Source organism: Serratia sp. YC16 (assembly GCF_009707615.1).
Lineage (GTDB): Bacteria > Pseudomonadota > Gammaproteobacteria > Enterobacterales > Enterobacteriaceae > Serratia > Serratia surfactantfaciens.
Map to the genome: position 1 here is coordinate 1 of NZ_WLYN01000006.1, position 113,330 is coordinate 113,330.

The window sequence follows — 113,330 nt, forward strand, 5'->3', positions numbered from 1 at the left end:
TCATCATGACCGGCTTTTTTTATGGACGAAACCTGCGCTTACGACGCGGCGTTGGCGCTTTCGGCGCTGCGCAACCGGTCATAAGCCGCCGCCAGCAACAGCACCAACAGCGTCGGCTGCAGCCAGACCAGGCCCTGTTCGGCCAGCGGCAGCGTGTCGAACCAGGCGGGCAGCAGGCCGCTGAAGCTGGAGGAATTCAGACCGTCGGCCAGGCCGAACGCCAGGCTGGTGGCGATCACCGGCACGAAGACGCGTTTGGCGCTGCGCCAGCGGTTCTGGCTGAAGCTGAGCAACACCAGCGCGATGCAGGGCGGGTAGATCGCCGTCAACACCGGCAGCGAGACGCGGATCAGATTGGTCAGCCCCATGTTGGAAACCAGCATGGCGAAGAGGGCGAGCAGGACCACCAGCGTGCGATAAGAAAGCGGCAGGTAGCGGGAGAAGAAGTCCGCGCAGGCGCAGGTCATGCCGACCGCCGTCACCAGGCAAGCGATGAACATCAGCACCGCCATAAAGACGCTGCCCAGATCGCCGAAGGTGTGCTGCACATAGGCGTGCAGGATCGCTGCGCCATCCTGAGCGCCGCTCCCGACCAGGCTGCCGCTGCCGGCGCCGAGCTTGAACATGCAGATATAGACCAGCGTCAGGCCGACACCGGCGATCAGGCTAGCCCACAGGGTATAACGCAGCAGCAGGCCGCTGTCGCTGACGCCGCGTGAACGGGCGGCGGTGACGATAATGGAGCCGAACATCAACGCCGACAGCGTATCCATGGTTTGATAACCCTGTACGAAGCCGGTGGAAAATGCCGATGCCTGATAGCTGCCGACGGCGGAGAGCGGCGCGCCGGCGGGCCAGATCAGGGCGGCGATGCCGAGCGCAGCCAGCGCCAGAATTTTCAGCGGTGCCAGAATATGACCGACGTTATCGAGCAGGCGACCGGGATACAGCGAGACGATCATCGCCAGGGTAAAGAACAGCAGGCTATAGATGAACTGCGGCAGGGCGCCGTCGCCGGTGAAAGGCGCGATGCCGAGAGCGAAAGAGACATTGGCGGTTCGTGGCGTAGCGAACAGCGGGCCAAGCGCCAGGTAGCAGACGGTCGCCAGCAGCAGGCCGGCGCGGCGGCCGATCGGGCCGGTCAGCAGGCTGATGCTGCCGCCGACGCGCGCCAGCGCGATCACGGCGATCACCGGCAGAGCGACGGCGGTCACCATAAAGCCGAGGGCGGCCGACCACAGATGCTCACCGGACTGCAGTCCCACCAGCGGTGGGAAAATGATGTTGCCGGCGCCGACAAACAGGGCGAAGGTCATAAAGCCCAGGGCGATAATGTCTTTCGAGGATAATTTCTTGGTCATAACGGTATGGCACTGCCTGTATTCATGAAATAAACGGCCTGGCTGCAGAGGACAGGCGCGTAGGGCAGCGAGCGCCCGCAAAAATTTTCGTCCGGCAGGATATAATAATTCGGCGATAAAAACCTGATTAATGCAGCGCCGTTTATCCTGGCGTGAACCGGCCGCCCATGATGAATAACGGCGGCCGGCAAGGCGCTGCGGGCGTTGCGTCAGCTTGCGCGCGCCACCATGTCTATCGACAGCGGGATTTCGATATGCGGTTTGAAAGAGTCGTAGGCGAAAGAAACGTGGCCGTCTTCGACCGGTTTGCGGGTGAAGAAGATCAGCATGTCGCGGGTCGAATCTTTACGCTTGTCCTGCGCTTCCACCGGCGAGAGGCTGTGTTTGCGCTCGTGGTCGACGATCAGCAGGGTGTCGAGGAAATGCCGGTGCTGTATTTCTCCCAGAATCAGCTCTCGCCGGGCCTGATCGAATTTGATGCCGCTGGTTTCGCGCATATCGTGAATAAAAGTCTTGGCGCTGTCGGCGGTCATGTTGTCGCAGCCGAGGAAAGTCGTCATGGTGTGGTCGACGCCGTCGCTGTGCACGCCCTCCAGCGCCGGTTCGCCCAGCATATGCGGCGTGGTGACGGTGCGCAGGTTGAATACGGTGCAGACGAACTTATTGATATCCTGATTAAGCCGGGCGCGAGGCGTCACGCTTACGCCGTCGATCACATAGGCTTTGAATTTCATCAGCGCCTGAAAGACCGTATTCAGCTGCAGATCGTCGTTGATGCCGCGAAAATGGCGAACCTGGCCAGAATCGTAGCGGATGAAGTCTTCCTCGACGGAAAGCACGAACGGCTGGAACTCCAGCCGTTCGATTTGGGCGCGATCGAAGTCGAAACAGAAGCGGCCGTTTCTGGACTTGCGGAAAGGCAATGTAGGATCGTCCGCCAGATTGCCGCTGACCTGCTGCAGCTTGGCGAAATCTTCCGGCCGTGCGCCCAGTTCCAGCAGAATCTCTTGCATGGTGTCGCCGGGGATAAAGGCTGAGCGGTGTTCCTGGTAGGCCTTCTTAACTTCATCAAGCAGGGATAACTGTCGCATTTCTCGGTTGCCTCACGAATGATGTGGCGGTTATGAAATCTTGCTGCCGATTTCGACATCGAAATCGGGTTTCAGCAAGACAGTGCCTTGATCCCTGGTGACCGCGGCAAGTACCAACACTTCGGATTTAAATCCGGCAACCCGTCTGGCGGGGAAATTAACGACGGAGATGACTTTTCTGCCGAGCAGTTCATCTTCCTTATAGTTCTCGCATAATTGCGCCGAGCTGTTTTTAATGCCAATTTCCTCACCGAAATCAATACGCAGTTTATAGGCGGGCTTTAACGCCTTGTCGTTATATTCCACGGAAATAATTTCGCCGATACGCATATCCAGCTTCATAAAATCAGTGATTTCGGCCATGGGACAGTCCGGTTAATTAAGTGGCTTCAGGAAGGCTAGCAAAGGGAAATTATCCCGGCAATGTGGCTAATGGAGAGATATTCCTCGTCGGATGTAGTAATTAATTTACATTTATGTAACCTGACGGGGTTAATTATAAGCTTTGTAAATTATATAAAATTGAAACCTCCTTATTTTCGGATGATTAGGGCGAGTACGTTGGTATGAGCGCTGCGCCAACGCTGTTAAGACAGTGTTAAATTGGTTAGTATGCTTGGCAGTAATTCATCAATCGCATTTGTTCAGGTAGTGACATGGAAATAACCCACAATGCAAAACGCGATCGGCGTCAGGCATTTATCGCGCCGTTTTTCCTGATATTAATTTGGTCGACGGGATTTATCGCCGCGCGGGCGGTGGCGGATCATGCCGATCCCAAACTGTTCCTGACCTTTCGCTTTTTGATCGCCGCGGCGGTATTCGCTCTGCTGGCGCTGCATTGCGCCTGGCCCAAGGGGCGCCAGTTCGTCATGCACTTGCTGACCGGCATGCTGATGAACGGCGTTTACCTCGCCGCAAGCTGGTGGGCGGTGGCGAACGGCCTGGCGGCTGGTGTGATGTCGCTGATCGGCGGCTTGCAGCCGCTGTTCACCGCGCTGATTTTCGCGCTGGTGCTGCGCAAACCGATAGGATTGCGCTCCTGGGCCGGGTTAGCCGTCGGTTTTATCGGCGTTGCGCTGGTGCTTTCCCCCCGGCTGACCGGCATCGACGTCGGCAATATGGCGCTGCTGCCGATCCTGATGGGCTTTGGCAGCATCGTTGCGCTGACGATCGGCATCATGGTGCAGAAGTCTTCGCTGGCGGCGGCCGATCTGCGGGCGGCGGGCGCTATTCAGCATCTCGGCGCGGCGATCGTGACCGGCGTATTGGCGGCCGTGATGGGCTCCGGTGCCTGGGATAATTCGCCAACGCTGTGGTTCTCGCTGCTGTGGTCGGCCGGCGTCTTGTCGCTGGGCGGCACCGCGCTGTTCATCTGGATGGTGCGCCACGGCGATTTGACTCGCATTACCGCGCTGATGCTGCTGGTACCGCCGGCGGCGGCGCTGCAGGCTTACGCGCTGTTTGGCGAGTCGCTGTCGCTGGTGCAGTTGGCGGGTTTCGTCCTGACGCTGCTGGGGGTCGCCATCGTACAGCGAATTCGCCTGCTGCGGCGCTCTCGCCTGGCAGAATAGTCTGCGACAGTCAGTACCGCAAAGCCCGCGCTGTCGGGCTTTTTCATTGTTTGAAAATCGTCCAACCTCACAAAACCGAAAGATAACAAAGCAACGCCGTTGCCTCGTCGTGCTTATTAACTATATGTTAATTTTTGGTTTGTTAAATGTTATCAGGGGATGGATGATGATGAAAAGAATCAGCGCTACCGTGGCTGCAATCACCTTACTGGGTTCCGTTTCCGCCTATGCGGCCTTCCCGGCGGGTTACCCCGCCGACTATCAGAAGCTGGTCGACGGCGCGAAGAAAGAAGGCAAGGTGGTGATTTACTCGACCACCGACACCAAGGCGGCAGCGCCATTGATCCAGGGGTTTGAGGCGTTGTATCCGGGCATCAAGGTCGAATACAACGACATGAACAGCACCGAGCTATATAACCGCTTTATCAGCGAGCAGGCGGCCGGCGGCACCAGCGGCGACGTGGTGTGGAGCTCGTCGATGGACACCATTTTGAAACTGGCGGGCGATTACGCGCAGGAATACGCCTCCCCCGAGCAGGCTCAACTGCCGAAATGGGCGGTATGGCAAGAGAAAGTGTATGGCACGACCTATGAGCCGGTGGTGTTTATCTATAACAAACGCCTGATCCCGCAAGGGGATGTGCCGGATTCGCATGCGGCGCTGGCCAAGCTGATCGCCGGCCAGACGGACAAATTCAAGAAGAAAGTCACCACTTACGACATCGAAAAATCCGGCGTCGGCTTCATGCTGTCGGTGCAGGACTTCAAGGCCGATCCCAACTACTTCAAAACGCTGGCTGACGTGGCCAAGGGCGGGCTGGCGGTGCAATCCTCCACCGGCACCATGATGGAGCGCGTCTCTTCCGGTGAAAACCTGATCGGTTTCAATATCCTTGGCTCGTACGCCGAGGCGCGCGCCAAGAGCGATCCGTCGCTTGGCATCGTCTATCCGAAAGACTACACCCTGGTGCTGTCGCGCGTGAGCTTCATCAGCAAAGAGGCCGGCAACCCTAACGCCGCCAAGCTGTGGTTCGACTACGTGCTGTCGGAAAAAGGGCAAAATATCCTCGCCAACCAGGCTGACATTCCCTCGATCCGCAACGATATCGAAGGCAAGAACGACATCGACGGCATGACCAAGCTACTGGGCAATGCGCTCAAGCCGATTCCGGTCGACGACAGCCTGCTGGAATATCTGCAGCCGGCCAAGCGTCTCGACTACATCAAACAATGGCGCGCCGCGGCGGCGAAATAACAGGGACTGCATTCGGACGCGCGCCTGTCGCACCGGCGCGCGCCCTTTGGTCGTCGTTTACAACCATAGGGAGCATTTATGCAAGCATGGCGCAGAAAGTGGCAGAGCCTGCCGCGCGGCCTGGTGGTGTTGATAACCGCGCTGGTTATCTATGTCCCCCTGTCGTTTATCATCATTCAAAGCTTCCTCTCGGCTCCGTTTTTCTCCCCTTCCAAGGTCTTCAGCCTGGAGGCCTTCGAGTTCATCTTTACCGATCCGGATTTCTACAAGGCGCTGAGAAGCGGCTTTATTCTGGCATTCGGTCTGGTGATCATCGCCATCCCGCTCGGCGGCATTTTGGCCTTCCTGATGGTGCGCACCGATCTGCCGGGGCGGCGGATCATCGAACCGCTGATTCTGGTGCCGATCTTCGTGTCGCCGATGGTGCTGGGCTTCGGCTATGTGGTGGCGGCGGGGCCGGTGGGCTTCTTCTCACTGTGGGCGGAGGCGTTGTTGGGCTTCGTGCCGTGGAACATCTATTCGATGGCCAGCATTGTGGTGATCGCCGGGTTAACGCACGTGCCCCACGCCTACCTGTACATCTCCTCGGCGCTGCGCAGCGTGGGTTCTGACGTTGAAGAAGCGGCGCGCACCGCCGGCGCTACACCGCTGCAGGTGATGACCGCCGTCAGCCTGCCGATGGTGCGGCCGTCTATCCTGTACGCCGGGGTGCTGCTGTTCTTCCTCGGGCTGGAAGTGTTCGGCCTGATGCTGGTGCTGGGCGATCCGGAAGGCAACCTGGTGCTGGCGACCTACCTGTACCAATTGACCAACAAGCTGGGCACGCCGTCTTACCATCTGATGGCGGCGGTAGCGGTGGTGCTGATCTGCATCACCATTCCGCTGGTGATGCTGCAGCGCCGGCTGATGCGCACCGCCAACCGCTTCGTCACCGTCAAGGGCAAAGCCTCGCAGGCTCGCGCATTGCCGCTCGGCAAATGGCGCTGGGTGGCCGGTGCGGTGGTGGTGTTCTGGCTGACCATCACCATCGGCGTGCCGCTGATCGGCGTGGTGCTGCGGGCCTTTATCTCCAACTGGGGCGTGGGCGTGTCTGTCTGGGACGAACTGTCGATCAACACCTTCCGCACCATCTGGGCGCAGCCCAACCTGCTGCGCGCCATCGTCAACTCGATGGCGATCGGGGTGATCGGCGGGGCGCTGGCGGTGGCGTGTTACCTGTTTATCGGCATCGCCATGCACCGCAAGCCGGATGGCGCCACGCGCTTCCTCGACTACAGCGTGCTGGTGCCGCGCGCGGTGCCGGGGCTGTTGGCCGGTCTGGCGTTCCTGTGGGTGTTTCTGTTCCTGCCGATGTGGCTGGACAAATCGCTCAAGGAAGGGTGGCTGTCGGCGCTGCCGATGGCCGAGTGGCTGCGTGAGAACGGGATTGTCTGGCTGCGTTCGCTGCGCAGCACCATCTTCAGCGTCTGGCTGGCGTACACCGTGGTGTGGATGGCCTATGGGTTGAGGCTGATCTCTTCCACGCTGCTGCAGGTGGGGCCGGAGCTGGAGGAGGCGGCGCGCAGCGCCGGCGCCAGCCGCGGCCAGATCACCCGCCACGTGACCATTCCGCTGTCGCGCTACGGCCTGATCGGCTCCTGGCTGCTGATGTTCCTGATCTTTGAACGCGAATATTCCACCGGGGTGTATCTGCTGTCTCCGGGCACGGAAACCATCGGCTCGATGCTGGTTTCCCTGTGGGCCGCGGGCGCTATCGATATCGTCGCCGCGCTGTCGTTCATCAATATTCTGCTGGTGGTGCTGGGGTTAGGGATCGCCTTGCGCTTTGGAGTGAAATTACATGATTGAACTTTCGGTAGAGAATCTGCATTTGACCTATGGCGACAACCCGGTGCTGAAAGGGGTGTCGATGGATCTCAAACGGGGCGAAGTGGTCTCGTTGCTGGGCCCGTCGGGCAGCGGCAAAACCACGCTGCTGCGGGCGGTGGCCGGGCTGGAGAAACCGAGCCAGGGACGGATCGTCATCGGCAACAGCGCGGTGTACAACGGCAGCGCGCGCAGCGAAATTCCCGCCGAAGAGCGCAATCTGGGGCTGGTGTTTCAGTCCTACGCCCTGTGGCCGCATAAAACGGTGTTTGAGAACGTCGCTTACCCGCTGAAGCTGCGTAAGACCGGCTCGGCGGAGATCGCCCAGCGGGTACAGGCGGTGCTGGATCAGCTCGGGCTGGGGCATTTAGCCAAGCGCCACCCGCACCAGCTTTCCGGCGGCCAGCAGCAGCGCGTGGCGATCGGCCGCGCACTGGTCTACAACCCACCGGTGATCCTGCTGGATGAGCCGCTGTCCAACCTCGACGCCAAGCTGCGTGAAGAGGCGCGGGTATTCCTGCGTGAACTGATCATCAAACTGGGTCTGTCGGCCCTGATGGTGACTCACGATCAAAACGAGGCGATGGCCATCTCCGATCGCATCCTGCTGCTCAATAACGGCAAAATCGAGCAGCAGGGCACGCCGCAGGAGATGTACGGCTCGCCCACTACGCTGTTCACCGCCGAGTTCATGGGCAGCAACAACCGCTTGCCGGGCAAGATCGTGGCGCTGGAAGGCGATCGGGCGCGTATCGAAGGCAAGGATTGGGCGCTGTGGGGCAAAGCGGGCGCAGGCGTGCAGGTTGGCCAAGAGGGGACGGCGGTGATCCGCGTGGAGCGCGTGCGGTTGGGCGAAGATCCGCAGGGCAACCAGCTTGAGCTGCCGTTGCTGACCAGCATGTATCTCGGCGATCGCTGGGAATACCTGTTCCGCACCGTGGCCGAAGATTTCGTGGTGCGCGCCTACGGCCACGAGGCGCGCGAGCAGGCGCTGTGCCGGCTCTCCCTGCCGGCCGAGCATCTGTGGATATTCCCGAAAGCCTAATCAGGACGCCCGCTGATGCGGGCGCTTCGTTTACAGATCCAGCACCAGCCGGCTGCCTTTGGCGCGTGAGCAGCAGATCAACAGGGTTTGCTGCGCTGCGCGCTCTTCGTCACTGAGATACTGATCGCGGTGATCGGCTTCCCCTTCGACGATGCGGGTTTCACAGGTGCCGCAAATGCCTTCGCGGCACAGGCACTCAACCTTGGCCGCCTTGCTGTTTTCCAGCGCCTGCAGGATGGTCATGTCTTCCGCCACTTCAAGCTCAACGCCCGAGCGAGCCAGCACCAGCGTAAAGGCGCCGCCCGCCGTGTTTTCGGCGGCAAAGGCCTCGCTGTGTAAACGCGCCGGGTTAATGCCCAGTTCGGCGGCGATCTGGTAAACCGCTTCGTTCAGCGCCGCTGGGCCGCAGACGTAAATATGAGCGCCGGGTTCCACGTCGGCCAGCGTGCGCGCCAGATCCAACCGGCCGTTAAGGCTGGAGACATGGCAACTGACGTGGTCGGCGAATGGCGCTTGCATCAGCTGTTGCTGAAAGGCGTTGTGTTCCTCGCTGTGGAAACAATAGTGCAGATGATAGCGTTGCCCACTGCGCTGCAGCTCGTGCAGATGGGCCATAAACGGCGTGATGCCGATGCCGCCGGCGATCAGCACGTGATGCTGCGCCTCCGGCGCCAGCGCGAACAGGTTATTCGGGGTGCTGATGGTCAGCGCATCGCCGACTGCGAGGCGGTCGTGCATGAAGTCGGAACCGCCTTTGGAAGGGGATTCGCGTCGGACGGCAATCTGATAATGTTCGAGCTCGAACGGCGAGCTGAGCAGCGAATAGGCGTTGCTGTAGCGCCGCTCGCCGTCCTGCATCTGCACGATGATGTGGCTGCCGCCGCTGAAGGCGGGCAACGGCCGGCCTTGGGGATCCGCCAGGGTAAAGCGCTTGACCTGTGCGGTGACGGTTTCGATGTCGACGACGCGAACATCAAGCATCTGATAGCTGGTCATTCATTGGCTCCAAAGCGCGGGCGTCCCCGCGCATGAAAAAGTTATACCGCCTGGCACAGGTATTTGAGCTCCAGATAGTCTTCGATGCCGTATTCGGAGCCTTCGCGCCCCAGGCCCGACTGTTTCACCCCGCCGAAAGGCGCCACTTCGTTGGAGATAAGCCCGGTATTGATGCCGACCATGCCGTACTCCAGCCGTTCCGAAACGCGCCAGATGCGCGCCGCATCGCGGGTGTAGAAGTAGGCGGCCAAGCCGTAGATGGTATCGTTGGCCTGGCGAATCGCCTCGGCCTCGTCATCGAACACCACCAGCGGCGCGACCGGGCCGAAGATCTCTTCTTCCAGCAGCAGTGAGCCGGGCTGCACGTCGCCCAGCACCGTCGGGGTGAAGAAGTTGCCGCCCAGCGCGTGCGGCGTGGCGCCGGTCAGCACCTGGGCGCCTTTGCTCAGCGCATCATCGAGTAGCTCCAGCACCTTGTCGCGCGCCTTGCGGTTGATCAGCGGGCCTATTTGCACGCCCGGTTCGAAGCCGTTGCCGACCTGCAGCGCCGCTACCCGGGCGACAAATTTTTCGGCGAACTGGGTGTAAACGCCGCGTTGTATGTAGAACCGGTTGACGCACACGCAGGTCTGCCCGGCGTTGCGGTATTTGGCGATCAGCGCGCCTTCCACCGCGGCATCGATGTCCGCATCGTCAAACACGATGAACGGCGCGTTGCCGCCCAGTTCCAGCGATACCTTCTTGATGGTGTCCGAGCTCTGGCGCATCAGCAGCCTGCCCACCGGCGTGGAACCGGTAAAGCTGAGTTTGCGCACCTGCGGGTGGCGGGTCAGCTCGGCGCCGATCGCCTGCGAGTTGCCGGTCACCACGTTGAACACCCCGGCGGGAATGCCGGCGCGCTCGGCCAACTCGGCCATCGCCAGCGCCGAGTAAGGGGTCTCGTTGGCGGGTTTGACCACCAGCGTACAACCGGCCGCCAGCGCCGGCGCGGCCTTGCGGGAGATCATCGCCGCCGGGAAGTTCCACGGCGTGATCGCCGCGCACACGCCGATGCCTTGCTTCAGCACCATCAGGCGTTTGTCGCTGCTCGGCGAAGGAATGATGTTGCCGTTGGTGCGCTTGGCCTGTTCGGCGAACCATTCGATAAAGGAAGCGGCGTAGCGGATCTCGCCCAGCGACTCCGCCAGCGGTTTGCCTTGTTCCAGCGTCATCAGGCTGGCCAGATCCTGCTGGTGTTCCAACATCAGTTCGAACCAGCGGCGCAGCAGCTGGGCGCGCTGTTGCGCCGGCAGCGCGCGCCAGCCTTCCAGCGCTTGCTGAGCGGCGTCGATCGCCCGTTGGGTTTCGGCCGTCGCCATATTGGGCACGCTGCCGATGAGTTGGCCGGTGGCAGGATCGCTCACCGGCAGCGTTTCCTGGTTGTCGGCGTCGCGCCACTGGCCGTTGATGTAGGCCTGTTGACGCAGTAGCGCCCGATCGGAAATATTCACAAAGAACCTCACAAGTCAGGGAAAGGGGCCCGTGGGCCCCGTCGCATCAGGGTTGATAAACCTGCGCCAGCAGATTGTGGAAGTGGGCGATGCCGTGTTCGCTGACGCCGCTGCCGGCGCCGTCGGCCATGATGCGCCCCTGCCCGCGATAGCCGCGCGATTTGAGGCCTTTTTGCACGCTCTCCACCAGCCGCAGGTCTTCCGGGCGGAACACGTCGCGGTACCAGTCGATCAGCTTGAGCTGCTCCTCGCTCAACTCGGCGTTGGTAAAGTAGATGTCGTAGTGCTGCAGGGTGGTTTCCGCATCGACCGGGAATTCGTAAATCACCGTCATCATGCCTTCCAGCGGCGGCATGTTGAACATGGTGCACGGCCACAGCCAGATGCCGTGGAAGCTGGCTTCTTTGCCCTCTTCAAACTTGAACGACTGCTCTGAAGGGCGGGCGTAGCCGAACTGCAGCGTCCAGTTGCCGTGCAGGGTGTGCCAGTAGCGATCGACCTGCACCGAGTCGGCGAAGCCGGGGTGTGCCGGGCCACAGTGGTAGCACTCGAGGTAGTTGTCGACGATGTTCTTCCAGTTGGCCGGGGTGCGGGTGACGAAGCGCGCCGCCAGCTTGAGATCGTCGACCTGCGGGCAGGCTTCGCGCACTTTGGCGCCGAGGCCCGGCAGCTGGTCTTCTACCGTGCCGGCCTGCGAGTCCAGATTGACGTAGATAAACCCGGCGTATTCTTCGACCCGCACCGGCATCAGGTGCGAGTTTTCTTTATCGAAGTTCTGCACGTTTTCACAGTTGCGCGCGTGCGCCAGCTCGCCGTCCAGCTTGAACGCCCAGGCGTGGTAAGGGCAGGTGATGACGTTTTTCGCCCGGCCGTCACCCGCCAACAGCTGGTGGCCGCGGTGCGGGCAGACGTTGTAAAAGGCGCGCAGCACTTTGTCGCGGCCGCGCACCACCAGAATGTTTTCGCCGATGATCTCGCGGGTAATGTAGTCGTTCGGTTTGGCGAGCTCGCTGCGGTGCGCCACGCAGATCCAGCTGGTGGTGAACACCTGCTCTTTTTCGTGCTCGAACGCCGCCTGGTGGGTATAGAAACGGGCCGGAATGGTGTAAGCCTCGCGGGCGTCGGCGCAGAAATCTTTCGGTAAGGTAAATTCAGGGATCAGAGTGCTCATAAGTTAACCTTCCTCTTTCTTATTGTCATTTCGCCATAGGGCGCGGTTGATACGACGATGGAGCGGAGAGTTCGGCGGCCGGCGGCGCCTCGGGCAGCGCCGGCGGGCTGCTTTCGATCAGGTGCGCCGGAATGGCCGCGTAGTCCTGCTTCAGCCAGCGGGCGAAGCCGTAGGTTTTCACCAGCAGCACCAGCAGGAACGGCAGTGCGGTCAGGATCACCGTGGTTTTCATGGTGTCCAGCGAAGCGCCGGTGAACAGGATCGACAGCGGGATCAGGGTGATCACCACGCACCAGAACAGGCGCAGCATCGGGCTGGGATCTTGCCCTTCCTGCAGGTTGCGGGTGCTGGTGGCGGCCATGGTGTAGGCCACGGCGTCCATATGGGAGGCCAGGAAAATGATCATGATGAACAGATAGGCGGCCAGGAACAGCTTGCCGAGCGGCAGCGCCGTCAGCAGCATCTGCACGGCGGTTTCGCCGCCCTGGGTGCTGAGGATCTCCGGCACGTTGAGCTGCCCGCTGATGAACTGGTGCATGGCGTAACTTTCCAGCGAGCCGAAGAAGAACCAGCAGCCGAGGGTGCTGCCGAGCAGCAGCGCCCAGATCACCTCTTTAATCTTGCGGCCGCGCGAGACGCGGGTGACGAACATCGCCACGCCCGGGGTATAGGAGATCCACCACAGCCAGTAGAACACCGTCCAGCTGCGGCTGAAGCTGCCGTCGCCCATCGGGTCGGTGAACAGGCTCATCTGCAGGAAGTTTTGCGCCGTCAGGCCGATGGCGTTGATGGTGTTGTTGATGGTGAACTCGGTCGGGCCGACCAGCAGCACCAGCCCGGCGAAGGCGAAGGCGCCCCAGCCGACCATTTTGCTCAGGCGCTGCATACCGCCGTCGATGCCGATGTAGGAGCTGAGACAGAAGATCACCGCCGCCAGCAGGATCACCGTTGCCTGTACCGTGAAGTTATCCGGGATGCCGGTCAACGCCGTCAGCCCGCGGGTAAAGGTGGAGGCGGTCAGCACCAGCGAAATGGTGAGGGCGCCGACGGTGGCGACCAGGAAAATCAGATCCACCATCCGCCCGATCGGGCCGTTGGCGCGCACGCCGGTGATGGCGGAAATGATCCCCGACAGGCTGAGCCCTTTGTTCTTACGCACGTGGAAGTGGTAGGCCATGATCAGCGAAGCGAGGGCATAGGTCGCCCAGGCGCTCAGGCCCCAGTGGAAGAAGGAGTAGCTGATGCTGTATTCCAGCGCCTTTGGGGTGCGCGGCGCGATGTTCAGCCCCGGCGTCTGGTAATAATACGCCCACTCCATCACCCCCCAATACAGGGTGGACGAGCCGAGGCCAGCGCAGATGAACATGAACAGCCAGGCCAGCGTGGAGTATTGCGGTTTGCCTTCGCCGAGGCGGATGTTGCCGTATTTGCTCAACGCCAGATACAGCACCACCAGCAGGGCGATCAGCACCAGGATTTGAATGGTTGAACCGAACAGCCGGGTGACGCCGTTGAAAATGGTGTTGGCGATAAGCGCGGATTGAGCCGGAAAGAGCATCAGGCAAATGGCGATCAGCGCAATACTGCACAGGCTGATGGCGATGAGCGTGACATCCTTTTTAGGGGTGCTCTGCATGGGAGTGAACTCCTGTTATCGGTGGTGGGCCGGTGCGCGAAGCGTAGGGGGGCGCCCGGGCCTTATTGGTTGGAACCCTTTGTTTTGTTACACCGCGAGGAGCAAACGCCCCGGCTGAACGCCGCCGGGAATATTTACTCTTCATTAACATTTTCGAGTGTGCACAAATTACAGGAGGGCCACAATTGGGGCATCTGTAAAAGGATAAAACACAGTATGTAAACAATTTGTTGTGATCTTGACCGGGGTATTGGCGTGCTTTCTGCGGTGGTTTTCAGCGGATTTGCGGCGGCGATCGAAGCGGAAAAACGGACGTGGCGAAGCAGGGCGCGAAAGAGCGCCCTGCGCGGGAAAATCAACGGCGTTTAGCGTTGCAGCAGGGCGGCGATCGCCTGGCCGACTTGCTGGGTGGAGGCGTCGCCGCGCATGTCCGGCGTGCGCGGCCCGTCGGCGATGATGCGTTCGATCGCCTGCAGGATGCCATCGTGCGCCTGGCGGTAGCGGGCATCGCCGTCGCCGAGGAAGTCCAGCATCATCGCACCGCTCCAGATCATGGCGATCGGGTTGGCGATGTTCTTGCCGAAAATGTCCGGCGCCGAACCGTGCACCGGCTCGAACAGCGACGGGAAGTTGCGTTCCGGGTTCAGGTTGGCCGACGGCGCGATGCCGATGGTGCCGGTACAGGCCGGGCCGAGATCCGACAGGATATCGCCGAACAGGTTGGAAGCCACCACCACGTCGAAGCGTTCGGGGTTCAGCACGAAGCGCGCGCACAGAATATCGATGTGCTGTTTATCCCAGGCAATATCAGGGTATTGGCGCGCCATCTCCGCCACGCGCTCATCCCAGTACGGCATGCTGATGGCCATACCGTTGGACTTGGTGGCGGCGGTCAGACGCTTGCGCGGGCGCTGCTGCGCCAACTCAAAGGCGTATTTCAGGATGCGGTCGACGCCCTGACGGGTGAACACCGACTCCTGGATCACCATTTCGCGTTCGGTGCCTTCGAACATCCGCCCGCCGAGCGAGGAGTATTCTCCTTCGGTATTTTCGCGCACCACGTAGAAATCGATGTCGCCCGGCTGCTTGTTCGCCAGCGGGCAGGGCACGCCGGGAAACAGCCGCACCGGGCGCAGGTTGACGTATTGCTCGAAGTCGCGGCGAAATTTCAGCAGTGAACCCCACAGCGAAATGTGGTCGGGCACCGTGTCCGGCCAGCCGACGGCGCCGAAATAGATGGCGTCGAAGCCCTTGAGCTGTTCAAACCAATCGTCCGGCATCATCTGGCCGTGGTGCTGGTAGTAGTCGCAGCTGGCCCACTCGAAGGTGTCGAATTCCAACGACAGATCCCAGCGCGCCGCCGCTGCCTGCAATACCCGTATGCCTTCCGGCAACACTTCCCGTCCGATACCGTCCCCGGGGATAGCGGCAATCTTGTAAGTTTTGCTCATACAGAGGTCTCATTTGTAGGTAGGGGAGATTGACAACACTGTTATCCTATAATTGACTAACTGTTAATCAATCGCGAAAACGGTGAAACATAAAACACGAATCATGAATAATATGCCGATCCTGAGTGACCTGCGGGTGTTCGTGCTGGTGGCGCGCCGCGCCGGGTTCGCCGCCGCCGCCGAAGAGCTGGGCGTTTCGCCGGCCTTTATCAGCAAGCGCATCGCGCTGTTGGAGAAGGCGCTGGACGTCTCGTTGCTGCATCGCACCACGCGGCGGGTGGCGATCACCGAAGATGGCGAACGCATCTACGAATGGGCGCAGCGCATTCTCAACGATGTCGATCAGATGATGGACGAACTGTCCGAAGTGCGCCAGGCGCCGCAGGGCATGCTGCGCGTGGTCAGCAGCTTCGGCTTCGGCCGGCGTTTCGTGGCGCCGGCGCTATCGGCGCTGGCCAGGGAGTATCCGCAGCTGGAACTGCGACTCGACGTGTCCGATCGGCTGGTGGATCTGATCAGCGAAGGATTCGATCTGGATATCCGCATCGGCGACGATATCGCCCCTAATCTTATCGCGCGCAAGCTGGCGGACAATCAGCGCATTCTGTGCGCTTCGCCGGCGTACCTGCAGCGCCACGGCGTGCCGAAAAGCCCGGCGGAGCTGGCGGGCCGCGCCTGCCTGGTGATCAAGGAGCGCGACCACCCGTTCGGGCTGTGGCGGCTGCAGGGGCCGGGCGGCGAAGAGACGGTAAAGGTGACGGGGGCGCTGGCGTCGAACCACGGCGAAATCGTGCACCAGTGGTGCCTGGACGGGCAGGGCGTCGCGCTGCGTTCCGCCTGGGACGTGAAAGAGAACATCGACAGCGGCCGGCTGGTGCATATCCTGCCGGAGTACTATCAGCCGGCCAACATCTGGGCGGTATACGTGTCCCGGCTGGCAACGTCGGCGAAAGTGCGGGTGACGGTCGAATTTTTGCGCGATTATTTCCGCGAGCACTATGGCGAAACGGGGGCGGCAGGTGAAAATTCGTCGCGGCCTTGAGGCCAAAAATGTGCGCCAGATCATCTTATGCTCGTAAAACTCCCCTCCGTTACTTGTGGAACTGTTGCTCCTGTTCCTTTTGCCAAAACTTTGGTTTATGCTCAGCTGAAGCGTTTCAGTTGAGACACTCTTCGACAGAAATGCCGATGTGACGGCGGCGAAAAGCCGCTGAAGCGCGGGAATAATGCAAACGCGGAGATTCACAGCGGGCGGTGCGATCCACTACTCTATGCGGGTTAGTGAGACAACCAGTCAGCGCCGGCCCGGCGCCGGTGAATCAGCCCGGCGGGGAAGGCCCTTTTTCAGGAGCAGCATGACCATCCGCATAGCGATAAACGGCTTTGGCCGCATCGGCCGCAGCGTATTGCGCGCACTGTACGAATCGGGACGACGGGCGGAAATCTCCGTGGTGGCGATCAACGAGCTGGCGAACGCCGAGGGCATGGCCCATCTGCTGAAGTACGACTCCAGCCACGGCCGCTTCGCCTGGGATGTGCGGCAAGAGTGCGACACGCTGAGCGTCGGGGACGACGCGATTCGCCTGTTGCATCAGCCGGCGGTGGAGCAGTTGCCCTGGGGCGAGCTGGGCGTCGATGTGGTGCTGGACTGCAGCGGCGTGTACGGCAGCCGGGCAGATGGCGAGGCCCATCTGGCGGCGGGGGCGAAGAAAGTGCTGTTCGCCCATCCGGGCGGCAACGATCTGGACGCCACCATCGTGTTCGGCGTCAACCATCAGACGCTGCAGGCGGAGCATCGCATCGTGTCCAACGCTTCGTGCACCACCAACTGCATTATTCCGGTGATCAAGCTGCTGGACGACGCTTACAGCATCGAATCCGGCACCGTGACTACCATTCACTCGGCGATGAACGATCAGCCGGTGATCGACGCGTATCACGCGGATTTGCGGCGCACCCGCGCGGCGAGCCAGTCGATCATTCCGGTCGACACCAAGCTGGCCGCGGGCATCACCCGCATCTTCCCGCAGTTTTGCGATCGCTTCGAGGCTATCTCGGTACGCGTGCCGACCATCAACGTGACGGCTATCGATCTGAGCGTCAGCGTGAGCGCCGCGGTAAAGGTGGCGGAGGTCAACCAGCTGTTGCAAAAGGCCGCAAGGGAATCATTTCGTGGTATAGTTGACTACACGGAATTACCATTGGTCTCGATCGATTTTAACCATGACCCGCACAGCGCTATCGTCGACGGTACGCAGACCCGGGTCAGCGGGCAGCACCTGATAAAGACCTTGGTCTGGTGCGACAATGAATGGGGCTTTGCCAATCGGATGTTGGATACAACACGGGCAATGGCCGCCAGCGGTTTCTAGTACGGCGGCGCCGGCGTGATTGGCGCGCTGCTCAGGCAATTTTATAGAGATTCAATAAAGAGGGTTCACCATGTCTGTAATTAAGATGACCGATCTGGATCTGGCGGGTAAACGCGTACTGATCCGCTCCGATCTGAACGTGCCGGTAAAAGACGGTAAAGTGACTTCCGACGCGCGTATCCGCGCTTCCCTGCCGACTATCGAAGCTGCGCTGAAGCAAGGCGCCCGCGTGATGGTAACCTCCCACCTGGGTCGTCCTACCGAAGGCGAGTACAACGAAGAATTCTCCCTGCTGCCTGTGGTCAACTACCTGAAAGATCACCTGAAATCCCCAGTGCGTCTGGCGAAGGATTATCTGGATGGCGTCGACGTCGCCGAAGGCGAACTGGTGGTGCTGGAAAACGTCCGCTTCAACAAGGGCGAAAAGAAAGACGACGAAACCCTGTCCAAGAAATACGCGGCGCTGTGCGACGTGTACGTGATGGACGCGTTCGGTACCGCGCACCGCGCGCAGGCTTCCACCCACGGCGTGGGCAAGTTCGCGCCAGTCGCCTGTGCCGGCCCGCTGCTGTCCGCCGAGCTGGAAGCGCTGGGCAAGGCTCTGGGCAACCCGGCCCGTCCGATGGTCGCCATCGTGGGCGGTTCTAAAGTCTCCACCAAACTGACCGTGCTGGATTCTCTGTCCAAAATCGCCGATCAGCTGATCGTCGGCGGCGGCATCGCCAACACCTTCGTGGCGGCGCAGGGCAACAACGTGGGCCAGTCCCTGTACGAACCTGACCTGATCCCGAACGCGCAGAAACTGCTGGAAACCTGCGACATCCCGGTTCCGACCGACGTGCGCGTCGCGACCGAGTTCTCCGAAACCGCGACCGCGACCGTGAAGCAGGCCAACGAGATCCAGGACAACGAGCAAATTCTGGATATGGGCGACGTCTCTGCCGAGCGTCTGGCCGTTATCCTGAAGAACGCCAAGACCATTCTGTGGAATGGCCCGGTTGGCGTATTCGAGTTCCCTAACTTCCGTAAGGGCACCGAAATTGTCGCCCGCGCGATCGCCGATAGCGACGCTTTCTCCATCGCTGGCGGCGGCGACACTCTGGCAGCCATCGATCTGTTCGGTATCGCTGACAAAATTTCCTACATCTCCACCGGCGGTGGCGCATTCCTGGAATTCGTTGAAGGGAAACCGCTGCCTGCAGTCGTGATGCTGGAAGAGCGCGCTAAGCAGTAATTCAGACAACGGGAGGCGAAAGCCGCCCGTTTGTTTTATACCGCGCGGCACAGGCTGCGCGGCGTGAAAACATCGATTTACATCCATCTACGGCCGACGAAACAGGACAAAGTAACATGTCTAAAATTTTTGATTTCGTAAAACCGGGTGTCATCACGGGTGATGACGTTCAGAAAGTCTTCGCAGTTGCTAAAGAGAACAACTTTGCGCTGCCAGCGGTAAACTGCGTGGGTACCGACTCCATCAACGCCGTGCTGGAAGCCGCAGCTAAAGTGCGTGCACCGGTCATCGTTCAGTTCTCCAACGGCGGCGCCGCGTTTATCGCCGGCAAAGGCGTGAAGACCGATGTGCCTCAGGGCGCAGCGATTCTGGGCGCTATCTCTGGCGCGCACCACGTTCACCAGATGGCTGAACACTACGGCGTGCCGGTGATCCTGCACACCGACCACTGCGCGAAGAAACTGCTGCCATGGCTGGACGGCCTGCTGGACGCCGGCGAGAAGCACTTCGCCGCTACCGGCAAACCGCTGTTCTCTTCCCACATGATCGATCTGTCTGAAGAGTCGCTGGAAGAAAACATCGAGATCTGCAGCGAATACCTGAAGCGCATGGCTAAAATCGGCATGACGCTGGAAATCGAACTGGGCTGCACCGGCGGTGAAGAAGATGGCGTGGACAACAGCCATATGGACGCTTCCGCTCTGTACACCCAGCCGGAAGACGTGGCTTACGCGTACGAAAAACTGAACGCCATCAGCCCGCGCTTCACCATCGCCGCTTCGTTCGGTAACGTGCACGGCGTGTACAAGCCAGGCAACGTCAAGCTGACCCCGACCATCCTGCGTGATTCTCAGGACTACGTGTCCAAGAAATTCAACCTGCCGCACAACAGCCTGAACTTCGTGTTCCACGGCGGTTCCGGTTCTACCGACGCAGAGATCAAAGAGTCCGTGGGCTACGGCGTGATCAAGATGAACATCGACACCGATACCCAATGGGCGACCTGGGACGGCATCCTGCAGTACTACAAAGCGAACGAAGCTTACCTGCAGGGCCAGCTGGGCAACCCGAAAGGCGCCGATCAGCCGAACAAGAAATACTACGATCCACGCGTATGGCTGCGCGCAGCGCAGACCAGCATGGTGACGCGTCTGGAGCAGGCCTTCAAAGATCTGAACGCGGTAGACGTTCTGTAATCTTCGGCACCTGTTGCACGATGTATAAGGCTCCCTGCGGGGAGCCTTTTTCGTTTTCAGCCCAGCAGGCCGGCGCCGACGTTGATAGACAGGCCCAGGATCAGCATGTTGAACGCGAAGGAGATCACCGACTGCAGCAGGGTGACCTTACGTACCTCCGCCGCCCCGACCGCCACGTCGGCGGTTTGCGATGCCACCGCAATGGTGAAGGAGAAGTAGGCGAAGTCCAGGTAGGTCGGCTCGGTGAGGTTGCCGGGGAACAGCAACGGCAAAGGATTCTGCTGCGCGCCCTGACGATAGAACTGGTGGGCATAGTGCATGGTGAAAGCGGTCGGCAGCAACAGCCAGGAGACCACCAGCGTGGCGCCGGTCAGCAGCAAATGCAGCGTTTTCAGCGAGCCGGCCACCTGTTTGGCGCTGCTCAATTCAAACAGGATCGCCAATAAGCTGACCAGACAACCGAGGCTGACCAGCGCCAGCACCATGCTGGCGCTTTCGTCTTGCCGCCGGGCTATCTGGCGAATGTGCTGCGGCGTGCTGATCAGCATCAGCCGCCAGAGAAACAGCAAATAGAGCCAGGCCAGCGTATTCCAGCCGATCATCAAGCGCTGCAGCAGCGAGAGCTGGGCTGGCAGCAGCAGAAAGCACAGCAGCCCGGCGCCGACGGAAAACAGCAGCCTGGGCCGCACTTGCCAATAGTGTTTGAGCGAAGAGCGAATGTGCATGAAAAACGGATCCCTTATCGTGAAATGGCCAACGCGCTGTTCTCAGCATAGAAGAAGCGGCGCGCGGTTTCGGCTATTTTTAACGCTGACGGTTGGCATGAGCCTTTAATGTTGGTTACCCTAAGGCGGTGGTTTCCTACTGGCTATCGAGGCCAGTGTATTTTTGCGAGTTTCTCCCGTTAGGGACTGAGTTAGGACGACACGAATGAAAGATTTGAATGTAGTAGACGGCATCAACGGTGCCGGCGACTGGTTGGTGAAGAACCAGGATCTGTTGATCCAGTATGCGGTGAATATCGTCGCTGCCATCGTTATCCTGATTATCGGTTCGATCGTGGCGCGCGTGGTCGGCAATGCGCTGAACCGCGTAATGAAGCTGCGCGGCATCGACGCCACGGTGGCGGATTTCCTGTCGGCGATCGTGCGCTACGGCGTGCTGGCATTCACCTTCATCGCGGTGCTGGGGCGCGTCGGCGTGCAGACCACCTCGGTGATCGCCGTGCTGGGTGCCGCCGGTTTGGCCGTCGGTCTGGCGCTGCAAGGGTCGCTGTCCAACTTCGCCGCCGGCGTGCTGCTGGTGATCTTCCGTCCACTGCGTGTGGGTGAATATGTCGATTTGGGCGGCGTGGCCGGCACCGTCGATCAGGTGCAGATTTTCTCCACCACCCTGCGGACTTCCGACAACAAAACCATCGTGGTGCCGAACGGTAAAATCATCGCCGGCAACATCATCAACTACTCCCGCGAACCGAACCGCCGCGTGGATATCGTGGTGGGCGTGGCCTACAACGCCGATATCGACGTGGTGAAGAAGGTGCTGGGCGACGTGATCGCCGCCGACAAGCGAATCATGCACGCCAAAGGCGTGACCGTGCGTCTGAACGAGATGGCGCCATCGTCCCTGAACTTCGTGACCCGTTCCTGGACCACTAACGCGGAATACTGGAACGTGTACTTCGATCTGATGGAAAACTTCAAGCGCGCGCTGGATGCCCACAACATCGGCATTCCGTTCCCGCAGATGGACGTGCATCTGTATCGCACCGAAGACGCTTCCGCCAAGGCGGAATAACAGAGAAGGGGGCCTTGGCCCCCTTTTTTATTGCGGGCCGAGACGCTGCCAATGGCATCTCGGCCTTTTCTTTTCCGCGAGTTCAGACGCCGGCCGCCGGTTCGGTGAGCGGCGCGCGGCGACGCAGGCTGAGGCGATAAAGCAGGAAGATGGCGGCGGCGCCCAGCAGCGCCGGCAACGCCAGCCAGAGGAAGAACACTTCCGGCGATCCGGCTGCGGTCATCATCCAGGCGCCGAGCATCGAGCCGACAATTGAGCCGAAGCGGCCATTGGCCATGGCCCAGCTGACGCCGGTCACCCGGGCTGCGGTTGGGTAGAGGGTGGCGGAAACCAGATTCAGGCCGTTCTGTGCACCGGCCACGCCGAAGCCGATCAGGAACACAATGGCGGCCAGCGTGTAGGCGTCGCCCATCAGGTAGCCGGTAGCGCCAATCACCAGCGCGGCGCCCAGGTAGGAGACGGCCAGCACGCGGTAGGGCCCGATCCGGTCCATCAGCAGCGCCATGAGGATGGCGCCCAGGGTACCGCCGAGCGGCACCATGGCTCCGATGCGCGAGGCGTGGACGATGTCGTAACCGGCGTCTTTGAGGAGAGTCGGCAGCCAGCTGGTGAGCAGATAGAACACAAACAGTGAACAGAAGAACGCCGCCCATAGCAGCAGGGTGCGCACGGCGCGGCCTTCGATAAACAGGTGTGATATCGGCGATTTGACCTGCGCCGGGCGCTCGTCATCGACAATCGTCACACCGGCCCAACGCTGGCCGGTGATGCGCTCGACCACCCGGCGCAGCCGATCGGCGTGTTTGGCGCTGGCGGCCATAAAGCGCACCGACTCGGGCATCTGCCAGGCCAGCAGCGGCAGCAGCGCCAACGGCGCGATACCGCCGACCAGCAGCAGGCCGCGCCAGCCGAACGTCGGAATGATCTGCCCGGCCAGCAGGCCGCCCAGGGCCAACCCGGCGGTGAAGCCGCTCCAGCTCAGGGTGACCATCAACATGCGCCGGCGCGCCGGTGAGTATTCCGAGCTGAGAGTGATGCAGGTCGGTATCGCGCCCCCGAGGCCAATGCCGGTGATGAAGCGCAGCAGGGTCAGGGATTCGATCGAATGCGTATAGGCCGAAGCCAGGGTGCAGCCGCCAAACACCAGCACCGCGACGAGCAGCACGCGCTTGCGGCCGATGGCGTCGGCGAGCGGCCCGAACAGCAGGCTGCCGAGCAGCAGGCCGAACAGGCCTGCGCCGAAGGCGGGGGAGAGCTGCGCAGGCAGCAGATCCCACTCTTCGCGCAGCGCCGGGGCGATATAGCCGATGATGGCGGTATCGAAGCCGTCCAGCAGGGCGATGAGGAAACATAAGGTCAGGATCAGGATTTGGTAGGGTGAGATCCTGGCGCGATCGATGATTTCGCTGATGCGAGCGGTATCTGGGCTCATGAGGGTTCCACTGTTATTAAGCTGTTGTGGGCTGGCTGAGGGGCCGTTCAGGCCGCTGTGGCTGGCATCGCGTAGAAACCCGAGTATACACCAGAGGGGGGGCGTTGCGGGGAGAGGGCGTCGATGATCATCGCCCGCCGCAGGAGGTACCTGTGGCGGGCGCTTGGCAAGGTTATTTGGCCAACAGTTCCCGGCGCACGATCTCGGCGCCTGCACTTAAGGCATTCAGCTTGCCGCGGGCGACCTGACGAGGCAGAGGGGCCATGCCGCAGTTGGTCGACGGATAGAGCTTGTCGGCATCGACAAACTGCAGCGCCTTACGCAACGTAGCGGCCACTTCTTCAGGCGTCTCGACGGCATGATTCGCCACGTCAATGGCGCCGACCATCACCTTTTTACCGCGGATCAGTTCAAGCAGGTCCATAGGCACGTGCGAGTTATGGCATTCCAGCGAGATGATATCGATATTAGACGTTTGCAGTTTAGGAAACGCCTCTTCATATTGCCGCCACTCTGAACCCAGCGTCTTCTTCCAGTCGGTATTGGCTTTAATGCCGTACCCATAGCAGATATGCACCGCCGTTTCGCACTTCAGCCCTTCGATGGCCCTTTCCAGGGCGGCGATGCCCCAGTCATTCACTTCGTCAAAGAACACATTAAAGGCGGGCTCATCAAACTGAATGATGTCGACGCCGGCGGCCTCGAGCTCTTTGGCTTCCTGATTGAGGATCTTGGCGAATTCCCAGGCCAATTTTTCACGGCTTTTATAGTGGTTGTCATAGAGCGTGTCGATCATGGTCATCGGCCCCGGCAGGGCCCATTTAATCGGCTGCTTGGTCAGCTGGCGTAAAAATTTGGCGTCTTCAACGAAAACGGGCTTTTGACGCTCGACCGCACCCACCACGGTCGGAACACTTGCATCATAGCGATTACGGATTTTCACCACCTGGCGTTGCTCGAAATCGACGCCGCTGAGGTGCTCAATGAACGTCGTGACGAAATGCTGACGCGTTTGCTCGCCATCGCTGACGATGTCGATGCCGGCCAACTGTTGCTCCGCCAGCGATAAACGCAGGGCGTCCTGTTTCCCTTCGATTAATTCTTCATTCTGCAATTTCCAGGGCGACCACAGGGTTTCCGGTTGGGCCAGCCAGGAAGGTTTGGGCAAGCTGCCGGCGGTCGATGTAGGGAGCAATATTTTCATGATGGATGACCTGTATTTGAGTTAATCAAAGCGCGTAGTGAGCAGACCACTGCTCAAGAATAGGCTTGTAGGGTTTGATAAATTGCTCTTCCGTGAATTTCCCCTGCTCAATCGCTAACTGGCTACGCTCTTCGCGATCATAAACAATCTTGGTTAATGAATAGTCCTGGTTATTCAGGCTTGGCTGATAACATTGCCCCGCCGCCGAATTGGCATTGTAAATTTCAGGCCGATAGATTTTTTGGAAGGTCTCCATCGTGCTGATGGTGCCAATCAGCTCAAGGTCGGTGTAATCGCTCAGCAAATCACCGGGGAAATAAAAGGCCAGGGGCGCGACGCTATTTTTCGGCATGAAATAACGCACCTGCAGGCCCATTTTCTTGAAATACCGGTCGGTCAACGAAGCGCCGTCTTGGCGGTATTCGTCACCCAATACCGGGTGGTGATTGCCCGTCCGATGATAGGTGTCTTTGCTGGACACGCTGAGGCAGATCACCGGCGGTTTGCTAAAGTTTTCATGGTATGCCTTTGAATTGACGAAATGCTTAAAGATATTGCCGTGCAAATCGCCGAAGTCATCCGGAATGTTGAACTCCGCTGCGTTTTGGTTATGCGCCGGCAGCAAGACGCTAAAATCATAATCACGCACGTAAGACGAGAAATTGTTCCCGACGATACCCTCGATACGCTTTTGCGTTTTTTTATCAATAATGTTGGTCTTCAGGATTTCGATCACCGGAAAGCTGGCGCCGTGATCTTCAATGCGCATCTCAACCGAGATGATTTCCAGCTCGACCGAATAACGATCGGCCTTGGGGTTATCCCAATGCGCCAACGTATTGAAGCGATTGTCAATCATCACCAACGTATTGCGCAGGTTCTCCCGGCGGTTTTCCCCTCTGGCCAAATTGGCAAAGTTGGTGGTGATACGCGTACTTTCAGAAGGGTTATAATCTTCATTGAAAGAACTGCTCTTAATCGTAAAGGTAAAGTCTTTATTCATCGTCTTATAGCATCCTGTTATATGATATGAGGGCTGGTTTTATCTACTTTTATCAATTAGTTGTTTTTATATTTTTTTATTCAGCCGCTTTCATATTGTCTGTCGTTAATGAGGTCTATTTTTGCCAGAGTCCCGAGGGGAGTGAAAGAGACTTAATTTCATTACCACATGAGCCGCGTTCATGATCTGGCGCATCAGGCAGTTTTCCGCCGCGATCCGGCCGCGCAAACCGCCTGATGCGCCGAGGCGGCAAGCTGGTGCAGCCTGAAACATTACGGGTATAATCCCCACCATAACCCCACGGCTTCAGACACGAACATGACAAAACTCACCTTACAAGAGCAGATGCTCAAAGCGGGCTTGGTAACCAGCAAGAAAATGGCCAAAGTCCAAAGAACGGCTAAAAAATCACGCGTTCAGGCCCGTGAGGCCAGAGAGGCGGTGGAAGAGAATAAAAAGGCGCAGCTTGAACGCGATAAGCAGCTGAGCGAGCAGCAAAAGCAAGCTGCGCTGTCCAAAGAATACAAAGCGCAGGTGAAGCAACTGATCGAGATGAACCGCATCGTCCTGGCGAAAGGCGATATCGGTTTTAACTTCACCGACGGCAACCTGATCAAGAAAATCCTGGTGGATAAAGCGACCCAGACCCAGCTGATCAATGGCCGTCTTGCCATCGCACGCTTGGTGGTCGAGAACCGCGAAGAGTGTGAATACGCGATTATCCCCGCCAGCGTCGCCGATAAAATCGCGCAGCGCGATGCGGCCAGCATTGTGCTGCACAGCGCGCTGAGTCAGGAAGAGCAGGATGAAGACGATCCGTACGCCGACTTTAAAGTGCCCGACGATTTGATGTGGTAAGCCGCGTTCAGAACGGCGCGGCGTGACGAGCGGTTATCCGTTCTCCGCTGATGGGGTGCACAAAATCCAGTTCGCTGGCGTGCAGCATCAGCCGCGGCGTCTGTTCGGTGCCCGGTAGCAGGCGGCCGCCATACAGATCGCAGCCTAAAATAGGGTGGCCCAACTGCCTGCTGTGAATACGCAACTGATGGGTGCGCCCGGTCTCCGGGGTGAGCTGCACCCGCGTCAGCGGCAGCGATGTCCCATCCTCCGCGATACGATAAAAACGCTCGACGACCCGATAGCGGGAACGGGCGGGCTTGCCGTGAAGGGCGCAAATCGACATCAGCGGGAACAGCGCCGGATCTTTGGCGATCGCCGCGTCTATCACTCCTTCGTAATCCGCCAGATGGCCGCAGAGCAGCGCGCTGTACACTTTGTTGACGGTGCGTTCGCTGAACTGCCGGCAGAGCGCGGCGTTGACGGCCTTATTGCGGGCCACCACCATCAAGCCGGACGTGCCGAAATCCAGACGGTGCACCAAAGTGCAGCCGGGGAAGATCTGCACCAGCCGATGGTGCACCGAATCGAGATTTTGCGGATTCTTGCCCGAAAGGCTGAGCAGCCCGGTCGGCTTATTGATCAGCGCCAGATGAGCGTCCTGATAGAGGATCTCTATCTGATCATGACATGGCGGGGCGATGAAGGTATCGATAATCGTAGACATCGTGTGGCCGGCTGGTGAGGGGGAGCGGATGATAGCGAATTTTTCGCCGATGGGCGAATTTGACGGCGCAATCCCGCCGGTTGGAGTATTAGCGCTTCTGATACTTGATTAGAAACATCAATTTCACCTAATGATCGCTTCCTCGTATGATGCGCGTGTTGACCGATTCGCGCCCTCGTCCGGCGCCTTTTATCATTCGAGGAATCCCCATGTTATCCGTCTTCCTGCAGGGTTTTGCCCTGAGCGCCGCCATGATCCTGCCGCTGGGCCCGCAGAACGTATTCGTGATGAATCAGGGCATTCGGCGTCAGTACCATTTAATGATCGCCGCGCTGTGCGCGTTGAGCGATATCGTGCTGATCTGCGCCGGCATCTTCGGCGGCAGCGCATTGCTGACCCGTTCGCCGCTGCTGCTGGCGCTGGTGACCTGGGGCGGGGTGGCGTTTCTGCTGTGGTACGGCTGGGGCGCGTTCCGTTCCGCCTTCAGTCCGCAACCAGCGCAGGCTGCGGCGCAAGAGCTGGCGCAGAGCCGCTGGCGCATCGTGGTCACCATGCTGGCGGTCACCTGGCTGAACCCGCACGTTTATCTGGACACCTTCGTGGTGCTCGGCAGCCTGGGTGGACAGCTGACGGCGGACGTGCGTTCCTGGTTTGCGCTCGGCGCGGTCAGCGCATCGGTCGTGTGGTTCTTCGGGCTGGCGCTGCTGGCCTCCTGGCTGGCGCCCTGGCTGAACACGCAGCGGGCGCAGCGCATCATCAATGCGCTGGTCGGGCTGGTGATGTGGGGCATCGCGCTGCAGCTGGCCTGGCAGGGGGCAAATTTATAAGAATTTGTCACTAATCCGAATTCAAAACGCCGCGCGATATGCTACGTTTGATGCCAGGAATCCGGCGGTTCTCACGGGGAAAAGCCGGCGATCAGAGACAGCCTGTCATTAAGGAGACACTGTGAAGCTAAAAGCATTGGCTATGGCCGCAATGGTCGGATTAGGGACGTTACCGATGGCGCTGCAGGCGGCCGAAGTGCCTGAAGGGCCGCATGTCGTCACCTCCGGCACCGCCAGCGTGGACGCCACGCCGGACATCGCCACCCTGGCGATCGAAGTGAGCGTTTCCTCCAAAGACGCCGCTCAGGCGAAGAAGCAGGTGGATGAGCGCGTGGCGCAGTACTTTGATTTCCTGCAGAAAAATAACATCGAGAAGAAAGACATCAGCGCCGCCAACCTGCGCACCCAGCCGGAATACGACTACCTGAAAACCGGCGAGTCGGTGCTGAAGGGCTACCGTGCGGTGCGCCAGGTGCAGGTGACGCTGCGCCAGTTGGACAAGCTGAACGAGCTGCTGGACGGCGCGTTGAAATCCGGCCTGAACGAGATCCGTGCGGTGGAGTTGGGCGTCGCCAAGCCGGACGTGTATCGCGAACAGGCACGGCAAAAAGCGATCGAGAACGCGACTCAACAGGCCGAATCCCTGGCCAAAGGCTTCCACGCCAAGCTGGGGCCGGTGTACAGCATTCGCTATCGGGTCGCCAACTACCAGCCGATGCCGGTGGCGCGGATGTATAAGGCGGCCGGTGCGGCGGCGGAAAGCGATGCGGCGCAGACCTATGAACAGCAAAGCATTCACTTCGACGATCAGGTGGATGTGGTGTTCGAGCTGCAGCGCAACGCCGCGCAGTAAGGGTGTGGTATTGAAGAAAAGGTTCGCTGTGGCGAACCTTTTTTCGTTTTAATCCTGGCGCAGCACCTGGTGACCGTGTTCCAGCAACGCATCGGTCACTTTACGCATCATGCGGCTTTCCGGCGCGAAGCGGTGCCAGTACAGCATGCGGCGCTGGTACAGCCCCGGCGTCAGGTCGATCAGTTCACCGGATTCCAGCTCCTTTTCGATCTGCAGATGCGGGATCATACAGCAGGTGGTGCCCTGGCGTGCCAGCTGCACGAAGGCTTCCGATGAGTTCACGATGTGGCAGGGCACGCTGCCCGGCGACAGATCGAAGTTCTGCTGCAGGAACGCCTGGTGCATGTCGTCGAGATGGTCGAAGGCCACCGCCGGTGCTTTCAGCAGCGCGGAACGGGTGACGCCGTTGGGGAAGTAGCGCTCGGCGAAGCCGCTGGAGGCCACGAACAGGTAGTCCAGCGCCCCCAGCCGATCCACCAGGCAGCTCGGCAGCGGCTGCGGCTGAATACTCACCGCCCCCACCACTTCACCGCGGCGCAATCGCTCCTGGGTACGGGTTTCATCTTCCACCTGCAGATTCAGACGAATGGGGGAGTCCGCCAGCACCGGTTTCAGCGCCGGCAGCAGCCAGGTCGCCAGACTGTCGGCGTTGACCGCCAGCGACAGCAGCAGCGGCGTATCGACGCCGGTGTCGTTGCCAAGCCACTCTTCTTCCAGCAGCTCCACCTGATGCAGCAACGCCAGCAGCTTTTGCCCTTGTTCGGTCGGGCGCGGCGGCACGGTACGGACCAATAGCGGCTGGCCGAACAGGTTTTCCAGCTGTTTGATGCGTTGGGATACCGCCGATTGCGTGATGCAGAGTTTTTGAGCGGCGCGCTCGAAGCCGCGCTCACGGATCACCGCGTCCAGCGCTTGCAGCGTACGATAGTCTGGGCGTTTCATCGGAAAGATATCCCTTAAATTAGAATGATACCGGCACTATGCCACATTTTGCGCGCGGCGCAGGTGGAAAAATCACGCCACCAACTCGCCGCAAAGCGGGTAAAAATGCGGGATGCGGTAAATAAGTGTGATCCTGCCGGCGTGAAAAACAGCGTTTTACCCTATAATACGCACACGTTTTCGTACAGAGGCAAGGGACATATTATGACGCAGGACGAACTGAAAAAAGCGGTAGGCTGGGCGGCACTGGAATACGTAACGCCGGGCACCATCGTCGGGGTTGGCACCGGCTCGACCGCTTCCCACTTTATTGACGCGCTGGGCTCCATCAAGCACCAGATTGAAGGCGCGGTGTCCAGCTCCGACGCCTCCACCGCCAAGCTGAAAAGCCTCGGCATCCACGTATTCGACAGCAATGAAGTGGACTCGCTCGATATCTACGTGGACGGCGCGGACGAAATCAATGGCCATATGCAGATGATCAAGGGCGGCGGCGCAGCGCTGACGCGCGAGAAGATCATCGCCGCCATCGCCAAGAAATTCATCTGCATCGTCGACGCCAGCAAACAGGTAGACGTGTTGGGCAAGTTCCCGCTGCCGGTGGAAGTGATCCCGATGGCGCGTTCTTACGTGGCGCGCGAGCTGGTGAAACTGGGCGGCCTGCCGGAGTATCGCCAAAACGTGGTGACCGACAACGGCAACGTGATCCTGGACGTGCATAACCTGAGCATCACCGACGCCATCGCGCTGGAGAACAAGATCAACGGCATCGCCGGCGTGGTGACCGTTGGGCTGTTCGCCAACCGCGGCGCGGACGTGGCGCTGGTCGGCACGTCGGAAGGCGTGAAAGTGGTCAAATAAGCCGCCATGGCCTGTGGCCCGGTCATGCCGGGCCGCAAAATTTCTTCGGTTAAAATATCTTTTCTGAAAAGCGGCAAATTTGGTGACTTATGTCACATTGTGAAAACTGACTCCCCAAAGCTTCTGCCGAAAACTTTCCCTATGGCATTTTCTGCCAGAAACCGCCAGGAACGCTGCGCCTTGTCCTGCCGGGCAGGCAATCGTTTGTATTGCCGCCCGCGTTATTTTTGTTATGTTGGATGGGAGCTGTGTCGCAACAGCCGCTTCTGAAGTCTGAACATAGGGTCGGGTAAATGGCAAAAGTATCATTGGAGAAAGACAGGATTAAATTCCTGTTGGTGGAAGGGGTTCATCAGAGCACGGTAGACAATCTGCGTGCCGCCGGTTATACCAACATCGAATACCACAAGGGTGCGTTAGACACCGAATCGCTGAAGGCCTCCATCCGCGATGCGCACTTCGTCGGCATCCGATCGCGCACGCATCTGACCGAAGAGGTCTTCGCCGCCGCAGAAAAGCTGGTGGCGGTGGGCTGCTTCTGTATCGGCACCAACCAGGTTGATCTGAACGCAGCGACCAAGCGCGGTATTCCGGTCTTCAACGCCCCGTTCTCCAATACCCGATCCGTGGCCGAAATGGTGCTGGGCGAGCTGTTGTTGATGCTGCGCGGCATTCCGGCCGCCAACGCCAAGGCGCACCGCGGCGTGTGGCACAAACTGGCCGTGGGCTCTTACGAGGCGCGCGGCAAAAAATTGGGCATCATCGGCTACGGTCATATCGGCACCCAGCTGGGCATTCTGGCCGAAGGGCTGGGCATGAAGGTGTTCTTCTACGACATCGAGAACAAGCTGCCGCTGGGTAATGCGCAACAGGTGCGTCATCTGTCCGATCTGCTCAATATGAGCGACGTGGTAACGCTGCACGTGCCGGAAACGCTGGCCACCAAGAATATGATGGGTGCAGAAGAGCTGGCGCTGATGAAACCGGGCGCCATTCTGATCAACGCCTCGCGCGGCACTGTGGTGGATATCCCCGCGCTGTGCGATGCGTTGGCCAGCAATCATCTGGCGGGGGCGGCGATCGACGTCTTCCCGGAAGAACCGGCGACCAACAGCGATCCGTTCAACTCGCCGCTGTGTGAGTTCGACAACGTGCTGCTGACGCCGCACATCGGCGGCTCAACTCAGGAAGCGCAAGAGAACATCGGCGACGAAGTGGCCGGCAAACTGGCGAAGTATTCCGACAACGGGTCGACGCTGTCGGCGGTCAACTTCCCGGAAGTGTCGCTGCCGGCGCATGGCCCGAACGCCAGCCGCCTGCTGCACATTCATGAAAACCGTCCGGGCGTGCTGACGCAGATTAACCAGATCTTCGCCGAAGAGGGGGTTAACATCGCCGCGCAGTACCTGCAAACCGGGCCGGAAATCGGCTACGTGGTGATCGATATCGAAGCGGAAACCGCGCGTGCCGACGCTGCGCTGCAGCGCATGAAGGCCATCGACGGCACCATTCGCGCCCGTCTGCTGTTCTGATTCGGCGGCATGCCGCAATGAAAGAAAAAGGCCGGATTGATTCCGGCCTTTTGCTATTTGGGCTCGCGCCACGCCCAGCTGCAGAGCGGGGTGAGGATCTCCGGCAGCGGGATATCCCAATGCTCGGTCGGCAGGCTTTCCACCTGTTGGCAATCATGGGCCAGGCCGATGGGATAGGGGCCATCGCTCTGCCAGTTTTGCAGGGTGCGATCGTAAAAGCCGCCGCCCATGCCCAGACGCTGGCCGGTATGATCGAACGCCACCAGCGGTGTCAACACCACGTCCAGCTCGCCCAGCGGCAGCACCTGGCGCACATCGAGGTGCGGCTCGAGAATATTGAAGCGGTTGCGCACCAGCGGCGTTTCCGGCGCATAGCGTAGGAACAGCAAGTGCCCCGGGCTGAACGGATGCAGCACCGGCAGGTAAACCCGTTTGCCGAGCGTCCACAAACGCTCGATTAGCGGCCCGGTATCGAGTTCGCCGTCAAACGACAGGAATACCGCGATGCTGTGCGCCGCCTGAATACGGCCGTGTGCGACGAGACGTTCGGTTATCTTTTCTGCGGCAAAGCGTTGCTGGCCCGGCGTAAGTTCGCGCCGACGTTGGCGAATGAGTTGACGAATGGCTTGGCGCTGCTGCGCGAATTGGGGTTGAAAAGGCATCGTATCAGGCTTGCTCAGTGTGGCGTTCAGCACACATAAACCGCTGAGAAGGGGAATCTCCGAGATGCCGTCGCAGGCTGTAACCCTTGAACCCATGGTTCAAGGTGAACGTGCCGTCGCAATCTTAAGGCTTCTCGGCGCACCGAGCGTGCTCACCGATCGCGGAGCAACACATTCTGTTTGTACTAAATATCGGCTCAGGGGACTGGCCCGCTGGCGAACATCTCAGAGAAATTTTGTACTCGTTGCTGAAAACTGTGATTTCAACAACTTAAGTTATTCGAATTGCACATCCTGACGTTCAGAGATGCGACCTTGTTCAAGCAGCGCTTGTTCAATGGTCTGCTGCAGCATCCGTATGCGTTGTTCCATATTGGACGCATAGTCACGGGTTTTCAACCGTTCTTGAGCAAGTTCGTGACAGACGTTCAATGCCGCGATGAAAACCAGTTGCTCAGTATTGGAGACTCTAGTGCGAACTTTTAGATCTTGCAACCGTTGGTTAAGATCGTCCGCCGCCATATTCAACGCATCTTGTTGTTCTGGCGGGCAATTGACTCTTAACGAGCGGCCAAAAATTTGAATATCTACCGGTTGTGCAGACATGCCACCTTCCTGCCTAAATTTCGCGCCAGCCTTGTCCGCCCTGGCCGGGCCGTCAAAGCGGGCGCCACTATATATACCTCGGTACCAAGATACAACCCCTTTTTCAGTACCTGGTTGTAATCTACTGCGGCAGACATCGCCAGTCAAAAAAGGGTTTCAAAATGCGTATTTACCGCACTTTCGTCACCCGCCGGCGCAGTGTGAGACCTGCCACATCACGATTATAACTAGCCACTGAGGTGTCGCGCTTATCTGGTATAGCGACGGACCTTGGTGGTAGCATACCACGAACTTATCCTGCCAACGATGACGAATGCGCATGTCTATACAGAATACATTTCCAAGTTACCAATCTTTGACCGTGGCCCTCAACCAACAGTCGGTGGCGTTGACCGCGGCAGAAATGCACGGCCTGATCAGCGGCCTGCTGTGCGGCGGCAGCCGTGATGCCGGCTGGCAGGCGCTGGTGCACGATCTGACCAATGAAGGCGTCGCTTTCCCGCAGGCGCTCAGCCAACCGTTGCAGCAGCTGTATGAAGCGACGCGTGAAACGCTGGAAGACGACGAATTCCTGTTCCAACTGATGCTGCCCGAAGGGGAGATCGTCAGCGTGTTCGATCGCGCCGACGCGCTGGCCGGTTGGGTCAACCACTTCCTGCTCGGTTTGGGCATGATGCAGCCGAAGCTGGCCCAGGTGAAAGACGAGGTCGGTGAAGCGATCGACGATCTGCGTAACATCGCGCAGCTGGGCTACGACGAAGACGAAGATCAGGAAGAGTTGGAACAGTCGCTGGAAGAAGTGGCGGAGTATGTGCGGGTCGCCGCCATCATGTGCTACGGCGAATTCACTCGTCACAAGCCGACGGCGCCGGAAAATATCAAACCGACGCTGCACTAAACGTTCTATCGCCCCTCCGCCGGCGGTGCGGATGGCATGATTTCAGGAGAAGGTAATGACTCAGCAGGAATTCAACAACCGCCGTCAGGCGCTGTTGGCGAAAATGGCGCCGGCCAGCGCGGCGGTTATTTTCTCTGCGCCGGAAACGACGCGCAGTGCAGATTCAGACTATCCCTACCGGCAGAACAGCGACTTTTGGTACCTGACCGGCTTCAATGAGCCGGAAGCGGTGCTGGTGCTGATCAAAAGCGACGAAACCCACAACCACAGCGTGCTGTTCAACCGGGTGCGCGACCTGACGGCGGAAATCTGGTTTGGCCGCCGTCTGGGGCAAGACGCCGCGCCGGCGAAGCTGGGCGTGGATCGCGCGCTGCCGTTCGATGAAATCAATGACCAGCTGCACCTGCTGCTGAATGGCCTGGACGTGGTCTACCACGCGCAGGGCGAATACGCCTACGCCGATCAGATCCTGTTCGGCGCGCTGGACAAGCTGCGCAAGGGATTCCGCCAGAATCTGCAGGCGCCGGCCACCGTCACCGACTGGCGGCCGTGGCTGCACGACATGCGGCTGTTCAAATCGCCGGAGGAGCTGGCGGTGATGCGCCGCGCCGGCGAGATCAGCGCGTTGGCACATACCCGCGCGATGGAAAAATGCCGTCCGGGCATGTTCGAATACCAGTTGGAAGCGGAAATTCATCATGAATTCACCCGCCTAGGCGCCCGTTACCCGTCTTACAACACCATCGTCGGCAGCGGCGAAAACGGCTGCATCCTGCACTACACCGAGAACGAGAGCCAGATGCGCGACGGCGATCTGGTGTTGATCGATGCCGGCTGCGAGTATCAGGGGTACGCCGGCGACATTACCCGCACCTTCCCGGTCAACGGCAAGTTCAGCCGGCCGCAGCGCGCAGTGTACGACATCGTGCTGGCGTCGCTGCTGCGTGCGCTGGAGCTGTTCAAACCCGGCACCAGCATCCGCGAAGTCAATGACGAAGTGGTGCGCATCATGGTGGTCGGGCTGGTGGAGCTGGGCGTATTGAAAGGTGAAGTCGACCAGCTGATCGCCGAGCAGGCCCACCGTCAGTTCTTTATGCACGGGCTGAGCCACTGGCTGGGCCTGGACGTGCACGACGTCGGCCACTATGGCACGCCGAGCCGCGATCGGCTGCTGGAGCCGGGTATGGTGCTGACCGTGGAGCCGGGGCTGTATATCGCGCCGGATGCGGACGTGCCGGCGGAATACCGCGGCATCGGCATCCGTATCGAAGACGACATCGTGATCACCGCCGACGGCAATGAAAACCTGACCGCCACCGTGGTGAAAGACGCCGATGCCATCGAAGCGTTGATGGCGGCGGCAAGGTAACGGAATGAGCGTAATTATCGTTGGCGGCGGTATGGCGGGCGCGACGCTGGCGCTGGCCATTTCGTCGCTCACTCAGGGAAGAATGGCGGTGGATCTGGTCGAGGCGACTCGGCCGGACGACCGCAGCCACCCGGGCTTTGACGCTCGCGCCATCGCGCTGGCGCAGGGCACTTGCCAACAGTTGGCGCGCATCGGCGTTTGGCCGGCGCTGCGCGATTGCGCCACGCCGATCACTCAGGTGCACGTCAGCGATCGCGGCCACGCCGGGTTTGTGAATCTGCAGGCGCAGGATTATCAGGTCGATGCGCTCGGCCAGGTGATCGAACTGCACGACGCCGGGCAGCGGCTGTTCGCGCTGCTGGCGAAGGCGCCGGGCGTCACGCTGCACTGTCCCGCGCGGGTGGTGGACGTTATTCGCACCGCAGAGCGGGCGGAAGTGCTGCTGGATAATGGCCGACGCCTGGCCGGGCAGCTGCTGGTGGCGGCCGACGGCTCGCGCTCGGCGCTGGCGCAGGCCTGCAATATGCAGTGGCGGCAGGAGGACTATCCACAGTTCGCCACCATCGCCAACGTCACCACGGCGGAAGATCCGCAGGGGCGCGCCTTCGAGCGCTTTACCCGTTACGGGCCGCTGGCGCTGTTGCCGATGTCGCAGGGGCGCAGTTCGCTGGTGTGGTGCCATGCGCGCGAGGATCGCGCCCAGGTCGACGCCTGGGACGACGAGCGCTTTATCGCCGAGCTGCAACAGGCTTTCGGCTGGCGGCTGGGGCGTATCCTCAAGGCCGGCAAACGGCACAGTTACCCACTCGCTCTGCTGACTGCCGATCGCCATGTCAGCCACCGGCTGGCGTTGGTAGGCAACGCGGCGCAGACGCTGCACCCGATCGCCGGGCAGGGGTTCAACCTCGGCCTGCGCGATGTGATGTCGCTGGCGGAAACGCTGGCGGAAGCGGTGAACAGCGGAGAAGACGCCGGCGGTTATGCGTTGCTGAGCCGCTATCAGCAGCGGCGGCAACAAGATCAGCAGGCGACGATCGGCGTGACCGACGGCTTGATCCATCTGTTCGCCAACCGTTACGGCCCGCTGGTGGTTGGCCGCAATTTGGGGCTGATGGCGATGGAGCGTTTGCCCGCAGTGCGCGACGCCTTCGCCAAGCGTACGCTGGGCTGGGTGGAACGTTAAAGACATAGTCGGGCGCGTTGGCGCGCCCAAAGCGCGGCGCGTCAAGACGTCGCGCGTTATTTAAGGAAATCGAGCAGCATGCAATCATTTGACGTGATTATCGCCGGTGGCGGTATGGTGGGGCTGGCGTTGGCCTGCGGCCTGCAGGGCAGCGGGCTGCGCGTGGCGGTGCTGGAGCAGCGACAGCCGGAGATGGCGCCGCCGTCGGAACAGCCGGCCCTGCGCGTCTCCGCCATCAATGCCGCCAGCGAGCGTTTGCTGCAGCATATCGGCGTATGGGATGACATTCTCCAGCTGCGGGCCAGCGCCTACAACGCAATGGAAGTGTGGGATCGGGACAGCTTCGGCAAAATCGCCTTCCGCGGCGACGAATGCGGCTTCAGCCATCTCGGCCACATTATCGAAAACTCGGTGATCCAGCAGGCGCTGTGGAAGCGCGCCGAAAGCCTGTCGGACATCACGCTGATCACTCCGGCCGCGCTCAAGCAGGTGGCGTGGGGCGAGAACGACGCCTTCATCACGCTGGAGGATGGCCGCATGCTGACCGCCCGGCTGGTAATCGGCGCCGACGGCGCCCAGTCGTGGCTGCGTCAGCACGCCGATATCCCGCTGACCTTCTGGGACTATCGCCACCATGCGCTGGTGGCCACCATCCGCACCGAAGAGCCGCATCAGGCGACGGCGCGGCAAATTTTCCACGGCGACGGCATTCTGGCGTTCCTGCCGTTCAGCGATGCGCATTTGAGCTCCATCGTCTGGTCGGTCGCGCCGGAAGAGGCCGAACGCCTCAAGCAGCTGGAGCCGGAACAATTCAATCGCGAACTGGCGATGGCCTTCGATATGCGTTTGGGCGCCTGCAGCCTGGAAAGCGAACGGCTGGCGTTCCCGTTGACCGGCCGCTATGCGCGCAGCTTCGCCGCGCACCGCCTGGCGCTGGTGGGCGATGCGGCGCATACCGTGCATCCGCTGGCCGGGCAGGGGGTGAACCTGGGCTTTATGGACGCCGCCGAGCTGATTTCCGAACTGCGCCGCCTGCAGCGGCAGGGCAAGGATATCGGCCAGCACCTCTATCTGCGCCGCTATGAGCGCCGCCGTAAACATGGTGCGGCGGTGATGTTGGCCAGCATGCAGGGTTTCCGCGAACTGTTCGACGGCAACCATCCGGCCAAAAAGCTGCTGCGCGACGTGGGGCTGCGGCTGGCGGACAGCCTGCCGGGCGTCAAACCGAAGCTGGTGCGTCAGGCGATGGGCCTGAACGATCTGCCCGAGTGGCTTGCCTGAACACCCGCCTGCTGCGAGCCCACATCGGGCTCGCGCTTCTCGCCTTATGCCATCGTCTTTCCTTATATAACCCTTCATTTGAAATAATCTAATTTCAGCCGCTTTTTATCATTACTTTTTCTAATTCCATGTTCGGTTATCAAAAGTCAGGATCCCATGCCCGGCCGTCGGTTTGTTATATAAGTTCGGAGTTTTGCCGCTTTAATTGTTAATTTTGTGCCTTAAAGCGCATTTTTCCAGTGAAAAACTCTGCACACTAGCCCGGCATTTTACCGCCCCGGAACGGCGATGAGCCTATTTTAACTTATGGTTAATGTGGTCGTTCGGTGATAAGTTCGAGGGAAAGGTATCGTTTGCGTCACGGCGGTTGCACGCAGTTTCCGCCCGTCCCGGCGCAGCATTTGTGTTGAGCAGTCAGTGCGCCATGGCGATCGGGCCGCGAGCCAGGCTCCGCCGCATTGCGTGGCAGCACCCTAACTTCTAGCGACCGAGTGGAAAGAGGGAAAAGATGGCAAAGCAAACCCCACTGTACGACCAGCACGTGGCGTGCGGTGCGCGCATGGTAGACTTTCACGGCTGGATGATGCCGCTGCACTACGGCTCGCAGCTCGATGAGCACCACGCGGTGCGTCAGGATGCCGGCATGTTCGACGTGTCTCACATGACCATTGTGGATCTGCACGGCGCCCGCACCCGCGAGTTTCTGCGTTACCTGCTGGCGAACGACGTCGCCAAACTGACCCAACCCGGCAAAGCGCTGTATACCGGCATGCTGAATGCCTCCGGCGGCGTGATCGACGACCTGATCGTTTATTTCCTCACAGAAGACTATTTCCGCCTGGTGGTGAACTCCGCCACGCGCGACAAAGACCTGGCCTGGATCGAAGAGCACGCCGCGCCGTATGGCGTAGCGCTGACGGTGCGCGACGATCTGGCGCTGATCGCGGTGCAGGGCCCGCAGGCCAAAGAGCGCGCCGGCACCCTGTTTACCCCGGAACAAAAAAGCGCGGTCGAAGGCATGAAGCCGTTCTTCGGCGTGCAGGCCGGCGAGCTGTTCATCGCCACCACCGGTTACACCGGTGAGGCCGGCTATGAGATCGCGCTGCCGAAAGAACAGGCGGCGGATTTCTGGCAGAAATTGCTGGCCGCAGGCGTCAAGCCGGCCGGTCTGGGCGCGCGCGACACCCTGCGTCTGGAAGCGGGCATGAACCTTTACGGCCAAGAGATGGACGAAGGCGTTTCGCCGTTGGCCGCCAACATGGGCTGGACTATCGCCTGGCAGCCGGAAGATCGCCGTTTCATCGGCCGCGAAGCGCTGGAACAACAGCGCGATCAGGGCACCGAGCAACTGGTCGGCTTGATCATGACGGAAAAAGGCGTATTACGTAATGAGCTGCCGGTGCGTTTCACCGACGCGGCGGGGCAGACCCACGAAGGCGTGATCACCAGCGGCTCGTTCTCTCCGACCCTGGGCTTCAGCATCGCGCTGGCGCGCGTGCCCGCCGGCATCGGCGAGCAGGCCATCGTGCAGATCCGCAACCGTGAAATGCCGGTCAAAGTGACCAAGCCTGGTTTCGTTCGCGCCGGCAAGCCGCTGACAAATTGATTTTTATTGATTCTTCCCTAGGGATTTCGCGCTGCGGCTAGGCGGCAAGTGCGCGAGTCCTCGGGAGCTTACTGCGGTAAGTGACCGAGGTGAACGTACGCAGCCAACAACGCTGCAGTGTGAAAGACGACGGGAAATTATTTCTTCGAAGGAGTAACCGGCTATGAGCAATGTGCCAACAGAATTGAAATACGCATCCTCCCACGAGTGGGTTCGTTCAGAAGGTAACGGCGTTTACACCGTAGGCATCACCGAACACGCGCAGGAACTGCTGGGCGACATGGTGTTTGTCGACCTGCCGGAAGTGGGCCGCAAGGTCGCCGCCGGTGAAGATTGCGCCGTGGCGGAATCGGTTAAGGCGGCGTCGGACATCTACGCGCCAATCAGCGGCGAAATCGTGGCGGTGAACGCCGAGCTGGAAAGCTCCCCTGAGCTGGTGAACAGCGAACCTTACGGTGAAGGCTTCCTGTTCCAGATTAAAGCCTCAGACGAAGGCGAACTGGCGAACCTGCTGGACGCCGCGGCTTATCAGGCCTCGATCGACGAGTAATCGTGACCACGCCCCAGGCCCTTCCGGCCGGGGCGTTTTAGTTACCGCTCAAGCTATATCCCGTATCACGCAAGCATTCAGGAATTTGTAGCAATGACTCAGACACTCAGCCAACTCGAACACAGCGAAGCGTTCATCGAACGCCATATCGGCTCTTCTGCGGAACAACGCCAGGAGTTGCTGGCAGCGGTGGGCGCTCGCTCGCTCAGCGCGCTGATCCAACAGATCGTGCCGGCGGACATTCAGCTGCCGGGGCCGCCGCCGGTCGGCGACGCGGCGACCGAACATCAGGCGCTGGCTGAGCTGAAGGCGATCGCCTCGCAGAATCAGCGCTACAAATCCTATATCGGCATGGGCTACAGCGCCGTGCTGACGCCGCCGGTGATCCTGCGCAACATGCTGGAAAACCCGGGCTGGTACACCGCCTACACCCCTTATCAGCCGGAAGTGTCGCAGGGCCGTCTGGAAGCGCTACTGAACTTCCAGACCGTGACCCTCGATCTGACCGGTCTGGATCTGGCCTCCGCTTCGCTGCTGGATGAAGCCACCGCCGCCGCCGAAGCGATGGCCTTGGCCAAACGCGCCAGCAAGCTGAAAGACGCCAACCGCTTCTTCGTGGCTGACGACGTGCATCCGCAGACGCTGGACGTGGTGCGCACCCGCGCCGAAACCTTCGGCTTCGATGTCATCGTCGATAAAGCGGAAAAAGTGCTGGAGCTGGACGGCGTGTTCGGCGTGCTGCTGCAACAGGTGGGCACTACCGGTGAACTGCACGACTACAGCGCGCTGCTGGCTGAACTGAAATCGCGCAAAATCATCACCAGCGTGGCCGCCGACATCATGGCCCTGGTACTGCTGACCGCGCCGGGCAAGCAGGGCGCCGACGTGGTGTTCGGCTCCGCGCAACGCTTCGGCGTGCCGATGGGCTACGGCGGCCCACATGCCGCCTTCTTCGCCTGCCGCGACGAGTTCAAGCGCTCGATGCCGGGCCGCATCATCGGCGTTTCCCGCGATGCCGCCGGCAACACCGCGCTGCGCATGGCGATGCAGACCCGCGAGCAGCATATCCGCCGCGAGAAGGCCAACTCGAATATCTGTACCTCGCAGGTGCTGCTGGCCAACATCGCCAGCCTGTACGCGGTGTACCACGGCCCGCAAGGGCTGCAGCGCATCGCCGGGCGTATTCATCGCCTGACCGACATTCTGGCCGCCGGGCTGCAGAAGGCCGGCCTGACGCTGCGTCACAACACCTGGTTCGACACCCTGACCGTTGAAGTGAAAGACAAGGCGGCGGTGCTGGAACGCGCGCTGAGCTTCGGCATCAACCTGCGTACCGACATTCACGGCGCCGTGGGCATCACGCTGGATGAAGCCACCTCGCGTGAAGACGTGCAAACGCTGTTCGCACTGCTGGCCGGCGACAACCACGGTCTGGACATCGACGCGCTGGACGCGGCGGTGAGCAAAAACAGCCAATCGATCCCGGCCGCCATGCTGCGCCAGGAGCCGATCCTGACCCACCCGGTATTCAACCGCTATCACAGCGAAACCGAGATGATGCGTTACATGCATCGCTTGGAGCGTAAGGATCTGGCGCTGAACCAGGCGATGATCCCGCTGGGTTCTTGCACCATGAAATTGAACGCCGCGGCGGAAATGATCCCGATCACCTGGCCTGAATTCTCCGAACTGCACCCGTTCTGCCCGCCGGAGCAGGCCGCCGGTTACCAGCAGATGATCGGCCAACTGTCTCAGTGGCTGGTGCAACTGACCGGCTATGACGCGGTGTGCATGCAGCCGAACTCCGGCGCGCAGGGCGAATACGCCGGCCTGTTGGCGATCCGCCGCTACCACGAAAGCCGCAACGAAGCGGGCCGTCACGTCTGCCTGATCCCGAGCTCGGCGCACGGCACCAACCCGGCCTCCGCCCAGATGGCGGGCATGAGCGTGGTGGTGGTCGCCTGCGACAAGAACGGCAACATCGACCTGCACGATCTGCGCGTCAAGGCGGAGCAGGCGGGCGAAGAGCTCTCTTGCATCATGGTGACCTACCCGTCGACCCACGGCGTGTATGAAGAAACCATCCGCGAAGTGTGCCAGATCGTGCATCAGTTCGGCGGTCAGGTGTATCTGGACGGCGCCAACATGAACGCCCAGGTGGGCATCACCACGCCAGGCTACATCGGCGCGGACGTTTCGCACCTCAACCTGCATAAAACCTTCTGCATCCCGCACGGCGGCGGTGGCCCGGGCATGGGCCCGATCGGCGTGAAAGCGCACCTGGCCCCGTTCGTACCGGGCCACAGCGTCGTGCAGATCGACGGTGTGACCACCCAGCAGGGCGCGGTCTCCGCGGCGCCGTTCGGCAGCGCCTCCATCCTGCCGATCAGTTGGATGTACATCCGCATGATGGGCGCGGAAGGCCTGAAGCAGGCCAGCCAGATGGCGATCCTGAACGCCAACTACATCGCTACCCGTCTGAAAGACGCGTACCCGATTCTGTATACCGGCCGCGATCACCGCGTGGCGCACGAATGCATCCTCGACATTCGTCCGCTGAAGGAAGAGACCGGCATCAGCGAAATGGACATCGCCAAACGCCTGATCGACTTCGGCTTCCACGCGCCGACCATGTCGTTCCCGGTAGCGGGCACGCTGATGGTCGAGCCGACCGAGTCGGAAAGCAAAGTGGAGCTGGATCGCTTTATCGATGCGATGCTGGCGATCCGCAGCGAGATCGATCGCGTCGCCAAAGGCGAATGGCCGTTGGAAGACAACCCGCTGGTGAATGCGCCGCACGTGCAGGCGGAGCTGGTCAACGACTGGCAGCACCCGTACAGCCGCGAGCTGGCGGTGTTCCCGGTCGCCGGCGTGCGTGAGAACAAGTACTGGCCGAGCGTCAAACGTCTGGACGACGTGTACGGCGACCGTAACCTGTTCTGCTCTTGCGTGCCGATGAGCGACTACGAATAACACGTTCGGCAAAGTTTGTGCTTGAGGGACACCGCATCATGCGGTGTCCCTTTTTATTTTATTGCGGCCTATTCTTTTCTGTACGTTCCCACGATTTGAGGAGTCATCATGCAAGCGGCAATCGTAACAGCGTTGGGGCAAGCCCCGGTTTTCGGCACCTTTGAGGAGCCTCAGGCGCAAGCCGGCGAGGTGCCGATCGACGTGCTGGCGGCCGGTATCAAACAGCTGGATCGCGCCACCGTCGCCGGCACCCATTATTCCAGCCCGAAGCAATTGCCGATCGTGCCCGGCACCGACGGCGTGGGCCGTACGGCGGACGGACAACGGGTGTACTTCGCCTCTTTCCGCCGCCCTTACGGCGCAATGGCCGAGCGCAGCGTCGCGTCATGGACGGTGCCGGTGCCGGAGGCGGTGGACGACGCCACGGCGGCGGCGCTGATCAATCCGGCCTTCGCCGCATGGCTGCCGCTGCGCTGGCGAGCGGATCTGCAGCCTGGTGAAACGGTGCTGATCATCGGCGCTACCGGCACCTCGGGCAAACTGGCGGTTGCAGCGGCGCGTCAGGCGGGGGCCGGACGCATCGTTGCCGCCGGCCGCCGCCTGAGCGTGCTGGAGGCGTTGGGTGTGGACGCCACGGTGGATCTGAGCCTGCAGGGCGAAGCGTTGACGCAGGCCTTCGCTGCGGCGGCGGGGCCGAGCGGTTATCAGGTGATTGTCGATTACATCTGGGGCCCGGCGACGGAAGCACTGCTCGCGACGCTCAATAATCACGATCTGTCGTCTTATGTCGGCGGGCGCGGCATTCGTTTGGTCAACGTCGGTTCGATGGCGGCGCCGGACATCCGGCTGCCAGCGGCGGTGCTGCGCAGCAATCAGTTGCAGATCCTCGGCAGCGGCACCGGCAACTTCCCGCCGATCCCTGAGATGCAGCGCTACGCGACCGAGATTCTGGCGCTGGCGGCGACAGGGGCGCTCACTATCGAGACGCAGGAGCACGCGCTCGAGGAGATCGCTGAGGTGTGGGATCTGAACAAGAAAAGCGACGTGCGTTCGGTGATGCGCATCGCCCGCTAATCTTGAGGGCGGGCGGCCAGAACAACCGGCAGGAAAAAGCTGGCCAGAGCCGCCGCGCCCAGCAATACGCCGAACCACAACACTGCGCTGGCGCCCAGATTGGCCAGCACCAACCCGCCGCTGAGAGCGCCGCCGCCAATGCCGAGATTGAACGTGGTGACATAAAGGGCTGAGGCCGTTTCTGCGTTATTCGGCGCGAGTTCGAGTATCCACCCCTGTAGCCCGATAATCAGCGCAGAGATTGCGGCACCCCAAAGTGCCATATCCCACCAGACGAGTGTCGGCAGCGCCGAACTAAGCAGCATGAGCCCCATGCTAATGGCGATCCCGGCAGCGGCGGCCACCGCCAGCCGGAGCGGGCGCCGGCCGCACCATCCCGCCACTAGCGTGCCCGCTAGTCCGGCGCAGCCGAACACCAGCAGCAGCAGGCTGCTCCGGCTGACCGGCAGATGTGCCACGTCGGCAAGCAGCGGCAGAATATAGGTGTAGCCGCTGAAATGGCTGCTGACGATCAATAGCGTGGTCAGTGCCGCGGCATACAGCGCCCAATTTCGGTGCCCGGTACCGGCTATTTTGCCTGGCGGTGGCGTTTGCACGGACGGCAACCAGCGATATCCCAGCAACAGCGTCAGCAGCCCAAGCAGGCCAAACAGAGCGAATCCTTGTTGCCAACCCAACCATTGACCGATAAAAGCAGCCAGTGGAATGCCGCCTACGATGGCTGCGGCTATGCCGGCGAACGCCCAGGCCGTTGCGCGGGTTGGCGGCATCTGCGGTGCGATTTTCACCGCATAGGAGGCCAACAGCGCCCAAAATGCCCCATGGCCCAATGCGGCAAACGCGCGTAGCAGCGCCAATTGCCAGTAGTCATGCGCGAGGAACGCCAGGCCGTTGGATAGCGTGATGCCGAGCATCAGCATCAAAAACAACGCCCGCCGATCGAGGGAGCGCGTCAGCAGGGTAAATGGGATCGCGGTCAACACCACGATCCAGGCGTAGCCCGTTACCAACGCGCCAACCTGGGCATCTGATACCTGCAGATCGGCGGAGATCTGCCTCAGTAACCCGATCGGCAGATATTCGGTGGTCTGTGAAACAAAGGCGCCCAGCGTCAGTACCAACAATGCTCGCATCATTTCTCTTTTCCCCTAATCGCGCGTTGTTCCCACTGTAATGTGGGCAAGAACCAAAATAAGGCATGCGCAATTCGGGAAAAATAGTGTCTAATTCATTTCTTACATGACAAAAAAGTCATCATGGGGGCGTATGGAAAGTTTGAACGCCATGGCGCTGTTCGTTCAGGTCGCGACCGGCGGCAGTTTCGTCGCCGCAGCCAGACAGCGTGGCTTGTCAGCATCCGCCGTCAGCAAAAGCATTGCCCGGCTCGAAGCGAGCCTGCAGGTGCGCTTGCTGAATCGCAGCACCCGTAATGTGACGCTGACCGATGAAGGAATGCGTTTCCTTGAACGCAGTCAGAGCATTTTGGCGCAGGTGCAGGCGGCGGAAGACGAAATGGCGCAGAGCAGCGCGGCCCCGCAGGGAACGCTGCGCGTCAGCCTGCCGGCGGAAAGTAGCATGACGCCGTTGCTGGCCGCGTTTTTGCGTGAATATCCCGCCGTCAGGCTGGAGCTGGAGTTTACCGATCGCTTTGTCGATGTGATCGCTGAAGGTTTTGATCTGGTGATCCGCGCCGGTCAGCCGACCGATTCACGACTGGCAGCGCGCCGGCTGGCGCCGCTGCGTTCTTTGCTGGTGGCATCGCCCGACTATCTGCGGCGGGCGGGAACGCCGCGTCATCCCAACGATTTGTTTAGCCATGCATGCTTGCATTACCGCTCTTCCAATAGCGGCCGGCTTGAGGTGTGGCAACTGCGGGAGTTTGCCCCCATCGATTTTCCGCGCTTACCGGTCACCATGGTGTGCAACAACATCGAGGCGCGCATTTGCTTTGCCCGTGACGGGCTTGGCCTGGCCTGGCTTCCCGACTATTTCGTGCGGGCGGACATCGCCGCCGGCACGTTGATCAGCGTGTTGGACAATCATGCCGTGCGCGCCGAGGCGATGTGGTTGTTGTGGCCTTCCGGCCCCTATTTGCCGCCAAAAGTGCGCGTGCTGATCGATTACCTGAGCAGGCGTGCCGCCTGAAGCAAGTGCGCTAATCGATAGCGCAGACCAGGTGAATATCCTCCGGCTCGCGGGCGAACAGCTCGGCATCCGGGCGCTCGATGAGCCGGCAACCCTGCGCCAGGTAGAAGTCTACGGTGCTTTTGTTGGGGATGGAGGAGACGTACAGCCCGGCGGCCCCTTCTTGCTCGGCCTGCCTCAGGCAGAGCTGGAACAGCTGCTTGCCTAGCCCCTGGCCGCGTTGGTGCGCGCTAACGTAAAAGAACAGCAATTGGCGCAGATCCTGCTGCGGGCCGCGCGGCTCGGTGTCCAGCGCCGCCGCCGCTACGATCTCCTTGCCGTCGAACAGCGCGAAAAACGCGCCACCGCGATCGAAACATGCCTCGTGGATTGGCGTATAGGTTTCCCGATCGTGCGGATCCCAACCGCGTACATCATAGTAGTCCGGGTAGGGCTGCAGCTTGCCGTCTTGCAGGCGATACAGGGTGTCGATAATTTCACTGCGGTCGATATCCCATAGCCGGTCAAGTTGTTGCCGTTGCAGCAGTACAGGGGCGATCATGTTCGTGATTAACTCTCAATCTGTGGCCGGTAACTTTCCGGCAAATCGATGATAAAGCCGATGCCGCGATCATCGAGGCCCTCGGTGATGCGCAGCTGTGCGCCGATTTTGTCGGCCAGGTTGCGGGCGATGGCTAATCCCAGTCCGCTGCCGGTCTGCTGCGTGCCGGGCACGCGGTAAAAGCGTTCAAACAGGCGCGGAAGGTGCTCTTCGCTCACTCCGAGGCCGTTGTCGCGCAAAGTAATATAGCAGCCGAGCGGCGCCAGCGAGCGGATATTGGCTTCGATGCGGCTGCCGGGCGGCGCGTACTTGAGCGCGTTGTCCAGCAGATTGGTGAAGATGGCGATCAGCGCATGGCGATCGGTGCTCACCACCACGTCCTCACTGCCGTCGAGCGACAGTTCGACGTCTTTTTCCAACGCATAGGGAACGTGCTGCGCGATGCATTTGCCGATTTCGGCATAGATGTCCACCGCCTCAATTTTCAGCGGAAAATCTTCCGCCTCCAGCTTGGCCAGGTTGATCAGCTGGCGCGACAGCGATGCCGCGCGATCCAGCCCTTGCTGCATGTCGCCGATGATCTCCTGGCGTTCCTGCCGCTCCGAAACCTGAGTCAGCAGATGCAGCTGCGCCAGCACGGCGGCGATCGGCGTGCGCAGTTCGTGCGCCGCATCGGCCATAAAGCGTTTCTCGCGCTGGTTGGCGGCGTCGATGCGCGCCATCAGCTTATTGACCTCCACCACCACCGGCCGGATCTCCTGATACTGCTCGCTGACGTTGATCGGCGACAGGTTGCCCGGCTGGCGATCGGAAATGGTGCGGGCGATCTGGCGCAGCGGCCGCAGGCTGAAGTAGGCGGTAAACAGTAAGGTGATGATGATCGCCGCCAGAATGCCCAGCAGCGGTAGGGCGGTGCTCTCCGCCGGGTTGCCGAAAATGGTGGTACGGTTGTCGAAGGATTCGCCGACAATCACCCTAAACTGCTGCTTATCGCTCCAGCTACCGGCGATATGCCATTCCACGTTGGCGTAGCTGATGGTGCCGGTCAGCACCGTCGGAGGCAGATTCAGCGGTTGTTCCTGCCGGGGCGAGGCGTAAATAAGCCGATTGTCACGATCGTAAACCAAAAATAACGGGCGATAGTCTAGTTCTTCCACGGCGCCGTTTTTAATCGATTCGATATACATCTCCTCGATATCTTTGATGATGTCGATATAACGGGGATCGGCAATGTCGGTTTTGTCGAGAATATTAGCGATGCCGAGTGCGACAAGGCGCTGCTGATTATCCAAATACTTTTCTGCATCAGGGTAATAGAAGTATTTCACCCAGCCGATTAATACTCCCCACAGCAGCAATATAGCCATAACCTGAAAAACAATGGTGCGCATAAAGAAGGATTTGAAACTGATCATCCCGTTACTCTTTTTTCAGCAAATAGCCAATGCCGCGTACGGTAATGATTCTTTCTTTACCGATCTTGCGGCGTAAATTATGCATATGCACTTCCAGCGAGTTGCTTTCCACGCTGTCACCGTGGCCGAACAGCCGCTGTTCCAACACCGCTTTGCGCACCACGGTGCCGGCGCAGCGCATCAGCTCGTGCAGCAGGTGGTATTCTTTTTTCGACAGCATCAGCAGTTCGTTATCCAGCGTCACCTGATGGTTGACCGGATCGAGATACAGCGTGCCGAGGCTCCAGGTTTGCGAAGCGAAGCCGGCCATGCGCCGGTTGACCGCCTTGACGCGCGAGATGAGCTCGGGCAGTGCAAAGGGTTTGGCCAGAAAGTCGTCCGCGCCGGAATCTAGGCTGTTCACCAGGCTTTCGATGCGGTCACGGGCGGTCAGGATGATGATCGGGATATTTTGCCCGGCGGCGCGCCAGGCGATCAGTTTCTGCAGACCGTCGCCGTCCGGCAGCGTGAGATCCAACAGCATCAAGTCGAACCCGCCGGGTGAAAGTTTATTTTCCGCGTCCGCGAGCAGGCGCACCCAGCACAAATTAAAGCCGGTTAGCTCCAATGCGCGGCACAGCGCCTTGCCTAATTGCAGGTCGTCTTCCACCAACAGTATGTTCACGTTTATTCCGCTGAGATCCTTGAGTCGCGATTATCTAACTATAACCCTGACGGGAAGACAACGGGGAAACCCGCTTTGCCTGCGCGTTCTTAAGCAAACCTTAATCTGGCTTTAATCTCGCGTTAAGGGAGCGCGAGGGAATTTCAGTTATTTTTGTCGCCATTCGATATCACCACAGAGAGGGCGACAATGCGCACTGACGGTTACCCGAGCGCGGGCGCTTCGCGGCGGCTGATGGATTCAGGCTTGGCGATGCTGCTCATTCTGTTGATGCTGTCGTTTCGCGGTGATGTGCACAGCCCTGCCCACAAAGGCCTGCATGCTTCCGCTTTGCAGCGGGGCCATCAGGTGGCGGTAACGGACGCCTCCGGCTGCGCGAAATACCGGATTAAAAAGCTGCTGCGCCGCCTGGCTCAGCTCTGAAGCGTTTTCTAGAGCGCCGCTCTATACTCTGACTGGCAAACGGGGTCTGTGTGCAGGCCGTTATTTTTATATCGCCAACCAGAGAAAAAAATACGATGACGAAAGTGGCATTGGTGACTGGCGCAAGCCGGGGAATTGGCCGCGCGACCGCCTTGTTGTTGGCCCGGCAGGGCTATGCGGTGGGCGTGAATTACCTGCGCGACGAAAGTGCGGCGCGGCAGGTGGTGGCGGAGATCGAGGCGCAGGGCGGCAAGGCGCTGGCATTGCAGGCCGACGTGGCCGACGAAGCGCAGGTGATGGCGATGTTCGACGCACTGGATGCCGGGCTGGGCACGCTCAGCGCGCTGGTCAACAACGCCGGCATTCTGTTCCAGCAGGCGAACATTGAACAGCTGACCGCCGAGCGCATCAATCAGGTGCTGAGCACCAACGTTACCGGTTACTTCCTGTGTTGCCGCGAGGCGGTGAAGCGCATGGCATTGCGCCATGGCGGGCAGGGCGGCGCCATCGTCAACGTTTCCTCCGCGGCGTCCCGACTGGGGGCGGCGGGAGAGTATGTCGACTACGCCGCCTCGAAAGGCGCCGTCGATACGCTGACCATCGGGTTATCGCGGGAAGTGGCGGCGCAGGGCATTCGCGTCAACGGCGTGCGGCCCGGTTTCATCTATACCGAGATGCACGCCAGCGGCGGCGAGCCCGGCCGGGTGGATCGCGTGAAGGACAGTTTGCCGATGCAGCGCGGCGGCCATCCGCAGGAAGTAGCGGAGGCGATCGCCTGGTTGCTGTCCGACGCCGCGTCTTACGTGACCGGCACTTTTATCGAGGCTGCAGGCGGGCGTTGAATGCATGAGGGGGGGTTGACATCCCGTCGTGCGGAGTGTATTTTGATTAAATAATAATCAAAATGTAGTTACAAAAATGTATTTTTATTTTGAATGGAATCAGAATAAAAATCACAGTAACCAACGCAAACACCGTGTCAGTTTTGAGATTGCGCAACGGGTTTTTCTGGATCCCAACCATTTGGCTGTGCTGGAAAGGATCGAGGGCGGAGAAGAACGCTGGCAAACGCTCGGTATGGTCGGCTCCTGTTTGTTGCTGCTGGTGGCGCATACGACGATCGAAACGGATGTCGAAGGCGATACAGTAGAGATCGTGCGTATCATTTCAGCACGCAAGGCCGATGCCAAAGAGAGGGGAAGATATGAAGCGCAAAAATTCCGCCAAAAATCTGGCCCATAGCGTACTCCCTCCGTTGACGGAGGAGCAGAAAGCGCAACTTGCTTCGTTGAGTGCGCTGCCGGATGAGGAGATCGATTATGCCGATGCCCCGGCCCTGGATGAGGAAACGTGGCAGACTGCGGTGCAGGGGCGTTTTTATAAACCGATGAAAGTATCGAAAACCATCCGCATCGATGCGGATGTGCTGGCCTGGCTTCAGCGGCCAGGCAAAGGCTATCAGAAACGCCTGAATGCCGTTCTGCGTGAAGCGATGTTGAAAGAGCATGAGCACGAGGAATAATGTGTGTCAGGCGGCTAACAATCCGGTGAGGCTCTCGCCGGATTTTTTTTGCCGTTTTTTCAGGTCATGCCTCTCAACCTCGACTGTCTATTGGCGGCGCTCGGTCAAAACCACAAAAACGGTCATTAACGGTCATGTTGCGGAACGTGGAATTGTGACCGTTTACCGTTTCTCTGCTGTGCGCCTCAGGCATTTGTTCATCATAACTGTCTGTTACTCCACACTTTCGTAATTATTCATTTCAATTCCTTCCCGATTTTTTTGACAACTATCACAACGCCATCGTTGACCGATCGCGGGGCGAGGCGCTTTGCGTCTGTGCGCAAAACGCGGCGCAGCAAATCGATATCGTAATCATCGTTGTGGAGGAGAAAAGAAACATGCTGCCTGTAGAACGTCATCGCTTTATCACCGAAGTCTTGAGCCAGCGCGGCCGCGTGATGGTGCAGGAGGTGGCGCAGCTGTGCCACATCTCTATCGAGACGGCGCGGCGTGATCTGGCCCTGCTTGAACGGCGCGGCCTGCTGCTGCGCAGCCACGGCGGCGCGGTGTTCGTCGAGCCGCCGGCGGTGGAAAAAACCTATGTGCCCGCCGAGATTGACCAGGGCGAATCGTTCCGCCAACGCAGCAACGAAGCGCCGGAGCAGAAGACGCGCATCGCCAAACGCGCGCTGGAATTTATCGCGCCGGGGGATTGCCTGCTGCTGGACAGCAGCTCCACCAGCTGGTTTTTGGCGCGCCAGCTGCCGGATATCTCACTGGTGGTGCTGACCAACTCGCTGCACATCATCCAGACGCTGGCCTGCAAAGCCAACGTGCGCACCATCGGCCTGGGGGGCGAGTATTCCGCCAAGTACGAGGATTTTATCGGCGTGCTGGCGGAGCAGATGCTGAAAGAGTTCGTGATCAACAAGCTGTTCTTCTCCTGCCACGGCATCTGCCAGGACGGCGGCATCCGCGAGAGCAATGAGCACCATGCGCGGCTGAAGCAGCAGATGCTGTTGGCGTCGGAGCGCAAGTTCCTGCTGGTGGACAGCAACAAGTTCGGCCGCCGCTCGTTCGCGCGCATCTGCCACTACCGGGAGATAGATACCTTAATCACCGATCGGCTCAGCGACGACGAGTTTCGCCAGGAACTGGCCTGGAACAACGTCGACGTGATCGAAGTTTCACCCGCCGCGAAAAGGGCGGCGCGATAACAACAACGAAAACCCTTTATTACAGCCAACACTTGTGGAGAGAGAACAATGAAAAAATCCGTACTGGTCGGTCTGTTTGCCTCGCTGCTGCTGTCGCTATCCGCGCAGGCGGCGGACAAGCTGAAAATGGGCGTGGTGGTGAAAATCGGCGGCATTCCCTGGTTCAACGCCATGGAGGCCGGTATCAAAAGCGAGAGCGCCAAACGCGGCATCGACGCCTGGATGGTTGGACCGACGGCGGCGGATCCGGCGCTGCAGGTGCGTGCCATCGAAGATCTGATCGCGCAGAAGGTGGACATTATCGGCGTGGTACCGAATGACGCCCGGGTGCTGGAACCGGTGCTCAAGCGCGCGCAGGAGGCGGGCATCAAGGTGATCGTGCACGAGTCCCCCGGCCAGAAGTACGCCGATTGGGATTTTGAGTTGGTGGATGCCTCGCAGCATGGGGTCAACCACATGAAAGCGTTGGCCGCCTGCATGAAAGAGCAGGGTAAGTATGCGGTGTATGTCGGCAGCCTGACGGTGCCGCTGCACATAACCTGGTCGGACTCGGCCATCAACTACCAGAAGCAACACTACCCGAACATGCAACTGGTGGGCGACAAGTTTGGCGTGGGGGAATCGCTGGATGACAGCGTGCGCACCACCAACGACCTGATGGCTAAATATCCCGATCTGAAAGGCGTGCTGGCGTTCGGTTCGCAGGGGCCGATCGGCGCCGGGCGCGCAGTGCTCAACCGCGGCAAAAGCAACGATATCTGCGTCATCGGGCCGTTCAGCCCGGGCCAGGGCGCTTCGCTGGTCAATCGCGGCGCCATCAAGGGCGGTTACATCTGGAATCCGATGGTGGCCGGCGAAGTGTTCGTGCGCATCGCCGATATGATGCACAAGGGGGAGAAGATCACCGACGGCATGACCATTGAAGGCATGGGCAAGGTGCAGGTGGATGCGCAGCAGCACACCATTCTCGGCAACGCCACCGAAAGCCTGGATAAGCAAAACCTGCCGAAACTGGTGAAGATGGGGCTGTGATCATGGCGATTTCCGGCAATACGGCAACGCAGGGCGCGCCGCTGATCGCGCTGCAACAGCTGTCGATGACCTTTGGCGGGCAGCGTGCGCTGAACGAGATTTCACTGACGTTGATGCCGGGAGAAGTGCACTGCCTGGCCGGCACCAACGGCTGTGGCAAGAGCACGCTGATCAAGGCGATCGCCGGCGTCTATCAACCGGACGACGGCAGCCGCATCATCATCGATGGGCAAACCTTCGGCCGGCTGTCGCCGGATCAGGCGCGCGCTTTCGGCATTCAGGTGATTTACCAGGATCTGTCGCTGTTTCCCAATCTGACGGTGGCGGAAAACATCGCCTTCGAACACAACCTGCGCGGGTTGCTGGGTTGGCACCGCCCGGCACGGCTGCGGCGCGCCGCCGAGCGCCAGCTGCAATCGCTGAGTTTCAATCTGGATCTCGACAAACGGGTGGCGGAGCTGCCGATCGCGCAGCGCCAGCAGGTGGCGATCTGCCGTGCGCTGGTGGCGGAGGCGCGGCTGGTGATCATGGACGAACCGACCGCTTCGCTGACCCGCACCGAAGTTAACCAACTGCTGCGCACGGTGGACTATCTGAAAGCGCAGGGCATCTGCGTGGTGTTCGTCAGCCACCGGCTGGACGAGGTGCTGGAGATCTCGGATCGCGTCACGGTGATCCGCGACGGCAACAAAGTCGGCACCTGGCCGGCGGCGGAGATCACCGGCGATCGTCTGACCGAGCTGATGACCGGTCTGAAGCTGGATTATCGCCTGAAAGCGCCCAGCCTGAATAAGGATCGGGTGATGCTGGAGGCGGATCGCCTGAGCCGCGCCGGCCAGTATCAGGACGTGTGCTTCCGGCTGCATCAGGGGGAGGTGCTCGGTCTGTGCGGGCTGCTCGGCTCCGGGCGCACCGAGCTGGCGCTGAGCCTGTTCGGCATGACCCGGCCGGACAGCGGCAAACTCTACCTCGACAGCAAACCGGTGCGCTTTCGCGGCCATAAGGACGCGATCAAGGCCGGCATCGGTTACGTTTCGGAGGATCGCCTGACGCTGGGGCTGGTGCAGCAACAGTCGGTGGCGGACAACGCGGTGCTGACCATTCTCGATAAGCTGCGCGGGCGTTTTCGCCTGATCGACGACTACCGCAAGAATCGCATCGTGGCGGAGTGGATCGCCAAACTCGGCGTGCGGGTAGCGGATCCGGATCAGGCGGTCTCGACGTTGTCCGGCGGCAATCAGCAAAAGATCGTGCTGGCCAAGTGGGTGCTGACCCAGCCGCGGATCCTGATCCTCGATTCGCCGACCGTCGGCGTCGACGTCGGCGCGAAGGCCAGCATCTACCAACTGATCCATCTGCTGGCGCAGGAGGGGATCGCGATTCTGCTGATCTCCGACGAGGTGCCGGAGGTGTATTACAACTGCGATCGGGTGCTGCACTTCAGCGGCGGCAGCGTGATCGGCGAGTACCTGCCGGGGCAGGTGAGCCAGCAACGGCTGGCGGAGGCGATCAATGCGTAGATTCAGCCTGAAACCGCGCGGCAACGAAGGCTACCTGGCCTGGGTGCTGCTGCTGACGATCATCGTCTTTTCGCTGCTCAGCGACCAGTTTTTGACGGTGCAGAACCTGCTCGATCTCAGCGAAAGCTACGCGGTGAGCGGCATTTTCGCCCTCGGCCTGTTCGTGGTGCTGGTGACCGGCGGTATCGATATCTCCTTCGCCGCGGTGGCCTCGGTGGTGCAGTACCTGATCGCCACGCTGGCCATCCACTACGGGCTGGCCAGCCCGACGGGCAGCATCCTGCTGGCGTTGGCGATTGGCGCCGCGCTGGGCATGGTCAACGCGCTGTTGATCTACTGCCTGCGCATCGTCTCGATCATCGTCACCATCAGCATGCAGGCGCTGTTGTTCGGCATGCTGATGTGGCTGACCAACGGCCGCAGCCTGTACGCGCTGCCGGACTGGTGGACGCTGCCGCGCAGCGTGCTGCCGTTCCAACTGGGCGAGCAAAGCTATCAGCTCGGCTTGCCGACGCTGGTGATGCTGGCTGTGGCGCTGCTGACCTGGCTGCTGCTGAACAAGACCCACCTCGGGCGCCAGCTGTTCGCCGTCGGTGGCGATGCGGAATCGGCGCGGCGCATCGGCATCCGCGTCGGCCTGCTGCACCTGTTCGCCTATGGCTATTTGGGCGCGATGGCGGCGATCGGCGGCCTGGTGCAGGTGTACCGCATGGGGGAAGTGGTGCCCAACGCGCTGGTGGGCGGCGAGCTGGACGTGCTGGCGGCGGCGGTGTTGGGCGGCGCCAGCCTGAACGGCGGCAAGGGCAGCGTGGTCGGCACGCTGATGGGCGTGTTCCTGATCGGCGTGCTGAAAAACGGCCTCAACCTGATCGGCGTGTCCAGCTATTTCATGAACGTGGCGATCGGTCTGGTGATCGTCGCGGCGATCACCGTCACCCACTACAAGAAACGCAAAGAAACCGACGTCGGTTTCGCCTGAGGAGCGCCTGATGGGCAATAACCTGAAATTTCGTCCGGACGGCGCCGCCGTCGGTCTGATGGCATTGCTGCTGGCGGTGGTGCTGGCCTTCAGCCTGCTGATGCCGGGGCGCTTCTTCAGCGGCGCCACCTTCACCAGCGTGGCGTTCCAGCTGCCGGAACTGGGCCTGCTGACTCTGGCGATGTTCATTCCGATTCTCAGCGGCGGTCTGAACCTGTGCATTATCGCCTGCGCCAACCTGACCAGCCTGCTGATGGCCTGGCTGTTTATCCGCTATCTGCCGGCGGACGCCGGGCTGGGGATGCAGGCGCTGTGGCTGGCGTTGGCGATGGTGGCGGCGATGCTGCTGGCCGGGCTTATCGGCGCGGCGACCGGCGCGCTGGTGGCCTACGTCGGCGCGCATCCGATTCTGGTGACGCTGGCCACCATGACCACGGTCAACGGCATCGGCATTTACCTGACGCGCGGTGCGGCGCTGAGCGGCATGCCGGAGATCGTGCGGTTTATCGGCGCCGAGAGCGTGCTGGGCGTGCCGGTGCCGCTCTTGATCTTCCTGACGGTCGCCGCGCTGCTGGCGCTGTTTTTGCAGAAAACCCGGCTCGGCAAGTGTATCTACATGAGCGGCAGCAACATCAACGCTACCCACTTCAGCGGCGTGAATACCCACCGGGTGCTGATCGCCATTTACACCCTCTCCAGCCTGCTGTGCGTGATCGCCGGGCTGGTGATGATGGCGCGCTTCAACTCGGCGCGCATGGGCTACGGCGACTCTTACCTGCTGCTGACGGTGCTGGCGATCATTCTGGGGGGCACCGATCCGTTCGGCGGCTTCGGCCGGGTCAGCGGCGTGGTGTTGGCGCTGGTGGTGCTGCAGGTGATCGCCACCGGTTTGAACCTGATGAACGTCAGCCCGCACTTCAGTCTGGCGATGTGGGGCGCGGTGCTGATCGCGGTGCTGGCGCTGAAGTTTTTCCGCCATCGCTATCGGCAGCGGCGGGCGATGCGCCGCAGCGCGGCACAGGCCAGAACCGCGGCGGGCCACTGATCTTTTTTCCCTTTTGCGCAGGATAACGCTAATGAAATACCAGATTTCACCTTCACTGATGTGCATGAACCTGATGGATATTCGGCAGCAATTGGCGGTGCTGAACCGCCGCGCCGATATGTTGCACATCGACATCATGGACGGGCACTACGTTAAAAACATCACGCTGTCGCCGTTCTTTATCGAACAGATCCGGCCGCACACCTCGTTGCTGCTGGACGTGCATCTGATGGTGGAGAACCCGACCGATTTTATCGACCCTATCGCCCGCGCCGGCGCGGATTTTATCTGTCCGCACGCCGAAACCATCAACCGCGACGCGTTCCGGGTAATTAACCAAATCCGCGCGCTGGGCAAAAAAGTGGGGGTGGTGCTGAACCCGGCCACGCCGGTGGAGTTTATCCGCCACTATATTCATCTGCTGGATAAAGTCACCGTGATGACCGTCGATCCGGGCTATGCCGGGCAACCGTTCATTCCTGAAATGCTGGAAAAGATCCGCCAATTGCGCGATCTGAAACGCCAACAGGATCTGAACTATCTGATCGAAATAGATGGATCCTGCAACCAGCGCACCTACCGCGATCTGATGGGCGCCGGTGCGGAAGTGTTGATCGTCGGCAGTTCCGGGCTGTTCAACCTCGATCCGGATCTGGAAACGGCGTGGGAAAAGATGCTGGATCAGATGCGGCAAGCGGCCTGAGGCGGGGGATATGATGCGGCATTTTCTTGGCGTTGACGTCGGCGGCACCAATACCCGCCTGCTGTTGATGGATGATGAAGGCGAGTTCAGCGGTTACCGCAAGATAGCGACCGCCGATTGGGCACAGCGGGCCGATCCGCTGGCGGCGTTGGGCGATCTTATCGCCCGGCATTGCGAGGATCGTCAGGTGGTGCAGGTGATGCTGGGGCTGCCGGGGATCCTCAGCCGCGATCGTTCTCGGGTGTTGTCGTTGCCGTTTATCCCGGCGCTGGATGCCCAGCCGGTGGCGGCGTTATTGAGCGAACGGCTGGCGCTGCCGGTGCGAATGGACAAGGACGTCAACCACCTGTTGTGGTGGGATCTGCAGCAGCTGCCGGCGCTGCCGCAGGTGGCAGTGGGGCTGTATCTGGGCACCGGCATGGGCAACAGCCTGTGGCTGAACGGTGATTTTTACCACGGGGCGCACGGCGCCGCCGGCGAGCTGGGGCACATTCCCTGGCCAGGCCATCAGGGTGAATGCCCGTGCGGCAAACGAGGCTGCGTCGAGAGCCTGACCTCCGGCCACTGGCTGACCGGCTGGGCGCGCGCCAACGCGCCGCAAACGCCGTTCGAGCGGCTGTTCGAATGCCACGGCGATCATCCGGATCTGCGCCGCTTCGTCGATCGATTGGCGCAGACCATCGCCATCGAAATGAACGTGCTCGATCCGGAGCGGCTGATCCTGGGCGGCGGCGTGATCGCCATGAGCGGTTTTCCGTTGGCGCAGCTGGAGCAAGAGATCCGCCGCCATTTGCGCGGGCCGCAGCCGGCACAGGGGCTGACGATCTCCGTCAGCCGCCTCAGCGATGAAACCGGCAGCAAAGGCGCCTGTCTGGCCGCCCGGCGCCACCTCCAATTGAGCAGGGAGTATCAGCAATGAAAGGCAAAGTTTGCGTGTTCGGTTCGTTCAACCTGGATATCGTCGCCGGCATGGCGCGCTTTCCGCAGCCCGGCGAGTCGCTGATTGCCCGCAACAGCATGATGGGGGCGGGCGGCAAGGGCGCCAATCAGGCCACCGCCGCGCTGCGCGCCGGGGCGCGGGTGCATTATATCGGCAAGGTGGGGCGCGACGACTTCGGCGCCTTCGCCCGGCGTCATCTCGCCGCCGCCGGCTTCGATGCGGTGACGCTGTTCTCGACCGGCGATTGCCCGACCGGCAATGCGCTTATCTACGTTGCCGGCGAGGATGCGGAGAACATGATCGCCGTCGATCCCGGCGCCAATCTGACGGTCAGCGACGATGAGGTGCGCCAGTGCCGGCCGGCGATCGCCGCGGCGGATATTCTGCTGACCCAGCTGGAGAACAACCTGCCGGCGATCGAGCAGGTGATCGCTATCGCCCGTGAGGCGCGGACGTTCATCATTCTCAACCCGGCGCCGTTTCAGCCGGTGCCGGACAGCCTGCTGGCGCAGGTCGATCTGCTGACGCCCAACGCCACCGAATGCACGTTGCTGACCGGCGTGCCGGTGCGGGATGAGGCTTCAGCGCGGCAGGCGGCGCAGGTGCTGCACGCCAAGGGCATTCGCTTGCTGATCGTGACGCTGGGCACGCAGGGGGCGTTGTTCTCGGACGGGGAGCGCAGCGAGCTGATCCCGGCGTTTCCGGCACAGCCGAAAGACACTACCGGCGCGGGCGATGCGTTTAACGGCGCCCTGGCGGCGCAGTTGGCGAATCAGGTGCCGTTAGCCGAGGCGGTGCGCTTCGCCGCCGCCTATGCGGCGGTCTGCGTGGAGCGAGCGGGAGCGGCGGTGTCGATGCCGAGCTATGACGAGGCGCTGGCGCGCCAACGGGCGTGCGCGTGACGGCGACGGGCTGCGGCGCAGAGGCGGCAGCCCGGTCCCCTTACTTCAACCAGCCTTTACGCTGCGCATCCCGCAGATGTTGCTCCATGTGGTGCCACAGCTCGGGGTGCACGTCAGCGATCGATGCATTGCGCGCCAGCACCTGCTCCAGGCTGATGCCGTTTTCTACCCAGCTCTGGCCTTCGTTGTGCAGGTTCATCAGCATCGGCATGGTGCGATCCAGCAGTAAGGCAAAGCGTGCATCGGCGCTTTCGCCGTCTTCATATTCCTGCCATAAAGCGGTGAAATACTCGCGCTGAGCCTCCGGCAACATGCCGAACAGACGGCGCGCCGCCGCCACTTCCTGATCGTGGATCGCCGCGCGGGCCGCCAGATCGTAGACCAGCACGTCGCCGGCGTCGATTTCCACGATGTCATGCAGCAGCGCCATCTGGATCACGCGCTGAATGTCTACGTCATTACCGGCGTAGGGTGCCAGACTCATGGCGGCGATGGCGAAATGCCAGCTGTGTTCGGCGGAGTTTTCCTGGCGCTGGGTGCCCAGTACCTTGGTGCGGCGTTGTACGCCTTTCAACTTATCGATTTCCATCAGGAACTGGATGACCTGGGTCATTGAACCGAAATCTAACGCGGGTACAGCGGATGACATGGTGTAAACCTCAAGGTGGGTGGGTTGAAGCCTGACGATTGTAGACCAGCGGGCGGGGGATTTCGATGGTTACACGCGTTCACATTTTTATTTTAGCGTACACGTGTACACTGGAATTATTCTCAGTTAAGCTGCTTTGCGTTAATTTCGCACAAAGCAGGGCATTTTGAGGGGTTGCGCGTTATGGGGAAAACGGACGTAGTGAAAACCGGGGCCGATAAAATCGTCGCCGCGGCTTATCCGTGGGCGGAAGAGATCGCCAACAGCATCAGCCACGGCATCGGGCTGGTGTTCGGTATTGTCGGCCTGGTGTTGCTGCTGGTGCAGGCGGTGAATACCGGCGCCGATGCGACGGCCATCACCAGTTATAGCCTGTATGGCGGCAGCATGATCCTGCTGTTTCTCGCTTCTACGCTGTACCATGCGATTCCGCATCAAAAGGCCAAGCATTGGCTGAAAAAATTTGACCACTGCGCCATTTATCTCCTGATTGCCGGCACTTACACCCCGTTCTTGCTGGTAGGGCTGGATTCGCCGCTGGCGAAGGGCTTGATGGCGGTAATCTGGGGGTTGGCGCTGCTCGGCGTACTGTTCAAGCTGGCCTTCGCCCACCGTTTTGAAGCCCTGTCGCTGGTGACCTACCTGACGATGGGCTGGCTGTCGCTGATCGTGATTTATCAGCTGGTTACGCGGCTGGAGGCCGGCGGCGTCACGCTGCTGGCGATCGGCGGGGTGGTCTATACCCTGGGCGTGATTTTCTACGCTTCCAAGCGCATTCGCTTTGGCCACGCCATCTGGCACGCCTTCGTGCTCGGCGGCAGCGCCTGCCATTTCATGGCGATCTACCTGTACGTCTAAGCGTTGCCGCTACGTCTGAATGCGTATTGCACTGGCGCCTCTTTTGTTTTAAAAAAGAGGCGCTTGCTTCTTTCGGGTATCCAGCAAGCCCGTTCCTTCATTTCTGAGCCCGCATACCGTTTCTCTCACCTCTGTTCAGGACTCACTAAGATGATCGTTCGCTTATCCAAAGCGCTGCTGGTCTGCGCTATCGCCTTGTTCGCTTCGCTGGTGGCCTTCGGCAATATCACCGATTACGGCTCCAACTTCGCCTTCGTGCGCCACGTCTTTATGATGGACACCATTTTTCCCGACGCCACCATCGGCTACCGCTCGATACAGACACCGTGGCTGCATCACGCCGGCTATATTTTCATCATTACGCTGGAGAGTCTGACCGCGCTGCTGTGCTGGATCGGCGGCCTGCGCCTGCTGGGCGGCCTGAAACTGCCCGCTAACGCTTTCAACGGCCGGAAAAAGCTGGCGGTAATGGGGCTGACGCTGGGCTTCCTTACCTGGCAGGTCGGCTTTATGTCGATTGGGGGAGAGTGGTTCGGCATGTGGATGTCGCAGCAATGGAACGGCGTACCGAGTGCGTTTCGCTTCTTCGTCACCATCATCTTGGTGCTGATCTACCTGGTGCAGCGCGATGGGGAGTTGGACGAGTAATTAAGACGGCCGCAGGCAGGGCGCCTGCGGCCGGCGGATTATTTCTCTTCGGCCAGCGAGTAGGGCAACGGTTTGATCGCCAGCTGGCTGGCGGCATCGTCGCGTACCCGCAGCTTGCTGTCGGCATCCAGATCGTTGTTCATCACCACCTGCACCCACAGCGTGCCGTCGGCCAACTGACTCGATGCCAGTACGGTGCCGGTGCGGCGCCAGTTTTCCCCCAGCTGCAGCTCCAGATCTTCCGCCGCCTGCGGGGCGCGGGCGGCTTTACCTTCCAGCCAGTAGAGCGCACGCTTATTGGCGCCGCGGAACTTGGCGCGCGCCACCATCTCCTGACCGGTATAGCAGCCCTTGCTGAAGCTGATGCCTTCCAGCGCCTGGAGGTTGGTGGCCTGTGGGATCAGCTGCGCGCTGTTGGCGGCGTCGATAACCGGATAACCGGCCTCGATCTCCAGCGCCAGCCACTGGCCGCTGTCATTCAGCTCCGCCTGATCGTGCAGTTTGCCGATCAGCTGTTCGGCCACGGCGGGGCGAGTCACCAGCAGAAAACGCTCCGCCGGCGCATTGAAGTGCAGCAGCGTGGTCTCGCCTTCCTGCACCACCGGGTGCTCGGCGCTCGGCAGCGTGGCGAACAGGCCCGCCAGCGCGGCGCGCGCCTGGAAACCGGCGACGCCCAGCAACACCGCGTCATTGTCGGCGGCGATGGTGACTTTGGAGAACACCGCATATTTTTTGATTTCAGCCAGCTGGCTGTCCAGCACGCTGCGGCGCTCCAGATAGGCGAAGCCTTCGCCACGGCGGAACAGACGCAGGTTGCTCCACATTTTGCCCTTGGCGTCGCAGTGGGCGCACAGCACGTGTTGATCGGCCGCCAGCGCGTCGATGTCCGCCGTCACCTGGCCCTGAAGATATTTCACCGTGTCCGGCCCGTTCAGCGTCACCAGCGCCCAATCTTCCAGCGAGATCAGCGTCAGGGGAAGATGGGTGGAAGCGGAGGGCTGACGGGGTGGGAATGGAATGTTATGCGCCATAGTAAGTTCCTGCTCAACGTTTAGCTTACCTGAAGGGTATTGAACCCATGGTAAAAGAGGCGGCGGGCTTTGCAAACTGTTATTCGCGCCGCGGTGCCGGGGGGCGCTTTTTTTGGCATTTTGCGCTTTATTGCGTTTTCCACCTCCAAGCGGCTTCCCGGCGTGTATGTCAAATTGTTACTCTATAGGCTTGCGGCCAGGGCGCCCTTGCAGACAGATCCCCCGGCTGATGGAATTATATTGCGACGGCGTTGCCATACAGTGTGTCATTTGAACCCTGCGCTGGCGCTGCCGCGCTGAAAAGAGGTGAGTCATAACAACATGGATATTAACAACAAAGCACGTATTCACTGGGCTTGCCGCCGTGGCATGCGCGAGCTGGACATCTCCATCATGCCGTTCTTCGAATACGAATACGACAGCCTGAATGACGCGGACAAGGCGTTGTTCATCCGCCTGCTGGAGTGCGACGATCCCGATTTGTTCAACTGGCTGATGAATCATGGCGCGCCGCAGGACAGCGAGCTGCAAAGAATGGTGACCCTGATCCAAACGCGAAATAAAGACCGTGGCCCAGTGGCGATGTGATATCCGTATTTCCTGGCGCACCCAGCTGTTTTCCCTGTTGACCCACGGGGTTCTGATCCTGCTGATCCTGATTTCGCCCTGGCCGGAAGGCTTTGGCCCGCTCTGGCTGGTGTTGCTGACGCTGGTGGTGTTTCAGTGCATTCGCAGCCAGAAGCGCATCGCGGCGGTGCAGGGTGAACTGCGGCTGCTGGCAGACCGGCGCTTCAGCTGGCACGGCCGCGAATGGCAGCTGGCGAAAAAACCCTGGATGCCGGGCTACGGCATGCTGTTGACGCTGCAGCCGATGGAGGGCAAAAAGCGCCGCCGGCTGTGGCTGGCTTCCGACTGCATGGGCAAGGAGGAGTGGCGCCATCTGCGGCAGCTGTTGCTGTATCCTCCGGCGGGTGACGGCGAGGAGCACTGATGAAACCCGTACTCTGGTTGGTGGAAGATGAACCCAGCATTGCCGATACGCTGGTTTACACGCTGGAGAGCGAAGGCTTCGAGGTGCGCTGGTTCGAACGCGCAGAGCCGGCGTTGCAGGCGCTGGCGCAGGGCGCGCCCGCGCTCGCTATCCTCGATGTCGGTTTGCCGGATATCAACGGCTTTGAATTGTGCCGCCGCCTGCTGGCTCAGGCGGCCGATCTGCCGATTCTGTTTCTTACCGCCCGCAGTGATGAAGTGGATCGCCTGATCGGGCTGGAGATCGGTGCCGATGACTATGTCGCCAAACCGTTCTCCCCTCGCGAGGTCAGCGCCCGGGTGCGTACCATTTTGCGCCGCCTGCATAAGCAGCAGCGCCTGCAGCAGAGCGCGCTCTACCATTTCGGCGCTTTCGTCCTCGACGAAGACGCCGCCATCATCTGCTATCACCAGCGGCCGCTGCCGCTGACCCGTTACGAATACCTGCTGCTGAAAACTCTGCTGTTGGCACCCGGACGGGTGTTCTCGCGGCAGCAACTGATGGAAAGCGTCTGGGCGCAGGCGGAAGAAAGTCTGGATCGCACCGTCGATACCCACATCAAAACGCTGCGTGCCAAGCTGCGTGCGGTTGAGCCGGGTGAACCGCCGATCCACACCCACCGGGGATTGGGCTACAGCGTGAGCCGCCAGCCATGAAAATTGGCCTGCGTCTGCTGCTGGGATATTTTCTGATCGTGGCGGTGGCCGGGTATTTCGTGCTGAGCATTTTCGTCCAGGAAGTTAAGCCCGGTGTGCGGCGCGCTACCGAAGGCACGCTGGTGGACACCGCCAACCTGCTGGCGCAAATCGCCCGTCAGGACATGCAGCGCGGCGATGCGGCGCATGGCCAACTGGCGCAGGCGTTTATGCAGCTGAATCAGCGGCCGATCGGCGCCAATATCTCCGGCATCCGCAAGGATCGCAGTGAATACCACGTCTATCTTACCGATGCGCGGGGCAGGGTCATCTTCGATTCCGCCGGCCGCGCGCTGGGGCAGGATTATTCGCGCTGGAATGACGTTTATCGAACGCTGCGCGGCCAGTACGGCGCCCGCAGCACCCGCAGCGATCCACAGGATGAAAACAGTTCGGTGATGTATGTGGCCGCGCCGGTGATAGAACAAGGGCGCATTATCGGTGTGCTCACCGTGGGCAAACCCAACAGCACCATGGCGCCGGTGATCAAACGCAGCGAACGGCGCATTCTGTGGGCCGGCGCATTGCTGCTGGGGATCGCGTTGCTGATCGGGGCGGTATTTGTGTGGTGGATCAACCGCTCGATAGGCCGGCTGGTGCGCTATGCAGACGGGGTGGCGCAGGGGGAAAACGCGCCGCTGCCCAAAGTGGGCGGCAAGGAGCTGACGCAACTGGCGCAGGCGTTGGAGAGCATGCGCCTTAAGCTGGAAGGCAAAGCTTATATCGAACAGTATGCGCATACCCTGACGCATGAGTTGAAAAGCCCGTTGGCGGCGATCAGGGGCGCGGCGGAGCTGTTGCAGGAGCTGCCGCCGCCGGAAACCGCCCGGCGTTTTCTCACCAACATCGAGCAGCAAAGCGCGCGTATCCAGCAGCTGGTGGATAAACTGCTGGTGCAGGCGCGGCTGGAGAGCCGGCCTGAAATGGAGACGGCGCCCATCGCTATCGCGGCGTTGATCGACCAGGCGGTGGCGGGTAAAGAGGCGCAGGCGACGCAGCGCGGCGTCAGGTTGCAACTGGATACGTTGGCGGAGGTGACGCTGAACGGCGATGCGTTGCTGATCAGCCAGGCGCTGACCAACCTGCTGGACAACGCGATCGACTTTACCCCGCCGGGTGGTTGCGTCAGCGTGCGGGGCGAACGGCGGGAACAGCATTACTGCATTAGCGTCTGCGACGACGGCAGCGGCATTCCTGACTATGCGCTCGATAAGGTGTTCGAGCGTTTTTATTCGCTGCCGCGCGCCGAACGCCCGAAAAGCAGCGGGCTGGGCCTGAACTTCGTGCAGGAAGTCGCCCGTCTGCATCATGGCGGCATTCACCTGCGCAACCGCCAGCCGCACGGGGTGGAAGCGACGTTCATGTTATCGCTGTGACTTCACCTTCCCTTCACATAACCACATTCTGATTTCACCTGCGGGTTTTATCGTGACCTCATTACCTACAAGGAGTGAGCATGATGAAATCGGTACTTTTCTGGAAAATAACCACGTTGCTGGGATTGATGTTGGTGATGTTGATTCCCATCGCCCAGCTGATGAGCGTGATCGACGAACGCAGCGGCTATCGGCAAAGCGTGGTCGGGCAGGTGAGCGACAGCACCAGCGGGGCACAGCGCGTGCTCGGCCCGTTGATTGTCATTCCTTATGTCGAACGAGAAGAGAAGAAAGACGAGAAAGGGCAAACGGTGGTGCAGCGGGTGCAGCATTACCGCTATTTGTTGCCGGAGTCGCTTCAGGTGCAGGGGGCGCCGAATGTGGAGGTGCGCAAGCTGGGTATTTATCAGACGCAGGTTTACCAAGGGCCGCTGAACTTCAAGGTGCGTTTCGGTCAGCCGGAGCTGACGGATTTGCAACGCGCCAACGTGACCGTCGGCCAGCCGTTCTTACTGGTAGCGCTGAGCGACTCTCGCGGCATCAAGAGCATTTCTCCGCTGGCAACACCGCAGCCGGTGGCCTTTGAGCCGGGCACCGGTGTGGGATCGTTGCGCCAGGGGATCCACGCACCGCTGACGCTGGCGGCGCTGCAACAAAAAGAGGGACTGAACGCCGATTTCACCCTGACGCTGGCGGGCACCAGCAGCCTGTCGCTGGTGCCGCTGGGGCGCAGCAGCGAACTGCAGTTGCAAAGCAACTGGCCGCATCCGAATTTCCTCGGCAACTTCCTGCCGGACGAACGCAAGGTGACGGAGCAGGGGTTTAGCGCTCGCTGGCACAGCACCTGGTTTGCCAACAACATCAACAGTGCGTTCTATTACGATGATGGCATTATCGACGAGGATAAGCTGCCGGCCTTCAGCGCCAGCCTGGTCGAACCGGTCGATCACTATCAGCTGACCGAGCGCGCAGTCAAATACGCGCTGCTGTTTATCGGGCTGACGTTTATGGCGTTCTTCCTGTTCGAAACCCTGACCGGGCTGCGAGTGCACCCGATTCAATATCTGTTGGTCGGTGCGGCGCTGGTGCTGTTCTACCTGATTCTGCTGGCCTTTTCCGAACACCTGGGGTTCGCTCTCGCTTACCTGGCGGCCAGCATCGCCTGCAGCGGGCTGATCGCCTTCTATCTGAGCGCCGTACTGCGCGGCAAGTTGCGCGGTGCGCTGTTCGCCGCGAGCTTATTGTTGTTGTACGGCGTGCTCTATTTGCTATTGCAGTCGGAGGACAATGCGTTGGTGCTGGGGGCAGGGCTGCTGTTCGCCATTCTGGCGGGCATCATGCTGCTGACGCGCAAGCTGGACTGGTATCAGGTGGCCGATCCGGCGCGTCTGACAAAGGAAACGCCAGCCAGCGAAGAAGAGCCACGTTTCCGGCTGTGGAAATAAGCGGGGAAATCGGGCGCGTTAAGCGCCCGATAGCGGTTACAGCAGCGGCTCCATTTCCAACAGGATCTGTTCGCACCATTGCTGCAGGCGCTCTTCACTCAGATCGTATTGGTTGACCTCATCGAGCGCCAGGCCGACAAAGTGTTTGCCGTCGGCGCTCAGCGGTTTGGGGCTGGTGAACTCGAAGCCCTCAGTCGGCCAGAAGCCGATGAACTGTACACCCAGCGGCGCGATGTGATCGTGTAGCATGCCCAGCGCGTCGAGGAACCACTCACCGTAACCGAGCTGATCGCCCATGCCGTACATGGCGACGATCTTGCCTTTCAGATCCAGCGCCGGCAGCTGCGGCCAGATCGCTTCCCAATCTTCCTGCAACTCGCCGAAATCCCAGGTTGGGATGCCGAGGATCAGAATGGAATACTCCTCCATCAGCTTGGGCGAGACGTCTTTCAGGTTGTGCAGGTCGACCAGGTCCTCACCCAGAATCTCACGGATTTTTTCCGCCGCCATCTCGGTGTAGCAGGTGCTGGAGCCGTAAAACAGACCAATCTTCATGTGTAAACCGTTACGTTGCTGTTTAGAGAATTGCAGCGAGTATACCTGATTTGCGCCGGCTTAAGGCATAATGGCGCGGGTGGAAATGCAACAAAGAGAGGACCGCGTGCAACAGCAAGACAATGCGCTGATTGAACAATTCCTGGATGCGCTGTGGCTTGAGCGTAATCTGGCGGAAAATACGCTGGCCTCTTACCGGCTGGATTTACAGGCCCTGGGCGCCTGGCTTGGCCAGCAAAACACCACCTTGCTGCAGGCGCAGGCGTTGGATCTGCAGGCGTTTCTCGCCGAGCGGGTGGACGGCGGCTACAAGGCCACCAGTTCCGCGCGCTTGCTGAGCGCCATGCGTCGCCTGTTTCAGTATCTGTACCGCGAAAAACTGCGTGCCGACGATCCCACTGCGCAGCTGGCTTCCCCCAAGCTGCCGCAGCGTTTGCCGAAGGATCTGAGCGAGGCGCAGGTCGATGCGCTGCTGCAGGCGCCCTGCGTCGATCAGCCGCTGGAGCTGCGCGACAAGGCGATGCTCGAAGTGCTGTACGCCACCGGGCTGCGAGTCTCCGAACTGGTGGGGCTGAGCATCAGCGACGTCAGCCTGCGCCAGGGCGTGGTGCGGGTGATCGGCAAGGGCAACAAGGAGCGGCTGGTGCCGCTGGGCGAAGAGGCGGTTTACTGGATCGAAAATTATCTGGAACATGGCCGCCCTTGGCTGGTCAACGGCCAGACGCTGGATGTGCTGTTCCCCAGCACCCGCTGCCAGCAAATGACCCGACAGACGTTCTGGCATCGCATCAAACACTATGCGATCCTTGCAGGCATCGACAGCGAGCGTCTGTCGCCGCACGTGCTGCGGCACGCGTTCGCCACCCATTTGCTGAACCATGGGGCCGATCTCCGTGTCGTACAGATGTTGTTAGGGCACAGCGATCTCTCGACCACGCAAATTTATACTCATGTAGCGACCGAACGACTGAAACAGCTACATCAACAGCATCACCCGCGCGCCTGAGCGGCGGGTTCGAAAGGATTGGAACAATGAAAAAAGGTTTAATGCTGCTTTCTCTGCTGGTGGCTTCGGTGGCCGGCACCGCCCATGCCGATGACGCAGCGATCAAAAAAGCGCTCGCCGGTCTGGGCATCCAGCAGGCGGACGTGCAGCCTTCGCCGGTCGCCGGCCTGAAAACGGTGCTGACCGACAGCGGCGTACTGTACGCTTCCGAAGACGGCAAGCACATTCTGCAAGGCCCGCTGTTCGACGTCAGCGGCAAAGAGCCGGTCAACGTGACCAATCAGCTGCTGAGCACCAAGCTGGACGCGCTGAAAGATCAGATGATCGTTTACAAGGCGCCGAAAGAAAAACACGTGATCACCGTGTTCACCGACATCACCTGCGGGTACTGCCACAAGCTGCACCAGCAGATGAAAGAGTACAACGATCTGGGCATCACCGTGCGTTACCTGGCGTTCCCGCGCCAGGGGCTGGCCTCCCAGGCTGAAAAAGACATGAAGTCAATCTGGTGCACCGCCGACAAGGCCAAGGCGTTTGACGCCGCCATGAAGGGCGACGCCATCTCCCCGGCGACCTGCAAAACCGACATCAGCAAGCATTACGAGCTGGGCGTGCAGTTCGGCATTCAGGGCACGCCGGCGATCATCCTGGAAAACGGCATGATGATTCCAGGCTATCAGGGGCCGAAAGAGATGGCCGCCATGCTGGACGCGCACCAGGCCGCTACCAAAGCCGGTGGTTAATCGCCGGTGAGTATCAAAACGCAACTACGCCGCCGTCCGGCGGCGGACGACACGCATCTGCCCGCCAGTTTGCCGCCGTTGCTGCGGCGGCTTTACGCCCTGCGCGGCGTGCAGGCTGAGCAAGAGCTGGAGCGCGGCGTCAAAGGTATGCTGCCCTGGCAACAGCTGGACGGCATCGACGCCGCGGTCAGCCTGCTGCAACAGGCGCTGGCTGACGGCCGCCGCATCATGGTGGTGGGCGATTTCGACGCCGATGGCGCCACCAGCACTGCGCTGACGGTGTTGGCGCTGCGCAGCATGGGCGGCGCTGCCGTCGACTACCTGGTGCCGAACCGCTTCGAAGACGGTTACGGCCTGAGCCCCGAAGTGGTGGAGCAGGCGGCGGCGCGCGGCGCGGAGCTGATCGTCACCGTCGATAACGGCATCTCTTCCCACGCCGGCGTCGACGTGGCGCACGCCAAGGGCATGCAAGTGCTGGTGACCGATCACCACCTGCCGGGCGAGACCCTGCCGGCGGCCGAAGCGATCGTCAATCCCAACCTGCGCGGCTGCGCTTTCCCGTCCAAGTCGTTGGCCGGGGTGGGCGTCGCGTTCTATCTGATGTTGGCGCTGCGCGCCCGCCTGCGGGAGAGCGGCTGGTTCGAGCAGCGCGTCCTGGCGATGCCCAATCTGGCGGAGCTGCTGGATCTGGTGGCGCTGGGCACCGTGGCCGACGTGGTGCCGCTGGACGCCAACAACCGCATTCTGGTGTATCAGGGGTTAAACCGCATCCGCGCTGGCAAATGCCGCCCAGGCATCCGCGCGCTGCTTGAAGTGGCCAACCGCGACGCCCGCCAACTGGCGGCCAACGATCTCGGTTTCGCCCTCGGCCCACGGCTCAACGCCGCCGGCAGGCTGGACGACATGTCGATCGGCGTGGCACTGCTGCTGAGCGACGACATTGCTCAGGCGCGTATGCTGGCCAACGATCTCGATGCGTTGAATCAGACGCGCCGCGAGATCGAGCAGGGCATGCAGGTGGAGGCCTTGCAGCTGTGCGATCAGCTGGAGCGCACCAGCACCGAGCTGCCTTACGGGTTGGCGATGTATCACCCGGAATGGCATCAGGGCGTGGTGGGCATCCTCGCTTCGCGTATCAAAGAGCGTTTCCACCGTCCGGTGATCGCGTTCGCGCCGGCGGGCGACGGCATCCTGAAAGGCTCAGGCCGTTCGGTGCCAGGCCTGCACATGCGCGACGCGCTGGAGCGGCTGGATATGCTGAACCCTGGGCTGATGATGAAGTTCGGCGGCCACGCGATGGCGGCCGGGCTGTCGCTGGAAGAAGCCAAATTCGACGAGTTTCGCCAGCGTTTCGGCGAGCTGGTGGGGGAGTGGCTCGATCCGGCGATGCTGGAAGGGGTTATCTGGTCTGACGGCGAACTGGCGATGCAGGAGCTGTCGCTGACGACGGCGGAGCTGCTGCGCGAGGGCGGCCCGTGGGGCCAGGCGTTCCCGGAACCGACCTTCGACGGCAAGTTCCGCATTCTGCAGCAGCGGTTGGTGGGCGAGAAACACCTGAAGCTGATGGTGGAGCCGCTCGGCGGCGGCCCGCTGCTCGACGGCATCGCTTTCAACGTGGACACCACGCTGTGGCCGGACAGCAGCGTGCGCGAAGTGGAATTGGCCTACAAGCTCGACGTCAATGAGTTTCGCGGCAACCGCAACGTGCAGCTGTTGATCCAGCATCTTTGGCCGCGCTGAGGCGAAATTGCGTTCATGCGCCGGCAAGTGGCCGGTGCATGAACGCACCATCAGTTTCGTGGCGAGATGATCAGGCTGGCGACCCCTTTCTGTTCGATAATTTCCAGCATTCTTAGCGCGGAACCCTGAGGTTTTACCGCGTTGCGTTCCCATTTTTGTACGCTGGTGGTCGACATGTTGACCACGGCCGCCAGATCGGCCTGGCTTAGGCCAAGCCGCTTGCGCAGCATTTTGATGCGTGCACCGTCCATTTGCTCACGCTGTTCACGCTGGGTATTTTGCTCTTGCGCCTGTACGCGCGCATCGATGTTGCGCATCGTATCGTCTGAGACGGCGCCTACCTCATGGAAACGTTGCGCCATTTTTTGCAGCCTGAGCAGGCGATTTTCAGTCATCGCATTTCACCTCTCGCAGGTAACCGCTATCGATGGCTCGTTTGATAATTTCCGGCGGCATGGCAAGAAAGTCTTTGGCGAGTTCACGATAGGTTGCCAATTCATCATCGTTAATTTCTTTTGCACCGCTCTGTTTTACGGTGTTTTTTAGCCATCCATCAACAAAATACTGATGATGTCCGCGTTTAAACGCCACGACCGATCGGGCGCCGCCCCGTTTACCCCGATTGAGCGGAATGCGTTTCTTGTAGACGCCGCCGCCCAGATCGCCGTCATGGTTGCCATGTTCAAGTTCGTGAGCCGCCGTGCAAATCTTTTTATCGACGATGCGATTTTTCTTCATAAATTTGTCGAAATCATCCGTGATGAAAATGTCCATATTGGCAACGCCTGTCCCTGAGAGTCATCGTGGTGACTATAGTCTTAATGGCTACCTTGCTCAATACTTGAACAGCTTAGCGGCGTAGTGGGCATAAGCAATAAAACGCTGACGAAATTCCAGCTCATCCTGCCACCCGCTTTGCTACCCGATCGCCACAAAAACTGACCAACTCGCTATAAACTGCCGCCCGGATCCGTTAGAATTAGCGGTTCCAATGGCATTCCGCCATCGACGACATCAACGTAAAAGAACGAAACCATGTTTGAAATTAATCCGGTAAAAAACCGAATTCAGGACCTGTCCGAGCGGACTGCGGTTCTTAGGGGGTATCTTTGACTATGATGCCAAGAAGGAACGCCTAGAAGAAGTCAACGCCGAGCTGGAGCAGCCGGACGTTTGGAACGAGCCTGAGCGCGCACAGGCGCTCGGCAAAGAGCGCGCCGCGCTGGAAACCATCGTTGAAACCATCGATCAACTGCAGCAGGGCGGCGAAGACGTCAGCGGGCTGCTGGAACTGGCGGTGGAAGCCGACGATGAAGAGACCTTCAACGAAGCGGTCGCCGAGCTGGATCAACTGATCGCCAAGCTTGAGCTGCTGGAATTCCGTCGCATGTTCTCCGGCGAATACGACAGCGCCGACTGCTACCTGGACATCCAGGCCGGTTCCGGCGGCACCGAGGCGCAAGACTGGGCCAGCATGCTGCTGCGCATGTACCTGCGCTGGGCCGAAGCCAAAGGCTTCAAAACCGAAGTGATCGAAGAGTCCGACGGCGACGTCGCGGGCCTGAAATCGGCCACCATCAAGATCATCGGCGACTACGCGTTCGGCTGGTTGCGCACTGAAACCGGCGTGCACCGCCTGGTGCGCAAGAGCCCGTTCGACTCCGGCGGCCGTCGCCACACCTCGTTCAGTTCGGTGTTCATCTACCCGGAAGTGGACGACGATATCGATATCGATATCAACCCGGCGGATCTGCGCATCGACGTGTACCGCGCCTCCGGTGCGGGCGGTCAGCACGTCAACAAAACCGAATCCGCCGTACGTATTACTCACCTGCCAACCAACATCGTGGTGCAGTGCCAGAACGATCGTTCTCAGCATAAGAACAAGGATCAAGCGTTTAAACAGCTGCGAGCCAAGCTGTACGAGTTTGAGATGCAAAAGAAAAATGCTGATAAACAGGCGATGGAAGACAACAAGTCCGACATCGGCTGGGGCAGCCAAATCCGTTCTTACGTGCTGGATGACTCCCGCATCAAGGATTTGCGCACCAACGTCGAAACGCGTAACACGCAGGCCGTACTGGATGGCGACCTGGATAAATTCATTGAGGCAAGTTTGAAAGCCGGGTTATGAGGAATAGAAATGTCTGAACAACAAGTACAGGGCGCCGATCAGGCGCTGGATCTCAATAACGAACTGCAGTCCCGCCGCGAGAAACTGGCCGGCCTGCGCGAGAACGGCATTGCGTTCCCGAACGACTTCCGTCGCGATTCCACCTCCGACAAACTGCACGCCGCGTACGGCGATAAAGACAACGAAGAGCTGGAAGCGCTGGGCGTAGAAGTGACCGTCGCCGGCCGCATGATGACTCGCCGCATTATGGGCAAGGCGTCCTTCGTTACGCTGCAGGACGTGGGCGGCCGCATTCAGCTGTACGTCGCGCGCGACGACCTGGCTGAAGGCGTGTACAACGACCAGTTCAAGAAGTGGGACCTGGGCGATATCCTCGGCGCGCGCGGCAAACTGTTCAAAACCAAGACCGGCGAACTGTCGATCCACTGCACCGAGCTGCGTCTGCTGACCAAAGCGCTGCGCCCGCTGCCGGACAAATTCCACGGCCTGGCGGATCAGGAAACCCGTTACCGTCAACGTTATCTGGATCTGATCGCCAACGAAGAATCGCGCAACACTTTCAAAGTGCGTTCGCAGGTGATGTCTGCTATCCGTAACTTCATGGTGGAACGCGGCTTCATGGAAGTCGAAACCCCGATGATGCAGGTGATCCCGGGCGGCGCGTCCGCGCGTCCGTTCATCACGCACCACAATGCGCTGGATATCGACATGTACCTGCGCATCGCGCCGGAACTGTATCTGAAGCGTCTGGTGGTCGGCGGCTTTGAGCGCGTGTTCGAAATCAACCGCAACTTCCGCAACGAAGGCGTTTCTCCGCGCCATAACCCAGAGTTCACCATGATGGAACTCTACATGGCTTACGCGGATTACAAAGACCTGATCGAACTGACCGAGAGCCTGTTCCGCACCCTGACCGAGAAAGTGCTGGGCACCTCTCAGGTGCAGTACGGCGACGAAGTGTTCGATTTCGGCAAGCCGTTCGAGAAGTTGACCATGACCGAGGCGATCAAGAAATACCGTCCGGAAACCGATCTGGCTGATCTGGCCGACATGGGCAAAGCGGTGGCCATCGCCGAATCCATCGGCATCAAGGTTGAGAAGAGCTGGGGTCTGGGCCGCGTCGTGACCGAGATCTTCGAAGAAGTGGCGGAAAGCCATCTGATTCAGCCGACCTTCATCACCGAGTACCCGGCTGAAGTGTCGCCGCTGGCGCGCCGCAACGACGTTAACCCGGAAATCACCGACCGCTTCGAGTTCTTCATCGGCGGCCGTGAAATCGGCAACGGCTTCTCCGAGCTGAACGACGCCGAAGACCAGGCGCAGCGCTTCGCCGACCAGGTGAACGCCAAAGACGCCGGCGACGACGAAGCGATGTTCTACGACGAAGACTACGTCACCGCGCTGGAGCACGGCCTGCCGCCGACTGCCGGCCTGGGCATCGGTATCGACCGCATGGTGATGCTGTTCACCAACAGCCACACCATCCGCGACGTGATTCTGTTCCCGGCGATGCGCCCGCAGAAGTAATCCCGTTTAGCGTGCAACAACCGGTGCAGGCAGCTGCGCCGGTTTTTTTTCGCCCACGGGACTTAACCGCTTAAAACATCGACAGTTACGCGCCATCTCCGCTTGCCCGCCGCCGATAACCGGTTATAATGCCTGTCGCACACCGATGCGGGTGTAGTTCAATGGTAGAACGGCAGCTTCCCAAGCTGCATACGAGGGTTCGATTCCCTTCACCCGCTCCAAAATCTCCTTATGTATCATTTCATTAAGTTATAACCACTTTCAGAAAAGACGATTTCTCACCGAACCGCATTACCGTTTGGGTATCGAGTTGGCTTGTGATCATCTCACCCCCTGGTCCTGCGTTTTGGCGCGATAAACAACGCGCCACCCAAGCCTGACGCGGGTGTGAGCCGCCGTCGCTGCCCACAGAGCGTTATTGCCGCTTAACTCCACTTCTGTTTAGCCCCTGATGGCAGGCGGTCGTCGGTTTCTCCTCCGGCGCGATCGCACTCTTTCGGCAGCAGGAAGGTGATGGTGCCTGCCAGCAGCAGCGATACGGCCAGCGCGCAAACCGCGACATTCTGCCCATACAGATAAATCATGACGCCCACCAGATAGGGGCCGCAGAACCCACCGAGATTGCCCAGCCCGTTGATCACCCCGCGTGCGCTGCCGGCGACTTCTGCCGACGCAATGCGCCCGGGAATGGACCAGAATGGACTGGTTGCCGCTTTAAGGAAGAAGCCGCATACCACCAGCGCGATATAAGCGGCCACCACATGCTCATGCAGAATTACCGAGGCCACCAGCGCCGCCGCAAAACAGTACAGGGAGATCCTCACCCATAAACGGCGTTTACCGCTGCGATCGCTGAACAGCGAAATCACATAAATCCCCGCCAGAGTGGCAATAAACGGCAGGATCGCCAGCACGCCAACATTAGCCATGCTGCCGCCGGTCAGGTTCTTCAAGATGGTGGGCAGCCACAACGTATAACCATAGTCACCGGTTTGGTAGAAGAAATTCAGCACGACCAGGCGCATCAATCCTTTGTTACGGAACACGGCTTTGAGCGGCGCTTTGGCCGCCGGCGCCATCCCTTCTCGCGCTTTGCGCTCCCGGGCCAGCTCGGTCAATAGGTATTCGCGTTCCTTGGCCGGTAGCCAACGCGCTTCTTCCGGGCGGTCACTGATCACCAGCCACCAAATGGTCAACACCACGATCGACAATAAGCCTTCGATAATGAACAGCCAGCGCCAGTCGAGGGCGGCAATAATCGCGCCGGAAACCGGGGCGGTCAGCATCCCTCCCAATGGCGCAAACATCATGACAAAGGCGTTGGCCCGGCCCAGTTCTTTTTCCGGGAACCAATTGCTTACCATGGTCAGCACCACCGGCAACATCCCACCTTCGGAGACCCCGAGAATAAAACGCAGCGCGAGCAACTGATATTCATGGGTGACAAACCCGGTAGCGATAGAGACAATCGCCCAGGCCACGAGCGACCAGGCAATAAAACGTTTGCCGCTACCGTAAACCGCCAGCCGTCCGCCGGGAATCTGCAGAAATAAATAACCAATAAAAAAGATACCGCTGGCCACGCCAGCCATCTGGCTGGTAATGCCTAAATCCTGTTCCATGCCGCCCGGCAGAGCAAAGCTGATATTAACGCGATCCATAAATGAAATAATGCAGGTGATAAGGATCGGCGCGATAACCCGCAGCCAGCGAGTTCCTGGTATTTTATCGGTCATAGTAACGCCTCGATGATATCCGCCACGATAAGCGGATATTTTGTTAGGCTGAATAAAAATGATGGTTCGCCATTCAGGCGATCATTTTTATTGAATTAAGCCAGGAATATCCTGGTGGGAAAAATAACCAGCCAGATTATCCAAAACGGATTGGCTCATTCCCTGGCGGGTTTCTACGGTAGCGCTGGCCACGTGGGGCTGCAGCAGAACATTCTCGAGAGCCAAGAGCGCCGCCGGTACATGGGGTTCGTTTTCAAATACGTCCAGAGCAGCCCCGGCGATAACATGATTTTGTAACGCCGTTATCAGCGCCGGTTCATCGACCAGGCTGCCGCGGGCGATATTGATAAGCCAGGCGCGATCGGGCATGACGGCAAATACGCTAGCATCAATAATCCCGCGGTTCTCCGCACTGCCAGACGCTGCGATCACCAGAAAATCACTCTGTGCTGCGAGCGCATGCAGATCGGCGCACCACTGATAGTCCAGGCCGCCTTTGCGCTGGCGATCGGTATACTGGACGGTCATATCAAAGCCTTTGGCTCGTCGGGCGATGGCTTGGCCGATGTTCCCCATGCCAAAAATGCCGATGCGTTTGCCGCTCACTTTGGTCGCCAGCGGCGGCTGCGTCGTTTCCCAGCGGCCTTCACGCACAAAGCGGTCCCCTTGGCACAGGCGGCGGCTGGCGGACAGCAGCAGCCCCATCGCAAGATCGGCCACATCATCGGTCAGCACGCCGGCGGTGATCCCGACGCGGATATCACGCTCCCGGGTGTAGTTGAGATCGATAGCGTCTGTGCCCACCCCAAAGACGGCAATCATGCCGGCCTGCGGCAGCTGTTCCAGCGTCTCTCGGGTGACCCCCACATCGCCACGGGTGACCACCGCCCGAACCTCTGCGCCATGGCGAGCCAAAAAGGCCGGAATGTCAGATTGTTCATAGAGACGGAATACCCGGTAACTGGCGTCCAACGCGATCTGTAAAGCGTCCATGACCGGCGCGATAAGTAAAACGGTAGGTTGAGTGTCAGTATGCATGGTTGCGATCCTGTCTGAAAACAAAATGGGATATCCTGTATCAGACGTTTTTTTACCGCTTATTTTTGCGATCTGTATCACGCCAAAGAGTGTTAAAAAACCGTGTTACTGCTGGCGTGATCTGGTGTGCAATTTCATTATTTCTGTCAGTTATTATCAGGGGAAATAAGCACATTATGCCGGTGGCCGGGTCAGTGAAACCTATCAACCCTGTTGGAATCGGTGAATATCCAGCGATTATCTGCTGTGGATCACAGGATAGGTAACGTCGTTTCGTAACATGCCATTAAGTGATTTTTGTCATGTTTTTAAGCAGCTAAAAGCCGTGATATAGGCCGGCGCTTATTCCGTCATGTCAAAGACGATCCCGCAGCGGCTCAGACTGTCGGCGGAAAACCTCCCTCATCCACCACCTGAATAATGGTGCACGAGTGCTATTTCAGATGTCGCACAAGGGCTCGCCCCTCTCGTAAATACGGCTAACGTTTGGCGTTTAAATATTGCGTCGGGTCGAATCCATTTACGACATAAATTACGCCGAGTTATTTTCCGGGTAATTCGTCGCGCGTTTTTATTATGTCATTAATGCACCGTGAGTTTATCGTCGGTGCAAAAAACGGCAACGCCATAACACCTTGATCTTTTAATGCTATTCCTCATTTAGATGCCATTTTTCATTTTGGTTTGCATGCATTCTGATACATATTAAAAAAAACTATACAAAAACATAATTATTTTGGAGTTAACTATGTCGTTGCAAACCGTGCTTACCCGCAGGGAGGCGCTGGCAAAAATGGTGGGCGTAATCGTCACCGCCAGCCTGTTACCTTATTCAAATATTACCTATGCGGAACGGGCTCAGATTGCCGCTTCGCCCATTGAATACGCGCAATTTTTGCAAATTTCGAGGAAAATTACGGCGTTTGACGATCTGGACGTCACGCTCTCCGCCCGCTATTTTTCTGCACTGCGCGAGCATTTTCCGCAGCTGAACCCACAGCTCAACGCCTTGTTCATCCTGAGCCAACAAACCACAGATGCGGAAGCCTTTAACCGAAAGGCGATCGAGCAGGGGCAGAGTGAGCTGATCCAGGCAATTGTGACCGCGTGGTATACCGGAACCGTAGATCCTTCAAACGCCGAACATGGCCAGCTGATCGCCTATAAAGAGGCGCTGATGTACCGCACGGTGCAGGATGCTTTGATTGTGCCGACCTGGTGTAATTTTGGCCCCCTGTGGTGGACCGGCCTGCCGCCGGGCGTTACCCGCCAACCCTCCATTCCCGCAACAGATTTGCCTGCCTTATTTGCCGAAAAAGATAAGGAGCCCGCGTGAAAAGCCCAATCATAAATGCTGCCGGCGATGCTGAAGCCGATGTCGTCATTGTCGGTTCCGGCATCGTGGGCGGCCTGATGGCGGATACTTTGGTGAGCCAGGGATATTCGGTGCTGGTGCTTGAAGCCGGCCCGCGCATTGAGCGCGCTCAGGCGGTGGAAAACTGGCGCAATATGCCGCTGCACAACCGTGCGGGGTCGGACTTCCAGGGACTTTACCCTCAATCGGAGTACGCCACCGCGCCGCTCTATTTCCCGGAAAACGACTATATCAAGCTGACCGGCCCCAATGGATCTGGTTTTAAGCAGGGCTACTTGCGCGTGGTGGGGGGAACCACCTGGCATTGGGCAGCCTCCTGCTGGCGCAATCACCCCAATGACTTTCGCATGAAATCCCTCTACGGCGTAGGGCGAGACTGGCCGATTTCCTACCAGGAAATCGAACCGTGGTACACCAAAGCCGAAGAGGAGATCGGCGTTGCCGGCCCGAACAACCCGGAGTGGCAGTCCCCTGCGGAACGCAGTGGGCCTTACCCGATGGACATGGTGCCCTGGGCCTACGGCGACCGGCGTATCGCGGAGATTGTAAATCCTCACGGTTTTAAATCGGTGCCCATTCCGCAAGGTCGCAGCACTCGGCCCTGGAATGGGCGGCCCACCTGCTGCGGTAACAACAACTGCCAACCGATCTGTCCGATCGGAGCGATGTACAACGGCATTCACCACGTTGAACGGGCCGAACACAAAGGGGCGAAGGTGATCCCCGAAGCGGTGGTGTACAAAATCGACACCGACGACAATAACCGCGTCACTGCCGTCCATTGGTACGACACCACGCACCGCTCTCATCGGGCGATCGGCAAAGCGTTCGTTCTGGCCTGCAATGGGATTGAAAACCCGCGCCTGCTGCTGCTGGCGGCCAACGAAAAGAACCCGAACGGCATCGCGAACAGCTCGGATCAGGTGGGGCGCAACATGATGGACCACTCCGGCCTGCACTGTTCCTTCCTGGCGCGTGAGCCTCTGTGGGTTGGCCGCGGTCCGGCGCAGAGCAGCTGCATGGTGGGGTATCGCGACGGCGCCTTCCGCAGCGACCATTCCGCCAACAAGATCATCATCAATAACATCAATCGGGTGATCCCATCCGCCCTGGAGGTGCTGAAAACGGGCAAGGTCGGCAAGGCGCTGCAGGAGGAAGTGCGCGACCGCGCCAGCCGCTCGGTGGATCTCTCCATCAGCCTGGAACCGCTGCCGGATCCGAATAACCGCCTAACGCTGAGCCCAACCCGCAAAGACAAACATGGCCTGGCTTGCCCGGATATCCACTACGACGTCGGCGACTACGTGCGCAAAGGGCTGGAAGTGGTCAAAACTCAGCTGCGCCAGATCGGCGACTTGTTTGATGCGCAAGAGTTTGTGATTAACGACAAGCTGAATGCCAACAACCACATTATGGGCGGCACGATCATGGGCAGCGATCCCAGCAACTCGGTGGTGGACGGTAACTGCCGCGCTCACGATCATGACAACCTTTGGATCCCGGGCGGAGGCGCGATGGTTTCGGCCAGCGTCGTCAACACCACGTTGACGATGGCGGCGCTTGGGCTTAAGGCGGCCAATGACGTACTGCGCGCCCTGGAGAGCAAATGAATAAAGTAACCCACTCGTTGGCGGCGGCGCTGCTGCTGGGATGCGGCCTCGCGGCGCACGCTCGGGACGGCGATCTGATCGCTAAAGGGCAGGCGCTGGCTATCGCCTCGGACTGCATGGCCTGTCATACGAATGCGCAGCAGCAGGGCAAACCTTTTGCCGGGGGATATGGCATCGCTTCCCCGATGGGCACCATCTACGCCACCAATATTACCCCATCGGTGAAATACGGCATCGGTGGCTATTCCGAAGCTGAGTTTGCCGACGTGCTGCGATCCGGGATCCGCAAAGATGGCTCGCATCTCTACCCGGCAATGCCTTACACCGCCTACACCCGTCTGAGTGATGACGAGATCCATGCGCTGTATACCTACTTTATGCATGGCGTCGCCCCGGTCGATGAACCGGCCGAGCACTACACCGATCTGCCGTTCCCGTTCAATATCCGTCTCTCCATGGCGGTGTGGAATATGCTCTATTTGGACAATCGGCGCTACGTCGCGGATCCGACAAAGGATGACGCATGGAACGAAGGGGCCGCGCTGGTGCAGGGCCCGGCTCACTGCGGAACCTGCCATACGCCGCGTAATGTGCTGATGGCGGAAGACAACTCGCGTTTCCTGATGGGGGCTTCGCTGGGCGCCTGGTACGCGCCAAATATCACCGCCGATCGTCAGGAGGGCATCGGCAGCTGGAGCGAGCAGGAGTTGATGGACTATCTGAAAACCGGCCGGGTGGAAGGGCGCGCGCAAGCGGCGGGGCCGATGGCCGAGGCCGTTGAGCACAGCTTCCAATACCTTACCGACCGGCAGCTGCGGGCGATAGCGATTTACCTGAAGAGCGTGCCTGCGCAGGGCGACGATCGTCAGAGCGCCAGTCTTAGCCTGGCGCACTACAACGTCGAGCGCAACCTGCGCGGCGTGAACTCGCCCAACGCCAACCACACGCTCAATAGTGGCGAGGCGCTTTACAGCGGTTACTGCGCCAGTTGCCATCAGCCGGACGGCAGCGGCAGCCTTAACCAGGCCTACCCATCGCTGTTCAATAACTCCACCACGGCAGCGAGCAACCCGTCAAATTTGATAGCCGTTATTCTGCAGGGGGTCGATCGCCGGGTTGACGGTAAGCATGTGTTGATGCCGAGCTTTGGGGCCGGTTCTTACATCGGCGAGCTGACGGATAAGCAGGTTGCCGATATTGCGAACTTCGTGCTGCAGAAATACGGCAACAGTAGGCTGAGCGTGACCGAGGCCGACGTGGGTGAAGTGCGCGCCGGGGGGCCGAAACCGCTGTTGGCACGCGCGCAGCCGATGATTCTGCCGGGTATGGCCGGCGGCGCGATAGTCGTCATCCTGCTGATACTATTTTGGCTCCGTCGCCGTAAGGCGCGTTAAGGGGAGGGAACGGCCAGGTGGGCGACGCCGCCTGGCTGAAGTTGAACGGCGCAAGGCGGGCTTTTCCGCAGACGAAACCGGCAGGGCAAGCTATATCGTCTCCCCCATCGACAGGCGATAGTGGAGATCGACGTGCTCAATGGTCGGCAGCCCTTTGATTTTCTTTATGATGATCTCTGTCGCCACTTTCCCCATTTCATACCGTGGCGTCAGTACGCTGGCCAGTTTGGGAGTAATGACCTGCCCGATCTCAAGACCGTGAAATCCGGCAATGGCGATTTGCGCGGGGACGCGGATGCCGTTTGCCAGGCACTCCTGCAGCACCCCCACGGCCAGATCGTCATTGGTGCAGAGAATACCGTCCATATCCGGGTACATTTGGCTCGCGAGCGTCATCATGCCTGTCCCGATCGAAATGGAAGAGACCTTATTGGGGGAAATGCGCCCGGTAGGCAAATCCTGGTTCGCCATCGCCTGGCAGTATCCCGCATAGCGCTGTTCATCGCGGATATCAGACATTGAACCAAAATAGATAATGCGCTTTTTACCGCTAGCCAGCAGCATGGTGGTCATGTCATAGCCGGCTTTGACATTGTCAAAACCCACGTTAATTCGATCTGCGTTGCCCGATAGCCCCATAATTTCGGCAACGGGTATCTTCGCCGCCCGCAGGAATTTTTCCGCCCGCAGGCTATGGACCGACTCGGTCAGCAGCAGCCCTTTGATCTTAAAAGCCAGAATGGCGGCAATTTGCTCCTCTTCACGTTTGCTGTTGTAGTCATAATTGACCACCAGCGTCTGATAGCCCTGCACAGACGACACGGATTCAATGCCCGCAAGCACGTCAGCAAAGATCAGATTGTTAAAGGAAGGGACCAGAACGCCGATCAGGGGAGGGCTGTTGGCAGAGAGGGTCGGGTTGTCAGGATCGGCCTGATAGCCGACGTCCTCGATCACGCTGGCAATGCGCGCCGCCGTTTCTGGTTTCACCCTCTCCGGCGTGCGCAGATAGCGACTGACCGTCATTTTGGTGACACCCGCCAGTACAGCTATGTCATTTAACGTAATTCGCTGCGACTTCACCATTGATTCTCATCTGACCCAGACCGTGTTTGTCATTATGCCGACTGCCGAGTCAAAAGAGAATGAGTGCAATGTGCTGTCTCCGGGCGTCGGGCGGCTACCGCAAGATGCGCCGTTCTCGCTATCTTTTCCATGCCATACCGGCATTAATAGGCTCTTTTCCTCGCAGATCATGACGGTTTGCTATCAAGGGAGGAAAAGGCCATTTACCCCTTTGCGGCCCGCCCAATGGGGTGAGCGGGCCGATGCTGCGGTTAACTGAGGATATCTTCGGCGATCGTCTCGAACAGCGTGTCGATCTCGCCCTGGGTGTTGTAGTGCATCATGCCGATGCGCAGCACGCCGCCCTCTTGCAGCCCCAACTGCTGAACCAGGCCCAGCGCATAGAAATGCCCGCTGCCGGCGCAGATATTGTGCTGCCCCAGGCGGCGGGCGATCGCGTCAGGCGTATGACCATCGAAGGTCAGGGCGAAGGTCGGCGTGCGACGTGTGCTGTCCGCCTGGGGATTACCGTAGAGCCGGATGCCGTCGAGCTTCTCCAGCCGTTGCAAAAAGTGGCGGCACAGCGCCTCTTCGTGCCGGTGGTAAGCGGCGAAGCTCTCCTGTAGACGCTGTCTTAACGGCGCGCCGGGCGTGCCCCATTGCGCCAGATAGTCGATCGCCGCCGTGACGCCGGCCAGCGCCTCGAAGCTCTGCGTGCCGGTCTCGAAACGGCCGGGGCCGACGTCGGTGGCCGGTTCGACTTTGTACGGCTGCAGACGCTGCAGCCACTGCGGCGCGATATAGGCCATGCCGACGTGCGGGCCGAAGAACTTGTAGGCGGAACAAACCAGGAAATCACAACCCAACGCCTGTACGTCGATCAGGTTGTGCGGCGCATAGTGTACGGCGTCGACATATACCTGCGCGCCAACCCGATGTGCGGCTTCGACGATGGTTTTGATATCGACGATGCTGCCGGTGACGTTGGAGGCGTAGCTGACCGCCACCAGGCGGGTGTTGGCGTTGATGCGTTCACACACTTTCGCGGCGTCGAGGGAACAGTCGGCGTGCTCCAAGGCTATCTGATGCACCACAGCGCCTTTATCGGCGGCGGCTTGCCGCCAGCTGGAGACATTGGCGTAGTGATCCAGTGCGGTGACGATGACCTCATCGCCGGCCTGCCAGTCACGGCTGATAGTGCGGCTGAGGTGAAAAGTCAGTGTGGTCATGTTCATGCCGAAGACGATGTTGTCGGGTGACGGCGCATTTAACAAGGCGCGCACCGATTCCCGCGCCTGGCCCATCACCTCGCCGGTGACGCGGCTGGAGAAGTAGTGGCCGCCCAGGTTGGCGTTGTATTTCCCCAGGTAGTCCGTCATTTTTTCCAGCACGCCCCGTGAAACCTGCGCACCGCCGGGGCCGTCGAAAAAAATCACCGGCTTGCCGTCGATCTGCTGAGACAGGGCGCTGAACTGGCTTCGGGCGAGCTCGGGTGTAAAGATCATGCTTTCTCTCCCCGGGCGGTGAGGACGAAGAGATCCAGATAGCCTTCTTCTTGCGGGCTCACGGCGTTGATCGGCGTGGCGTTATGCCACAGTTTGCTGTCCGCCAGCAGCACGGCCTCGCCGTCCGCCAGCGCTTTTTTAAAGAAGGGATCGTGATGGCTGTCGTCGTACAGCATGATTTCGCCGCCGACGATGTTGTGCCGGTGAATGGCGATCATGGCGATATGGTCGAAACCGTCCTGGTGAATGCCTTCCGGCGCCACCAGCGTATCTTTCTGGATGGCGACCACGCGCATTTGGTGGATCTCTATCTCAGTGCCTTCCGGCAGCTCGTTATTTTCGGCGAACAGGTTGCACATCTCCGCCATGCCGGCGCTCTGCAGCACGGCGCTGTCGATAGGTTCGAAGCGGCGCACCACGTTGCCCTGGAAGTGGTTGATCTGATCGGACTGCATGAAGGTGCGCGGCCCCACTTCAGCGACGTTGGGGTTGAGATATTTGACGACCGAATAACGGCGCAGGCGATATTTGCCATCGGCGTGTTGCGTGTGGGGCAAGAAGGAAAACGAAGGCATCAGTTGTTGGGTGGCTTGTGGGCTTAGTACAGTCATACTTATTACGTTTTCGTGTTTCTGTAACATAATCACCTCTAATAATAATAATTTCTGATGTTGTAGGGGGTAATTCGATTGAATTGTAGACGACTCTATAACCAACGCAATTTGAGGTTGGCGAGGTGTGATGGCGGTCGTAAAGCTGGGTGAACGCGAAGAGCGGAAGGGGCGTACGAGGAGGGGAGCGACACGGCGCGGCCTATTCCCCGCGCAGCAGATGGCACGGGGTGACTGCATGGTCGAAACGGTCAGAAGGTTTCGAAATAGAGCTCGCGCAACAGCCAGGAAATTTCATTATTGGTGCGGTTCAGGGTATCGATTCTGTGAACCCCTTTCGCTTCGGCGCGCAGATCGAGCAGCAGATTACGAATCTGCTGAAACAGTGGGGTTTGCGGGCTCGGCTTGGCTAACTGCTGTCCGCACAATTTGATACCGGCGTCGCAACCGGTGGCGATGTCCGCCAGGCAGCATGGGCAGACGGTTTGTTGACGCGCCATATTGCGGCATTGCTGCCCGATTACCTGATTGAAGTGGCGCAATTGCAGGCAAACTTCACGTGAGTTCAGCGGGTTGGAATGGGTGGTCATCGGCTTCAGCTCCCTTGTCTTCACCTATATTGGCACTTACCGATGAAGATAACCACGGACAAGCTGCGGGGGTATCGCGTTGTTTTGCCTGGAAACGGCGGAGAAGAGGAGACGAAGTGACGGCCCGCCGGCGGCGGGCCGGTAGGGTCAGGCGCGTTTGAACAGATTCGCCGCCTGGAACAGCGCAAAGGAGCTGACCAGCATCTCGATGCCGACGATCGCCGTCACCAGCGTGACCGACGCCGCCGGGCCTGAACCGATCAGCATCCAGGCGATGATCAAATCGAGTACGCCAATGACGTACTGCAGCCAGTTGCCCTGCAATCCGCGGCGCATATAGCCAGCCGCCAGGCGCGCGATGCCGCCGAGCGCGAACAGCACGGCAAGGTACACCGCCAGCGCCAAAATGCCCGCCAGCGGGCTGGTGATGAACACATAGCCGATAATCAGGTAGGCCACGCCCAGCAAAATGCCGCCGATCATCGGCCAGGTATTCTGCGCCCGATTGGCGATCATGGCGATAATCAGCCCGGCGCCGCTCAACAGCAGCAGGATGCCCACCACGATGCTCAATGCCGCGCCGGAGGCGAAAGGATTAACCAGGCACAGTATGCCGCCGGCCAGCAGCAGGAAGGCGATGATCAGCAGGGTGGTGCGTTGCTTTTTGAGCAGATCTTCGCTCAGGAGGGGCAGATTATTGCGGTCGAGGTTCAACATGACAGTACTCCATTTCGTCGTTGGGTAATAAATCAGTCATCCTTACCTGTTTAGCATAGACCGTCTGGGGGTTTTTGACTGACCCGGCGCAAATGTTACACTGTGCGGCTGACGCGCATCAGAACCGAAACGACGACCGAGGACAGGATTTGAGCACAGGAAGCAAACTGGCAGGGTGGCGCCGCATCGCGGTGTGTCTGACATTGGGGCTGCTGTTGGCCGGGTGTTCGGGTAAAAACACCTACAACCGCGACTACGACAAACTGCCGAAGGGCAGCTACACCGGCAAGTCCTACACCGTCAAACGGGGCGATACGCTGTATTACATCGCTTGGATCACCGACAGCGAAGTCAGCGATCTGGCCAGAATCAACAAGATACGCGCGCCCTATAATCTGGAAGTGGGGCAGAAACTGCGGCTGAGCGGCGGCGCGCCGACCAAAACCGCCGCCACGCGCCGTAAAACCTCTTCTTCTGCCGCGATTGCCAAGCAGACGCCGCCGCCGGGCGCCGCTCGCTGCTGGCGCTGGCCGACCAGCGGCCGGATCGTGCAGGCATACTCCAATTCAGATGGCGGCAACAAGGGCATCGACATTGCCGGCAAACGCGGCCAGCCGATCTACGCTTCCGCCAAAGGCAAAGTGGTGTACGTCGGCAACCAGCTGCGCGGCTATGGCAACCTGATCATGATTAAGCACGGTGAAGACTTTATCACCGCCTATGCGCACAACGACACTACGCTGGTGCGCAACGGCCAGGATGTGAAAGCGGGGCAGAAGATCGGCACTATGGGCAGCACCGGCACCGATTCGGTGTTCCTGCATTTCCAGATTCGCTACCGCGCCACCGCGCTCGATCCGCAGCGTTATCTGCCGCCGCAGGGTTCGTCGCCATCCTGTTAACGCCAATCAGGCTCCTTGCGGAGCCCTAGCCTGTTGACCAGGGAGGTAAAAGCGTGGTTTTTCCTCCCTGGTGGTGAACAGCCGAAAATCAATACATTGATTTTCCTTATTTTTTATAGGTTGTCTTCTGTAAGCCCGGCAACGGCATCAGATTTGCCATTAATTTCAGGCTCCTTGCGGAGCCTGAAATGAGTTATTTCAGCGGCAGATAAAGATCGGTCACCAGTTCATATTCCGCCACCTCGTGCACGAAGTTGTGGTAGTGGAAATAGAGCGGGAAATCGCGCAGTTCCTCGCCGCTGGCCGGCAACCACTCGCGGTACAGATAGTGGGCACTTTCCGAGAGCCCATCCAGCGAGCCGTGATGGCGCAGCACCGCGCAGCGCCCGGCCGGCAGCGTGCCGTTCACCACGCCGAAGGCGTTGTCCTCCGGGATCGGCGTAGTGACTTCGCCGCAAATGAAGAAGTGGAAGTCCTGCGCTTCGGTGATGGCCGGATCGTGCGGCGCGATGCCGTAAGTGCGGTTGCTTCTGACCGGCGACAGGCCGCTGGTTTTGCGCCACTCGATAAAGCGTGCGGCGGTTTCGTTGACCAGCGCGGGTGGGCCGCTATGTTCGATCATCGCCACCGGCGTGGCCGGAAAATCGACAATATCTACCTTCATGGGTTGTTTCCTTTTGTGTTTCGGTTCGGGAAAGCGCTGTTGCCAATCGATCCAGGCCGGCTGTTTGCGAAACTGGCTCGGCGTTTGGCTGAACGCCTGTTTGAAGGCGCGGCTGAAGGACTCCGGGTTCTGAAAACCGGCGTCCAGCGCGATGTCAATCACCGGCTCCAGCGGGTTATACGCCAGGCGGTACGAGGCGCGTTTAAGCCTCATCCACTGGATATAACGCCACACCGAGATGCCACAATACGCGCTAAACTGGCGTTGAAAATGAAAGCGCGAAAAATGGGCCACTTCGCTCAGTTTTTCGACGGTGAGCGCCTCGTCCAGGTGGCGGTCGATATAGTCAAAGACCTGCGCAAAGCGTTTTGCATACGAGTGGGTCATGTGATTGTCTCCTCCATGCCTGAACTTTGCCCGAACCGCCGCCGCGTCTCCTGACGGATGATGCTGAGTTGCCATCGCAGGAAAACGGGATGGCCGCGGCGTTCGCTGCCGGCCAGGCCAAAATCATAACCCCGCGCGGCCGAGCGCCGCGAGCCCGACCGAGAAGATGAATATTACATGATGGATCGTTCCCGTTTGCTGAAATTCCTGCTGCCCTATCTGTGGCCGAAAGACAACCCGCGGCTGCGTTGGTATCTGGTGGTGGCCTTCGTGTTCATGGTGGCGGCCAAGGTCAGCACCACGCTGGTGCCGCTGGCCTACAAAGCGATGGTCGATGCGCTGAGCGGCGAGACGGCGAAAATGCTGGCGGTACCGCTGGGGCTGATCGTCGCCTACGGCGTGGCGCGAGTGGGCGGCGCGCTGTTTGAGGAGCTGCGCAACGTGATGTTTATCCACGTCAGCCAGAACGCCACGCGCCTGTTGGGCGTGCGGGTGTTTCGTCAGCTGCACGCGCTGAGCCTGCGCTTCCATCTGGAACGCCAGACCGGCGGGCTGTCGCTGTCCATTGAGCGCGGCACCCAGGCGGTGTCTACTGTGCTGTCGCGGCTGCTGTTTTCTATCGTGCCGATCCTGTTCGAACTGACGTTGGTCACGGCGATTATGTGGCACATGTTGAACGGCTGGTTCGCGTTGGCGATCTTGGCGACGGTCGGCTGCTACATCCTGTTCACCGTGCTGGCGGTGAGCTGGCGCACCCGCTTTCGCCGCGAGCTCAACAAGGCCAATGCCGACGCCAACAGCAAATCCATCGACAGCCTGCTGAACTATGAAACCGTGAAGTATTTCGGCAATGAAGAGTTCGAGGCCGAGCGTTTCGATCTGTCGCGCAGGCTGTATGAATACGCCGCCATCAAGAACCAATTCAGTTTTACCGCGATTAACCTGGGGCAAACCGCCATTATCTCGATCGGGCTGATCGTGATGATGACGATGGCGGCGCAGGGGATTACGCGGGGGACGATGACGGTCGGCGACTTCGTGCTGGTTAACGCCTACCTGTTGCAGCTGTATCAGCCACTGAACTTCTTTGGTTTCATCTACTCGGAGGTGCGTCAGGCGCTGATCGACATGGAGAACATGTTCGATCTGCTGCAGGAGAAGCGCGAAATCGTCGACAGCCCGGATGCGCAGCCGCTGCGGCTCGATCGCGGCGAAGTGCGGTTCGATGCGGTCAGCTTCGGCTACGACGTGCGTCGGCCGATCCTCAAACAGGTGAGTTTTGCCATACCGGCGGGCCACACGGTGGCGGTGGTCGGCGCCTCCGGCGCGGGCAAGTCCACGTTGTCGCGCCTGCTGTTTCGCTTTTACGACGTGCAGGGCGGCGCCATTACCCTCGATGGCCAGGACATTCGCCAGCTGACCCAGGCCAGCCTGCGGCAGGCGATCGGCATCGTGCCGCAGGATACGGTGCTGTTCAACGATACGCTGCGCTACAACATCGGCTATGGCAAAACCGGCTCCAGCGATGAAGAAATAGAGCGGGCGGCGCGGCTGGCGCATATCCATGATTTTATTGTCGGTCTGCCTGACGGTTACGATACCCGGGTGGGCGAGCGTGGGCTGAAGCTGTCGGGCGGTGAAAAGCAGCGGGTGGCGATCGCGCGCACCATCCTGAAAAATCCGGCCATTCTGGTGTTCGACGAGGCGACCAGCGCACTCGATACCCAAACCGAGCGCGAAATCCAGGGCCACCTGCGCGAGGTGAGCCGCAACCACACTACGCTGGTGATCGCCCATCGGCTCTCCACCGTGGTGGACGCCGATGAGATCATCGTGCTGGAGGCGGGAGAAATCGTCGAGCGCGGGGGGCATGAGGCGCTGCTGGCGGCAAACGGCCGCTATGCTGCGATGTGGCAAACCCAGTACAGCGAAGATCACGAACTGAGCTGACGCCGCCGTTTACTCCGCCGACGGAGCGGCCTGCAGCCGTTGTATCACGTAGTCGCAGGCGATGCGGTAATCCTGCTGCAGATCGGTTTCATCCCCGGCCAGGCTGCCGCGCAGCCAGAGGCCATCGATCATCGCCGCCAGCCCGCGCGCTGCGTCGCGCGCCTGCTGCAGCGGCAGCTCGCGGCGGAACTGGCTGCAAATATTGGAATAGAGCCGCCGATCGTTGGCGCGCTGCAGGCGGCGCAGCACCGGCTGATGCATGCTGGCGGCCCAGAAATCGAGCCAGGCGCGCATGGAAATGGCGTTGGTTTGGCTGGGGTGGAAGTTGCCCTGAATGATGGCGCACAGCTGCGACTGGCTGTCGCTCGCCGCCTGAGCGCGGCACTCGGCCACCGCGTCGCGCAAATCGCGCAGGATCTTGCGCATGGTGGCGCTCAGCAATCCCTCCTTATCGCCAAAATAGTGGCTGACGATGCCGGTCGACAGTCCGGCTTCTTTCGCCACCTGCGACAGGGTGACGCCGGCCAGTCCCACCACGCTGATAGCCTCGAAGGCGGCGTTAATCAGCTGTTCCTTGCGCTGCTCAGGAATGTCTCTGCGGTACATATTTTCCTCAACTGATAGGCCAATCACACTTTGGATTTGATTGATTGAACGGTCAATCAATACTCTATATGCTGCAAAAATGTCAAATAAATGACGATTAAATGTTAAATAAAAGTTGCATTTAAATCGTCAGTCTTTCGCCTCATGGAAGCCTGCCAATGACAATAAAAACTCCTCCATCGCTTGACGAAGAACCTGTCAGATTGAATGCCCCGGTATTTTTCGGCTCTGCAGCGGTGATATTGCTGCTGGGGGCGTTGATTGTGCTGTTTCCCGCCGCCAGCAAACAGTGGCTGAATGTTGCGCAGAACTGGGTGGCCGACGTGTTCGGCTGGTATTACATGTTGTTGATGGTCGCCTGCATGGCGTTCGTGTTCTGGCTGGCGCTGTCGCGCTTTGGCCACATTCGCCTCAGCCAGGATGACGAGCCGCCGCAGTTCAGCTACCCCTCCTGGGTGGCGATGCTGTTTTCGTCGGGCATCGGCATTGCGCTGGTGTATTACGGCGCCTACGAGCCGCTGGATCACTTCCTGTCGCCACCGGAAGGCAGCGGCGGCAGCGTGCAGGCGGCGCGACAGGCGATGGCGCTCACCTTTCTGCACTGGGGGCTGCACGGTTGGGCGCTGTATGCGCTGATCGCCACTGCGCTGGCCTATTTCGCCTATTGCCGCGGTTTGCCGCTGGCGCTGCGTTCCGCACTGTATCCGATCTTCGGCGAGCGCATCCACGGCGGCGTCGGCCATCTGGTGGACAGTTTCGGCATTCTGGTGACGGTCATCTCGATGGTAACCAACCTGGGGATCGGCGCGCTGCTGGTGAACTCGGGGCTGTTTTACCTGTTCGATATCCCGCAAAGCACCGGCGTGCTGTTGGCACTGATCGTGGTGATGATGGTGGTGGCCACGTTGGCGGCGATCACCGGCGTCGAGAAGGGCATTGCCATGCTGTCGAACATCAACGTCGGCTTCCTGTGCCTGCTGCTGCTGTTCGTGTTTCTGGCCGGCCCGGCGCTGAACCTGCTCAACGGCCTGTTGCAGAACGTCGGGGATTATCTGACTTCGCTGGTCAGCCGCAGCTTCGATATGTACCTGTACGGCAAGGCGCGCCAATGGCAGGGCGCCTGGACGCTGTTCTATTGGGCCTGGTGGGTGGCGTGGGCGCCGTTCGTCGGGCTGTTTATCGCGCGCATTTCCAAAGGGCGCACTATCCGCGAACTGATCTTCGGCGTGTTGTTGATCCCGCTGGGGTTCACGCTGGCGTGGCTGTCGATCTTCGGCAATACCGCCATCAGCCTGGTGCTGGAAGGCGGGCAGGCGATCCTGGGGCAGGTGGCGCAAAGCGATCCGCCGATGGCGGTGTTCAAGCTGTTCGAATACCTGCCTTATACCCAGCTGACCGCCGGTTTCGTGGTGGTGATAAGCTTCGTGCTGTTTCTGACGCCGGTCGATTCCGGCACGCTGATGATAGCCAACCTCTCCTGCCAGGGCGGTTCCGCTCACGATGACGCGCCGGCCTGGCTGCGGGTGTTCTGGGCGGCGGTCACCACGCTGGTGTGCGCCGGGCTGTTGTACGCCGGCAGCTTCAGCGCGATGCAGACCGCAGTGGTGCTGTGCGGCCTGCCGTTCTCGGCGGTGATCGTGCTGTATATGCTTAGCCTGCGCAAGGACCTGTGCGGTTACACCATGAAGCCGGCGCTCCCCTGAGGCGGATTATTCGTCCGCGCGCGGCCGGTGATGCACGTACTCGACAATCGTGCCGTCCGGCAGGCGCGCATTGAAACAGGCGCCGGTGGGCACCTCCACCGGGCCGAAGAAGATCTCGGCCCCGGCGGCCAGCAGCCGCCGGTGGTAAGGATAAATGTCATCGACCAGCAGCGTGCCGACGGTGCTGCGGAAAGGGCGCAGCTGCTCTTCCGACCCTTCCAGAATCAGAAACGGCCCCACCGCCGCCAGCACCAGCCGATGCTCGGGAAAGTCGAAACGCATATCCGCTTCCACGCCGTGCAGCTGCTCGTAGAACGCGATGGCACGGTCAATCTCGCCTACGTCGACGTAGACCCGAATCAGCACGCGCGGCTCGCGCCGCGATGAAGAGTCAGCGGTTTTGCGCCAAAAGCCCGCTTCTGTCAGTTTTGCCGTCATTGCTCATTCCTCATGGTGGCTCGTTGCCCCGTCATCATGCCGCCGTTTGGCCGCAGGGATTAGACTGAGTTGTTATGAACTAGCAGCGGCGGAAATAAAAAAGCCCCGGTAACGGGGCAAAGACCCGCTCAGGTCGGAATAGCGGGCTAAAGCGGGCGTCAGGCGCGATGGAATTCCGGCAACACCAGTTGACCGATCTCCTGCATCGTCTCTTCCAGCGGCCGCTGGTTGCGGCGGAAATGCAGGCCGATGTGGTTGACCCCGGCGTCACGCATGGCGCTCAGTTCCTGAATCAATCCATTGCGGCCGCTCTTGATGCCGAAGCGATGGCGCTGAATCGGCGCGTCGGCGTTATCGGTGAGGTCGAGATGAATAAAGCTGACGTAGGGCTTGTCACCGGCTACGTTACGCCAGAGTTTGACTCGCGAAACGTGGTCCGCAGGCGTGCCGGGATACGACAGCCAGCCATCCATATTTTTGCCCACCCACTCGGGCGTTTGTTGCGCCAGCCCGGCGACCAGCAGCGGCGGCGGCGGCGTGGCCGGCAGCAGGCGCAATCCGGGCTGGAGCGCGCTGTCGGCTTCACCTTTGAGAATGCCGACGCTGGTGCGGAAGTTTTCACCGCGCGCGGCGTAATCGGCGCCGAACAGCGGGTACTCCACGGGGCGATCGCCGCTGGCGACGCCGAGCAGCAGACGATCGCCGCTCAGCGTTTGCAGCGTGGAAGCCGCTTTGCGCACCAGCCAAGGCTGGCGCAGCGGCAGCACCACGGCCGCGGTGCCCAGCAGAATATTGCGCGTCAGGCTGGACAGGTAGCCGAGGTAGGTAAAGGTCTCAAACACCTGCGCGGCGTCGCCGAAGTCCGGATCGTACAGCGGCACGTCGCGAACCCAGGCGGCGCGAAAGCCGAGCTCATCGGCCAGCTTGATGCGCGCAGCGTGTTCACTCATGTCCGGCACGCCGAACGGCCGCCCGTCCTGCTGGCGTTTCAGCTGTCCGCTGGTGGACCAATCATTGTCCAACGGCAGCTCAATGCCGATGGAAAGCGGCTCCCGGGTTAGTCTTTCGATGCTCATGTGTCACTCCGTCTCAGGCCTTGCGGCGCGGTGTCGAACGATGGCACGAAGTGTTGCATGGCGATTAATTGAGATAAACAGCCCTAATCGCAATAGATAATTGCTGTTGCGAGCATAATTACCTTGCAGGATACGGCATGATTGCCGTGATTTACGTCACGCTCTGCGCTTTTGCTATTGTCCAGACGGGGTTATATAACCCCGCCGTTGGCCTTTCCCTCGTAAGAGTTAGTTTTTTCTGCGGCCTTAAAATAAAACTAGATGATTCAATAGATAAAAATGGCTCTGAAGCGCGTGCGGGGATCATTCAATGCCGATGAAAAATTAATAAACCTGAAGCGTCATCGATGGGATTATTCGCAAATAACGCGCAAACAGGCTTTTTTTAATCGCAAGAAAGTACCGGACATTATTTTATATGTATCAAGAACAGAAGGATAAATAACCTGAAGGTGATAATGCGATATTGAAATAGTACCCGTTCAGAATTTCATTTGTCTCTCGGAGAGCGCCGGTTGACAGACCGCCGGCTTGCGATAATTTTATGTCATTAACATGTTAATGAGTTGTTGTTGTGACGGATGGCCAAATTCTCCCTTGGCCGAACGCTTAACGCACTTATGCCATGGCGGGTCGCCATTCATAAGTTAACTTATGGACCAATGACGCTATGAATACATCGCCAGGGCCACGCGGAACATTAAGTGAAGAGAACCGGTTGCTGATTATTTTATTTTTTGTCTTCGGCTGCGTGTTCGTCGACCGTCTGACCATCTCGTTTCTGTTTCCGATGATTGCCGCCGACCTCAAGCTCAGCAACGTGCATCTCGGCACGCTGTCGGCGGTGTTGGCGTTAACCTGGGCGCTGTCCGGCGCGGGATTGGGGGCTATCGCCGATCGCTTTAATATCCGCAAACCGATGCTGATCCTATCGATCCTGGTGTTTTCGCTGTTCTCCGCACTGTCGGGGCTGGTCAGCGGCTTTGCCATGTTATTGATCTTCCGAGCGCTGATGGGGATCGCCGAAGGGCCGGTATTGCCGATCGCACAGTCGCTGATGGTGGAAAAATCGCAGCCGCAGCGTCGCGGTTTCAACATGGGGTTGATCCAAGGGGCGGCGCCGGGATTGTTGGGCGGTATTATCGCGCCGCCGCTGATCATCTATCTGGCGCAGAAGTGGGGCTGGAGCATGGCGTTTCACCTGACCGCCGTGCCGGGCATCATTCTGGCGTGGCTGATCTATCGCTATGTGAACGGCAAAAAGGATCCCGCTTTCAGCGCAGTGCCGGCGGCCGACAAGGCGGCGAACAAAGGTGCTTACGGCGAGTTGTTCAAAATCAAGAACGTGGCGCTGTGCATTCTGATCTCCTGTGTGTTCGTCACCTGGTTCATGATCATCATTACCTTCACCCCCAACTTTTTGGTGACCGACCGCGGCTTCGGCGAAGGCACGATGGGCGGCATCATGAGCGCCATCGGCGCCGCCTGGGTGTTCTGGGGCGTGGCGGTGCCGGCGATTTCCGATCGCTTCGGGCGCAAGCCGACGCTGATCTTCTTTTCGCTGCTGGCGGTGTGCTGCCCGCTGTTTCTGAGCTACGTCGCCAACCCGTGGCTGCTGGGCGTGCTGGTGTTCCTGTCTTATACCGGCCTTGGCTGTTTCACGCTGTTTATGGCCACCATCCCGTCTGAAACGGTGTCGCCGGCGCGCATCGCTACCGCGTTGGGGCTGGTGATGGGAATTGGCGAGGTGATTGGCGGCTGCCTGGCGCCGTTTATCGCCGGGCTGATCGCCGATCGCTACGGGCTGGTCAGCGTGATGTGGCTGGCGGCCGCCGGCGCCGTCTGCGCCGGCGTACTGAGTTGTTTTCTCGATGAAACGGCTCCTGCCGTGGTGAACCGCAGAGCGGTGAAACCGGCGGGCGTCGTCGACGTTTAAAGCGGCTTTCATCCCATTTAATCAAGGAGAGCGAAGATGTCAGCAGAACCATCCGTACTGAATCAAAATGCCGAACCGGACTGGAAGAATTACGACGATTTCGCGCGCGGCATCGACACCAACCGGCTGCCGGGCACTCAGGACTGGCGCGGCAAAACGTTGCAGATCGCCTTTGAAGACGGCGGGGAAATCACGCTGCGCTTCAGCGCCGATCGGCAGCGGGTGCTTTGGGCCTGGGGCGGGGAGAGCGGCGAGGACGCTTATGAAGAGGTGCAAACCTCCGCCGCACGTTATTTCTTCAATATTCCGCTGCAGTCGCCGGGCAACGAGTGCCTGACGCTGGTGCTCAACCGTGAAAGTGGCCGGGCGCTGCTGGTGCGCAGCACGCTGTTGCCGGAACAGACGGTGGAAAAGGGTTCCCGTCTCAAACAAAGCTTCCACGTCGGCCGGATTGCCGGCATCGCACCGGGCGGCGTTGCGCCGCATCTGACCCGCGAGCTGATCGGGTACCGCACGCTGAACGTCTATAGCCCCAATCACTATTACGAACACTTTTACGTCAACACCGAGCGCTACGCCTGGCAGAACCTGCGCGGCGAGCAATTCGGCCACGGCGACATGGACTACGCCACCTACTACAAATTTGAGGAAGAGATGTTCCTGTTCACCTTCCGGGAAAAGATTATCCCGGTGTGCTCGGTATTCTTCTTCGACTTTATCTCCGGGCGCTGCACCGGCACCTTCCTCGGGCTGGACGCCGCCGGCCGGGTTCTGGTTTCGCCGGCCGGGGCTTTCATCAGCAAGATGAGCTACAACGCTTATCCGGAGGGCGTGCAGCCGCTGTGAGTCAGGCGTTTCTGACCAGCGAACCGGCGTTGATCTCCGCGATGGTTTTCGCGCCGGTGAGCGTCATGGCCACGCGCATCTCTTTGTCGATCAGATCCAGCAAGTTAGCGACGCCGGCTTCGCCGGCCGCCGCCAGCGCATAGACGAAGGCGCGCCCCAGCAGCACGCTGTCGGCGCCCAGTGCGATCATGCGTACCACGTCCAGGCCGCTGCGGATGCCGGAGTCGGCCAGCAGCGTGATGTCGCCTTTCACCGCGTCGGCGATCGCCGGCATGGCGCGCGCGGTCGACAGCACGCCGTCCAGCTGGCGGCCGCCGTGGTTGGAAACGATGATGCCGTCGGCGCCGAAGCGCACGGCGTCTTTGGCGTCCTCCGGATCCAGAATGCCTTTGATGATCATCGGGCCGTCCCAGAATTCGCGGATCCACTCCAGATCTTTCCAGGAAATCGACGGATCGAAGTTGGCGCCCAGCCAGCCGATGTAGTCTTCCAGGCTGGTCGGTTTGCCGCGGTAGGCTGAAACGTTGCCCAGATCGTGCGGCTTGCCGAGCAGGCCGACGTCCCAGGCCCACTGCGGATGGGTAAACGCCTGCAGCACGCGGCGCAGGGCGGCGTTAGGGCCGCTCATCCCCGAATGGGCGTCGCGATAACGGGCGCCCGGCACCGGCATGTCGACGGTGAACACCAGCGTTTTCACGCCGGCGGCCTTGGCGCGCTCCAGCGCGTTGCGCATAAAACCGCGATCTTTGAGCACGTAGAGCTGGAACCACATCGGCCGATCGATCGCCGGCGCCACCTCTTCGATCGGGCAGACAGACACGGTGGACAGCGTGAACGGAATACCTTTTTTGGCCGCGGCGCGCGCGGCCTGCACTTCGCCGCGGCGGGCGTACATGCCGGTCAGCCCCACCGGCCCCAGCGCCACCGGCATCGCCAGCTGCTCGCCGAACAGCGTGGTCTCCAGGCTGAGTTCGGACATATTGCGCAGCACGCGCTGGCGCAAGGCGATATCGGCCAGGTCTGCGGTATTGCGCTTCAGCGTATGCTCCGCGTAGGCCCCGCCGTCGATATAGTGAAACAGAAACGGCGGCAGTTTGGCCCGGGCGGCGGCCCGGTAGTCGGTTGACGCGGAGATGATCATAGTGTTTACCTTCTTGTCTTGCTTGCGATAACGAGTTGTCGGTCAGAGCGTGAGGATCGCCGCCATACCGGCCGCAATCCCGCCGTACGCCAGCATCGGCAGTACGGTCTTTCTGATGATTTTGCCTTCGGCGTTGCCGATCCCGAGGATCGAACAGACCGCGATAATGTTGTTCAGGCACACCATGTTGCCCATGGCGCCGCCGACGGACTGCAAGGCCAGCGTCAGGTTGACGTCAAGACCGCTGCTCTGGGCGATCGACTGCTGAATGCCGCCGAACGTCAGGTTCGAAACGGTATTGGAGCCGGAGAAGAACGAGCCCAGCGCGCCGAGGAACGACGAGAACAGCAGCCAGCTGCCGCCGGTCAGCGCCGCCAGCGCTTTACCGATCAGGATCACCGGCGCGTTGTCGCCGCCCTGCATCATCAGGTTGACCATCACCAGCGCGCCGAACAGCGCAATAAAGGGCCGCGCGATGCGCCCGCCGGTTTCGCTGAACATCTGCCGCACCTGGCCGCCATTCAGCCGGAACAACGGAATGCACAGCAGCACCACCAACAGGAACGGGATCAGCGCCGGGACATACAGCGTTTTGTAGCCGGCGGCGGCGGAGGTGCCCAGCACCTGCTGCAGTTCGACGATCAGCGCCCGGCTGATGCGCAGCTCTCCGAGCCAGCCGAGGTTTTCCCGCCACAGCAGCGCGGTGTTGTTGAGCAGCGCTTTGAGGCCCAGCTGGTGGACGCGCGTCACTATCAGAATAGCAATCAGCAGCAGGGTCGGGGTCATGGCCTTGACCACCTGCATGAACGGCACCGCCTGCCCGACGCTCTGCGGTTTGTCGCCGCGGGCGAGGCCGATGCCGCCTCGCGCCAGCAGCACCGAGAGCGCCAGGCCGATCGCGCCGCCGACCAGCGCCGGGAACTCATAGTTCACCTGGGCCAACAGCAGATAGGGCACGGTGCAGCTCAGTACGCTGAGCAGGATAAACGGCAGATTGCGGCGGATATCCCGCCAGGAAACGATAAAGCGCAGCGCCAGCAGAGGAATGACGAAACCGGCGACAAAGTGGATCAGCGCGGTTTGTCGGCCGATCTCCAGCAGGTTGGCGTCCGACAGGCCGAGATTGGCGAAGCCGAACCAGGTGGGGGTGCCCACGGCGCCGAAGGAGACCGGCACCGAGTTCATCACCAGCGTCAACAGAGCGACGCGCAGCGGGTTGAAGCCCAGCCCGACCAGAATCGGCGCGGCGATGGCGGCCGGGGTGCCGAAGCCGCTGGCGCCTTCAATCATAAAGGCGAACGCCCAGCCGATAATCATCAGCTGGGCCACGGGATTGGGGCTGATGGTTTCCAGCCAGCGGCGCACCACGTTTTCCGCGCCGCTCACCTGCATCAGTTTGTTGAGCAGGATGGCGCCTGCGATGATGGTGATCGGCGTCAGCGTCGACACCAGCGCGGTGATGATATGGGCATGCAGCAGCCGCAGCGAGGCATCGAACCACAAGAGCTGTACGGCGTACACCACGGCGGCCGTCAGCGGCAGGGCGAGGTAAGAGGGCACGCCATTCCTTTTGGTCATCATCCAGATCAGCAGGATGATGGGCGCAATACTGAAAAGCAGGGGCATAAGATCCTCAGGGTTATTATTTTTATGGGCAGAGAGATGTAGCTGAAAGGTTAATTACCGCAACATTTTTATTCTAATCACAACGTTGGCGACGATGCCATGCGGTAATTTTTTAACATCAGCGAACGGCGCCACCGGCGGGGAAAACGTCGGTGTGAGGGGTTAAATTAATGTGTTTAAAATCAGACTAATAGAAGTGGTTTTTGTGTGATGAATGCGCGAGTTCACATTAATTAAGCGGTAATGTTCAATAGATTATGTCCAAAAATGCCGTAATCCCCATGGCATTTTCCGGCCATGGAGAAATAACCAGAGCAGAAAACTCAAAAGTAATGGCTGATATTTTGGTAGGAACCGATGATATGTTCGATCAGCAGGCGAGTTTTTAACGGCAGATTGCGGGTGTAAGGATAGACGGCGTAAATGCCCAGCACCTTGCCGCAGTGGCCGGCCAAAATCTCCGTCAGTTTTCCGTCCTGCAAGTCTTCGTACACCATGCAGCGCGGCACCATGGCGATGCCGTGGCCGCCGATTACCGCTTTGCGGATCGCTCGCGCATTGTTGGCCGACAGGTTGCCGTTAACCTGCAGCTCGTAGATGTCGTTGCGCCCTGGCCGCTTCATCAGCCAGTTGGCGGTGCCGCTCTCCTGGTAGGTGTAGGTCAGGCAGTTGTGGCTAAGCAGATCGTCGGCGCTGCGCGGTTCCGGGTGGCTTTCCAGGTAGCCCGGCGAGCAGACGATCACCCAGCGGGAATCGAAGATCGGCCGGGCAATCAGGCTGGAATCCGGCATGGTGCCGGTCCGGATCGCCAGATCGATGCCTTCTTCCACCAGATCGACGAAGCGGTTTTCCAGCCGCATTTCGACCTTTAGGCTGGGATGCTGGGCGCAAAATTCCGCCACGCTTTCGCTCAGCAGCAGCTCGCCCGAAATGGTTGGCACCGACATGCGGATGGTGCCGGTCAACTCTTCGCTCTTTTCGCTGACGGCGTACAGCGCCTCCTGCACTTTGGCGCCGATCTCTTTGGCCTGCTGGTAGAGCGCCTGGCCGCTTTCGGTCAGCGTCAGGCTGCGGGTGGTGCGGTACAGCAGGCGGGCACCCAGCGATTTTTCCAGCCGCCCGATGCGTTTACTGACCACCGAGCTGGTGATGCCGGCGCTCTCCGCGGCCTTGCTGAACGACCCGCAGTCGACAATCAGGGCAAACAGAATCAGGTCGTTGGCGTATTCGTGAGTGGCGAGCATAATCGGCTGTTCCCTTCAGCGGCAAGTGGCGCCAGTGTAAGTCTCTCGTTTCAATAAGCAATCATCAAAATGCCCCCGACGCCGAAATCAGAGGCTGCGCGAACAATGAGAATTCGTCTTGATCTCATTCTCGTGCCGCTTACAATGCCTGCCAGATCGCGACTTCAGAGGTTTTTTCATGGAACTGCTACGGGTGGTTTATCACCAGTATCGTTGGCCCTTTCTGGCGGTGATGGCATTGACCATGACCAGCGCCGGCTTAGGCATCGGTATCATTGCATTTATCAATCAATACCTGATGGACGCCGGCGGCGATGCATTGGCCGTGCTGCCGATGTTTCTTGCCCTGCTGGCATTGCTGATGGCGGTCACGCTGGGCTCGCAATTGGCGCTGACGACCTTGGGCCATTACTTCGTCTACCGCCTGCGCGGGCAGTTAGTGAAGCGCATCCTGGATACCGATATTGAACGTCTCGAACAGCTAGGCAGCGCCTCATTATTGGCCAGCCTGTCCAGCGATGTGCGCAATATCACCGTCGCCTTCGTGCGCTTGCCCGAACTGGTGCAAGGGGTGATTTTAACCCTGGGATCGGCGGCCTATCTGGGATGGCTGTCACCGAAAATGCTGGCGGTGACGGCGGTGTGGGTCGCCATCACCGTGGTGGGCAGCGGTTGTCTGGTCTCGCGGGTTTATCGCCATATGGCCAGTTTGCGCGAGTCAGAAGAGCGTCTCTATCATCATTATGAATCGGTGATTGACGGTCGTAAGGAACTGACGTTGAACCGCAAGCGAGCGCAGGCGCTGTACGAACAGGCCTATCAGCCTGATGCGCAAGCTTACCGCTACCATATCATTCGCGCCGATACCTTCCATCTGAGTGCGCTCAACTGGTCAAATATCATGATGTTGGGGGCGATCGGGCTGGTGTTCTTTATGGCCAACAGCCTGGGATGGGCGAACTCGATGGTAGCCGCCACGTATTCCCTGACGTTGCTGTTCTTGCGCACGCCATTACTGCAGGCGGTCGGAGCGTTTCCGACGCTGGTCAGCGCCGAAGTCGCCTTCAACAAGCTGAAGACGCTGCGCCTGGCCGAGTACCAACCGGCGTTCCCTGCCGCCACCGGCCGTGCCTGGCAGACGCTGGAACTGCGCGACGTGGTTTTTCACTATGCGGATACGGAACAGCAGCCCGGTTTTGCCGTCGGGCCGCTCAATCTGACGCTGCGGCGTGGCGAGCTGGTCTTTTTGATCGGTGGCAACGGCAGCGGCAAGTCAACGCTGGCGATGCTGCTGACCGGGTTGTACCGGCCGGTGAGCGGGCACATCGTTGTGGATGGCATCGCCCAGACCGCAGCGGATATGCCGGATTATCGTCGGCTGTTTTCGGCGATTTTCACCGATTTTCATCAGTTCGATCGCTTGCAAGGGCCGGAAGGTGGCGAACCCGATGCGGAGTTGGTCGCCGTCTGGCTCGAACGCTTGAATATGAAAAGCAAACTGCAGTTCGACGGCGACAGGGTGACCAACCCGCAGCTGTCGCAAGGGCAGCGCAAACGTCTGGCCCTGCTGTTGGCGGTGGCGGAACAGCGCGATATCCTGCTGTTGGATGAATGGGCCGCGGATCAGGATCCGCAGTTCCGGCGTATTTTTTATCGCGAGCTGTTGCCAGAGTTGCGCGCGTTAGGCAAAACGGTATTCGCCATCAGCCATGACGACCACTATTTCGAACATGCCGATCGGTTGCTTGAGATGCGCTCCGGCCAGCTGCGCGAACTGACCGGCTGCGAGCGTGAACACGCCAGCCGAGACTCCATCAGTCGAATTGGCTAATCCTCGCCGGCCCGGGCGAAACCCAAACGGGCCGGCGCTTCTCCTCATGCGATTCAGTACGTCGCTTCATTTTCATCCTCTTCTTCAGCGTCGCCTGTTGCCGATTTGGCTTATGACCAGTCAAATGATTTAGTGACTAATTATTTACCAGTGGTTTAATTTTAGCCATTAAAGGTGTGACACACTGTATGTTCGTTCGCCTATCAATACGCGTTATCGGCTGCCGATAACAGTGGTATCCACGGTGCCGTGCTCATTGATACTGCAATGCAGGTATTTGGGTAGCAGTGATTTTTTAAATATCCATAGGAACAAACTACTTTATCGATCGTTAAAACAGATCAATAATCATCGTTTGAATGGTTTAATCTATTGGTTAGGGGCGCTGTGGTGAGCAAGGATGGATCAAATATCAAACGTAAGGCATGGCTATGCGTGTTTATCGGTTGTGGGCTGTTCTGGCTGCTAACCGCTGCCGTGATTTACTGGCTACTGATTAAGTAAGCTGAGCAGGAAGACGATTGGTGAACAAAAAGCAGGCTAAAAATCGTGAGGGCGCTCGGCGTCGCGCGCAGTCCAAAATTCCGCCTTCATGGGTGCTGAGCGATGAGCAGCGCGCCTTCATTGAAGATTTGTGGCAGGATAACGCCCCTGAGGCGGAGCGACCTATCGCCCAGCGGCGCTAACCGATCAGGCGGCTACGGCCGGCCAATGCGCCGAACAGCATTTGCAGGAGAGTCAGACAGAGCAACACGATCAGTGGCAAACGCCAGCCTTCCGTCAGGTCATGCAGCAGGCCGAACAGGGTGGGGCCCAAGGCCGCCAGCAGATAACCGACGGATTGCGCCATACCCGATAACAGCGTCGCCTGGTGATGATGCTGACTGCGCAATCCGAAGAACGACAGCGCCAGCACCAGCGAACTCCCCGCGCCCAACCCGGCGAACGTCAACCACACCAGCGAGCTGGCGGGTTGCACCAATAATCCCCCGACGCCGATAAAGATCAGCAGAGAACTGCCCAGCGCGATCGCTCGCTGATCGCGCGCCCGCGGCAAAATCACCACCATCACAAAGTTGGCGACGATCGCCACCACCTGATACACGAACAGCTCGAAGCCCGCCTGTTGAGCCGAGGTGCCGTGGCTGGCGGCAAAGGCGCTGAACCAGCCGATAATGGTGTAAAAAGCAATAGATTGCAGCCCCATGAACATCGCCACCTGCCATCCCAGCGCACTGCCCCAGGGAGAACGATAGCGTTGCGGCTCCGTCGACAGCGGCTCTTTGACTGCGGGCGTGGCGGGGCGTCGCAGCTGTGGCAGCCACACCAGCAGCGCCAGCAGCGCGGGCAACCCCCAGCACAGCAAAGAGAACCGCCAGCCGAGATCGCCCAGCGAAGCCAGCGGCACCGCCAGGCCGGAGGCGATGGCGGCGACCAGCGACATCACCGCCGCATAGGCGGCGATCATGGCGGCGGCGCGATGTGGGAAATCTCTTTTCACCAGCGTCGGCAGCACTACGTTGGCGAGGGCGATGGCGGCGCCGATCAGGATGCTGCCCAGCCACAGCATGGCGTCTTGCGGCAGGGAACGCAGCGCAATGCCGCAAACCAGCAGCGCGAGGGCGAGGCCCAGAGTGCGCTCGATGCCGATGCGTTTCGCCAGCGCCGGGGTCAGCGGCGAAAGAACGGCGAACAGGATTAGCGGCAGCGAGTTGATCAGGCCGGCGGCGGTGGCGGATAACGCCAGCTGTTGCTGGATCTGCTCCAGCAGCGGGCCCACGCTGGTCAGGGCGGCGCGCAGGTTGGCCGCGATCAGCATGATGCCGACGATCAGCAGTACCGGGCGATGTAAACGGCGGCGCGGGGTTAAGCTGGATGATGGGGATGAAGCGGGTTGCGGCATGGGTTCCTCGCACCAGGGCATGCAGTCAATCAGCGCTGCATGGCGTGATGCGTTGATTGACGTTAACGCTTACGTACCGCCAAATTGGCGGTATCCGATCGCAAGTGTAGGGAAGATGCTTCACGCTGACAAGGGGAGGGGCCGGCGTGATAGGGGCGGTTAATCCCCGTCGGTGACAGGATAATTGCCATTATGTGATCCTGGTCACTGAGTGAACTAAAAGTCCTGGCGCGGGGCGGGCCATGCGCCGCTTTCACTTCTCTCTCCCCCCATGCGGCTGCTCTCCGGCGTGCGCGCTCGTCATGGCATTTCACTTTGCCTCCATTCCGCTTCCTGGCTTTTCGATCTGTTTCGATTCGAAAGGTTTTTTGGCGATTTTTTTGCTAAAACGGGGCTGTAAGCCCGATCACAATTTCATTGCTTTCGCTTTGCTGTAATGCCAGCGCAGTAGAGCGAAAGCCATCTTCTCCCCGGCGATGCCGGAAACCTGAGGACCGCAGCTCATGCCAGTGAATACCGCAAAGCGACGTGAACACATCATCGATCTGTTATGCGAGCACGGCAGCGTGCGCGTGGAGCAGCTCAGCAAACAGTTTGCGGTATCCACGGTGACGATCCGCAACGATCTGCGCTTTCTGGAACGAAAAGGGTGTGCGCTGCGCGCTTACGGCGGCGCGATGCTCAATCAGCAATTCGCTTTCGATCGGCCGTTGCGGGACAAAGGGCGGTTGAATCGCGACGTCAAAACGCTGATCGCCAACGCGGCGGCCGGCTATGTGCGCGACGGCGATGCGCTGATCCTCGATTCCGGTTCCACCACCGCGCAGATCGTGCCGTTCCTGAAGGGGCGGCGCGATCTGGTGGTGATGACCAATGCGCTGAACATTGCCTACGAGCTTTCGGGAAACGACGGGGTGGAGGTCATGGTGCTGGGGGGCAGCGTGCGCCGCAACTCTTACTCGCTCTACGGTCCGGCTGCCGAGCAGCAATTGCGTCAGTACCGATTCGACAAACTGTTTTTGGGCGTCGATGGGTTCGATCTGAGCGCCGGCATCACCACGCCTCACCCCGGTGAGGCGCACCTCAATCGCGTAATGTGCGAGGTGGCACGCGAGATTATCGCGGTGGCGGATGCCAGCAAATTTGGTCGCAAGAGCTTTTGCATGATTCGCGAAGCCGGACAAATCCATCGGCTGATCACCGACAGCCGTCTTCCGGACGATTACGAGCGGGCGTTAACCGAGCTGGGCGTGGAGGTCATCATCGCCGATCGGTAGCAGGGCGCCTGCATGGGGGCTTCATGCAGCAGTTGTTACAGCTTGTCGAGCAGCACAAGGCCGGTATGCCGGTCGGGATCTTTTCCGTCTGTTCCGCCCATCCCTGGGTTCTGAAGGCCGCGTTGCGGCAGGCCAAAGCCCGTGGCACGCCGGTGTTGGTGGAAGCGACGTCCAACCAGGTCAATCAGTTCGGCGGCTATACCGGCCAAACGGCGACCCAGTTTCGCGATGCGCTGTGGCGGCTGGCGGATGAGGTTGGCCTGGCGCGCGAGCGCGTGTGGCTGGGCGGCGACCATCTGGGGCCCAACGCCTGGCAAGATCGCCCGGCTCAGGAAGCGATGACGCTGGCGGAAACGTTGATCGACGATTACGTCCGCGCGGGATTTCGCAAAATTCATCTCGATTGTTCCATGTCGTGCGCCGATGATCCCTCGCCTCTGGGGGATGCCGCTGTCGCCGAGCGGGCAGCGCGTTTGTGCGCGGTGGCGGAACGCGCCTGGGCGCAGAGCGGCGGCGAAGCGCCGGTCTATGTGATCGGCACCGAAGTGCCGGTGCCGGGCGGCGCGCAGGAAGCGCTGGCGGGCCTGCAGGTCACCACGCCGCAGGCGGTGGCGCAAACCCTGGAAACACACCGTATCGCCTGGCAAAAGGCCGAGCTGAACGATGCCTGGCAGCGAACCATCGCGCTGGTGGTGCAGCCGGGCGTCGAGTTCGATCACCACAGCGTCGAACGTTACCAGCCGCAACGCGCCGATGCACTGAGCCATTTCATCGAACGGCAGCCGGGCATGATCTATGAAGCGCACTCCACGGACTACCAACCGCCGCAGGCCTATCGCCAGCTGGTGCGCGATCATTTCGCCATTCTGAAGGTGGGGCCGGCGCTGACCTTTGCGCTGCGCGAAGCGCTGTTCGCCCTCGATCGCATCGAGCGCGAATGGCTGGGGGAACGCCAGTCGGCGCAGCTGTGCGCCACGCTGGAACAGGTGATGCGCGAGCAGCCGCAACAGTGGAGCCGCTATTACCACGGTACGCCGCACCAGCAGTACCTCGATCGCCACTACAGCCTGAGCGATCGGGTGCGTTACTACTGGCCGCAGCCGCAGGTGCAGCAGGCGGTCGACGGCTTGCTGGACAACCTGCGCCGCAGCCCGGCGCCGCTGGCGCTGCTCAGCCAGTATCTGCCGGATCAGGCGCGGGCGCTGAACGCCGGCGAATTGAGCGCCGATCCGCAGGAGTGGGTGCTGCATAAAGTGACGCAGGTGCTCGACGATTACCACGCCGCCTGTTATCCGGAGGGCCGCTGATATGCCGAACATTTTAATGACCCGCATCGACAATCGCCTGGTGCACGGCCAGGTGGGCGTGACCTGGACCAACACCCTCGGCGCCAACCTGGTGGTGGTGGCCAACGACGAGGCCGCCGCCGATCCGGTGCAGCAGAACCTGATGGACATGGTGGTGGCGGAAGGGGTGCAGACCCGTTATTTCACGCTGCAGAAAACCATCGACGTGATCCACAAGGCGGCGGATCGACAGAAGATCTTTCTGGTATGCAAAACGCCGCAGGACGTGTTGACGCTGGTGCGCGGCGGGGTGCCGATCCGTTTCGTCAACGTCGGCAATATGCATTTCGCCGAGGGGAAGCGGCAGGTGCACAAAACGGTGTCGCTGGACGACGGCGACGTGGCCGCGTTCCGCGCGCTGGCGGCGCTGGGCGTGGAGTGCGAAGTGCGCCGGGTGCCGGATGAGGCGGGTGAGGCGATCGGCAAACTGCTCTTTTGAGCCTGGGGGGAAGCATGTTGACGGATGCGTTATTGATTGCGCTGTTGGCCGGGTTGGCGGGGGTTGACCTGTTCGACGGTCTGACCCACTTCCACCGGCCGGTGGTGATGGGGCCGCTGGTGGGGCTGATTTTGGGCGACGTCTACACCGGCTTGCTGGTGGGCGGCACGCTGGAGCTGGTGTGGATGGGGATGGTGCCGCTGGCGGGCGCCCAACCGCCGAACGTGGTGATCGGCGGGGTGATCGGCACCGCGTTCGCCATTCTGACCAAGGCTGATCCTAAAGTGGCGATCGGCGTGGCGGTGCCGTTCTCGATAGCAGTGCAGGGCTGCATCACGCTGCTGTTTACGCTGTTCTCACCGATGATGCACCGCTGCGATCGCATGGTGAAAGAGCTGAACTGGCGCGGCATCGAACGGGTGAACTACCTCGGCATCAGCATTCTGTTCATCTTCTATTTCGTGGTGGCGTTCCTGCCGATTTACTTCGGCGCCGATGCGGCCAGCGCCATGGTGCAGAAGGCACCGGGCTGGCTGCTGGACGGGCTGGCGGTGGCGGGCGGCATGATGCCGGCGATCGGTTTCTCGCTGCTGATGAAGGTGATGATGAAAAAAACCTACGTGGCCTATTTCATTCTCGGTTTCATCTCGGTCACGTTTCTCAAACTGCCGATTCTGGCGGTGGCGCTGGGCGCCCTGGCGATCGCTCTGATCGACTTCTTCAACACGCAACGCGGCGCGGCAGAGACGACGGCTCGTCCCGCTCCGCAGGAGGACGCCGAAGATGGCATTTAACGATTCCGACGATCTGCTGGCGCAAAAGGCCGAGCAGCGCATGGCGCAGGCGCTGGCCACCAGCCAGGTGGAGCAGGACGATTACCTGGACAGCCAGCCCGCCGAAGCGCTGACGCGCGGCGACATCAACCGCATGGCCTGGCGTTCGCTGCTGCTGCAGGCATCGTTCAACTACGAGCGCATGCAGGCCGGCGGCTGGCTGTATCAGCTGATCCCCGGGCTGCGCAAGATCCACCGCAACCCGCAGGATTTGGCCAATTCGATGAAGATGCACATGGAGTTTATCAATGTGCACCCGTTCGACGTTACCTTCCTGTCCGGCCTGGTGCTGGCAATGGAGCAGAACAAGGAAAAGATCTCCACCATCCGCGCGGTGAAAGTGGCGCTGATGGGGCCGCTTGGCGGCATCGGCGACGCGCTGTTTTGGTTGACGCTGCTGCCGATCTGCGCCGGGATAGGCGCTTCGTTGGCGCTGGAGGGCAGCCTGTTCGGGCCGATCGTCTTCCTGCTGCTGTTCAACCTGTTCCACTTCGGCCTGCGTTTCGGGCTGGCGCACTACGGCTACCAGGCCGGCACCAGCGCGCTGGCGCTGCTGAAGACCCACACCCGGCGTATTTCGCACGCCGCCTCCATTGTCGGCATGACGGTGATCGGCGCGCTGGTGGCCTCGTATGTGCATCTGTCCACGCCGCTGGTGATGCATGCCGGCAAGGCCAGCGTGGCGCTACAGACCGACGTGCTGGACAAGCTGATGCCCAACTTACTGCCGCTGTGTTTCACGCTGCTCATTTTCTTCCTGATGAAGCGCGGATTCTCGCCGGTGAAGCTGATTGGCGTCACCGTAGTCATCGGCGTAGCGGGCAAATTTATCGGCATTTTGTGAGGAGCGGAATATGCCAGGCATTGTGATTACCGGCCACGGCGGCTTCGCCAGCGGGCTGTTGCAGGCGGTGGAACAGGTGGTGGGGCCACAGCCGCACTGCGCGGCGGTCGATTTCCCCGAACAGATGAGCACCGCGCAGCTCAGGGAGGCTTTGCGTTCGGCGCTGGTCGCAGTGGCGCAGCCGGACGGCGTGGTGTTTCTCACCGACATGCTCGGCGGCTCGCCGTTTCGCAGCGCCTGCGAGCTGGCGGATGCGCAGGGGGATTGTGAAGTGCTGACCGGCGTGAATATGCAGCTGGCGGCGGAAATGATGCTGGAGCGCGACGGGTTGAGCCTGGATGAGTTTCGCGAGGTGGCGCTGGCGTGCGGTAAACGCGGCCTGACCAGCCTGTGGCATGAGCGCCGCCGGGTGAAATGCGAAAACGTGCAGGCCGACGGCATCTGAACGAAAACCGGGCGCGCTCGCGCCCGGCTTCGTGAGTTATGCCGGCAACGGGCTCAGCGCCAGGCGCGCCGGTTGGTCTTCGCCGCGGCTGAAGCGCCAGCAGGTCTGGTGATATTTCGCCACGCTGTTGCGGTGCGCCACGCTGATCAGCGTCACGTCCGGCAGTTCATCCACCAGCAGGCAGTACATCAATTGCTCGGTTTCATCGTCCAGCGCGCTGGTGGCTTCGTCAAGGAACAGGAGGCTAGGGCGTATCAGCAGGGCGCGGGCGAAGGCCAGCCGCTGTTGCTCGCCCGGCGACAGGCGATGGCTCCAGTTGGCGGAGGTGTCCAGCCAGCGCTGCAGGTGTTTCAGGCGGCAGTTTTCCAGCACCCGCATCAGCTGCGCGTCGCTGTATTCTGTCGCCAGGCTCGGATAGCTCAACGCTTCACGCAGCGTGCCGATCGGAATGTAGCTGCGCTGTGGCAGGAACAGCGTGTTGGCGTTGGCCGCCAGCCCGATGGCACCCGCGCCGTAAGGCCAGATGCCGGCGATGGCTCGCAGCAGCGTCGACTTGCCGCAGCCGGAAGGGCCGACGATCAGCAGGCGATCGCCGCGTTGCAGCGTCATCTCGGCGCCGGTCAGCAGCGGCTGGCCGTCGGGCAAGTTCAGGCTGAGATTGTCCAGCGTTAACGGATGGACTGCCTCTTCCCGCAGCTGAATGCCGCGCGGCTGATGATGCACCTGATCGACGGCGGCATTGAAGCCCGCCAGACGGTTGACGCAGGCTTTCCAGGTCGCCAAATCGTTGAAAGCGTCGATAAACCACGACAGCGCCCCCTGCACCTGGCCGAAGGCCGAGGCGATCTGCATCAGGCCGCCCATCTGGATGGCGCCGGAGAAGTAGCGCGGCGCTGCCACCAGCAGCGGAAACACGATAGCGAACTGGCCGTAGAAGTTGGTGGCGATGTTCAGCCGCCGGGTGATGCGCATGATCGCCCACCAGTTGCTGCGAATGGTATCGAAACGGTCGCCCAACTGCTGCGCCTCGCGCGGTTCGCCGTGGTACAGCGCGATGGCGTCATTGTTTTCACGGATGCGGATCAGGCCGAAACGGAAGTTCGCCTCGTACCGTTCCTGGTTGAAGCCCAGCATGACCAGCGGTTTACCGACCCACCAGATCAACAGCGATCCCAACACTGCATACAGCAGCGCGAACCACACCATATAACCGGGCAAGGTGATGGCGTGCTGGCCGAGTGCGAAGGTCATCGGCCCGCTGACGTGCCATAAAATGTCGATAAAGGAAAACAGCGTCACCAGGCTGGAGAGCAGCCCGAGCGACAGCGACAGGGTATATTGGGTCAACACGTTGAGATCTTCGGCGATACGCTGATCGGGGTTATCGACGATCTGCTGCTGCTCGGTGTGGTAATACGCCTGATGCGCCAGCCATTTATCCATGAACTTTTCCGTCATCCAGCGCCGCCAGCGCATCTGCAGCCCCTGGGTCAGGTAGATTTTATAGACCGCCAGCACGATGAAGATCAGCGCCAGATAGGTAAAGCGCCACAGCTGTGCCTTGAACACCGGGTAGTTCTTGTTCTGCAGCGCATCGTAGAACACCTGGTTCCACTGGTTGATCTGCACGCTGATATAGACCAGGCCAAGCGACAGGACGACGATGGCGATCAGCATCATCCAGGCGCGCCATCGCTCCTCTGACACCCAAAAGGGTTTGATCAGCTGCCAAACGGCGTGTTTCTGCAAGGGGGTTGCGTTCATAGCGGCTCATTCATTGCGGCATTTTGTTCAGCATGGGCCGCGGGCCGGTAACAAACAAACCGTGACTGTAAGCAGTTTTGACTCCGCTAACCGTTTGAAATAATGCGGTTGAATCGCCGGCGGCCATGCAGGAGATCGCAATTGCGGCATACACTCCGGCGCCGGGCGGTTATACTGGCGCCGAATTTTTGCAGAAAGGATAAACGATGAAGGCTTGGTTTCCCCTGTTGCTGACCTGCGGCGTCTTCGCCAGCGTCCGGGCCTGGGCGCACATTGACGAGCCGGACATTGCTGCCGACTGCCAAAAGGTGGCGAGCTACGCCGAACTGGGAAAAAAGGCCTATCAGCGGCAGGATTACGCCAAAGCCGCCGACATCTTTCGCGATCAGGCGGCCTGGAGCGAATTTTGCGGCCTGAGCGAGCAGGCGGTTGCCACGGCTTACAACAACGTGGCGCTGTCGCTGATGCACGCCGGCGAATTGCTCAAGGCGCAGGCCTATCTGGCGCTGGCACCGCACGACGATAAATCGCAGCACAACCTGAGCCTGTTGCGTCAACGTCTGGCGCAGCGGCCGCAGCCGCAGGGGCCGGGCGGCGTGTATTGGCAATACGCCGGGCGCGGCGTGTGGAGTGAAGTGGTGGTTAAGCCGCAGGGCGAGCGCTGGCTGATCGATTTTTCCGGCTACGCGATGCCGCAGATGGGGCTGTATTACGGGCCGAACATGGGGGACTTTTCCGCGGAGCTGCCGATCGCACACGGCAAGGCCGTCTACCACCAGCACGAGTCGGACAGCGCGCAGGTCTGCGACGTGACGATGGAGTTCGGCGAGCAAGCGTTGGAAATGCACACGCGGGGCGATTGCGGGTTCGGTCACAACGTGCGGGCGGAAGGGAGGTTCGTGCGGGTAGAATGACCCGCCCCGACGACCGGGGCGAGCAGGGTTACGCCAGTGCGGCGGCGCCCAGCAGATTCTTCCAGGCTTCCACATTGCCCAGATAATTGCCGGCCGGCAGCAGATGCAGGCGGCCATCACTATCCTGCAGTGCAAAGGTCGGGAAGCCCTGGCCTTGCACTTTGGCCAGCAGCGCCCGGCTTTCCGCGATATGTTGCGCGGTCGGCGCGCCGCTGTTGAAGCGCATTTCGGCGATAAACGCCGCCGAAGGCAATCCCAGCTCTTTCGCCAACGCTTCCAGCACCGGCGTGTCGGCGATGCGACGGCCTTCCTGATAGTGCGCCTGCTGAATGCGGTGCAACATGTCCAACCCGCGCCCCGCCAGCTTTTCCGCCGCCAGGATAGCGGTGATCGGCGGCTCGGAATCCATCACCGCCGTGGTGTCGCGCAGCAGACCGTTGAAATAGGCTTCACCGAACGGCTGGCCCGTCATTTCGGCGATGCGTTTGTCGTGCGGAATGACGTAGTTGCGCCATTCGTCGGTAATCTGACGGCGGTTGTTGCCGGTCATCATGCCGCCGGCGTGCGGCACGACCTTGAGCCCTGGGAGGCTCTGAGCCGCTTTCACCAGCGGCGCGGCGCCGTAGCACCAACCGCACAGCGGATCGAAAATGTAATGCAAAGTGGTTTCGGTCATCTTAGCTCCTCGCCTGGCGCGGCGGTTCGCCGCCGCGCCAGGACTGGTTCAATCACGCTCGGGCGCTTATTGCGGCCACTTCATCTCGCCTTTCAGCACTTTCGCGCTCAGTTCCAGACTCGATTCGTCTTTCAGCGTCGGGTAGTGCTTTTTCATCGCTTCAATCAGCGCGGCGGAATCCTTGGCCTTAGGCAGCTCGGCTTCCAGCGTGGTCAGGTATTTCTGAGTGAAATGCACCGATGCCAGCGTCTGCGCTGCACCCGGCAGGAAGTGGCCCGGCACGACGACCTGCGGCTTCAGCGCTTCGATGTTTTTCAGCGTCTGCTGCCAGTGCTGGCGCGATTCCACGCTCTGGTTGTCGGCGATCCACGGATGGATATTGTCCCCGGCGACCGCGACACCGCCCACTACCGCTTTCAGCGCCGGGATCCAGACGAAGGTGCGATCGGGAGTCGGGCCGTTCAGACCTTTCACTT

The 113,330-nt window shown here is 60.2% G+C and carries 108 protein-coding genes, 1 tRNA gene and 1 other RNA gene (1 of these 110 running past the window's edge); 66 read left to right on the forward strand and 44 right to left on the reverse strand.

Translation table 11 applies throughout. The features are described 5' to 3' along the window. Positions 1-38 precede the first annotated feature (38 nt). The 3 genes from brnQ to GKN89_RS17215 all read right to left on the reverse strand — a co-directional run bounded on the left by brnQ (position 39) and on the right by GKN89_RS17215 (position 2,815). The gene (gene brnQ, locus GKN89_RS17205; RefSeq protein ID WP_019455602.1) at positions 39-1,361 is read right to left on the reverse strand and encodes a branched-chain amino acid transport system II carrier protein; all 1,323 of its coding nucleotides are present in this window, start codon (positions 1,359-1,361) and stop codon (positions 39-41) included. Between the two features lie 209 nt (positions 1,362-1,570). Next, a complete protein-coding gene (locus tag GKN89_RS17210) occupies positions 1,571-2,452 on the reverse strand; it encodes a 2OG-Fe dioxygenase family protein (RefSeq protein WP_019455603.1) in 882 nt (293 codons plus the stop codon). 30 nt (positions 2,453-2,482) lie between these two features. Then, complete coding sequence (locus GKN89_RS17215) at positions 2,483-2,815, reverse strand: tRNA-binding protein (protein WP_019455604.1); 333 nt, start codon at positions 2,813-2,815, stop codon at positions 2,483-2,485. 293 nt (positions 2,816-3,108) lie between these two features. Here GKN89_RS17215 and GKN89_RS17220 point away from each other — a divergent pair, with 293 nt between their 5' ends. The 4 genes from GKN89_RS17220 to GKN89_RS17235 all read left to right on the forward strand — a co-directional run bounded on the left by GKN89_RS17220 (position 3,109) and on the right by GKN89_RS17235 (position 8,192). Further along, complete coding sequence (locus tag GKN89_RS17220) at positions 3,109-4,026, forward strand: DMT family transporter (RefSeq protein WP_154747430.1); 918 nt, start codon at positions 3,109-3,111, stop codon at positions 4,024-4,026. A gap of 166 nt (positions 4,027-4,192) precedes the next feature. After that, positions 4,193-5,281, forward strand: coding sequence for an ABC transporter substrate-binding protein (locus tag GKN89_RS17225; protein WP_025160204.1), 1,089 nt, complete (start codon positions 4,193-4,195; stop codon positions 5,279-5,281). A 78-nt stretch (positions 5,282-5,359) separates the two neighbouring features. After that, positions 5,360-7,129: an iron ABC transporter permease gene (locus GKN89_RS17230; protein ID WP_019455607.1), complete on the forward strand. Its 1,770-nt coding sequence runs from the start codon at positions 5,360-5,362 to the stop codon at positions 7,127-7,129. After that, positions 7,122-8,192, forward strand: coding sequence for an ABC transporter ATP-binding protein (locus GKN89_RS17235; protein ID WP_019455608.1), 1,071 nt, complete (start codon positions 7,122-7,124; stop codon positions 8,190-8,192). Before GKN89_RS17230 ends, GKN89_RS17235 begins: the two co-directional genes overlap by 8 nt. 30 nt (positions 8,193-8,222) lie before the next feature. Here GKN89_RS17235 and GKN89_RS17240 read toward each other — a convergent pair whose 3' ends face one another. The 5 genes from GKN89_RS17240 to GKN89_RS17260 form a co-directional block, all read right to left on the reverse strand. Then, a complete protein-coding gene (locus GKN89_RS17240) occupies positions 8,223-9,188 on the reverse strand; it encodes a PDR/VanB family oxidoreductase (RefSeq protein WP_063917989.1) in 966 nt (321 codons plus the stop codon). A 41-nt stretch (positions 9,189-9,229) separates the two neighbouring features. Further along, a complete protein-coding gene (locus GKN89_RS17245; RefSeq protein WP_370520223.1) occupies positions 9,230-10,678 on the reverse strand; it encodes an NAD-dependent succinate-semialdehyde dehydrogenase in 1,449 nt (482 codons plus the stop codon). A 46-nt stretch (positions 10,679-10,724) separates the two neighbouring features. Beyond that, complete coding sequence (locus GKN89_RS17250; RefSeq protein WP_154747431.1) at positions 10,725-11,849, reverse strand: aromatic ring-hydroxylating dioxygenase subunit alpha; 1,125 nt, start codon at positions 11,847-11,849, stop codon at positions 10,725-10,727. Between the two features lie 25 nt (positions 11,850-11,874). Then, positions 11,875-13,485: a BCCT family transporter gene (locus GKN89_RS17255; protein WP_063917986.1), complete on the reverse strand. Its 1,611-nt coding sequence runs from the start codon at positions 13,483-13,485 to the stop codon at positions 11,875-11,877. Positions 13,486-13,850: 365 nt separating this feature from the next. Continuing rightward, a complete protein-coding gene (locus tag GKN89_RS17260; protein ID WP_004931578.1) occupies positions 13,851-14,936 on the reverse strand; it encodes a tartrate dehydrogenase in 1,086 nt (361 codons plus the stop codon). Between the two features lie 82 nt (positions 14,937-15,018). On the opposite strand from GKN89_RS17260, the gene GKN89_RS17265 reads away from it, so the two are divergent. The 4 genes from GKN89_RS17265 to fbaA all read left to right on the forward strand — a co-directional run bounded on the left by GKN89_RS17265 (position 15,019) and on the right by fbaA (position 19,738). After that, positions 15,019-15,978 carry a LysR substrate-binding domain-containing protein gene (locus GKN89_RS17265; RefSeq protein ID WP_303045840.1) on the forward strand — a complete coding sequence of 320 codons (960 nt, stop codon included), beginning with the start codon at positions 15,019-15,021 and terminating at the stop codon, positions 15,976-15,978. Between the two features lie 313 nt (positions 15,979-16,291). After that, complete coding sequence (epd, locus tag GKN89_RS17270; protein WP_154747432.1) at positions 16,292-17,308, forward strand: erythrose-4-phosphate dehydrogenase; 1,017 nt, start codon at positions 16,292-16,294, stop codon at positions 17,306-17,308. A 70-nt stretch (positions 17,309-17,378) separates the two neighbouring features. Further along, complete coding sequence (pgk, locus tag GKN89_RS17275) at positions 17,379-18,542, forward strand: phosphoglycerate kinase (RefSeq protein WP_025160206.1); 1,164 nt, start codon at positions 17,379-17,381, stop codon at positions 18,540-18,542. A gap of 116 nt (positions 18,543-18,658) precedes the next feature. Continuing rightward, on the forward strand, positions 18,659-19,738 hold the full coding sequence (gene fbaA / locus GKN89_RS17280) for a class II fructose-bisphosphate aldolase (protein WP_019455616.1): 1,080 nt from the start codon (positions 18,659-18,661) through the stop codon (positions 19,736-19,738). Positions 19,739-19,794: 56 nt separating this feature from the next. On the opposite strand, the gene GKN89_RS17285 is transcribed toward fbaA, so the two are convergent. Continuing rightward, positions 19,795-20,463, reverse strand: coding sequence for a DUF1345 domain-containing protein (locus GKN89_RS17285; protein ID WP_019455617.1), 669 nt, complete (start codon positions 20,461-20,463; stop codon positions 19,795-19,797). A gap of 205 nt (positions 20,464-20,668) precedes the next feature. Between GKN89_RS17285 and mscS the strand changes: the two genes are divergently transcribed. Further along, on the forward strand, positions 20,669-21,535 hold the full coding sequence (mscS, locus tag GKN89_RS17290) for a small-conductance mechanosensitive channel MscS (RefSeq protein WP_019455618.1): 867 nt from the start codon (positions 20,669-20,671) through the stop codon (positions 21,533-21,535). Between the two features lie 82 nt (positions 21,536-21,617). Here the strand turns inward: mscS and GKN89_RS17295 are convergent, their stop codons facing one another. The 3 genes from GKN89_RS17295 to GKN89_RS17305 form a co-directional block, all read right to left on the reverse strand. Next, positions 21,618-22,967 (reverse strand): MFS transporter, encoded by a 1,350-nt coding sequence (locus GKN89_RS17295; RefSeq protein WP_154747433.1) that lies wholly within the window; start codon positions 22,965-22,967, stop codon positions 21,618-21,620. Between the two features lie 172 nt (positions 22,968-23,139). Further along, positions 23,140-24,171 carry a methionine synthase gene (locus tag GKN89_RS17300; protein WP_025160207.1) on the reverse strand — a complete coding sequence of 344 codons (1,032 nt, stop codon included), beginning with the start codon at positions 24,169-24,171 and terminating at the stop codon, positions 23,140-23,142. A gap of 25 nt (positions 24,172-24,196) precedes the next feature. After that, positions 24,197-25,174, reverse strand: coding sequence for a DUF1852 domain-containing protein (locus tag GKN89_RS17305; RefSeq protein ID WP_019455621.1), 978 nt, complete (start codon positions 25,172-25,174; stop codon positions 24,197-24,199). A 318-nt stretch (positions 25,175-25,492) separates the two neighbouring features. Between GKN89_RS17305 and GKN89_RS17310 the strand changes: the two genes are divergently transcribed. Beyond that, positions 25,493-26,032: a DUF2058 domain-containing protein gene (locus GKN89_RS17310; protein ID WP_025160208.1), complete on the forward strand. Its 540-nt coding sequence runs from the start codon at positions 25,493-25,495 to the stop codon at positions 26,030-26,032. Between the two features lie 7 nt (positions 26,033-26,039). On the opposite strand, the gene GKN89_RS17315 is transcribed toward GKN89_RS17310, so the two are convergent. After that, positions 26,040-26,738: an RluA family pseudouridine synthase gene (locus GKN89_RS17315; protein ID WP_154747434.1), complete on the reverse strand. Its 699-nt coding sequence runs from the start codon at positions 26,736-26,738 to the stop codon at positions 26,040-26,042. A gap of 209 nt (positions 26,739-26,947) precedes the next feature. Here GKN89_RS17315 and argO point away from each other — a divergent pair, with 209 nt between their 5' ends. Further along, a complete protein-coding gene (gene argO / locus GKN89_RS17320) occupies positions 26,948-27,565 on the forward strand; it encodes an arginine exporter ArgO (protein ID WP_019455623.1) in 618 nt (205 codons plus the stop codon). Between the two features lie 121 nt (positions 27,566-27,686). After that, entirely contained in the window at positions 27,687-28,418 is a 732-nt protein-coding gene (locus GKN89_RS17325) for an oxidative stress defense protein (RefSeq protein ID WP_025160209.1), read from the forward strand. A 48-nt stretch (positions 28,419-28,466) separates the two neighbouring features. Here GKN89_RS17325 and GKN89_RS17330 read toward each other — a convergent pair whose 3' ends face one another. After that, positions 28,467-29,360, reverse strand: a complete 894-nt coding sequence (locus GKN89_RS17330) for a LysR family transcriptional regulator ArgP (RefSeq protein ID WP_019455625.1) — start codon at positions 29,358-29,360, stop codon at positions 28,467-28,469. Between the two features lie 204 nt (positions 29,361-29,564). On the opposite strand from GKN89_RS17330, the gene rpiA reads away from it, so the two are divergent. Continuing rightward, positions 29,565-30,221: a ribose-5-phosphate isomerase RpiA gene (gene rpiA / locus GKN89_RS17335; RefSeq protein ID WP_019455626.1), complete on the forward strand. Its 657-nt coding sequence runs from the start codon at positions 29,565-29,567 to the stop codon at positions 30,219-30,221. Positions 30,222-30,514: 293 nt separating this feature from the next. Beyond that, positions 30,515-31,753, forward strand: coding sequence for a phosphoglycerate dehydrogenase (gene serA, locus GKN89_RS17340; protein WP_025160210.1), 1,239 nt, complete (start codon positions 30,515-30,517; stop codon positions 31,751-31,753). A 53-nt stretch (positions 31,754-31,806) separates the two neighbouring features. Here serA and GKN89_RS17345 read toward each other — a convergent pair whose 3' ends face one another. The 3 genes from GKN89_RS17345 to zapA all read right to left on the reverse strand — a co-directional run bounded on the left by GKN89_RS17345 (position 31,807) and on the right by zapA (position 33,021). Beyond that, positions 31,807-32,415, reverse strand: a complete 609-nt coding sequence (locus GKN89_RS17345; protein ID WP_019455628.1) for a 5-formyltetrahydrofolate cyclo-ligase — start codon at positions 32,413-32,415, stop codon at positions 31,807-31,809. Positions 32,416-32,467: 52 nt separating this feature from the next. After that, a non-coding RNA gene (gene ssrS, locus GKN89_RS17350) (6S RNA) lies at positions 32,468-32,650 on the reverse strand. 41 nt (positions 32,651-32,691) lie between these two features. Next, positions 32,692-33,021 (reverse strand): cell division protein ZapA, encoded by a 330-nt coding sequence (gene zapA / locus GKN89_RS17355; RefSeq protein ID WP_019455629.1) that lies wholly within the window; start codon positions 33,019-33,021, stop codon positions 32,692-32,694. Positions 33,022-33,340: 319 nt separating this feature from the next. On the opposite strand from zapA, the gene GKN89_RS17360 reads away from it, so the two are divergent. The 8 genes from GKN89_RS17360 to GKN89_RS17395 all read left to right on the forward strand — a co-directional run bounded on the left by GKN89_RS17360 (position 33,341) and on the right by GKN89_RS17395 (position 43,955). Next, a complete protein-coding gene (locus GKN89_RS17360) occupies positions 33,341-33,919 on the forward strand; it encodes a YecA family protein (protein WP_025160211.1) in 579 nt (192 codons plus the stop codon). 55 nt (positions 33,920-33,974) lie between these two features. Next, on the forward strand, positions 33,975-35,288 hold the full coding sequence (pepP, locus tag GKN89_RS17365) for a Xaa-Pro aminopeptidase (RefSeq protein WP_019455631.1): 1,314 nt from the start codon (positions 33,975-33,977) through the stop codon (positions 35,286-35,288). 4 nt (positions 35,289-35,292) lie between these two features. Further along, positions 35,293-36,471, forward strand: a complete 1,179-nt coding sequence (gene ubiH / locus GKN89_RS17370) for a 2-octaprenyl-6-methoxyphenyl hydroxylase (protein WP_019455632.1) — start codon at positions 35,293-35,295, stop codon at positions 36,469-36,471. Between the two features lie 78 nt (positions 36,472-36,549). Continuing rightward, entirely contained in the window at positions 36,550-37,752 is a 1,203-nt protein-coding gene (ubiI, locus tag GKN89_RS17375; RefSeq protein WP_139285606.1) for an FAD-dependent 2-octaprenylphenol hydroxylase, read from the forward strand. Between the two features lie 508 nt (positions 37,753-38,260). Continuing rightward, positions 38,261-39,358 (forward strand): glycine cleavage system aminomethyltransferase GcvT, encoded by a 1,098-nt coding sequence (gcvT, locus tag GKN89_RS17380; RefSeq protein WP_019455634.1) that lies wholly within the window; start codon positions 38,261-38,263, stop codon positions 39,356-39,358. 163 nt (positions 39,359-39,521) lie between these two features. After that, entirely contained in the window at positions 39,522-39,908 is a 387-nt protein-coding gene (gene gcvH / locus GKN89_RS17385; protein ID WP_025160212.1) for a glycine cleavage system protein GcvH, read from the forward strand. A gap of 93 nt (positions 39,909-40,001) precedes the next feature. Next, complete coding sequence (gene gcvP / locus GKN89_RS17390; protein WP_154747435.1) at positions 40,002-42,881, forward strand: aminomethyl-transferring glycine dehydrogenase; 2,880 nt, start codon at positions 40,002-40,004, stop codon at positions 42,879-42,881. A 108-nt stretch (positions 42,882-42,989) separates the two neighbouring features. Further along, positions 42,990-43,955: a zinc-binding alcohol dehydrogenase family protein gene (locus tag GKN89_RS17395; protein WP_154747436.1), complete on the forward strand. Its 966-nt coding sequence runs from the start codon at positions 42,990-42,992 to the stop codon at positions 43,953-43,955. Here GKN89_RS17395 and GKN89_RS17400 read toward each other — a convergent pair. After that, positions 43,952-45,088, reverse strand: coding sequence for an MFS transporter (locus GKN89_RS17400; protein WP_195934020.1), 1,137 nt, complete (start codon positions 45,086-45,088; stop codon positions 43,952-43,954). The genes GKN89_RS17395 and GKN89_RS17400 overlap by 4 nt on opposite strands. A gap of 133 nt (positions 45,089-45,221) precedes the next feature. Here GKN89_RS17400 and GKN89_RS17405 point away from each other — a divergent pair, with 133 nt between their 5' ends. Then, positions 45,222-46,100 (forward strand): LysR family transcriptional regulator, encoded by an 879-nt coding sequence (locus tag GKN89_RS17405; protein WP_154747438.1) that lies wholly within the window; start codon positions 45,222-45,224, stop codon positions 46,098-46,100. A gap of 10 nt (positions 46,101-46,110) precedes the next feature. Here GKN89_RS17405 and GKN89_RS17410 read toward each other — a convergent pair whose 3' ends face one another. Genes GKN89_RS17410 through GKN89_RS17420 form a run of 3 tightly spaced genes read right to left on the reverse strand, consistent with a single transcriptional unit; the run spans position 46,111 to position 48,720 of the window. After that, positions 46,111-46,638, reverse strand: a complete 528-nt coding sequence (locus tag GKN89_RS17410; RefSeq protein ID WP_370520227.1) for a GNAT family N-acetyltransferase — start codon at positions 46,636-46,638, stop codon at positions 46,111-46,113. A gap of 11 nt (positions 46,639-46,649) precedes the next feature. Further along, positions 46,650-48,056, reverse strand: coding sequence for an ATP-binding protein (locus tag GKN89_RS17415; protein WP_019455639.1), 1,407 nt, complete (start codon positions 48,054-48,056; stop codon positions 46,650-46,652). Between the two features lie 4 nt (positions 48,057-48,060). Further along, positions 48,061-48,720 (reverse strand): response regulator, encoded by a 660-nt coding sequence (locus GKN89_RS17420; RefSeq protein WP_019455640.1) that lies wholly within the window; start codon positions 48,718-48,720, stop codon positions 48,061-48,063. A gap of 189 nt (positions 48,721-48,909) precedes the next feature. Here GKN89_RS17420 and GKN89_RS17425 point away from each other — a divergent pair, with 189 nt between their 5' ends. From GKN89_RS17425 to rbsK, 12 genes are all read left to right on the forward strand, one after another. Next, complete coding sequence (locus tag GKN89_RS17425) at positions 48,910-49,143, forward strand: hypothetical protein (protein WP_019455641.1); 234 nt, start codon at positions 48,910-48,912, stop codon at positions 49,141-49,143. A 95-nt stretch (positions 49,144-49,238) separates the two neighbouring features. Next, positions 49,239-49,985, forward strand: coding sequence for an SDR family oxidoreductase (locus tag GKN89_RS17430; RefSeq protein WP_154747440.1), 747 nt, complete (start codon positions 49,239-49,241; stop codon positions 49,983-49,985). Between the two features lie 76 nt (positions 49,986-50,061). Beyond that, positions 50,062-50,385 carry a BrnT family toxin gene (locus GKN89_RS17435; RefSeq protein WP_154747441.1) on the forward strand — a complete coding sequence of 108 codons (324 nt, stop codon included), beginning with the start codon at positions 50,062-50,064 and terminating at the stop codon, positions 50,383-50,385. Further along, entirely contained in the window at positions 50,348-50,665 is a 318-nt protein-coding gene (locus GKN89_RS17440; RefSeq protein ID WP_154747442.1) for a BrnA antitoxin family protein, read from the forward strand. The genes GKN89_RS17435 and GKN89_RS17440 overlap by 38 nt, the downstream gene beginning before the upstream one ends. Positions 50,666-51,045: 380 nt before the next feature. Further along, positions 51,046-51,864: a DeoR/GlpR family DNA-binding transcription regulator gene (locus GKN89_RS17445; RefSeq protein WP_004931653.1), complete on the forward strand. Its 819-nt coding sequence runs from the start codon at positions 51,046-51,048 to the stop codon at positions 51,862-51,864. Positions 51,865-51,912: 48 nt separating this feature from the next. Continuing rightward, on the forward strand, positions 51,913-52,896 hold the full coding sequence (locus tag GKN89_RS17450) for a substrate-binding domain-containing protein (protein WP_019455647.1): 984 nt from the start codon (positions 51,913-51,915) through the stop codon (positions 52,894-52,896). Positions 52,897-52,898: 2 nt separating this feature from the next. Next, entirely contained in the window at positions 52,899-54,416 is a 1,518-nt protein-coding gene (locus GKN89_RS17455) for a sugar ABC transporter ATP-binding protein (RefSeq protein ID WP_154747443.1), read from the forward strand. After that, positions 54,409-55,395, forward strand: coding sequence for an ABC transporter permease (locus GKN89_RS17460; protein ID WP_154747444.1), 987 nt, complete (start codon positions 54,409-54,411; stop codon positions 55,393-55,395). The genes GKN89_RS17455 and GKN89_RS17460 overlap by 8 nt, the downstream gene beginning before the upstream one ends. Positions 55,396-55,405: 10 nt before the next feature. Next, complete coding sequence (locus GKN89_RS17465) at positions 55,406-56,440, forward strand: ABC transporter permease (RefSeq protein ID WP_154747445.1); 1,035 nt, start codon at positions 55,406-55,408, stop codon at positions 56,438-56,440. A 31-nt stretch (positions 56,441-56,471) separates the two neighbouring features. Continuing rightward, on the forward strand, positions 56,472-57,143 hold the full coding sequence (gene alsE / locus GKN89_RS17470) for a D-allulose 6-phosphate 3-epimerase (protein ID WP_019455651.1): 672 nt from the start codon (positions 56,472-56,474) through the stop codon (positions 57,141-57,143). A gap of 10 nt (positions 57,144-57,153) precedes the next feature. Further along, positions 57,154-58,062: an allose kinase gene (alsK, locus tag GKN89_RS17475; protein WP_154747446.1), complete on the forward strand. Its 909-nt coding sequence runs from the start codon at positions 57,154-57,156 to the stop codon at positions 58,060-58,062. Further along, positions 58,059-58,985 (forward strand): ribokinase, encoded by a 927-nt coding sequence (gene rbsK, locus GKN89_RS17480; protein WP_019455653.1) that lies wholly within the window; start codon positions 58,059-58,061, stop codon positions 58,983-58,985. Before alsK ends, rbsK begins: the two co-directional genes overlap by 4 nt. A gap of 40 nt (positions 58,986-59,025) precedes the next feature. Here the strand turns inward: rbsK and GKN89_RS17485 are convergent, their stop codons facing one another. Continuing rightward, entirely contained in the window at positions 59,026-59,634 is a 609-nt protein-coding gene (locus tag GKN89_RS17485) for an HD family hydrolase (protein ID WP_025160219.1), read from the reverse strand. Between the two features lie 183 nt (positions 59,635-59,817). On the opposite strand from GKN89_RS17485, the gene GKN89_RS17490 reads away from it, so the two are divergent. Then, on the forward strand, positions 59,818-60,492 hold the full coding sequence (locus tag GKN89_RS17490) for a hemolysin III family protein (RefSeq protein ID WP_063917971.1): 675 nt from the start codon (positions 59,818-59,820) through the stop codon (positions 60,490-60,492). A 150-nt stretch (positions 60,493-60,642) separates the two neighbouring features. Next, entirely contained in the window at positions 60,643-61,140 is a 498-nt protein-coding gene (locus GKN89_RS17495) for a DUF2165 family protein (RefSeq protein WP_154747447.1), read from the forward strand. 38 nt (positions 61,141-61,178) lie between these two features. Here the strand turns inward: GKN89_RS17495 and ygfZ are convergent, their stop codons facing one another. Beyond that, a complete protein-coding gene (gene ygfZ, locus GKN89_RS17500) occupies positions 61,179-62,171 on the reverse strand; it encodes a tRNA-modifying protein YgfZ (RefSeq protein ID WP_154747448.1) in 993 nt (330 codons plus the stop codon). Positions 62,172-62,492: 321 nt separating this feature from the next. Between ygfZ and sdhE the strand changes: the two genes are divergently transcribed. From sdhE to creD, 5 genes are all read left to right on the forward strand, one after another. Then, on the forward strand, positions 62,493-62,759 hold the full coding sequence (gene sdhE / locus GKN89_RS17505) for an FAD assembly factor SdhE (RefSeq protein ID WP_019455657.1): 267 nt from the start codon (positions 62,493-62,495) through the stop codon (positions 62,757-62,759). Next, positions 62,740-63,162: a protein YgfX gene (locus GKN89_RS17510; RefSeq protein ID WP_019455658.1), complete on the forward strand. Its 423-nt coding sequence runs from the start codon at positions 62,740-62,742 to the stop codon at positions 63,160-63,162. Before sdhE ends, GKN89_RS17510 begins: the two co-directional genes overlap by 20 nt. Further along, positions 63,162-63,857 (forward strand): two-component system response regulator CreB, encoded by a 696-nt coding sequence (gene creB, locus GKN89_RS17515; RefSeq protein WP_019455659.1) that lies wholly within the window; start codon positions 63,162-63,164, stop codon positions 63,855-63,857. Before GKN89_RS17510 ends, creB begins: the two co-directional genes overlap by 1 nt. Beyond that, positions 63,854-65,272 carry a two-component system sensor histidine kinase CreC gene (gene creC, locus GKN89_RS17520; protein ID WP_063917968.1) on the forward strand — a complete coding sequence of 473 codons (1,419 nt, stop codon included), beginning with the start codon at positions 63,854-63,856 and terminating at the stop codon, positions 65,270-65,272. Before creB ends, creC begins: the two co-directional genes overlap by 4 nt. 80 nt (positions 65,273-65,352) lie before the next feature. After that, the gene (gene creD / locus GKN89_RS17525) at positions 65,353-66,717 is read left to right on the forward strand and encodes a cell envelope integrity protein CreD (RefSeq protein ID WP_154747449.1); all 1,365 of its coding nucleotides are present in this window, start codon (positions 65,353-65,355) and stop codon (positions 66,715-66,717) included. A 36-nt stretch (positions 66,718-66,753) separates the two neighbouring features. On the opposite strand, the gene fldB is transcribed toward creD, so the two are convergent. Then, positions 66,754-67,272 (reverse strand): flavodoxin FldB, encoded by a 519-nt coding sequence (gene fldB / locus GKN89_RS17530; protein ID WP_019455662.1) that lies wholly within the window; start codon positions 67,270-67,272, stop codon positions 66,754-66,756. 85 nt (positions 67,273-67,357) lie between these two features. Between fldB and xerD the strand changes: the two genes are divergently transcribed. From xerD to recJ, 3 genes are read left to right on the forward strand one after another with little or no spacing between them, the layout of a single operon-like run. Then, positions 67,358-68,278, forward strand: coding sequence for a site-specific tyrosine recombinase XerD (gene xerD, locus GKN89_RS17535; RefSeq protein ID WP_154747450.1), 921 nt, complete (start codon positions 67,358-67,360; stop codon positions 68,276-68,278). Between the two features lie 26 nt (positions 68,279-68,304). After that, positions 68,305-69,021: a bifunctional protein-disulfide isomerase/oxidoreductase DsbC gene (gene dsbC, locus GKN89_RS17540; RefSeq protein WP_019455664.1), complete on the forward strand. Its 717-nt coding sequence runs from the start codon at positions 68,305-68,307 to the stop codon at positions 69,019-69,021. A 6-nt stretch (positions 69,022-69,027) separates the two neighbouring features. Further along, a complete protein-coding gene (gene recJ, locus GKN89_RS17545) occupies positions 69,028-70,761 on the forward strand; it encodes a single-stranded-DNA-specific exonuclease RecJ (protein ID WP_019455665.1) in 1,734 nt (577 codons plus the stop codon). Positions 70,762-70,811: 50 nt separating this feature from the next. On the opposite strand, the gene GKN89_RS17550 is transcribed toward recJ, so the two are convergent. Continuing rightward, the gene (locus tag GKN89_RS17550; RefSeq protein ID WP_154747451.1) at positions 70,812-71,156 is read right to left on the reverse strand and encodes a DNA-binding transcriptional regulator; all 345 of its coding nucleotides are present in this window, start codon (positions 71,154-71,156) and stop codon (positions 70,812-70,814) included. Continuing rightward, entirely contained in the window at positions 71,149-71,535 is a 387-nt protein-coding gene (locus tag GKN89_RS17555) for a type II toxin-antitoxin system RelE/ParE family toxin (protein ID WP_154747452.1), read from the reverse strand. The genes GKN89_RS17550 and GKN89_RS17555 overlap by 8 nt, the downstream gene beginning before the upstream one ends. Positions 71,536-71,796: 261 nt before the next feature. Here GKN89_RS17555 and prfB point away from each other — a divergent pair. The 3 genes from prfB (at position 71,797) to GKN89_RS17570 (ending at position 74,643) form a co-directional block, all read left to right on the forward strand. Further along, a protein-coding gene (gene prfB / locus GKN89_RS17560; protein WP_100219139.1) for a peptide chain release factor 2 occupies positions 71,797-72,895 on the forward strand; the annotation gives its coding sequence in 2 pieces (ribosomal slippage) (positions 71,797-71,871 and positions 71,873-72,895; 1,098 coding nt in all). A gap of 9 nt (positions 72,896-72,904) precedes the next feature. After that, positions 72,905-74,422, forward strand: coding sequence for a lysine--tRNA ligase (gene lysS, locus GKN89_RS17565; RefSeq protein WP_019455668.1), 1,518 nt, complete (start codon positions 72,905-72,907; stop codon positions 74,420-74,422). Positions 74,423-74,569: 147 nt separating this feature from the next. Then, positions 74,570-74,643: transfer RNA gene (locus GKN89_RS17570), tRNA-Gly, on the forward strand. Positions 74,644-74,847: 204 nt separating this feature from the next. Here the strand turns inward: GKN89_RS17570 and GKN89_RS17575 are convergent. Together GKN89_RS17575 and GKN89_RS17580 are read right to left on the reverse strand one after the other, a co-directional pair. After that, complete coding sequence (locus GKN89_RS17575) at positions 74,848-76,158, reverse strand: MFS transporter (protein WP_019455669.1); 1,311 nt, start codon at positions 76,156-76,158, stop codon at positions 74,848-74,850. A gap of 87 nt (positions 76,159-76,245) precedes the next feature. Then, complete coding sequence (locus tag GKN89_RS17580; protein WP_154747453.1) at positions 76,246-77,196, reverse strand: 2-hydroxyacid dehydrogenase; 951 nt, start codon at positions 77,194-77,196, stop codon at positions 76,246-76,248. A gap of 748 nt (positions 77,197-77,944) precedes the next feature. Between GKN89_RS17580 and GKN89_RS17585 the strand changes: the two genes are divergently transcribed. The 3 genes from GKN89_RS17585 to GKN89_RS17595 are packed head-to-tail and all read left to right on the forward strand — an operon-like array spanning position 77,945 to position 81,575. Then, entirely contained in the window at positions 77,945-78,532 is a 588-nt protein-coding gene (locus GKN89_RS17585; RefSeq protein ID WP_154747454.1) for a sugar dehydrogenase complex small subunit, read from the forward strand. After that, a complete protein-coding gene (locus GKN89_RS17590; protein WP_370520224.1) occupies positions 78,529-80,181 on the forward strand; it encodes a GMC family oxidoreductase in 1,653 nt (550 codons plus the stop codon). The genes GKN89_RS17585 and GKN89_RS17590 overlap by 4 nt, the downstream gene beginning before the upstream one ends. After that, entirely contained in the window at positions 80,178-81,575 is a 1,398-nt protein-coding gene (locus GKN89_RS17595; RefSeq protein WP_154747455.1) for a cytochrome c, read from the forward strand. Before GKN89_RS17590 ends, GKN89_RS17595 begins: the two co-directional genes overlap by 4 nt. A 90-nt stretch (positions 81,576-81,665) precedes the next feature. Here the strand turns inward: GKN89_RS17595 and GKN89_RS17600 are convergent, their stop codons facing one another. From GKN89_RS17600 to GKN89_RS17620, 5 genes are all read right to left on the reverse strand, one after another. Beyond that, positions 81,666-82,658 (reverse strand): LacI family DNA-binding transcriptional regulator, encoded by a 993-nt coding sequence (locus tag GKN89_RS17600; RefSeq protein WP_025160221.1) that lies wholly within the window; start codon positions 82,656-82,658, stop codon positions 81,666-81,668. A 254-nt stretch (positions 82,659-82,912) separates the two neighbouring features. Next, positions 82,913-84,145 (reverse strand): cysteine desulfurase-like protein, encoded by a 1,233-nt coding sequence (locus tag GKN89_RS17605; RefSeq protein ID WP_154747456.1) that lies wholly within the window; start codon positions 84,143-84,145, stop codon positions 82,913-82,915. Then, on the reverse strand, positions 84,142-84,756 hold the full coding sequence (locus tag GKN89_RS17610; protein ID WP_230329007.1) for a 2OG-Fe dioxygenase family protein: 615 nt from the start codon (positions 84,754-84,756) through the stop codon (positions 84,142-84,144). The genes GKN89_RS17605 and GKN89_RS17610 overlap by 4 nt, the downstream gene beginning before the upstream one ends. 251 nt (positions 84,757-85,007) lie before the next feature. Continuing rightward, entirely contained in the window at positions 85,008-85,346 is a 339-nt protein-coding gene (locus tag GKN89_RS17615; RefSeq protein ID WP_074056032.1) for a hypothetical protein, read from the reverse strand. 147 nt (positions 85,347-85,493) lie between these two features. Continuing rightward, positions 85,494-86,063, reverse strand: a complete 570-nt coding sequence (locus GKN89_RS17620) for an HdeD family acid-resistance protein (RefSeq protein ID WP_154747457.1) — start codon at positions 86,061-86,063, stop codon at positions 85,494-85,496. Positions 86,064-86,212: 149 nt separating this feature from the next. Between GKN89_RS17620 and actS the strand changes: the two genes are divergently transcribed. Continuing rightward, positions 86,213-86,965, forward strand: coding sequence for an amidase activator ActS (gene actS, locus GKN89_RS17625; RefSeq protein ID WP_025160224.1), 753 nt, complete (start codon positions 86,213-86,215; stop codon positions 86,963-86,965). A 193-nt stretch (positions 86,966-87,158) separates the two neighbouring features. Here actS and GKN89_RS17630 read toward each other — a convergent pair whose 3' ends face one another. Continuing rightward, positions 87,159-88,016: a GyrI-like domain-containing protein gene (locus GKN89_RS17630; protein WP_154747458.1), complete on the reverse strand. Its 858-nt coding sequence runs from the start codon at positions 88,014-88,016 to the stop codon at positions 87,159-87,161. A 180-nt stretch (positions 88,017-88,196) separates the two neighbouring features. Between GKN89_RS17630 and GKN89_RS17635 the strand changes: the two genes are divergently transcribed. Then, positions 88,197-89,966 (forward strand): ABC transporter ATP-binding protein/permease, encoded by a 1,770-nt coding sequence (locus GKN89_RS17635; RefSeq protein ID WP_074056076.1) that lies wholly within the window; start codon positions 88,197-88,199, stop codon positions 89,964-89,966. Positions 89,967-89,975: 9 nt separating this feature from the next. On the opposite strand, the gene betI is transcribed toward GKN89_RS17635, so the two are convergent. Continuing rightward, positions 89,976-90,572 (reverse strand): transcriptional regulator BetI, encoded by a 597-nt coding sequence (gene betI, locus GKN89_RS17640; RefSeq protein ID WP_063917958.1) that lies wholly within the window; start codon positions 90,570-90,572, stop codon positions 89,976-89,978. 158 nt (positions 90,573-90,730) lie between these two features. On the opposite strand from betI, the gene GKN89_RS17645 reads away from it, so the two are divergent. Next, positions 90,731-92,275 carry a BCCT family transporter gene (locus tag GKN89_RS17645; protein WP_154747459.1) on the forward strand — a complete coding sequence of 515 codons (1,545 nt, stop codon included), beginning with the start codon at positions 90,731-90,733 and terminating at the stop codon, positions 92,273-92,275. Between the two features lie 6 nt (positions 92,276-92,281). Here GKN89_RS17645 and GKN89_RS17650 read toward each other — a convergent pair whose 3' ends face one another. Further along, positions 92,282-92,713, reverse strand: a complete 432-nt coding sequence (locus GKN89_RS17650) for a VOC family protein (protein WP_154747460.1) — start codon at positions 92,711-92,713, stop codon at positions 92,282-92,284. Positions 92,714-92,871: 158 nt separating this feature from the next. After that, positions 92,872-93,789, reverse strand: coding sequence for a TIGR03571 family LLM class oxidoreductase (locus tag GKN89_RS17655; protein WP_004931740.1), 918 nt, complete (start codon positions 93,787-93,789; stop codon positions 92,872-92,874). Between the two features lie 137 nt (positions 93,790-93,926). On the opposite strand from GKN89_RS17655, the gene GKN89_RS17660 reads away from it, so the two are divergent. From GKN89_RS17660 to GKN89_RS17670, 3 genes are all read left to right on the forward strand, one after another. Next, positions 93,927-94,109 (forward strand): hypothetical protein, encoded by a 183-nt coding sequence (locus GKN89_RS17660; protein WP_154747461.1) that lies wholly within the window; start codon positions 93,927-93,929, stop codon positions 94,107-94,109. Between the two features lie 350 nt (positions 94,110-94,459). Continuing rightward, on the forward strand, positions 94,460-95,725 hold the full coding sequence (locus GKN89_RS17665; protein ID WP_230329008.1) for an MFS transporter: 1,266 nt from the start codon (positions 94,460-94,462) through the stop codon (positions 95,723-95,725). A 36-nt stretch (positions 95,726-95,761) separates the two neighbouring features. Beyond that, the gene (locus GKN89_RS17670) at positions 95,762-96,571 is read left to right on the forward strand and encodes a MoaF C-terminal domain-containing protein (RefSeq protein ID WP_154747463.1); all 810 of its coding nucleotides are present in this window, start codon (positions 95,762-95,764) and stop codon (positions 96,569-96,571) included. 1 nt (position 96,572) lies between these two features. Here GKN89_RS17670 and lldD read toward each other — a convergent pair whose 3' ends face one another. From lldD to GKN89_RS17685, 3 genes are all read right to left on the reverse strand, one after another. Then, positions 96,573-97,712, reverse strand: a complete 1,140-nt coding sequence (lldD, locus tag GKN89_RS17675) for an FMN-dependent L-lactate dehydrogenase LldD (protein ID WP_044030572.1) — start codon at positions 97,710-97,712, stop codon at positions 96,573-96,575. 42 nt (positions 97,713-97,754) lie between these two features. Beyond that, positions 97,755-99,338 (reverse strand): L-lactate permease, encoded by a 1,584-nt coding sequence (locus GKN89_RS17680; protein WP_154747464.1) that lies wholly within the window; start codon positions 99,336-99,338, stop codon positions 97,755-97,757. Between the two features lie 323 nt (positions 99,339-99,661). Next, positions 99,662-100,582: a LysR family transcriptional regulator gene (locus GKN89_RS17685; protein ID WP_019455690.1), complete on the reverse strand. Its 921-nt coding sequence runs from the start codon at positions 100,580-100,582 to the stop codon at positions 99,662-99,664. 178 nt (positions 100,583-100,760) lie between these two features. On the opposite strand from GKN89_RS17685, the gene GKN89_RS17690 reads away from it, so the two are divergent. Together GKN89_RS17690 and GKN89_RS17695 are read left to right on the forward strand one after the other, a co-directional pair. Next, entirely contained in the window at positions 100,761-102,413 is a 1,653-nt protein-coding gene (locus GKN89_RS17690; RefSeq protein WP_154747465.1) for a multidrug ABC transporter permease/ATP-binding protein, read from the forward strand. 387 nt (positions 102,414-102,800) lie between these two features. Next, a complete protein-coding gene (locus tag GKN89_RS17695) occupies positions 102,801-102,917 on the forward strand; it encodes a YmiA family putative membrane protein (protein WP_071532867.1) in 117 nt (38 codons plus the stop codon). 178 nt (positions 102,918-103,095) lie between these two features. Here GKN89_RS17695 and GKN89_RS17700 read toward each other — a convergent pair whose 3' ends face one another. Further along, complete coding sequence (locus tag GKN89_RS17700) at positions 103,096-104,316, reverse strand: MFS transporter (protein ID WP_019455693.1); 1,221 nt, start codon at positions 104,314-104,316, stop codon at positions 103,096-103,098. 503 nt (positions 104,317-104,819) lie between these two features. Between GKN89_RS17700 and agaR the strand changes: the two genes are divergently transcribed. The 6 genes from agaR to agaF are packed head-to-tail and all read left to right on the forward strand — an operon-like array spanning position 104,820 to position 109,500. After that, the gene (gene agaR / locus GKN89_RS17705) at positions 104,820-105,593 is read left to right on the forward strand and encodes a transcriptional repressor AgaR (protein ID WP_004931804.1); all 774 of its coding nucleotides are present in this window, start codon (positions 104,820-104,822) and stop codon (positions 105,591-105,593) included. A gap of 23 nt (positions 105,594-105,616) precedes the next feature. Beyond that, the gene (locus tag GKN89_RS17710; RefSeq protein WP_019455695.1) at positions 105,617-106,900 is read left to right on the forward strand and encodes a D-tagatose-bisphosphate aldolase, class II, non-catalytic subunit; all 1,284 of its coding nucleotides are present in this window, start codon (positions 105,617-105,619) and stop codon (positions 106,898-106,900) included. 1 nt (position 106,901) lies between these two features. Continuing rightward, complete coding sequence (gene agaV, locus GKN89_RS17715; RefSeq protein WP_019455696.1) at positions 106,902-107,378, forward strand: PTS N-acetylgalactosamine transporter subunit IIB; 477 nt, start codon at positions 106,902-106,904, stop codon at positions 107,376-107,378. 14 nt (positions 107,379-107,392) lie between these two features. Next, positions 107,393-108,172 (forward strand): PTS N-acetylgalactosamine transporter subunit IIC, encoded by a 780-nt coding sequence (gene agaW / locus GKN89_RS17720; RefSeq protein ID WP_049202167.1) that lies wholly within the window; start codon positions 107,393-107,395, stop codon positions 108,170-108,172. After that, positions 108,162-109,055: a PTS system mannose/fructose/sorbose family transporter subunit IID gene (locus GKN89_RS17725; RefSeq protein ID WP_015378934.1), complete on the forward strand. Its 894-nt coding sequence runs from the start codon at positions 108,162-108,164 to the stop codon at positions 109,053-109,055. The genes agaW and GKN89_RS17725 overlap by 11 nt, the downstream gene beginning before the upstream one ends. A gap of 10 nt (positions 109,056-109,065) precedes the next feature. Beyond that, entirely contained in the window at positions 109,066-109,500 is a 435-nt protein-coding gene (gene agaF, locus GKN89_RS17730; protein WP_019455699.1) for a PTS galactosamine/N-acetylgalactosamine transporter subunit IIA, read from the forward strand. A 36-nt stretch (positions 109,501-109,536) separates the two neighbouring features. On the opposite strand, the gene GKN89_RS17735 is transcribed toward agaF, so the two are convergent. Then, entirely contained in the window at positions 109,537-111,264 is a 1,728-nt protein-coding gene (locus tag GKN89_RS17735) for an ABC transporter ATP-binding protein/permease (RefSeq protein WP_019455700.1), read from the reverse strand. Positions 111,265-111,470: 206 nt separating this feature from the next. Between GKN89_RS17735 and GKN89_RS17740 the strand changes: the two genes are divergently transcribed. Beyond that, positions 111,471-112,178 carry a hypothetical protein gene (locus GKN89_RS17740; RefSeq protein WP_019455701.1) on the forward strand — a complete coding sequence of 236 codons (708 nt, stop codon included), beginning with the start codon at positions 111,471-111,473 and terminating at the stop codon, positions 112,176-112,178. 28 nt (positions 112,179-112,206) lie between these two features. On the opposite strand, the gene GKN89_RS17745 is transcribed toward GKN89_RS17740, so the two are convergent. Together GKN89_RS17745 and GKN89_RS17750 are read right to left on the reverse strand one after the other, a co-directional pair. Next, positions 112,207-112,854, reverse strand: a complete 648-nt coding sequence (locus GKN89_RS17745; RefSeq protein WP_015378930.1) for a DsbA family protein — start codon at positions 112,852-112,854, stop codon at positions 112,207-112,209. Positions 112,855-112,920: 66 nt separating this feature from the next. Continuing rightward, on the reverse strand, positions 112,921-113,330 hold the 3' portion of the coding sequence (locus GKN89_RS17750; RefSeq protein ID WP_019455702.1) for an MBL fold metallo-hydrolase. The gene runs 475 nt beyond the window's last position; the window shows 410 of its 885 coding nt (coding positions 476-885); its start codon lies off the right edge, out of view; it ends in the stop codon at positions 112,921-112,923.

Excerpts from the sequence above, each read along its gene's own strand:
- creD (WP_154747449.1), top strand. The coding sequence starts at position 65,353 with ATGATGAAATCGGTACTTTTCTGGAAAATAACCACGTTGCTGGGATTG.
- GKN89_RS17450 (WP_019455647.1), top strand. The coding sequence starts at position 51,913 with ATGAAAAAATCCGTACTGGTCGGTCTGTTTGCCTCGCTGCTGCTGTCG.
- GKN89_RS17330 (WP_019455625.1), bottom strand. The coding sequence starts at position 29,360 with ATGAAACGCCCAGACTATCGTACGCTGCAAGCGCTGGACGCGGTGATC.
- agaF (WP_019455699.1), top strand. The coding sequence starts at position 109,066 with ATGCCAGGCATTGTGATTACCGGCCACGGCGGCTTCGCCAGCGGGCTG.
- ubiI (WP_139285606.1), top strand. The coding sequence starts at position 36,550 with ATGCAATCATTTGACGTGATTATCGCCGGTGGCGGTATGGTGGGGCTG.
- GKN89_RS17550 (WP_154747451.1), bottom strand. The coding sequence starts at position 71,156 with ATGACTGAAAATCGCCTGCTCAGGCTGCAAAAAATGGCGCAACGTTTC.
- sdhE (WP_019455657.1), top strand. The coding sequence starts at position 62,493 with ATGGATATTAACAACAAAGCACGTATTCACTGGGCTTGCCGCCGTGGC.
- agaR (WP_004931804.1), top strand. The coding sequence starts at position 104,820 with ATGCCAGTGAATACCGCAAAGCGACGTGAACACATCATCGATCTGTTA.
- GKN89_RS17630 (WP_154747458.1), bottom strand. The coding sequence starts at position 88,016 with ATGACCCACTCGTATGCAAAACGCTTTGCGCAGGTCTTTGACTATATC.
- brnQ (WP_019455602.1), bottom strand. The coding sequence starts at position 1,361 with ATGACCAAGAAATTATCCTCGAAAGACATTATCGCCCTGGGCTTTATG.
- ubiH (WP_019455632.1), top strand. The coding sequence starts at position 35,293 with ATGAGCGTAATTATCGTTGGCGGCGGTATGGCGGGCGCGACGCTGGCG.
- GKN89_RS17315 (WP_154747434.1), bottom strand. The coding sequence starts at position 26,738 with ATGTCTACGATTATCGATACCTTCATCGCCCCGCCATGTCATGATCAG.
- GKN89_RS17460 (WP_154747444.1), top strand. The coding sequence starts at position 54,409 with ATGCGTAGATTCAGCCTGAAACCGCGCGGCAACGAAGGCTACCTGGCC.
- GKN89_RS17415 (WP_019455639.1), bottom strand. The coding sequence starts at position 48,056 with ATGATCAGTTTCAAATCCTTCTTTATGCGCACCATTGTTTTTCAGGTT.
- GKN89_RS17700 (WP_019455693.1), bottom strand. The coding sequence starts at position 104,316 with ATGCCGCAACCCGCTTCATCCCCATCATCCAGCTTAACCCCGCGCCGC.
- GKN89_RS17435 (WP_154747441.1), top strand. The coding sequence starts at position 50,062 with ATGTATTTTTATTTTGAATGGAATCAGAATAAAAATCACAGTAACCAA.
- GKN89_RS17405 (WP_154747438.1), top strand. The coding sequence starts at position 45,222 with ATGGAAAGTTTGAACGCCATGGCGCTGTTCGTTCAGGTCGCGACCGGC.
- betI (WP_063917958.1), bottom strand. The coding sequence starts at position 90,572 with ATGTACCGCAGAGACATTCCTGAGCAGCGCAAGGAACAGCTGATTAAC.
- alsK (WP_154747446.1), top strand. The coding sequence starts at position 57,154 with ATGATGCGGCATTTTCTTGGCGTTGACGTCGGCGGCACCAATACCCGC.
- GKN89_RS17305 (WP_019455621.1), bottom strand. The coding sequence starts at position 25,174 with ATGAATAAAGACTTTACCTTTACGATTAAGAGCAGTTCTTTCAATGAA.
- GKN89_RS17465 (WP_154747445.1), top strand. The coding sequence starts at position 55,406 with ATGGGCAATAACCTGAAATTTCGTCCGGACGGCGCCGCCGTCGGTCTG.
- GKN89_RS17345 (WP_019455628.1), bottom strand. The coding sequence starts at position 32,415 with ATGCCTTTTCAACCCCAATTCGCGCAGCAGCGCCAAGCCATTCGTCAA.
- GKN89_RS17285 (WP_019455617.1), bottom strand. The coding sequence starts at position 20,463 with ATGCACATTCGCTCTTCGCTCAAACACTATTGGCAAGTGCGGCCCAGG.
- GKN89_RS17710 (WP_019455695.1), top strand. The coding sequence starts at position 105,617 with ATGCAGCAGTTGTTACAGCTTGTCGAGCAGCACAAGGCCGGTATGCCG.
- GKN89_RS17615 (WP_074056032.1), bottom strand. The coding sequence starts at position 85,346 with ATGACCACCCATTCCAACCCGCTGAACTCACGTGAAGTTTGCCTGCAA.
- rpiA (WP_019455626.1), top strand. The coding sequence starts at position 29,565 with ATGACGCAGGACGAACTGAAAAAAGCGGTAGGCTGGGCGGCACTGGAA.
- gcvP (WP_154747435.1), top strand. The coding sequence starts at position 40,002 with ATGACTCAGACACTCAGCCAACTCGAACACAGCGAAGCGTTCATCGAA.
- rbsK (WP_019455653.1), top strand. The coding sequence starts at position 58,059 with ATGAAAGGCAAAGTTTGCGTGTTCGGTTCGTTCAACCTGGATATCGTC.
- GKN89_RS17575 (WP_019455669.1), bottom strand. The coding sequence starts at position 76,158 with ATGACCGATAAAATACCAGGAACTCGCTGGCTGCGGGTTATCGCGCCG.
- fbaA (WP_019455616.1), top strand. The coding sequence starts at position 18,659 with ATGTCTAAAATTTTTGATTTCGTAAAACCGGGTGTCATCACGGGTGAT.
- GKN89_RS17555 (WP_154747452.1), bottom strand. The coding sequence starts at position 71,535 with ATGGACATTTTCATCACGGATGATTTCGACAAATTTATGAAGAAAAAT.
- agaV (WP_019455696.1), top strand. The coding sequence starts at position 106,902 with ATGCCGAACATTTTAATGACCCGCATCGACAATCGCCTGGTGCACGGC.
- fldB (WP_019455662.1), bottom strand. The coding sequence starts at position 67,272 with ATGAAGATTGGTCTGTTTTACGGCTCCAGCACCTGCTACACCGAGATG.
- GKN89_RS17670 (WP_154747463.1), top strand. The coding sequence starts at position 95,762 with ATGTCAGCAGAACCATCCGTACTGAATCAAAATGCCGAACCGGACTGG.
- GKN89_RS17595 (WP_154747455.1), top strand. The coding sequence starts at position 80,178 with ATGAATAAAGTAACCCACTCGTTGGCGGCGGCGCTGCTGCTGGGATGC.
- xerD (WP_154747450.1), top strand. The coding sequence starts at position 67,358 with ATGCAACAAAGAGAGGACCGCGTGCAACAGCAAGACAATGCGCTGATT.
- ygfZ (WP_154747448.1), bottom strand. The coding sequence starts at position 62,171 with ATGGCGCATAACATTCCATTCCCACCCCGTCAGCCCTCCGCTTCCACC.
- GKN89_RS17215 (WP_019455604.1), bottom strand. The coding sequence starts at position 2,815 with ATGGCCGAAATCACTGATTTTATGAAGCTGGATATGCGTATCGGCGAA.
- GKN89_RS17240 (WP_063917989.1), bottom strand. The coding sequence starts at position 9,188 with ATGACCAGCTATCAGATGCTTGATGTTCGCGTCGTCGACATCGAAACC.
- GKN89_RS17740 (WP_019455701.1), top strand. The coding sequence starts at position 111,471 with ATGAAGGCTTGGTTTCCCCTGTTGCTGACCTGCGGCGTCTTCGCCAGC.
- GKN89_RS17490 (WP_063917971.1), top strand. The coding sequence starts at position 59,818 with ATGGGGAAAACGGACGTAGTGAAAACCGGGGCCGATAAAATCGTCGCC.
- GKN89_RS17485 (WP_025160219.1), bottom strand. The coding sequence starts at position 59,634 with ATGTCATCCGCTGTACCCGCGTTAGATTTCGGTTCAATGACCCAGGTC.
- GKN89_RS17645 (WP_154747459.1), top strand. The coding sequence starts at position 90,731 with ATGACAATAAAAACTCCTCCATCGCTTGACGAAGAACCTGTCAGATTG.
- GKN89_RS17250 (WP_154747431.1), bottom strand. The coding sequence starts at position 11,849 with ATGAGCACTCTGATCCCTGAATTTACCTTACCGAAAGATTTCTGCGCC.
- GKN89_RS17300 (WP_025160207.1), bottom strand. The coding sequence starts at position 24,171 with ATGAAAATATTGCTCCCTACATCGACCGCCGGCAGCTTGCCCAAACCT.
- GKN89_RS17745 (WP_015378930.1), bottom strand. The coding sequence starts at position 112,854 with ATGACCGAAACCACTTTGCATTACATTTTCGATCCGCTGTGCGGTTGG.
- creC (WP_063917968.1), top strand. The coding sequence starts at position 63,854 with ATGAAAATTGGCCTGCGTCTGCTGCTGGGATATTTTCTGATCGTGGCG.
- GKN89_RS17655 (WP_004931740.1), bottom strand. The coding sequence starts at position 93,789 with ATGAGCATCGAAAGACTAACCCGGGAGCCGCTTTCCATCGGCATTGAG.
- GKN89_RS17425 (WP_019455641.1), top strand. The coding sequence starts at position 48,910 with ATGCGCACTGACGGTTACCCGAGCGCGGGCGCTTCGCGGCGGCTGATG.
- alsE (WP_019455651.1), top strand. The coding sequence starts at position 56,472 with ATGAAATACCAGATTTCACCTTCACTGATGTGCATGAACCTGATGGAT.
- GKN89_RS17360 (WP_025160211.1), top strand. The coding sequence starts at position 33,341 with ATGTCTATACAGAATACATTTCCAAGTTACCAATCTTTGACCGTGGCC.
- serA (WP_025160210.1), top strand. The coding sequence starts at position 30,515 with ATGGCAAAAGTATCATTGGAGAAAGACAGGATTAAATTCCTGTTGGTG.
- GKN89_RS17210 (WP_019455603.1), bottom strand. The coding sequence starts at position 2,452 with ATGCGACAGTTATCCCTGCTTGATGAAGTTAAGAAGGCCTACCAGGAA.
- lysS (WP_019455668.1), top strand. The coding sequence starts at position 72,905 with ATGTCTGAACAACAAGTACAGGGCGCCGATCAGGCGCTGGATCTCAAT.
- lldD (WP_044030572.1), bottom strand. The coding sequence starts at position 97,712 with ATGATCATCTCCGCGTCAACCGACTACCGGGCCGCCGCCCGGGCCAAA.
- GKN89_RS17665 (WP_230329008.1), top strand. The coding sequence starts at position 94,460 with ATGAATACATCGCCAGGGCCACGCGGAACATTAAGTGAAGAGAACCGG.
- epd (WP_154747432.1), top strand. The coding sequence starts at position 16,292 with ATGACCATCCGCATAGCGATAAACGGCTTTGGCCGCATCGGCCGCAGC.
- GKN89_RS17445 (WP_004931653.1), top strand. The coding sequence starts at position 51,046 with ATGCTGCCTGTAGAACGTCATCGCTTTATCACCGAAGTCTTGAGCCAG.
- creB (WP_019455659.1), top strand. The coding sequence starts at position 63,162 with ATGAAACCCGTACTCTGGTTGGTGGAAGATGAACCCAGCATTGCCGAT.
- zapA (WP_019455629.1), bottom strand. The coding sequence starts at position 33,021 with ATGTCTGCACAACCGGTAGATATTCAAATTTTTGGCCGCTCGTTAAGA.
- GKN89_RS17635 (WP_074056076.1), top strand. The coding sequence starts at position 88,197 with ATGGATCGTTCCCGTTTGCTGAAATTCCTGCTGCCCTATCTGTGGCCG.
- GKN89_RS17400 (WP_195934020.1), bottom strand. The coding sequence starts at position 45,088 with ATGCGAGCATTGTTGGTACTGACGCTGGGCGCCTTTGTTTCACAGACC.
- pgk (WP_025160206.1), top strand. The coding sequence starts at position 17,379 with ATGTCTGTAATTAAGATGACCGATCTGGATCTGGCGGGTAAACGCGTA.
- GKN89_RS17735 (WP_019455700.1), bottom strand. The coding sequence starts at position 111,264 with ATGAACGCAACCCCCTTGCAGAAACACGCCGTTTGGCAGCTGATCAAA.
- GKN89_RS17580 (WP_154747453.1), bottom strand. The coding sequence starts at position 77,196 with ATGCATACTGACACTCAACCTACCGTTTTACTTATCGCGCCGGTCATG.
- GKN89_RS17255 (WP_063917986.1), bottom strand. The coding sequence starts at position 13,485 with ATGCAGAGCACCCCTAAAAAGGATGTCACGCTCATCGCCATCAGCCTG.
- GKN89_RS17230 (WP_019455607.1), top strand. The coding sequence starts at position 5,360 with ATGCAAGCATGGCGCAGAAAGTGGCAGAGCCTGCCGCGCGGCCTGGTG.
- GKN89_RS17585 (WP_154747454.1), top strand. The coding sequence starts at position 77,945 with ATGTCGTTGCAAACCGTGCTTACCCGCAGGGAGGCGCTGGCAAAAATG.
- GKN89_RS17620 (WP_154747457.1), bottom strand. The coding sequence starts at position 86,063 with ATGTTGAACCTCGACCGCAATAATCTGCCCCTCCTGAGCGAAGATCTG.
- gcvT (WP_019455634.1), top strand. The coding sequence starts at position 38,261 with ATGGCAAAGCAAACCCCACTGTACGACCAGCACGTGGCGTGCGGTGCG.
- GKN89_RS17260 (WP_004931578.1), bottom strand. The coding sequence starts at position 14,936 with ATGAGCAAAACTTACAAGATTGCCGCTATCCCCGGGGACGGTATCGGA.
- GKN89_RS17395 (WP_154747436.1), top strand. The coding sequence starts at position 42,990 with ATGCAAGCGGCAATCGTAACAGCGTTGGGGCAAGCCCCGGTTTTCGGC.
- gcvH (WP_025160212.1), top strand. The coding sequence starts at position 39,522 with ATGAGCAATGTGCCAACAGAATTGAAATACGCATCCTCCCACGAGTGG.
- GKN89_RS17235 (WP_019455608.1), top strand. The coding sequence starts at position 7,122 with ATGATTGAACTTTCGGTAGAGAATCTGCATTTGACCTATGGCGACAAC.
- GKN89_RS17430 (WP_154747440.1), top strand. The coding sequence starts at position 49,239 with ATGACGAAAGTGGCATTGGTGACTGGCGCAAGCCGGGGAATTGGCCGC.
- GKN89_RS17225 (WP_025160204.1), top strand. The coding sequence starts at position 4,193 with ATGATGAAAAGAATCAGCGCTACCGTGGCTGCAATCACCTTACTGGGT.
- agaW (WP_049202167.1), top strand. The coding sequence starts at position 107,393 with ATGTTGACGGATGCGTTATTGATTGCGCTGTTGGCCGGGTTGGCGGGG.
- GKN89_RS17455 (WP_154747443.1), top strand. The coding sequence starts at position 52,899 with ATGGCGATTTCCGGCAATACGGCAACGCAGGGCGCGCCGCTGATCGCG.
- GKN89_RS17310 (WP_025160208.1), top strand. The coding sequence starts at position 25,493 with ATGACAAAACTCACCTTACAAGAGCAGATGCTCAAAGCGGGCTTGGTA.
- GKN89_RS17690 (WP_154747465.1), top strand. The coding sequence starts at position 100,761 with ATGGAACTGCTACGGGTGGTTTATCACCAGTATCGTTGGCCCTTTCTG.
- GKN89_RS17440 (WP_154747442.1), top strand. The coding sequence starts at position 50,348 with ATGAAGCGCAAAAATTCCGCCAAAAATCTGGCCCATAGCGTACTCCCT.
- GKN89_RS17660 (WP_154747461.1), top strand. The coding sequence starts at position 93,927 with ATGATTGCCGTGATTTACGTCACGCTCTGCGCTTTTGCTATTGTCCAG.
- GKN89_RS17605 (WP_154747456.1), bottom strand. The coding sequence starts at position 84,145 with ATGATCTTTACACCCGAGCTCGCCCGAAGCCAGTTCAGCGCCCTGTCT.
- GKN89_RS17685 (WP_019455690.1), bottom strand. The coding sequence starts at position 100,582 with ATGCTCGCCACTCACGAATACGCCAACGACCTGATTCTGTTTGCCCTG.
- mscS (WP_019455618.1), top strand. The coding sequence starts at position 20,669 with ATGAAAGATTTGAATGTAGTAGACGGCATCAACGGTGCCGGCGACTGG.
- GKN89_RS17610 (WP_230329007.1), bottom strand. The coding sequence starts at position 84,756 with ATGACTGTACTAAGCCCACAAGCCACCCAACAACTGATGCCTTCGTTT.
- pepP (WP_019455631.1), top strand. The coding sequence starts at position 33,975 with ATGACTCAGCAGGAATTCAACAACCGCCGTCAGGCGCTGTTGGCGAAA.
- argO (WP_019455623.1), top strand. The coding sequence starts at position 26,948 with ATGTTATCCGTCTTCCTGCAGGGTTTTGCCCTGAGCGCCGCCATGATC.
- GKN89_RS17220 (WP_154747430.1), top strand. The coding sequence starts at position 3,109 with ATGGAAATAACCCACAATGCAAAACGCGATCGGCGTCAGGCATTTATC.
- GKN89_RS17495 (WP_154747447.1), top strand. The coding sequence starts at position 60,643 with ATGATCGTTCGCTTATCCAAAGCGCTGCTGGTCTGCGCTATCGCCTTG.
- GKN89_RS17650 (WP_154747460.1), bottom strand. The coding sequence starts at position 92,713 with ATGACGGCAAAACTGACAGAAGCGGGCTTTTGGCGCAAAACCGCTGAC.
- dsbC (WP_019455664.1), top strand. The coding sequence starts at position 68,305 with ATGAAAAAAGGTTTAATGCTGCTTTCTCTGCTGGTGGCTTCGGTGGCC.
- GKN89_RS17680 (WP_154747464.1), bottom strand. The coding sequence starts at position 99,338 with ATGCCCCTGCTTTTCAGTATTGCGCCCATCATCCTGCTGATCTGGATG.
- GKN89_RS17295 (WP_154747433.1), bottom strand. The coding sequence starts at position 22,967 with ATGAGCCCAGATACCGCTCGCATCAGCGAAATCATCGATCGCGCCAGG.
- GKN89_RS17725 (WP_015378934.1), top strand. The coding sequence starts at position 108,162 with ATGGCATTTAACGATTCCGACGATCTGCTGGCGCAAAAGGCCGAGCAG.